This is a genomic window from Nonomuraea sp. MTCD27 (genome assembly GCF_041950495.1).
Classification (GTDB): Bacteria; Actinomycetota; Actinomycetes; order Streptosporangiales; family Streptosporangiaceae; genus Nonomuraea.
On the sequence record NZ_JBGNUW010000030.1, the window covers coordinates 1 to 112,029 of the forward strand.

Here is a 112,029-nt window from a genome sequence, read left to right on the forward strand (position 1 = left end):
CTCCGGGAGCCGCTCCCGGAGCGGCTCCCGGAGCGGCGCCCGGGAGCCGCTCCCCGACCGCAGTATGACCCTGCCCTGAACACGCTGCGGGAACGAGATGCGGCCAAGGCCGCCGAGTTGACGGCGGCGGGGAAGCCGACGAGTGCGATCACCGTCCAGCGGATGCGTGCCCGCTACCGTGTTGACGGTTTGCGCGGTCTGGTCGATGGCCGACTGATCAAGCCCGTCACGCCGTTCGGCAAGGCCGATCCGCGTTTGGTGAAGGCCATCGCCGATGCTGTCGCGGCGGAGACCGATCGCTCGACGGGCACGCGGGAGCGGTTGCGGCGCCAGGTGGAAAAGCTCGTGCGAGAGCGGCACGGCGATGACGTGGCACTGCCGTCGAAGGCGACGTTCAACCGGCTGGTGGGGGCGATCTCCAACGGGCGTCATACCTTCGGCACTGCCACGACCAGGCGTTCGCTGGCCAATCGGCCCGAGCGTCCGTTTACGGTGACGTTGGCCGCCCGCCCCGGTCAGCAGGTCCAGATCGACACCACGGTGCTGGACGTGTTGGCGTTATTCGATGACGGACAGGCGCGCCGGGTGGAGCTGACCGCCGCCATCGACATCGCCACCCGCACGATCTGCGCCGCAGTGCTGCGGCCGGAGGGAACCAAGGCGGTGGACGCGGCGCTGGTGCTGGCCCGGATGCTGGTGCCCGAGCCAATGCGGCCTGGCTGGGCCGAGGTGCTGCGCATGTCGGCCGCTCGACTGCCGCACCGGCGGCTCGCTGACATCGACGCTCGGCTGGAGAACGCGGCGGCCAAGCCGGTGATCGTCCCCGAGACGATCGTGTGCGACCGCGGGCGCGTCTATGTGTCCCAGACCTTCGAGCGGGCTTGCGAGTCGTTGGGCATCTCGCTGCAGCCCGCCCACCCGTATTCCGGCTCCGACAAGGGTGTCATCGAGGCCACCTTCGACGCGATCAACACGCTGTTCTGCCAGCATGTCGCCGGCTACGTCGGCAGCAACGCCACGCATCGGGGCAAGGATGCCGCCATCGAGGCCCGCTGGTCGATGGCCCAGCTTCAGGACCTGCTGGACGAATGGATTATCGCGGGCTGGCAGACGCGCCTACATGACGGGATACGCAGCCCGGATACCAACCAGCCGTTGTCTCCCAACGAGATGTATGCCGTGCTGGTCAGCGCCGCCGGATACGTCCCGGTAGTGCTGAGCGGGGAGGACTACCTGGAGTTGCTCCCCGCCGAGGGGCGGACGATCAACGACTACGGGATCCGGCTGCAGGGACGCACCTACGACAGCCGCGAGCTCAATCCCCACCGTCGCCAGCACTCGGGCATCCAGGCGCACAAAGGGCTTTGGGAAGTGCGCTACGACCCCTACGACGCCACCCAGATCTGGGTGCGTGATCACCACGCGGGCGGCTGGCTTCGAGCGGTCTGGACACACCTGCCGATGGTCTCGGCACCGTTTGCGGACTTCACCTGGCGTCACGCCCGCCAGGTCGCCGGGCCTGACGCGAGTGAAACCGAGATCGCCCGCACACTGGATGACCTGCTCACCCGGGCTGCGGATGGACCGGCCGACAGCGCCGCGAGCAAGACCGATCAGCGCGTGATCGCCCGCACCCGGGCGGCGAGCGGCACCCAAAGGCCGCCGCTGGAACCCGGGGTCGAGGAACCGGCGGACAGCCGTTGGCGCTGAGAAGGATCAAGACACGCTTAGGACTGAAAGATCCTCACTTGTAACGCGTTAATCGCTATGAGTTGATCGCGACCGATATGGCTCTACCGTGCGGGCTATGCCTGCGGAATTTCTGTCTGCCGAGCACCGGGTTGCCTACGCCTCGTTCGTCGAGGTGCCATCGCTGTCGGACCTGGAGAAGTTCTTCTTCCTCGACAGCTTCGACCGGAATGTGATCGCGCAGTCGAGGGCCGATTCTCACCGACTGGGCGTCGCCGTCCAGATCGGGACCGTACGGTACAAGGGGTTGTTCCTGGAGGATCCGCTCGCGGTGCCGTGGCCGGTGGTGGATTACCTGGCCGACCACCTTGGGATCGGTGACGCGTCGCAGGTCAAGAAGTATGCCGAGCGGCCTAAGACGACGTATGAGCACGCGTGGATGATCCGGGACGCCTACGGCTACCACGCCTTCGATGACACCAGCAGCTGGGGCGGGCGGCAGCTGATGCGCCAGTTCCGGACTTTCCTGCACGGCCGGGCGTGGACGCATGCCGAGGGGCCGGTGGCGTTGTTCGAGCAGTCGGTGGCGTGGCTGCGGCGGCATCGGGTGCTGCTGCCGGGGGTGACCGTGCTGGAGCGGTTGGTGGGCGGCGTGCGGGAACGGGCCGATGTGCGCATGTACACCGTGGTGGCCAAGCAGGTGCGCCGTGCCGATCCGGAGCTGCCGGCCGCGCTGTCGAGCCTGCTGGTGGTGCCGGAGGGCTCGCGCGTCTCGGAGTTGGAGAAGCTGCGGCAGGCACCCAAGCGGACGTCGGGGACGGAGATGGTGCGGGCGCTGCAGCGGGTGGACAACCTGGCCGCCTTCGGGCTGGGCCGGGTTGCTGTGTCGAAGGTGCCGGTGCGGCGGATGAAGACCCTGGCCAAGTACGGAGCGGGCAGCAAGGCACCGGCCCTGGACCGGCTGATCGAGCCGCGCCGGACGGCGACGCTGCTGGCGGTCACCCGGAACCTGGAGGCCGACGCGATCGACGACGCCCTCGATCTGTTCGCGCTACTGATGGCCACCCGGTTGATCAGCCCGGCCCGCCGCAAGTCCGCCGACGAACGCCTGCGGATGCTGCCCCGGCTGGAGCGGGCCTCCAAGCTGGTGGCCAAGGCCGGCCGCGTCCTGGTCGACCAACTCGATCTGGTCGATCAGGAGGGCGCCGACCTCGACGTGGCGGCGATGTGGACTGCGGTGGCCGAGATCGCCGGCACCAGCAAGGAACAGGTCCGCGCTGCGCTGGACGTGGTGGAGGAACTGGTCCCCGAGGAGGACGGCGCGGCCGAGGCGGCGATGCGGGCCGCGCTGGTGGAGAAGTACAACACCGTGCGGCCGTTCCTGCGGCTGCTGGGCGAGTCCAAGGCGTTGTCGGCGGCGCCGGGCGGGCGTCGGGTGCTGGCCGCGGTGCGCCGGCTGCCGGAGCTGTCGCGGCGGCAGGTGAGCAAGAAGCCGCTGCTGCCCAAGGAGATCGACGCCGCGCTGGTGACCGCGTCGTGGAAGCGGGCGGTGTATGCCAACTCGGACCTGCCGCAGGGGGCGGTGGATCGTGACGCGTACGTGGTGTGCGTGCTGGAGCACCTGATGCGCGCCCTGACGGTCCGGGACGTGTTCGCCTCGCCGTCGCTGCGCTGGGCCGATCCGCGCGCGCATCTGCTGGCCGGGGCGCAGTGGGAGGCGATCGCCGAGGATGTGCTGGCCTCCCTGTCGCTCACCGACCCGGTCCAGAAGCATCTGAACGACAAGGTGCTGGCCTTGGACGCGGCCTGGAAGCAGATGGCGGCCCGGCTGGAGAAGGCGGGCGAGGACGCTCTGGTCTCGGTGGTGACCCCGGCCGGCGGCGGGCGGGCCCGGCTATCGGTGGAGAAGCTCGGCGCGCTGGGCGAGAGCGAGTCGCTGGCGTGGCTACGGGCCGCCTGCCAGGCCATGCTGCCCCGCATTGACCTGCCCGAGCTGTTGCTGGAGGTGCACGCCTGGACCGGGTTCCTGGACGCCTACGTGCATCTGGCCGACATCTCCACCCGCATGAACGATCTGCCGAGATCGCTGGTGGCGCTGCTGATCAGCGAGGCGTGCAACGTCGGGTTGACACCGGTGATCAAGGCTGGGGATGAGGCGCTGACCCGGGGCCGGCTCTCCCACGTGGACCAGAACTATGTGCGCGGAGAGACGCACGCCGCGGCGAATGCGATTCTGGTTGAGCACCAGGGCCGGGTGCCGATCGTCGCGGCGTGGGGTGGCGGCTTGTTGGCGTCGGTGGACGGGCTGCGGTTCGTTGTCCCGGTCAAGACGATCAACGCCGGTCCCTCGCCTAAGTACTACGGTTACAAGAGAGGTCTGACCTGGCTTAACGCAGTCAATGACCAGGTGGCGGGGATCGGGCAGATGGTGGTGCCGGGCACGCCTCGCGATTCCCTGTACATCCTGGACTGCCTGATCAACCTGGACGCCGGGCCGAAACCCGAGGTGGTCACGACGGATCAGGCCAGCGACAGCGATATGGTGTTCGGGATCTTCTCCGTGCTCGGCTACCGGTTCGCGCCCCGCTTCGCTGACCTGGGTGACCAGCGGTTCTGGCGGGCCGACCTGCCCGACGGCAGCACCGGCGACTACGGGGTGTTGGAGGCGATCGCCCGGAACAAGCTGAACCCCAAGAAGGTGATCACCCAGTGGCCGGACATGCTCCGCGTCGCCGGGTCGCTGGTGACCAACCAGGTGCGCGCCTACGACCTGCTGCGCATGTTCGCCCGCCAAGGTTCTCCGACACCGCTGGGGCAGGCGTTCGCCGAGTACGGCCGCATCGACAAGACGATGCACCTGCTGAGCATGCTGGACCCGATGGATTCCAGCTACCGCCGCAGCTTGGGCAAGCAGCTGTCGGTCCAGGAGTCCCGGCACCGCCTGGCGCGCAAGATCTGTCATGGCAACTCCGGCCGGATCCGGCAGGCCTATCGGGAAGGACAGGAGGATCAACTCGCAGCTCTGGGACTTGTCGTCAATGCCGTCGTGTTGTGGAACTCACGCTATCTGTCGGCGATCGTGGACCAGCTGCGCGCCCAGAGCGTGCCGGTCAAGGACGAGGACGTGGCGCGGCTATCCCCGCTGGGCCACGCCCACCTCAACTGCCTGGGCCGCTACGCGATCGCCTCCTCGGCCCCGGACAAGGGCCTGCGGCCACTCGGCATGGCGGCGTTGCCCGATGCCAGCACCGCCAATGCCACTGTCGTGGATGAGGACGGCGTCTGAAGCGCGGACCGTTCGCCTCCAGGGGACGTGAACGTGGCCATTGGTGACGTCGGCGGTCGGTGATCTTTTTGTTGTCGATGCGTTCTACGGTTGAGCAACGGCGGCCAGGTTCACCACGCGGACGCCGCCGTCTTGCGTCCAGAAGATGACACCGCTACCTGACGACCACTGCTGGCCACCCGACGGCAATTGGGCGCCCTTGAAGGTCACGGTCGTCCGCGTGCGGGCGTCGTAGATTTCGCCGGAGCCGGTGAAGAACCGATCCCGATACGGGTAGTCGCGCAGTCCTTGATGGACGTCGTTCCAGCTGCCGTCGCTGCGCTGGACGACGGTGTCGTCTCCGCGCGTCCCGGTACACCAGGTCGGCCCGCAGCGCAGGCCCTCAACGCCTGCTGCGGAGCGGACCTTGATGCTGTCTCCCGTCTGCAGGTTGACGACTTTGGTGGGATTCGTGCGCAAGTCCAAAGGCTCGTCTGTCGCCCACGGCCACTCCACGAGCTGCAGGCCCTTGGACCCGGGCACCCGTTCGGGGACTCCGCCGTCGATCCTCATCCGCCAGACGCCGTCCAGTAGTGCCGACCAGACGACGTTCTGGCCGGCGAGCGCCAGGCGATCGACGTTCTCACCCGGGATCGGCCCGATCTTCCTCGCCTGCCCACCAGCCCGCAAGGGAGCGACCCATGCCTGCCCGTCGGCGAGCCAGACCACCCGCTCACGGTCTACGGCCAGATACTGCGGAGCCTGCCTGAGGGCCGCAACGGTTCGTGAACCCTTGGAGGCGGCGTCGTAGACCTCGAGCGTTCCTCGCTCGCCCCAGACCAGCACCTCGGTGGCGCTGATCGCCGCCAGCGGCCGGGAGCGCGCGGGCATGGTGAACACCGCGTGCGGCCACACCCGCTCGACCGCGTTTCCCTCCGGCTGCGCCAGCCTTGGCTCAGCCGGGTCCACAACGACTCGCGGTGCAGGCCAGGCGACCATCGCGCCCCATCCAAGGGCCACTGCGCAGACCGCCACGAGTGCCCCCTTCGTCTTCCTGCGCCTCCGGCGTCGCCTTTTGGCCATCACGCCGGGCAGCACATCCTGGTTCTCGGCTCGATCGGCGATGGTGCGCAACGCCTGGGCCAGCTGTTCCTCGGTTGTCATCTCCACCTCCCCGTGAGTGCGTCCGCGCGGACGCGGAGTGTGGCCAGCGCGCGCGATGCCTGGCTGCGGACGGTCGCCTGCGAGATGCCGAGCCTCGCCGCGATCTCCGCATCGGCGAGATCCTCGTAGTAGCGCAGGACCAGCACCGCACGCTGTCTGGCAGGTAAGGCCCGCAGGCGCTGCCAGATCTCGCCGAGTTCGTGTTCGTCCTCGTGGACCGGGGAGGGAACCTCCGCCGTGAGATGCTCCAGCCGTCGCCTGCGCCACCAGCTCACATGCTGCCGGGCCATGATCGTCCGAACGTACCCTTCGGGGTCGTCTTTGCTGCGGACACGCCGCCACGCAGAGCTCAGCTTGAGCAGCGCCTCCTGGACCAGGTCGGCCGCGTCGTCAGCGCTGCCCGTCAGCACCAGCCCGTAGCGCAGCAAAGCATGACTCCTGGCGCGGACGAACTCCTCGAACTCCACCTTCCAGGGACGCGCGGGCCGACGTCCTCGTTGCAAAAACTTTTCCGGTCGATCAGTTCGACAGCCCGCCCCACGTCTGTCCGAAACCGAAGACCGACTCGGGCAGCCGTTCGGCGGTCCGACGTAGGCGGGCTTCCGGTCCGGATACGGGCTCTGAGGGTTGCAGGATAACCTTCGTTATCTGGCAAGATAGCGATCACCGGCAGAGCGCGAGCTGGGCCGCCGCCGTCCGGCGCGTACGCTTCGTTTGCCGGTTATCTGGCAACTTCGCGGATGGTGGAGGTCGGCACGGTGGATCCGGTCATCGCCGAGCAGCTCGGCAGCTCCCACCCGCTCGCCCGGCACCTCGACGACTTCCTCACTGACCTGGCCAACGCCGGGAAGTCGGCGCACACCCGGCGCGCCTACCGCGGCGACCTGATCGCGTTCGCCGCCCACCACGGCGAAGAACTCGCCGAGCTGACCGCGACGCCGGTCCGCGCGTTTCTGGCCGAGCTCGCCGAGCTGTCGCCGGCCAGCCGCAAGCGCAAGCGCGCCGCCGTCGCCTCCTTCACCAAGTGGGCGGTCCGGCACGACCTTCTCGACGCCAACCCGATGGACCGCATCGACACCGTCAAGGTCCCGAAGACCCTGCCCCGTCCCGCCAGCGCGGCCGACGTGGCCAAGGTGCTGGCGGTGATCTGCTCACGGCGGCCGCGCAAGGAGACGCCACTGGACCGGCTACGGGACCGGGTGCTGTTCGAGACCGCCTACGTGGGAGGCGCCCGCGCCTCGGAGGTGTGCGGCCTGTACGTCGAAGACCTCGATCTGCGCCTGGACGACGAACACGTCCGCATCCACGGCAAGGGCGGCAGCGTGCGCACCGTCCTGCTCGACGACCGCAGTTACGTCGCCCTGCTCAAGCTCTACCTGGCCCGCGCCGGCTACACCGCCGGGCCGCTGTTTCGCGCCTCCATCAACGGCCGCGGCGAGCCGCTGTCCTACGACGCCGCCCACCACCGCTGGCAGCGCTACTGCGCCCAGGCCCGCGTCGAGATCGACATCCACCAGCTGCGCCACGCCCACGCCACCGAGCTCATCAACGCCGGGGTGTCCATCGAGGCCGTCCGCCGCCGGCTCGGGCACGCCTCGACCGAAACGACGCAGCTGTACGCGCTGCTGGACGACAAGGTCGCCGACACCGAGATCCGCGCCGCCCGACGCCGCCGCGACCGAGCCGCGCATTGATCGAACAGTTGGCCTCTTCCGATTCAGGCTGCTTTGAGCAGGGATAACGCAATCGCGTGTACCTGGTGACAGCTTCGTAAACGACAGGTCAGCCGAGAAGGACCATCGCGCGGCCGTGCTGCCCGAGCTGCGCGGGACCGGCTGGCACCGGGGCGCGTACGTGCTCCGGCGGGACACGGACGAACACGTCGAGCTGCAGGTCATCACGCTCTGGGAGTCCTTCGACTCGATCAGGGCCTTCGCCGGGGACGACCTCGGCACGGCGGTCGTCGAATCCGCCGCCCGGGCCGTCCTGCCGTCCTACGACACCGCCGCGCGGGACGCCCCCGGACGCCTCACTCCGCGACGATCATCCCCTGGTCGTAGGAGCTGTCCTTCAGCGCCAGCCAGGCCAGCTCCCACGCGTCCATCGGGCGCACGTCCCGCAGCACCGCGAGCAGGTCGTCCTTCGTCGCCAGCTCGCCCGTCACCTCCGCGAGCGCGTTCCCCCGCACGGTGACCAGCGTCGAGCCCAGGTCCACATGATCGCCCCAGATTCCCGGGGCTACTTCCTCGCACGCGCCCCGCACCTCGGAGCCGCAAGCCTGCTCGGCCGTCAGCCCATAAGGTGCCTGGACAGTGACGGCCACCTCCAGACCATCGCGCCGGCGCTCGTAGTGGAGGAAGAGGATCCCTTCCTCCTCGTCGACGGAGTCGAGACGGTATTCCGGCTGGTCGGTGGCGATGACGGGCACTTGTTCACGCGCCATCGTCTGTGCGGCGACCAGCGCCGAGAGGGGTCTCTCTCCCAGGACGGCGGCGATGCCGAGGACGAGGACCGTCCCGATGGTGGCCAGGCGCGTCACCATGCGCAGCGGCAGCGCCGTGGCCCCGGCGACCAGGTAGCCGACCGCTCCTATCCCCATGAAGGCCAGAAGGCTGCCCCACCCGCCCATCTCCGCGATCCCGGCGGGCGGGACCGGAGCCGCGATGAAGCCCATGACGACGAAGACCGGTCCCAGGATCGAGATCAGCCACCACAAGGGCAGCCTGCCCCAGAGGGTCAGCAGCGTACCCGCGGGCAAGGGCATGGCCAGCATCGCCAGGAACACGAGGATGTTGTCATCCACTACTTGCGCCAGGGCGGCTTCCCCGATCCCGATCACGGCCCCCACCAGGGCCGCCCGGATTAAGGCGTTCATGCCCCGATCATGGACCATGATCGGGCATGGACGTCAAGCCTTGGGCTTCAGCGTCCACGTCGAACACCGGACGGCATCGGCGACCACCACCCGCACAACCCGCCCTACTGGGGGGCCAGACCAAGTACGAGAAAAGGGGTAGGGTCCTGCCCTGCCTGAGATATCGCTGATCAGTGGGTACGGCGGCGGGACGCCAGCACCTCGGTGACCTTGGCGATGGCTTCGGCGCCGGGTTTGACATAGCGCATGGCGGTGCGCGGGTTCGTGTGCTGCGTCTTGCCCATGATGAGCTGCCAAGAGCAGCCTCACCTCACCGCAATCAAGATCCTTTTCACCGCCAACGGCTGTCCGCCCGTTCCTCAACCCCGGTGCTGGTGGGCGCGGGCGATGGTGGAGTCGATGCTCACGGTGAACTCGACCTGGCCGAGGGAGCCGTCCTTGATCTGCATCTCCTCCAGCAGCCGGGCCCAGGTGCCGTCATCGTCCCAGCGTTTGAACCGCTCGTAGCCGGTCTGCCAGGGCCCGTACCGCTCGGGGATGTCCCGCCACGGCGTCCCGGCTCGCAGCCGCCACAGGATGCCGTCGATCACCTGCCGGAGATCACGCCAAGGACGGCCCCGGCCATCGGCCACCGGCAACAGCGGCTCGATCCGCGCCCACGCCTTGTCGGTCAACTCACCACGTCGCACCACGATCGACCATTCAAGCGTGCACGTTGATCATTTGTCAGACACTCCCTAGGGCCGAGAGACCGTCAGCGGGTGCGTCGGCGTGCTGCTGGGTCGTGTTCGGCGGTGATGCGGGCGGAGGTCTCCTCGCCGAGGCGGATGTAGCGGCCGAGGCTGAACAGGCTCTGGTGGCGCCTCTTGGCCTGCAGCTCCGGCGCGGTGCGTCCGGCCTCGGCCAGATGCTGCAGGGCGGAGTGGCGCAGTTGGTGAAATATCCACCCTTCGCGGTGCGGGTCGAGCTCGATGGTGACCTGCTTGAACAGGTACTCGGCCCGCGGGTAGGTCAGCCGGCCGCGGCCGATGATGGGGCAGATTTCGGCGGCCGCGGGCGCGCGCCGTCCGGAGGCGGGGCGCGGCGGTCGGCCAGGAACACCGGCCCGCGTGCGCGGCCTTGGAGCAGGCGCACCTGCAGGACATGTTCAAGTTGTCCACTGATCCGCTGTTCGTGGACAAGGTCGTCGACGTTGTCGGGCTGTACCACAACCCACCCGAGAAGGCGGTGGTGCTGTGCGTGGACGAGAAGAGCCAGATCCAGGCACTGGACCGCTATCCAGGCACTGGACCCGCTCCCAGCCAGTACTGCCGATGATGCCCGGCATGCCCGAGCGGCGCACCCACGACTATCTGCGGCATGGCATCACCAGCCTGTTCGCCGTATTCAACATCGCCGAAGGGACCGTGATCGGCCGACTGCACCGCCGCCACCGGGCGATCGAGTTCAAGAAGTTCCTGACCTCCATCGACAAGGCGGTGCCGGCCGGGCTCGACGTGCACCTCGTGTGCGACAACTACGCCACCCATAACACTTCCGAGATCACGGCGTGGCTGGGCAAACACCCCCGCTTCCACGTCCGCTTCACCCCGACCGGCTCCTCCTGGCTCAACCAGGTCGAGCGATGGTTCGGCCTGCTGACCGACAAGCTGATCCGCCGCGGCGTCCCCACTTCTGTGAAGGCTCTCGAGAATGACATCAAGGCATGGATCGACACCTGGAACGACGACCCGCGGCCGTTCACCTGGACCAAGACCGCCGACGAAATCCTCAAGTCCCTGGCCGACCAGCACAGTACTAAAGCTCAAAATTTCCGGCGCATCACACTAGATCCCCGCATGCAGGTACGCCGCCCACGCCGCGACGTCCGACAGCGCGCCGTCGCGGACCCGCCTGAGCGCGGTGGCGAGGGCCCGGGCGCTGTGGCGCACGTCCGGCGGGGCGGTGCCGTCGCGGGTGAGCTCGGCGTAGAAGAGCTCGGCCACGGTCTTCGAGGTCTGGTCGTCGACCTCCCACAGGGTTCCGATGACGTGGGGATACCCGGCGAGTTGGAAGGCCCCGGTCACATGGATCGACTCGTCCGGCAAATGAAGGGCGGGCATGGTGGTGTTGCACGCGGACAAGTAGGCGAGCCGGGCGCCCGTCACGCGCAGCCCGGAGACGGCGGCGACGGTCAGCGGGTGCTCCAGGTGGTCATGGAGGAGGAGCAGACTGTCGGAGGGGTCGCGCGGGTCGTAGGCCACGTGGCAGGCGAAGTGCGCGAGCTGGCGGTGTGGCAGTTCCGCGATGACCCGCTCCCCGGTCGCCTCCGCGCCGCTCAGGTGCAGGGTGCCCGGCAGCAGGCGGACGATGGCGGCGGCCTCCGCGACGGTCCCGGGCAGCGGCGCCGCTCCCGGCGTCTCCGGCATCGTCGCCAGCAGGGCGCCGCGGGCCGAGGAGTCCGCCCCGGCCGCCGCGCGGGCGTGGGCCAAGGCGGTGACGGTAGGCGTGTACGACGGTACGACCTGGTCCAGCACGCCGTCCCCGTCCCGGTGCCCCGCGGCGTGCAGCGGCAGATAGGACAGCAGCCCGGTGGGACACCACCACAACCGGGGTCGCGAAGCGCCGGATGCGACCGGCTTCAAATCGGTCAGGACCGGTTCCGCCACCCGGTCCCACAACCAGGCCAGCACCTCGGCCAGCCGGTCGGCGGCGCGGAGCCGGTCGCACACGGTGCTGCTCTCGGTGTCGAGCGCGTCCCCGAGGGCTTCCATGAACGCGAGGAAACGCCCGGTCAGCTCGCCGGTGGTCAGGTTGAGCGGCACCTGGCGGAGCTCGGGTTCGGGACCGGCCATGGTGAGGATAAGCGCGTCGCTGCGTGCGGGCGCCACATTGATGATCACGACCGGGCCTTCAGCGCCCTGGCGCGCCAGCTCGGCGAAGCCGGGCGGGCGCAGGAAGTCCTGGAAGCCGGGCCAGCCTCTGACGTTCTCGGTCAGCAGCGTGAGCTCGGTGACCAGCTCCCGGCGCAGCCGGGCGACCTTTTCGCCCGCCAGCTCCGGGGTGCCCGCCCGCACGACCGCGAAGGATTCCAGGCGGTCAAGGTCCAGGGTGTGGAGCCGGTTGCGGAGCAGCGTCAGGCGTTGCGCCGTGGCGGGGTCGGCGGCGCGCAGGCGGGCGAGGTCGCCGCGGACATCCAGGGCGTCGCCGTGCAGGATGCCCCGGCTGCGTTCGAGGATCTCCAGCGCGCGCTCCGGCCGGCCCGCCGAAATCGCCGCCGCGGCCGCCTCGGCCCCCAGCGTCGTGGCCGGCCCGCGGCTCAGGGCGAACTCGCGGTCACGCCGGCGCGCGGTCACCGGCGCCGCCAGGGGCAGGAGCTCCAGAGCGCGTTCATAGACGGCCAGCGCGGCGGCGGGCTCCCCGACCAGTCCGGCCCAGTCGCGCAGCGCCGCGATGCGCGTCGCCGGGCCGGCCTCGGCCAGCTCGGCCAGTTCCCGGAACAGCGGCAGCGCCTCTTGCTGCCTGCCTGCGGCCATCAGGACGTCCGCCAGCGCGTTCAGCGCGGACCCGGGATCGAGTCCCCCGTCGCGTGCCAGCTCCAGCGCCTCCGCGGCCAGGGTCGCCGCCTCCTGATGCTCCCGCGTTCTGGACAGCGCCAGGGCGAGCGCGGCGGCCGCCTTGACGAGGAGCGAGCGGTGGAATCGCGGTTCCTCGGCCGCAGCCCGGCGGGCGATGCCGATCGATTCCCGGGCGGCGGCCACGGCGTCCTCAGGACACCCGAACCTCCTTCGCAGGTTCGCCAGGACCAGCAGGCCTTCGGCCAGCAGCGGCTGAAGGCCCTCGGGATGACGCGCGGCGAGGAGCTGGCGCACGGAGACGGCCGCCTCCGCCGCCTCCAGCGCCTCCTGCTCGGCGAAGGGATCCGCCGACCGCTGGGCGGCCAGGAGGAGGTGGGCCTTGGCGAGATGGCGCTGGTAAACGGCCGGATGAGCGGAAGCCAGCTCCCCGAACAGCGCCACGGCCTCGTCGCACGCCCGCTCCGACTCCTCCCGGCGCCCCGCATCAGACAGGATCTGCGTGAAGGTGAGGAGCGACCAGGCCAGCAGGAACCGGTCCTGTTCGGTGCCGGAGGCCGCGCGCCGCCGATAGCGTAGGACCGTCTCCTGACAGACGTCCAGCGCCCGATCCCAGTCACCCAGCCTGTAAAGGGCGTTCGCCAGTCCGTGCAGCGCCTGGCCCAGTGCGGGCAGGAGCGAGTCCGGGTGGCGGGATTCGAACCCGCGCCCGAGTACGACCGCCTCCTGCGCCACGGCCAGCGACTCCTCCAGTTGTTCGGTGTCGGTGTAGCGGGCGCACTGGGTCACCAGGGCGCTCAGCAGGTCCGGTGCTCTCCCCTCGGGATCGTCGGCGGCCAGGGCCCGTTCGACGGCGACGGCCTCATCGGCCGCCCGCAGAGCCTCCGCGTGCGCTCCCAGGTCGCTCAGCCAGTTGGACAGGTCGTTCAGCACCGTGGTGAGCTGCTCGGCCTGGGCGTCACCGTACGGGCGGAGGATGGCCGCGGCCTCCCGCGCCGCGCGCACCGCCTGCGTCCCGCGGCCCAGGTCCGACAGCGCCTGGGCCATGGCGTTCAGCGCCATCGCGAGGTCAGGCCCGTACGCGTGCGCGTCCGTCTCGACCAGCTCCCTGCCGATGTCCACCGCTTCCGCAGCCGCCGACAACGCCTCGCCGGGAGCGCCGATCGAGGAGAGGTTAACGGCATAGTTGATCAAGGAGACGGCCAGGCCGGCCCGGCTCCCGCCGGGCGCGCGGTCGAGGCCGACGGCTTCGACCGCCGCCGCAGCCGCCTCCTGTGGCTCTCCGATGTCCCCCAGGTGGCCGGACAGGTTGCTCAGCGCGCCGGCCAGCATTGCCCGGTACGTGCCGGGATCCTCGGCGGCCAGCGCCCGGTAGAGCGCGACCGACTCCCGCATGGCCGCTGCGGACTCGGCCCACCGGCCCGCCGTCTTCAGCTGAAGGGCGAGGTTCCACAGCGTGGCGGCGAAGTCCGCCCGGTGAGCCAGGCGCCCCTCCTCGATCAGGCCTCGGTATAGGGCCGCCGCCTCCAAGACGACCGGCAGGGCGTCGGCACGCCGACCGACCTCGCCGAGGCGCCTGCCCAGTGTGTTGAGCGAGGCGGCAAGGGTGGCCTTGAGGTCGATGGCGGGGTGGCCGCCGTCCGCGAGCTCGGCGCGCAGCAGGTCGATGGCCGTCTCCATGCTCGCCGGATCGAGGCCGTCCTCGTAGTCGTCCAGCAGCTCCTGAACCCGTCGCAGCCGTGGCGTGAGCTCCGCCGCCGTCGCGGCGTGGTCCAGCAACGGATGCAGTGACGCGGGGACGGTGCCGGGATCGACCAGGTAGACGGGGTAAAGGCACTCCAGCGCGAGCCGCAGTTCCTCCGAGTCCTGCCCCTCGGGCAAGATCTGGTAGCGCCGTAGGTGGAAGAGTCCGAGCAGGTGGCCCGCGTCCAGGTCGTCCGCGGCGCTGAGCGCCCGCAGGCGCTCGGCTTCGGCGAGCGCCCGCGGCTCCAGCACGCGCGTGACGTCGCCCCGGCCGGCGTCGTTGACCCGGCGGCGGAGCGACTCCAGCAAGCGGCTCCTCTCGCGGTTGTCCCGGCTCATCCTGTGCACCACCCTTCGGGCCTTCTGCACCTCGGGTTCTCCGCGACCCGGGCTTTGCGTGACTCGGGTTTCCGCGGCCTACTCGGCCAGCGGGGATTGCGGATCCCACCGGCTCCTGCGCAGCCGGGCGGTGATCACCGCGCCCTCGGTGGGGCTCGGCGTGGCGGACGCGGGCGCTAGGCCGAGCCGCGCGGCCAGGTCGCCGGCGTGCAGATCGACGGCGGACTCGACCAGAGCCGTCACGAGCACGGTGGCCCGCCGCGCCCCCGTCTGCGCGGCCACGGCCGTGGCCAGGCCGATCAGCAGCGCCGGCCACCACCAGCTGGCCAAGGCCAGGTACATGACCGTCCAGCCGTACAGGCGGGCCGCGGCGGCATAGCCCTGCCGCGCCCCGAGGAGATCGGCCCGCAGCGAATCGGGAAGGATCGGCCACAACCGCGGCCAGATGACATCCAGGTCGAGCCCGTACGCCCGCTCGATCCTGATCCGGCAGGCCAGCAACCGGTCACCGATCCAGGTGGGCCGTTCGGCTTGCAGGAGGGAGAGCTGATCGGCCCGCGCGATGGCCGCCGTGATCTCCCGCGGGCTCTGCGCCGTGTCGGCGTCCTGCTTGGCCAGCCGGGACAACCGATGACGCCGGGCGGTCAGCCAGCTCGCTGGCGGGCGCCGGCCGGGCAACGTCCAGATGATCTCGATCAGCCGGCCCAGGGCGGTCGCCACGAACCCGGCCAGGATCGATCCGGCCAGGACCGCCGCGACGACCAGGATGGCGCCGCCAGTGGAGCGTACGTCCGCCGCGCCGGCCCATGCGCCGATCCGCCGGCTGAGGTGCGCGACGTCGACCGCGTGCGCCCAGCCCGACATCGCCGCCACCATGGCTGCGGCGACATAAGCCAGTCCCGGCAGTGCCAGGAGCGCGACCCAGCGTTCGGCAAGCTTCTTGCCCAGCTCGCCGAGGAAGTCGCTCATGCGCCGAGCGGTTTCGCGATCAGGGAGTCGCCGGTGAGGCCGCAGGCCGGCGCCGCCGTGGCGGGCCGCACCCGGCCACGCCCGGTGCACAGCTCCAGCGGGCAGCTCCAATGCCATCCCCCGGAGGCGTTCCTGGCGCCGGGCAGGGGATCCGCCGTGCGGCTGCTCCTGGGGATGAAGCCCTGACCGAACCGGGCTCGCGCCAGCTCATCGAGTGCGCGCAGATCGGCGTCGACGCCCTCCTCGGCGCGGCCCGTCGCGAGCGAGGCGCGGGTGCGGCGGAAGGCCTCTCCCATGCCTTCTTCTGCGGCCAGCGCTTCGAGCGTGCCGTCGCTCAGTTCACGGCAGAAACCGGCGATCGTGCGGGAGATGTCGTCGTGTGCCAACAGCCTGTCCTTCGCGTCGCTCTAATGGGATCGCCGGGCGCGGGCCCGGCGTTACCCGGGTCGCCCCCGCCGCGGCTACACGGCAGGCCATAGCTGAACGCGGGCGCGGGTGTCGGCCTCGCTCTTGTCGTGGCGGGCGCGGTCGGCGTCGGAGGTCTCCATCAAAGCCGGGGCGGTTCAATAGACGCCGCGTATGCCTGCGTCGACACCTGGCTCACCGACTTCCGCGGTGACCTGTCCAAGTTCGACGTTCCCACGCTGCTCATCCACGGCGGGCCGATCGGATCCTCCCGTACGAGGCGACCGCCGCGCGACTGCCCGGACTGATCGAGGACCTTACCTTCGTCACCATCGAAGCCGGCCCGCACAACATCGCCTGGACGCACCCCGACGAGGTCAACTCCGCGCTACTCGGCTTCCTCGCCAAGTAACCGCCAACCAAGCGGAGAACGGGGATCGGCACGACGGACAACGCGACCTTGCCACGTCTCGCTGCTCAGTCGCTGACCCATCCCGTCCATCAGCGGCATGCCGTCGACCAGGTCGAGCTGCCACAGCTGCATCGACGTCGCGAAGCTGCCACCTCTTCCAGACGCGCTTGTGCTCCTGGGTCTGGGCCACCACCAGGCCGTTGTGCACCAGGACGCGATGGATCGTCGCCCGCGACGGCACCGCATCGGCTCCGCAACGCTCCATGTCATACCGGATCCGGTTGGCGCCCCACCGCGGATGCTGCCGCCGCAGCCGGCACACTAAACGCCTCGAGGTCAGTACCGGCGCGTGCCTCGGCCGAGGACATCCCGGCCGAGGCCAAGGAACTGCGGGAGGAGCTGTCGGGAATGCTGCCGTTCGTGCCGATCGCCTCGCTGTTGATCGAGTTGGACGCCCGCACGCACTTCCTGGACTGCTTCACCCACGCCGGCGGCCGCAAGTCGAAGCTGTTGGTGAAGCAGAAACGCAACATCCTCGCCGTCCTGATCGCCGGGGCCACCAACCTCGACCTGACCCGCATGCCGGAAGCGTGCGGGGTGTTCTACGACACCCTGCCTGGACACAGGAGTGGTATGTACGGAAGGAGACGCTCCGCGAGGCGAACACGGTTCTGGCGAACCATGGCGCTTCAGGCAGCAGATGACCTCTCGGCGCGTCTTGCCCTCGCTGATCCGTTTCTGCAGGTAGGCCTGGGTGCGTTCATCCCAGCGGAGCCGGCTCAGCGCGATGCGGTAAAGAACTGTGTTGGCCTGGCGGTCGCCGCCGCGGTTGAGTCGGCGCCGGCTCGTTTTGCCTGACGAGGATTCCAGGGGGCTCACCCCGCAAAGAGCGGCGCAGGATGCTTCGATCGTCAATCGCTGCGGGTTGTCTCCTGCGGCGATGAGGAGGGGCGGTCAGAACTGTGACGATGCCCGGCTACGGCAAGGCCCCTATCGGGACACGCCTGCCGGTCCAGCGACAGCGAGTACCGCCCAGAGCAAGGACCGGCAGTCAACTGAAACCTCACGCCCCAGTGGGTGGCTGTGCGGATATCCGACCCCGAGGAGGGACACGAGCCGGCATCCGGGGCCAATGAAGGAGAAGCCGTGGTCCTCTCCCTGCACCGGATCGCCTTTCGGCCGCTACCGCCGTCCCGCGTTGGGTACTTGCCCGAGCTGCGTCGTTGATGTGGCCTTATGCGCCGGCACCGGCGCCATCGATGATCGACTGCGGAACGCTGGACCATCCCGACGTCTCCACGACGTTGTTGGTCCACGTGTTGCCGTGCTCGCCGTCGCACAGGGCGCTGGCGCCGAACTGGTTGACCTGACCGTCGCGGGCGCAGGTGACCCAGTCCTTGCGGACGTAGTTGTCGCGGACCGTGTTGCCGGTGGCGTTGTTGTGCCACATGCTCATCCACGTGTCGTAATAGGTGTCGACGACGTTGTCCTCGACGAGGAGGTCGGAGCTGTTGTTGTCGAGGTAGAGCGCGTTGAACGCGGTGAGCGGGTCGCCGGCGCGTCCGGTGTCGACGACGTAGTTGTGGTGGATCACCGAGCCGGGCTGCGGGTTGAGGGTGTGGATTCCGCCCACGTCGAACAAGAGGTTTCCGACGTCCGACACCTTGTTGTAGGCGATGACGTTGTTCTGGTAGTACGAGGGTCCGTGCCAGCCGACCATGATCCCGTCCAGGGGGAGGTGCTGGACGGTGTTGTGCGCGATGACCAGGCCGGACGCGTAGGTGGCGAAGATTCCGGCGGCGCCCTGGTACTCCTGGCCGGCGTGCTCGACGATGCTGTTCTGCACCTGGATGTCGTTGGTGCGCAGGTCGTCGGCGGGAGCGCGGTCGAGGTCACCGATCGAGATCCCCGTCCCGGAGATGTCGTCGAAGGTGCTGTTCAGCACCCGGATGGTTCGGCTTCCCGTGCCCAGGCTCAGCCCGGCACCGCCGAGGCGGCGGAACGAGCACCCGTCGAAGATCAACGAGCGTGCGTGGACGACCGACACGTTCCCCGGGACCATGACCGGGGTTTGCCCCGCCCCGGCCAGATGGACGTTCTTCCCGGTTTCCACGAAGCCGTCTGTGCCGCTCGGGCCGAGCCAGGTCGCGTAGGCGAAGACGATCCCGCGGAAGGTGATGTCGTGCAACGGCGCGGTGGCGGTCCCGGCCACCTTCAGGAGCTCGCTGCGGACGGGCGCGATCGCCAGGGCGGTGCTCAGGTCCTGGCCCGCTCGCGGGTAGTAGTAGAGGTAGCCCTCGGTTTCGTCGTTGTAGTACTCGCCGGGCGCATCCAGGAGTTCGTAGGCGTTCTCGACGTAGGCGACGCTGTTCCAGGCGCCGGCCGCGTTCGTCCAGCACGGATTCTGCATGGCGAGGCTCGCGCCGCTGATGGAGGCGACACGGCAGCGGAAGCTCCGCCATCTGGTGTAGCCCCACAGTTCGATGTCCTGGGTGTTCCGCCAGGAGCCCATGCTCGTGAAGGGAGCCTGCAGGCCGGTCCAGCCGGTCGCCGTCTTGCTGAAGTCGCTGCTGCCGAGCCAGTCGCTGCGCGCCGGCGTGGCCCGGACGCCGTTGACGTAGAACTGCCGCGTGCGGAGTCCCGCGGCCGGTGCCCGGTACACGCCGGGCTTGCCGGCGACGGGTTGCCACCCGGTGATCTGCCGGCCGCCGTTGAGGATCGCTCCGCCGGATGTCGCGGCCTGGTAGATGACCTTGTGCGGGCTCGTACCCGAGTCCGCCGGGCTGTCGAGGGTGAACGTGCTGCTCAGGAAGTAGTGACCGCTCGCCAGTGATACGACGATGTCGCCGGTCATGCTGGGAGTCATCGCCCGGGCCTTGTCCCGCGCCGCCGTCAGCGAGCACGGTGCGCTCTGAGTGCAGCTGGATCCTGCGCCTCCGGGGGACACGTAGAGCGTCGCCTGGACCGCGGCGTGCGCCGCGGGTGTCGCGGCGAGCGAGATGGTCGAGGCCATCGCCACGATCCCCGCGATGGCGAGCCTGCGTAACTTGTGTTGAGATGCCATTCCTTGCCTCCTGTTCGACCGCTGACTTGCGGGTGACACGCGGGCGGCTGAAGCGCAGCCGCCCGCCGTACGAAGAGCACGCCGAATTCCGCCACGCGCCCGTGGGCACCGGCTACCGTCCGAGCCAGCCGCCGTCCACGGGGATGACCGCCCCGGACACGTAGTCGGAGGCGGGGCTGGCGAGGAAGACCGCCGTCCCGCCGAGATCTGCCGGCTCGCCCCAGCGGCCGGCGGGGATCCGGTCGCTGATGGCGCTCGCGCGGGCGGGATCGTCGCGCAGCGCACGGGTGTTGTCCGTCGCGATGTAGCCGGGGGCGATCGCGTTGACGTTGACGCCGTGCGCGGCCCACTCGTTGGCCAGCGCGCGCGTGAGCCCGGCGATCCCCGACTTCGCCGCCGTGTAGCCGGGAACGTTGATGCCGCCCTGGAAGCTGAGCAGGGAGGCGAGGAACACGATCTTGCCGCGGCCGCGTTCGAGCATCGGCCGCGCGAGCGTCTGGGTGAACGCGAACTGGGCGGAGAGGTTGACGTTCACGACCCGATCCCACAGGTCCAGGGAGTGCTCGACGGCCGGCGCGCGTTCGATCGTCCCGGCGTTGTTGATCACTATGGACGGTGGCCTGCTACGGCAGGCGAGCTCCCCGGCGCACGCGAGTACGGCGGCCCGGTCGCCGAAATCGACGCGCATGCCCTCGAACTCGCGGCCCGTCGCCCGCACGCGCCGCTCGACCTCGGACCCGGCCGGCTCCAGGTGCGCACTGATGCCGATGATGTCCGCCCCGGCCTCCGCCAGCGCCGCCGCGATGGCCAGGCCGATCCCACGACGGGCGCCGGTCACGACGGCTAGCTCCCCGCTCAGATCGAACATGTCGTTCACGATGGCCTCCCCGCCTGGCAGTCGATGAGGATCTTCATCGCCCCGCCCGCGGCGAGCTCGGCGAAGGCCGTCCCGGCGTCCGGGAGCGGGACGACCTTCGTGATGAGCTCGTCGGCGGGGATCACTCCTGAGTCGAGCAGGGCGATCGCCGATGCGAAGTCGTCGCGGGTGTAGACCCGGGCGCCGACGATCGTGAGCTCGCGCCAGAACACCCGGTGCAGGTCGACGGGGCGGGGTTCGGGGTGGATGGCGACGACGACGAGCCGCCCGCGCACCTTCGTGAGCGCGGGCGCCGCGGCGACGGCGGCCGTCGATCCGGACACCTCGAAGACGACGTCGGCACCGGCGTGCGCCGTCCATGCCTCGACCCAGGCGATCTGGTCGACGGCGAGCGGGTCCGCGGTCCGGAACCCGCACCGGTCGGCGAGCGTGCGGCGGCCGGCGTCCACCTCGAAGACCGCTACCTCGGCGCCTGCCTGCCTGGCAACATGCGCGATGAGGACGCCGATGGGACCGCCGCCCAGGACGACGACACGATCCCCCGGGCGTACCTCGCCGCGGCGGACGTCGTGGACGGCGACGGCGACGGGCTCGACCAGGGCTGCGTGCCGCAGCCCGAGCGAGGAGGGCAGCCGCAGCACGTGCTCCGCCCTGACATTCCAGCTCGACTGGAGAGCACCGGGCGAGTCGATCCCGATGAACTCCAGGTTCTGGCATACGTGCTGGTGCCCGGCCAGGCAGGCGGCGCAGGTTCCGTCCCAGGCGAGCGGCATCACCGTGACGTGGTCCCCGTCCGCCCACCCGGAGACGCCCGCTCCGACGGCCGCGATGGTGCCGCTCATCTCGTGACCGATGACGGCGGGGGCCCTCACCCGGTGGTCCATGTGCCCGTGGTAGACGTGCAGGTCCGTGCCGCACAGGCCGGTGTAGGCCACCTCGATCCGCACCTCACCGGGAGCGGGAGGATCGGTCTGGCCGGTGCCGATCTCGATGCGTCCCGGCTTGACGTACCGCGCCTGTGTCTTCATGCTCCTGCCCCGTCTGCCGGTGTCGCGAACGCGGCCGTGCCGGGCGGCACGAGCCCGGCGGCCTCGAGCTCCTCCCACAGGTCGGCGGGGATGTCGGTCCGCCACCACTGGATGCTCTGCCTGAGCTGGCCGGCCGTGTTCGCGCCGACGACCTCGGACACCACGGCCGGGTGCAGCGCGGAGAATCGCATCGCGACCGCTCCGAGGGGAATCCCCCAGCGATCACACGTGTCGCGCAGCACCCCGGCGGCGGCGAGGATGTCGTGCGAGGCAGGAAGGTAGTCATACGTCGTCTCCGACGGCGCGCCGGTCAGGATGCCCGAGTTGAACACCCCGGCGGTGACCACGGCGATGCCGCGGTCGAGGCAGAGAGGCAAGAGCTCCCCGCCCGCCGAGGCGTCCAGGAGCGTGTACCGTCCGGCGAGCATGAGCACGTCGATGTCGCAGCTCCGCACGAACTCCAGCCCCTCGCCGGCGGAGGTGACGCCCGCGCCGACCGCGGTGACACGGCCTTGACGCCGGAGTTCCTCGCAGGCGGGATACGCGCCCGCCAGCACCTCGGCCATGCGGCCGCCCGGGGCGTGCACGTAGAGGAGGTCGACCCGGTCCACACCGAGCCGGTCGAGGCTGTCGTCGAAGGAGGACATCGACTTGGCGTAGCTGTGATCGATGTAGCGCACCCCGTCTTCGAGGTACTCGCCCACTTTCGTCGAGAGCAGGTACGTCTCGCGGGGCCGCCCCGCCAGGGCGCGCCCTGCCCGCCGCTCGCTGCGGCCACCGCCGTACAGCGGCGCCGTGTCGAAGTACCGGATCCCGCCTGCCCAGGCCACGTCGACGATCGCGTGGGCGTCGGCGTCGGGGTCCTTGCCGATCGGTGCCATGCCGAGCCCGAGGGGCGGGAGCTCGAGAGCGCCGCTTGTCGCCGTCATCCCTACTCCTTGAGAGAGAGGTAGGCGTGGAACCACAGGGACGGGCCATCGCCGCCGGTTGGGGCGAGCACCAGGCGGAGCCAGTGGCCGAAGTTGACCGCGCCCAGGGTGTAGACGCCCGGTCCTTCGACGTGCACCTGGGGGCCGAGCGGGCACCACGCCTGGCCGTCGGGTGACACCTCCACGTGCGCAGACCACTGGCCGGTGCCTTCCAGGACCCGTACGAACCATCGACCTTCCCCGGCCCACCCCGCCTCGTAGGGCTCAGTGGCGAAACGGGCATTCTGCCGGACGTTGCGTTCGATCATGGCCGTCGTCGAGAATCTCATGTCGCTCACCAATCCGCCGAGATCAGGCACGAGTCGACGAACAGGTAGTTGCGCACATCACGGTGGGTCTGCACGTCGAGCAGGATGTTGAACAGGCCGCGCAGGCCGTTGTACGGATGCGGGTAGACGGGCACCTCAACGTCACGGAGGTCCATGACCGTGTCGTTGACCTGCAGCTCGACGTTGCGCCCTGCCTCGACATCGACGAGCCAGCGCAGGTAGTGCCAGTTCACCTTGGTGGGCACCTCGTTGAGGCACAGGTCGACGTCGCCGCCGGGCACGGGAGCCCAGTCGTCCTCGTGCAGCGTGTGGAAGTCGCCCGAGGGGATCTCGCCGTCGAGCTGCATCTTGCTCGTCGGCTGGAGGGAGGTCTTGGCGTACCATCCGCGGACGAACTCACCGGCGGCGTTCGTGTTCACGTACCGCAACGCGCAGTGGTATCTGCTTCCGTCCGGCCGGCCGATGTCGTTGCTGACCGTGAACGTGCCCAGGTCCGCCTCGCTCAGGTCCTGGTTGCCGTCCCATCTGCGGCCCTGGTAGGCGCCCGGTCCCTGCCGGGCCTCCGCCTTGACCGCGAAGTACATCTCGAACTGCACCGGCGAGGCCGCCGCGAGGGTCAGGCGCTTGATGGAGCAGGCGATGTGGCCGGGCGTCGGCCTTGTCGCGATCTTCATGGCGTATCCGCCGTGCATCGCGCCGTGCGAGCCAACGTCGAAGAACGGCAGCGTCGACAGTTGCGGCGGCCTGAGGTCCTTGAACGAGTGGCGGACGCTGTCCAGCCGGCCGTCGTGGTTGCCGAGGAGTTCGACCCACCCGTGCAGGCCCTCGTCGAAGTCGTCGTAGGAGAGGATTCGCCTGAGCGGGTTGAAGCGGGAGAGGTTCGGGTCCGCGGACAGGAACGCCTCCCGGAGTTGGCCGGGGGTCATGGTGTGATGGGTCATCCTTTGATCGATCCTTGGGTGAGGCCGGCGATGATCTGCCGTTGGGCGGCGATGAAGACGATGAGGATCGTGATCAGCGTCACCGAGGAGGCGGCCATCTGGAGGTTCCACATCGGTCCCGTGTACGCGTCCTCGTACTGCGTGAGCGCGACCGGCAGGGTGAAGAGCTTGTTGTCGCGGAGGAAGACGAGGGGTTCGAGGAACATGTTCCAGCTGTTCAGCGCCGCCAGGACGATGACGACGCCGATCGAGGGCCGTACGAGCGGCAGGGCGATGCGCCAGTAGGTGCCGAACCAGTCCAGGCCGTCGACGCGCGCCGCGTCCTGCAGCTCCCGCGGGATCGCCAGAAACGCCTGGCGCATGATGAAGGTCGCCACGACTCCCGTGCCGGAGAAGATCGGCATGAGAATGAGCGGCACGTGCGTGTTCATCAGGCCGAGACTTCCGATGATCTTGTAGAGCGGGATGAGCGTGACCTCCTCCGGGATGAAGAAGCCGCTCATGAGGACGAGGAACAGCGGTCCGGAGCCCCGGAAGCGCAGCCGCGCGAAGGCGAAACCGGCCAGCGAGGAGGTGAACACCGTCACCGCGGTGACAACCACCGCGATGTAGAGGCTGTTGCCGTACTGCCGCGCGAACGGCTGGACGGTGAAGATCTCGACGTAGTTGGACCACTGCCAGGTGCTCGGCCAGAGCGTCGGCGGGTAGGCGAAGATCTGCGAGTTCGGCTTGAGTGACGCGCTCAGCATCCAGAGCCCCGGCACCACGAAGGGAACCGCGAGCAGCGCCATCGTCGCGTAGGCGACAGCCCGCGAGGCGATGAGCTTCGTGCGCCGGCTCGACCGGCCGGGCTCCGCCGACCGGCTGGCGGCGGCTTCCGGGGCTCGCAGCCGGCTAGGCGCTTTCATGGAAGACCACCCGCTTTCGCAGCTGCCAGGTGAGCGCCGTGATGAGCAGCAGGATCAGGAACAGCAGGAGTGCGAGCGCGCTGGCGTAGCCGAAGTCGTTGAACTTGAAGGCCTGCTCGTAGACGTAGTAGGCCAGGACCGTCGTCGAGGTGCCGGGGCCGCCCTCCGTCAGCAGGAGGACCTGCTGGAAGGTCTTGAAGGCGCCGATCGTCATGAGGATGAAGACCATCAGGATCTCCGGTGAGATCATCGGCAGCGTCACCCTGCGGGCGATCGTCCACCTTCCCGCGCCGTCGAGCCTGGCGGCCTCCACGAGTTCCTTGGGCACGCCCTGCAGCGCCGCGACGAAGATGAGCATGTTGAGGCCGGCGCCCTTGATGAGCTGTACGCCGATGACCGCTGCGAGCGCGAGGTCCGGATCTCTCAGCCAGACCGGCCCGTGGATGTCGAGCATCCGCAGGAACTCGTTGATGAGGCCGTTGGGGACGAGCATGAACTGCCACACGATGGTCCACGCGGCGATGGAGACGAGCGTCGGCATGAAGTAGACGGCCCGGAACCACTTGATGCCCGGGATCTTCTGGTTCACCGCGACCGCCAGGACGAGCCCGAGGGCGAGCCCGGCCGGCACGTAGAGGGCGACGAACAGGATGGTCGTCCTGAGCACTCCAGGCAGCTTCGGGTCCTCGGCGAGGTGCTTGAGGTTGTCGAGGCCGACGAACGTCGACTGTCCGGTGAGCGCCTGGTAGTCCGTCATGCTGAACCAGATCACGGCGATCATCGGGCCGATGACGAAGGCCAGGAAACCCAGGAGCTGTGGCAGGGTGAAGAGGTATCCGAAGAGCGCTTCCCGCCGCCGCTCGTTGAGGTGCCGGCGCCGTGCGGCGGGTGCCGTGGCAGGCCTGGCGGACAGATCGGTCACGTGGCCTAGTCCTTCAGCAGCGGATCGATGGCGGCACAGATCTGCTGGGTCACCTGCTTCACGTCGGCGTCGGGTTTCCACAGTTTCTCCAGTTCCGCGCGAGCGGCGGTCTGGATCTTGCCCATGTCGGCGTGGGCCGGGGCGAGTGCGCCGGTCTTGATGCCGTCGATGACCACGCTCTCGAGCTGCTCGGCGGTCAGCACCGGGTTCGCCACCGCGAGGGTCTGCGTGTTCAGGAGCGACTGGCGCACCGGCGGGAAGTACCTGGCCAGCTTCCTGGCGTTCTCCTTGTTCGTGATGAATCCGACGAGCTTCGCCGCCGCGTCGTGATGCTTGCCCGCCGCGAACGCGACGATCGAGGACTGCCCGATCGAGGCGATCGCGCCCTTGGGCCCCTTGGGGGCGGGCACGAGCCCCCACGTGAACGGAACGTCTTTGAGGGTGCCGGCGACGCTGATGTAGGTGCTGGACATCGCGACCTGCTGCGTCGGGAAGTCGGGCGTCTCTCCCGGCTTGGTGTAGCCGCCCGTCTTGTAGATCATGTCGTGCAGGAACTGGAGGGAGTCCTGCATCGGCTGCTCGGTGAAGGTGCAGGTGTCGCCGGTGTCGTTCCACGGCTTGGCGCCGTAGCCGGCCCAGATGGTGTTGAGCTCGGGCCAGTTGTCGTCGAACTTGTACGCGGCGATGTTGAAGCCCGTCGCGCCGGTCTTCTCGTGGATGGTGGCGGCCGCCCGGGCGAGGTTGTCCCAGGTCCACGTACCATCGGCGATCATCTTGTCCGGGTTGGGGATGCCCGCCTCGGCGAAGAGGTCGGCGTTGTAGAAGATCCCCCCGGGGGAGGTGGAGAACGGCACGCCCCAGACCTTGTCGCCGTCCTCGTCCAGCGCCATGCCGGCGGGCGTGAGGTCGGCGTAGTCGAAGCCGGGGTCGTTCTTGAGCGTCGGGGCCAGGTCGACGAGGGCCCCCTGGTTGGCGAAGTCGACGAGGTCGCCGGAGCCGAGCCAGCCGACGTCGGGGGCGTCGCCGCCGCCGATCTGGGTCGTGAGGACCGTACGGTAGCTCTCGCCCGCGGCCGTGGGGGTCACCTGGACGTCCTTCACGAGGGTGGGGTTGGCCGCGGCGAACTGCTTGCCCATCTCCTTGAACATCGCGAGCTGGTCGGCGTTCGACGACCAGAGGACCATCCGAAGCGAGACGGGCCCCGATCCGGCGCCGGAGCCGTCCTCGCCGCTGGAACACGCCGAGAGCAGCAGGGTGCCGGCCGAGACGGCGGTGAGTGCTGCGAGCACCTTCCGGTGCGCCATGGCTACCTCCTTGGTTGTCGAGCGAGAACGCGGGCTCCTTCAAGGGGCGCAGGATGCTGGAGGTTCGCTTGCTCGCTCCGTGATGTGGGAGTGAGTGTAGGTTCCCGAGCCAAGGTCGTCAATATAGTGACTGATTGCCATCATGCTGACATCATCACCATTCCGCATGAGAGCCGTCGTCATGGCGCCAGCGCGGAACACGCCAGCCGCGCTCAGAGCCGTCGGCCTTGCGGACCGCGGACTCGTCGAGGTCGACGCCGAGCCCGGGACGGTCCGTCCGGCAGGCGTGTCCCTCCTCGATCTCGAACGGCGCCGTGTCCACCACGTAGCCGAGCGGCCCGGCCTGGCCGGCGCGGTCGTACCCGATGCCGAGGCTCTGCTCCTGGATCAGGAAGTTCGGCGTGGCGAGGTCCACCTGGAGGCTCGCGGCCAGGGCGATGGGTCCCAGAGGGCAGTGCGGCGCCAGGAAGGCTCCGAAGGTCTCCGCGAACGCGGCGATCCTGCGTACCTCGGAGATCCCGCCGGCGTGGGACAGGTCCGGCTGCGCGACGGCGACGCCGGCCTGGAGTGCCGGGAGGAAGTCGGTGCGGCTGAAGAGCCGCTCCCCCGTCGCGATCGGCACGGGGGCGCTCTCGACGATCGAGCGCAGATGCATCGCGTGCTCGGGCAGCAGCGGTTCCTCGACGAAGAGCGGCCCCATGGGCGCCAGGGCCGGCAGGAGCACGCGAGAGGCGGCGTACGACATCCTTCCGTGGAAGTCGATGGCAAGCCCGCGCTCGTCGCCCACCACCTCCCGGACCGCGGCCACCTTCGCGAGCACGGCGTCGACGTCCGCCGGCGCCGGCACCACGGGGGAGCGACCGCTGCCGCCCATCTTCACGGCGGTGAAGCCGGCCTCGACGGCCCGCGCCGCGGAATCCCGCAGCTCGGATGCGTCCGCCCCGTGAACCCAGCTGTACATCCGCACGCGGTCACGAACCGGCCCGCCCAGCAGCCGGTGGACGGGCACGCCGAAATGCTTGCCCGCGATGTCCCACAGAGCCTGGTCGATCCCCGCGACCGCGCTCGACAGGACCGGACCACCGCGGTAGAACCCGCCGCGGGTCAGGACCTGCCAGTGGTCCTCGATGCGCAGCGGATCGGCGCCGAGGAGGTACTCGGCCAGCTGCTCGACGGCCGTGCGGACGACCTCCGCCCTCCCCTCGACGACCGGCTCGCCCCAGCCGACGATGCCGCTGTCGGTCTCTATCCGGCAGAACAGGTAGCGAGGGGGGATCAGAAACGTCTCGATCCTGGCGATGCGCATGCGAACTCCCATCGTGGTGGCTGTCATCAGAGCGGGACGCGTCGGGTGGAGATCTCCAGGCGCAGCGCGGCGCACGGGTCGAGCCGCACCGTGAAGGCGTCCGCCTCGACCTCGATCTCGCGCCAGGCCGGGCGCGGGACCGGCCGATCGCCGTAGGCGAGAGGCCCGGGATACGCCTCGCCGTCGTCCTGGCCGGCACTGTGGCGCAGGTAGGTGAAGCGGTGGTCGCCGAGATGGCCCGGGCCGACCAGGACAGTGCGGGGGCTCGTGAGCGAGGTGTTCACGAGTTCGAGGTGGAGCCGGTCCGCTGACACGCCGCTCACCAGTGCGGCGACGCCGGGCGGCAGTCCCGCCCGCTTGCGCTCGGGATCGTGGTAGCTGAGGCGGGAATGGAGCAGGCCGCCGTTGTAGACGGGCACGGGGCAGCCGAAGGCGAGCTGGAGCAGCGCTTCGATCACGACGGGGTTCAGCATCTGCCAGTGGTGCACGTGCACGGTGGCGAGGTCGGCGTGGTCGGCGCGGATCTGTTCGACGCGCCAGGCGACCTCCGCCAGGCTCTCCAGGAGCACGGCCTCGGGGTATCCGGGATTGGCGCCGTCCAGGTAGCGCCGCCACGCCTTCGTGTTCGCGTCGGCGAAGCGGCCGGGGCCGCGCGCGACCACGGACCAGTCGGCAGGATCGGCCGTGCGCACGCGATCGAGCCGCGCGCGATCGGCCGGATCACCCGTCAGCAGCTCGAGCGTGCTGACCAGGCGGACGGGGATGGGCAGCTCGTCGAACCAGCCGCCGTCCCGGTACCGATGGGGAGCGACGAGCTCGCCGTCGACGACCCGCGCCCGGTCGAGCGCGACGTCGAGAGCGGCGCGCGGTAGCTCGAAGTACCGGTCCTCGCCCGTCAGCAACCGGGCGACGGACGCCGCGACGAGAGCCGCCGACGCGATCGGCTCGAGGCCGTGCGGCCAGGACCATCCGTACAGCCCGCCGTACCAGCGGCCCCCGTGGTATTCGCCGACGACGCCCGACGTCCCGACGTTGTCGGGCACGAGGCCGCCGTTGGCCTGGGCTCGCTCCATCCATGCGCCGACGTACTCGATCACCCACCGCCGGTACTTCTCGTCGCGGGTCGCCAGATAGGCGCTGCCGACGAGCCCGGTGGCCGTGAGCGAGACGGCGACGTCCCCCCGTCCCATGCGCGCGTTCATCTCCTCGCCCATGCGCGCGGCCGCACCGGGGCGCAGGAGATCCTCGAACGTCTCGATGCCCGGTACGTCGGTGAGCGGCAGGCCGTACGGCTCATGCCGCGCGCTCCAGTCGTAACGGGCGGCGTCGTCGGTGAACGGGGCGGAGTAGCGGTACGGCCCCGTGCGCGCGCCTCCGCTTCCGACGTGCGGGGCGAGGAAGGCGCGGTGCTCCGGGTCGTAGTTGCCGTGGCGAGGATCCACGAAGAGGTCGGCGAATCCGGCCAGCCGGCGGCGCAGCTCGGGAGAGTCGGGCCTGGCCCTCGCGAGACCGTAGAGGAGCATGTTGCCCTCGCCCTGGTGGAACCAGTCGTAGCCGCGCTCGTAGCCGCGCAGGGCCTGCCCGTACCGTTCGAACTGCGCCGTCACCCCCTCCCACCCGCGCGCGGCGGCCTGGAGCAGGAGGTCGTCCGCGCCGACAAGGTAGGCCAGCGGCCAGTTCCAGTAGGCCTCATAGCCGTCGTCGAGACCGTCGCGTCCCGGGAACTCCGCACGCCAGATGAGGCTGCCGTCCGAGCGCGTGTACTTGTCCAGGTACGGGACGACCGCGCGGGAGAGCTCGTCGATGAGCCGGCGCTCCAGCACCGCCCAGGCCGGGACGGGGCGGCCGGTGCCGCGCGCCTGGATGACGACGTGCCCGGGGCTCACTTGGCACGCTCCAGCCGATCGGAGGAGCTGCCGGCTCCTGAGACGGAAGCGGCCACGTCGCGAAGGATCACGAGCATCGCCGATATCCCGGCGTCGTCGAGCCTGGCCTTCAGCATCGAGCAGCTCACCGCGTACGGCCCCTCGGACTCGGGAAGGCCACGGACCGCCACGGCCACGCCGAAGACGCCGAGGTAGCTCTCCTCGTCGTTGATGGCATACCCGCGCTCCCGCACGCCCCGGATGTCGCGCATGAGGTCGTCGACGTCGACCTTGCTCAGGGGCGTCATGGCGCGGAGACCTCCCGCGGAGGTGAGAAGCGAGCGGACTCCGGCGTCGTCGAGCTGGGCGAGCATGGCCTTGCCCAGTGCCGTGCAGTTCGCCGGTAGGTGCTGGCCGACCCGCGGCGCGACGGCGATCGCGTCCCTGCCGTAGCTCCTGGCGACGTTCATCGACTCCAGTCCCTCCATGGTCGCGAGGTGGATCGTGAAGTCGTGGACGTTCTCGTGCATCCGGCAGTAGTCGTTGAACCGCTGGATCGGATCGGAGCCGGCCAGGTAGAAGCCGCTCAGCTCGACGAGGCGGTGGCCGAGCACGAAACCGTCCTGCGCGGCGTTGAGCAGGCGCAGCTCGACCAGGGCCGAGCACACGTTCGCCGCCGACGACCGCGCTATGCCGATCTCCTTGGCGATCTCCTGCAGGGACACGGGGCGCGGGCCGCGCGCGGCCACGACGTCCAGCACCGCGCCGGCGCGCAGCACCGCGGGGGCAGGAGTTGCGCTGCCCCATCCGCCGATCGCGGAGTTCGACATCGCGCCCCCTTCATTCAGACGTCCTGCTGTCAACATGCTGACAATAATGGTCAGCATGTTGGAATTTCGTCAATCTATTGACGCACCTCGGTCGTGATCCTACCTTCAACTCCGAACCTGACGACAGCGAGGAGAGGTGCGGCGTGGCCCGGGAACTGAGTCGAAGAACGGTGCTGAAGCTGGCGGGAGTACAGGGGATCGTGGCGGCCGCCCTGCCCCACCTCGTCACCGGTCCGCGTCCGGCACGCACCCGCCTCCACGAGAACGCGAACCGCTTCTACGTCGCCCTCGACGGGGACGACGCATGGAGCGGCACGCTCGCCTCGCCGGCCGGCGGCGGCTCGGACGGCCCGTTCCGCACCCTTGGCCGCGCCCGCGACGCCGTACGCGCGCTCAAGGCGAAGGGCCCCCTCACCAGGCCCGTCGAGATCGTGGTCCGTCGCGGGACCCACTACCTGGACCAGACCCTGCAGCTCGAACCCGCGGACTCCGGCACCGAGGAGTGCCCCATCGTCTGGACGGCCGCGCCGGGCGAGCACGTCACCATCAGCGGCGGTCGCGAGATCGCGGGACCCTGGACGGCGGCGGACGGCTCGATCATGTCGACCGGCATCGCCGCCCCGTGGGCCTTCCGCACGCTCTTCGTGAATGGCGAGCGGCAGACGCTCGCCCGCTTCCCCAACAAGAACCCGAACAAGCCGCAGAGCGAGGTCATCTACCACGGCGGGCAGAACCCGAACCGGATAGTTTCGGGCCTCGTCCGCTCCGGCGACTTCATCGAGCACGAGTTCACCGTCGCCACGGCGGGCGGCTACGACCTGTGGCTGGGTGTCGCCACCGTCGAACAGCAGCTCCAGCAGTACCTCGAGCTGTCCGTCGACGGCACCGTGCTGCCGCTCGGGACCATCTCCGGCAGCGGCGGATACCGGGCAGTGCGCTACAGCCTCGCCTCGGCGGGCGTGGTCCTCGCGCCCGGCAGGCATCGCCTGCGGATCAGCAACACGGTCACCGAGTGGGAGCGCCGCATCCACCTCGACGCCGCCGTCCTCACGACCTCCAAGGACTTCGCTCCGGACGGCCCCGACATTCCGCCTCCTGCCACGGGCGAGTCACGCGTCGTCGTCCAGCTCGACGATGAAGGGACGATGACGGCCGGGTTCAGCTCCATCCTGTTCGACCGCCACGTCGTCGCGACCGTGCCGCCCGACCCGAACACCACCCAGATCTGGGCCGACCCCTCCCTCGTCAAGGCATCGTGGGCCACCGATCCGCAGGCGCGCGCCGAGATCTGCACGGCCCTGCAGTACTTCGACTCCGAAGCCAGGATCGAGAGCGTCGACACCGGCTCGGGCGTCATCCGCGTGACCCAGCTGTCGGAAGTGACCGCCATCCAGGCGGCGAACCACTTCTTCGTCTCCGGAGTCCGTGAGGAGCTGGACACCGAGGGCGAGTGGTACGTCGACCCGGCATCCGGCCGGGTCGACCTCTGGCCGCGTGAAGGCGTCGACCTGAACACCGCCACCGTCGTGGCGCCCAAGCTCACCCGGCTGCTCAATCTCACGGGCGACGCCGTGAGCCCGTCCAAGGTCGAATGGGTGACCTTCCGGGGCTTCACCTTCAGCCACTGCGCCGCCGGCGGCACGTACCAGTCGCTCAGGTCCCCGACCGATGCCGCCATCCAGCTCAGCTCCGCGCAGCACTGCACGATCGAGGACTGCACGATCACCCACGTCGACGGCTACGGAGTCTGGCTGCACCTCGACAGCGTCGAGAACACCATCGCCCACAACGAGATCACCGACATGGGCGTCGGCGGCGTGCTGCTCACGGCCGCGGCCCTGGACTACGCGACCGCCGGATACATCTACGACCCGCGCCCCGAGGTGAAGGATCTCGCCCCGCTCCGCAACGCCTTCGTCCGCAACCACATCCACCACGGCGGGCAGGTCCGGCTCCAGTCCGCGGGGTTCAACCTCGGCAGCCGGCCGGACTCGACCGCCTTCGACGCCGGCAACGTGATCGCCTACAACCACATCCATCACATGCCCAGGCAGGGCATCTTCGCGTTCCGCAACCAGGGCGGCAACATCGTCGCCTACAACCACATCCACGACGTGGTGTTGAGGACCGCGGACGCGGGCGCGATCAACTTCGCCACGATGACGAACCTGACGGCGCCGATCCTCGTCCGCGACAATCTCGTACGGCACGCGCCGGGCCTGCTCAGCCAGGGCGTCGAACACCGCAAGGACTACGGGTTCGGCCTCTACGCCGACCACTCGACGAGCCAGGCATGGTGGGTGCGGAACACGGTGAGCGCCGCGACGAACCCCGTCTTCTTCCACGGCGGCCAGTTCAACATGTACTTGTCCAACGTCATCGCCGACCCCGGCCAGATCTGGGGGCAGGACACCGACCAGAACATGCGCCAGAACGTCGCCCGCCTCAACGTGCTGAGCAACGTCCTCGCCACCGCGCCCGTGTACCGCCTGGTCGCGACGCTGCGCGCGGTGTACGACGTGTTCAGGGCCGACCCGGCGCTCGCGCTCGACGCGGATCGCAACCTGCTCTTCGGCAAGGGCCCGCTCGTGGTGGAGCCGCACGTGACGCTCGATGCGTGGGTCGCGGCGGGCAATGACGAGAACCGGATCGAGAAGGACCCGAGGTTCGTCGATCCCGCCTCGGGCGACTACTCCCTCAGGAGGAACTCTCCCGCCCGGTCCTTGCCGATCGCCAGGTTCGACCCCGACGACGCCGGCGACACGAGCCCGGTCACGATGACGTTCGACATCGATGCGATGGCGGCCGTGCGTGCCACGGCGACGCGGACGGTCTCGGGCGACGGCAAGACCGCGGTCTTCGGCACGGCCGTCCCCGAAGCGGGTTTCTACCGCGTCTACGCCAAGCGGGACGCCGCGACGGCGACGCCGCAGCACCTCGCGGTGACGGTCACGCACCGCGACGGGGTCTCCCGGTCGGCCTACGACGAGTGGGCGGTCGCCGGGCGGAATCCCGCCGTGCGCTTCGGCATCTACCTCGGTTCCTACTTCTTCGACCCGTCATCGGCCGCCACCGTCACCTTCTTCCAGCCCGGCGCCGCGGCCCCCGTCTTCCCCGCCCAGGTGATCCTGTTGCGCGTCCCGCGGGTCGCCAACGACGGCGCCGGCATTCCGTGGGAGCTGAGCGTGTCGGCCGGAACGGCGAAGCTCGCCGTGAACGAGGCCGCCTCGCTCACCGCGCGGGTGGTCGACGCCGGCGGGATCGAGGAGCCATCCGCCCCGCACGGCGTCACCTTCACCAGTGACGCGCCGTCGGTCGTCAAGGTGAACCCGTCGGGCCGCGTCAAGGCGAGGTCGGCGGGCGTGGCGAGGATCACCGCCACCAAGAAGGCGGGGAAGTACACCCTGACGAGCCAGCCGCTCACGCTCTTCGTCGGCGACGTCCTCTGGTCCGTCACGATCGAACCCGCGCTCCCCCTGCTCCGCGTCGGGGACACCACCACGTTCTCCGCGACCGGGGTGCTCGACACCGGGGCGACCGCCGACCTCGCGGGCGCGACCATCACCTACTCGACACCGGACACGTCGATCCTCTCGCTCGGCGAGGACGGCACCGCCGCCGGTGTCGCCGCGGGTACGGCGACGGTCACGGCGACCGTCACGCTGGCCGGCGTCGAGCGCCGGACCGAGGCGACCATCCAGGTCGCCGGCTCCACCAGCCCGCTGCTGCGCTACAGCTTCGACGAGGCATCGTCGGGCACGGCCGACGCGGCAGACACCGGTGCCGCTCCGCTCGCCCCCGGCGCCTTCGCCGGGGCGGCCACCCGGACGACCTCCACGCCGAGCGGGTCGGGCGCGGCCCTGGATTTGACGGGTGGCGCCGGCTACGTCACGCCGGGCGCGGCGAACTCGGCGAAGCTGGACGGCCTGGACCGGTTCACGATCGCTCTGTGGGTCAAGTTGGCCGGCGATCCGGGGGTGTTCGACCGGCTCATCTCGCGCGGATCGTCGTTCGACTGGCAGATCGACGGCGGTACCCGGGCGGCGGTGGCCTCGCGGTTACGGCTCGGCACGGCCTCGGTCGTCCTGCCCGCCGTCGACATGTCGGGCTGGGCCTTCTACGCCTTCACCTCTGACGGGTCGACCGTGTCCGCCTACCGCGGCACGAGGCAGGAGGCGGTACGGCGGATCGCCCAGGCGTCCGTGGCGGGCGGCCTGGCCGCCGCCCCGGGCCAGGAGCTCAGGATCGGCTCGACTGCGCTGACCCCCGCCGACCGCACACCCCCGGCGCTCGTCGACGAGGTGCGCGTCTACGCGCTCGCGCTGCCACCGGTGTTCCTCGACGGGATCCGCACCCAGCCCGGCTGACGGCCATCGGCCCGATTCCCGGCGGATCGGGCCGCGTTTTCCTCGCGCACCGACGTTCCAGCGAGAGAGACATGACCCGCGCACTCGTCATGGGCGGAGCCAGGGGTCTCGGCGCAGCGGCGGCCGATCGGCTGCGAGGCGACGGCATCGAGGTCGTCCGGACCGACATCGCCGGTGACTGCGACGTCGTGCTCGACGTCACCGACGATCAGGCGATCGCGGAGGCGGCGAGCCGCATCGGTGCCGTGGACATCCCCGGGAACACCGCGGGGATCGTCGGGCCGGACGCGCCGCTACTGTCCACGACATCCTCATCCGTGGGCAAGGAACCGGCGATGACGGGCGTCCTGGTCAACGCGATCGCTCCGGCCGTCATCGCGACCCCGATGAACGACGACACCGCGCCGGAGGTGCCGGCGCACATCACGAGCCTCATTCCGATTCTCCGCCGGGGCGGTCTACGACCTCAGCGGAGGACGCGCCACCTTCTGAGCGCGGCCACCACCATCCGGGCGGCCGTACGTCCATGGCGGCGATCCCCGCGCCGGCCGATGCGCACCGGCCGGCTCAGGTGCCCACTTCCGCCGCGGCCGGACGGCTGCGCCTGATGCGAGCCCGCCAGCCGAGCACCCGGGCGGCCTCGCGGCAGTCGATGAGAGCGTGGTACGGATCGTCCGGATCGATCGCCGAGCCGGGCCGGAACTCGAACGGCACGCCCGGATAGTGGCGCGCGAGAAGATCGGCGGTCGGCGTGGTGACATGGGTGTCGGCGGCGGCGATCAGGAGCGCGTGGAAGCCGCCGAGCCGCGCGGCGAGCGCGAGCGTGACCGCGTCGGTGAGGTCCTCGGCGTCGATGTAGGAGAACAGCTCGGCGATCCGGCGCTGCGATTCCTCATCGAACGCGGACCGGTCCGCGTCGGCACTCGGCCGGCCGTCGTACCACAGCTCTGGATGCGTCACGAGGGTCGGGCGCAGGCAGACCGTGCTCAGGCCCCGCTGCTCGGTGAACAGGCGGCACAGCTCCTCGACGAGGTGCTTGGAGATCTCGTAGCCGTCACGCGGACAGGCCGGGAAGCCGTCGTCGAACGGGAGGCGGCGCGGCGGGCCCGCACTGATGATGCCCAGTGCCTGGATGCTGGAGGCGACCACCACCCGCGAGACCCCGGCCTCCTCGGCGGCGAGCAGCACGTTCCAGGTGCCTCCGACGTTGACGTCCAGTACCTCGCCCGTCCGGCCGGGGGCGTCGTAGGCGATGCCGGCCAGGTGCACGATCGACCGTACTCCCCGCGCGGCGGCGCGAAGTGCCGCGAGGTCGCGCACGTCGCCGATGGCGTCCGCGCCGGGGACCGCGTCGAAGGTGCGCACGTCAAGCCCGCGGGTGCGCAGCCCGCGGGCCATGAGCCGGCCGATGCGGCCCTCGCTGCCGGTGATGAGCACCGGGCCAGTCACGGCCTTCATGTCTCACCGCACTCTCGCCCCGGGCGGAGCCGATCTTTCTGTACGTCCGGCCATCGCTGCGTGTCCACTGCCACCACTCCCGCCACAGGACGACCCTGTCAGTATAGCGGCAAACTGTCACTCGGTTGTCGATGCTTTGCTGGCAGGATGCTCCAGTCCGGTGACCGCCGCGGCCACCTCGCGGAGCCTGGCCAGCATGTCGTCGATCCGCTCCTGGTCGATCGATGCCTTCAGCACCGAGCAGCTGACGGCGTACTGCGCTTCCGAGGGTGGGAGGCCCTCGACCGCCACGGCGAGCCCGTAGACGCCGACGTAGGACTCCTCGTCGTTGATCGCATAGCCCCGGCGCCGCACCTCCCGGATGTCGTCCAGGACCTCGCCGGGATCCGTCTTGCTGAAGGAAGTCATCGCGGACAGTGGCGCCCTGTCCCGCAGGAGCCGCTCGACGTGGTCATCCCCGAACTGGGCGAGCATCGCCTTGCCCAGCGCGGTGCAGTTGGCCGGCAGGTGCTGCCCGACCCGGGGCGCGACCGCGATCGAGTCGCGACCGTAGCTGCGAGCGACGTTCATCGACTCCAGGCCTTCGATCGTGGCGAGATGGATCGTGTACGCGTGCACGTCCTCGTGAAGCCGGCAGTAGTCGTTGAAACGCTGGATGGGATCGGCCGCGGCCAGGTAGAAACCGCTCAGCTCCACCAGGCGGTGTCCGAGCACGTACCCGTCCGGAGTCAGCTTCAGCATGCGGAGTTCGGTGAGCGCGGCGCAGATGTTCGCGACCGACGAGCGCGCGATGCCGAGGGCGCGCGCGATGTCCTGCAGCGGTACGGCGCGCCGCCCCGCCTGGGCGACGACGTCGAGCACCGAACCGGCGCGCAGCACGGCGGGAGCCGGCGAGGCGCTGTTCCAGTTCCCGGATGCGGGTTTGGGCATGTGATCTCCTCTCGCGGGTGCGGACACTGCCGGGTCGGGCGGATCTTGGTATCCCGGGAGGATTGCCAGCATACTGGCGCTCGCTCTAGCGGGCTGGCTGCTCCGGAAAGTCGCGTCGAGCTCTGTTGCATCTGATGAACGGCGGACTACCTGGCGACTCATCTGATGAAGCGAGGAGCCAGCATGACAGCGGTGACGGGGCTGGATGACGAGATCACGATCCTCAACGACTCCTTGACTGGACGCGCGATCACGCAGCTGACGAGCGGGTCGCGCGTGAACATGCACGCCTCCTACGACATCTCCCCTGGAGCCCCGACGGACGCCGGATCGTCTTCGCCTCCCACGAACCCGGGTCCACGGGCGCCGAAATCTGGATGCCGCGCTCCAGACAGCGGCGTTCCAGTTGGGCGAACCAGCGCTCGACCTGGTTGATCCAGGAGGAGTAGGTCGGGGTGAAGCGCAGCGTGAAGCGCGGGTGGGCCAGCAGCCAGGCATGCACCACCGGCACCTTGTGGGTGGACAGGTTGTCGCAGATGAGATGGACCGCCAGGCCCGGCTCGATCTGGCGGTCGATCTCCGGCAGGAAGTCGCGGAAGTTCGACGGCGCGGTGACGGGCCGACAGCTTGCCGATCACTTTGCCGGTGGCCGTGTTCAAGGCGGCGAACAGGTCAACGGTGCCGTGCCGGACGTAGTCGAAGCTGCGCCGCTCGGGCACCCCGGGCAGCATCGGCAGCACCGGCGCGCTCCGCTGCAACGCCTGAATCTGCGGCTTCCCATCGACGGCGAACACCGCGGCATGGGCCGGCGGGGCCAGATACAAGCCGAACGCCCGCCAGATGCCGGGCCACGCTGGTCGGCGAGATCCCCACCTGGCGGGCCAGTTCCCGTTTGGACCAGTGTGTGGATTCCGGCCGGCACCTCTTCCAGGGTGCGCACCACCACCTCCTCCACCTGGGAGTCGGTGATGGTGCGCGGCACGCCCGGCCGGGGCTCGTCGGACAGCTCGTCCAGCCGATGGGCCAGGAAACGGCTGCGCCAGCGGCCACCGTCTTGCGGTCCAGCCGCAGCCGAGCCGCCACTGACACGTTGCCGCCGCCCTCGGCACAGGCGAGCACGATCCACGCCCGCATCGCCAACCCTTGCGCGGTGGAGCGGCGCCGGGCCCAGCCCGTCAACGTCCGCCGCTCTGCCTCGGACAACACCACCGGCTCGAGCCTGCTGTCCGCCATCTCTCCAGCAGACCTCAGCAGCCAGACATCGTCACCACCGCTCAGGCGAAACGAAACGAAACGCACCTCACGTGGCGTCCCTGATACTCACGACCGGCTCACCAGGCCATGAAGACCCGGGCCGCGGTGCCCCCGAAGAAGGCCGCCGCGGCTGCCGGGCTCAGCCTCCCGGCGTACTCGAGCGCGCGCCGCCTCGCGTACGGCTCTTGCTGGGTCCCGGCCGGAGGTGGCCACGGCCAGTTCGAGGCGTACATGAGGCGGCCGTCACCGAACAACTCGTGCGCGAGAGCGATCGCCTGCCCGATCCGGAGCTCGATGCGTTCGTCGCCGCCGGGTTCGGGCAGGTCGCTCAGCTTCGTCACCACGTGGGCGACCGAGCCGAGCCCCGCGATCCCCTCCTCCCACGCTTGCCACTCGGCCTCTGGACCCAGCCACGGCGGGCAGCCGAGGTGGTCGACGACGACCGCGCACTGCGCCGCCTCCGCCACGAGGCGGGCCTCGTCCAGGCGATCGGAAGGCGCCAGCAGCTCCAGCACCCGGCCGCCCGCGCCGAGGGCGGCGGTGCGATCGGCCACGAGGGCCGGGGTCCACGGTTCAGAGATGTCCGGCCGCAGCGCGAGCCGAGGCCCCCGCCAGCGAGAGCCCGCCGGATGCCGCTCGATCCTCGCAAGCCGCTCCGCGAAGTCCTCGCGCGCGAGTTCGAGCCGGCCGATGACACCTGCCACGACGGCCGGGTGCGCGGCGGCGACGTCGAGGAGCCGCTCGTTCTCGCCCGGGAACGGCCGGTCGGAGTCCATCACGATGGCGCGGGCGGGCCCCGGCCAGTCCGCCACCAGATCGGGAATGTCCCAGGGGCGGCTCAGCCTGGGCGGGCCGCCGCTCGCCCGCAGCGCCGCCGCCTTACGAGCCGACAGCAGGTGGACGTGAGAATCCAGCACCTGGTACGCGTGCACAAAGCCAATATATAGGCATTTTGTCAGAATGGTGACACATAGGAAGGCGGTGCGGCAACTGACGCGAACACCATGCGGCCTGCGCCTGCCGAAAATTCATCCACGCGGGTCACGACCCTGTGGCGTCGTTGTCGCCGATGATCGGATCCTTATCGGTGCCGAGACCGACGAAGTCGCCGTCGTTGGCCCACTGGGTCTTGAGGAACTCGAACAGCCGGACCAGGTCGGCGCCCATGAAGATGAACACCATGCCGCGTTCGGCGCCGTCGTCCTCCAGCTGTCCTTCGGGCAGCAGCGGGCCGTGGGTGGTGCCGCGGCGCAGCGCGCGGTGGATCCGCACGTCCACGATCGAGTCGCTCAGGGCGTCGCGCGGGTTCATGCGGCGGATGTGCGCGCCGAGCGGGCTGCGCAGCCCGGCCGGGTCCGGGCGGTGGAGGGGCTGGACGCGGGCGGGAACCCCGGTCCATCCGGTGTGCCGCCGTACGGCCGAGGCGATCCGCTTGGGATAAGCCTCCGTGCGATTCCTGCGCCGCTTGCCCGTTCTCGCGTACGCGCTGGGCGGGGCGGTGGCTGCTCAACCTCCTGGGGCCGCCTGCTGGGAACCCGGGGTCGAGGAACAACGGAAGGAGAAGTCTCGGGTTCTCAAGCCCACGAGGGGGTTTTCCCCAACGCGTCTCTCCGGGGGCCGCAATGACGATCTCGGATGTGACAAGGAAGACTGTCCCTGTCACATCCCGATGCCCACGCTGTGCCGCTGACCTGGACGAACACCGATATCGTGTGCGTCCTACAGCCTCCTCTGACCTGGACGAACACCGATATCGTGTGCGTCCTACAGCCTCCTCGCTCTCGCCGGGAGGCCGGCGTGCGAAATGGAGTGATCAGAATTGGACGGTAGTCATCGTGTACCACGTCGGAGCGCATACCAACAGGGCCAGTGCGCCGAGGACCGCGCACGACTTGAGTGCGCGTGAGGTGGTGATGCTCGCGGGTGCGATGGGCCTCAGCCTCCATCGTCCGGCCGCGATGAACGCCGCGACGCCGCCCAGCAAGAGATTCGCAGGCACCAAGGCGTATTCGCCGCGCATGATATGAAAACCGGCCGCGAGGATCATCGTCAGCGTCAGGCCGGCGGCGGCGAGCGGCGTCAGCTTCGGCTTGACCCCCGTCATCGCCGGCAAGATCAGGCCGACGCCGCCAAGCACCTCACAGACCCCGATGAAGACGATCAGGGGCTGCGGCACCGCGGCGTACCAAGCCACGGCCCGGGGCGCTGCCGCATACAGAACTCCGTCGTACAACAGGACCTTGCCGAAACCGCTGCCGGCAAAGAAGAAACCGAACAACACTTGAAGTGACCAAAGTGCGCCGTTGAGCGTGAACCTCGTTCCGCGCCTCTTGGGCTGCTGCTCAATGTCCTTAACGAGTAGGTTCTCGCTGACCTGCCGGTTCATGTCCTGTCACTACCTTTCAGGTTGGATTGGCCGGGTTTTGCTTGTTCCTGCGTCAGCAACAGCCACCGCGAAGTGGTCTCCTGTATGAGCGGCGGTGCCTTCGTCGTGGCCAGGACTCGCGCGGCCCGCTTACCCGGTGATTGTCGGAACCGAGGCTCTACGGGCATCGGAGGTCTCCCATCCTGGTGTTGCGTCACTGGTGAGCCACTTGCCGTCGGTCATGAGGTCGCGGCCGATGAGCTCATTCGCCTCGCGCCAGGCCTGTACCTGGCGCGGGGCCAGGTGGAAGTAGGGGTAGCCGCCGCGTTGTTCGCGGGGGTCGAAGCCGGTCTTGGCAGCGAAGGCGTCGCCGACCTCGTCCGGGATCTCGGTGGCGGGGATCATCTCGCGGAGGTCGGCATTGATGAGGATGACGTCGCGCGTGTGGCCCAAAGCGATCCTGATCGTGCCGGTCGCTTCCAGGAAGCGGGCCGTGGGGTTGGTTCCGGCCGTGGAGATGAGCAGGGTCTGGCCGTTCCAGAGGAACGACAGCGGCATGAGGTAGGGCGCGCTGGCCGGGTCGGCGGTGGCGAACCAGGCGTCGACGTCGCGCTCGAGCCGGTCCAGGGTGTCGCGGATCCGCTGGTCGAGGGAGCGGGCCGACGGGCGGGTCATGCTCATCATCTCCTTAGCCGAGGAAGGGGGGTGGCCGGACGGCGGGCGCGTTGTCGCCGTCCGGCTGGTGGTGGGTTCACCGGACCGAGCGGGAGATGGCCTCCCAGGTGAACCCGTCCGGGTCGGTGAGGGTGCCGGCGTCGGTGCCGATGACGAGCCGGTGTGAGCCGGTTCCCTCGACGGGAACGCCGGCGTCCTTGGCGGCGGCGCGGCGGGTGTAGAGGGCCAGCCTGATGGGCGCGGTGGCGAACTCGACGTACTTGCGGCCGAAGCTCTTGGCCACCGGCAGGCCGCGCTCGGCGTAGAAGCGCCTGGTCGCGGCGACGTCGTCGACGCCCAGCAGGAGGACGATGTCGTCGATGGTGCGGGTGGCCGGGCCGGTGTCCTTCTTGGCGGACGAGGCGATCTTCCAGAGCGTGCCGTACGGATCACGCAGGACACCGCCATATCCCCAGAAGCTCTTCGCGGGTGGCTTCAGCGTGGTCGCACCGCCCTGAACAGCGGTGCCGAAGAGGCTGTCCACCGTGCTCGGCTGGGAGACCACCAGCGACATGAGGTACCCGCGGAAGCCCGTCGTGGGCGCCTGTGAAGCGCGGGTGAGTACGTGAGCTCCCACCCCGAAAGCGGTGGCGTAGAAGTCGTCGGCGGCCGTGGGGTCGGGGACTTCGAACGTGACAGAGTGAATGGAGGTCATTGCCCGTTCCCTTCGGATCAGTCCTGGATGAGGCCGAGGACGTTGCCATCGGGGTCGGTGAAGGTGGCCACCAGGCGGCCGCCGCCGACGTCGTGCGCCGCCTCCTGCACCGTGGCGCCTGCGGCACTCACCTCGGCGAGCTTGGCCTCGATGTCCGGCACGTGCCAGTAGGCCACCGGGGTGGTCATGTTCTGCGGTCCACCGTTCGGCACCAGCCCGATGTGCTGACCGTCGGCCTCGAAGCCGACGTAGTACGGAGTGTCGTTGTCCGGCCGGCGGCCGAGCAGGGCCGCGTAGACCTCCTTGGCCTTGGCCAGGTCGGACACGGGATGCAGCACTGTCTTGATCATGATTGCTCCTGTAGGCGCGATCTGTTGTGCTCCTAGCTTCCATCCCGGCCCGGCCGGCGAGCATCCGTGGAGACCACGGAACCGACCACGGATCGCCGGCCCGGAGAGAGCACGAAACAGATACGACAGAATGTGACCATGGCGACAGAAGGTGACATCTCTCCGCGGGAGGCCGAGGTGCTGGAGCTCCTCGGCGCCCGCTTCAGCAACGCTGAGATCGCAGCGCAGCTGTTCATCTCGGTACGCACCGTCGAGAGCCACGTTTCCTCACTGCTGCGCAAGCTGGAGGTGCCGGATCGGCGAGCGCTCGCCCAGCGCGCAGCCGTCGATCAGCCTCATCAGGAACCGGTCCCCTTGCCGGCCCCGCTGACCTCGTTCATCGGCCGGGCCAAAGAGCGGGTAGAGCTGTCCGAAATGATCATGACGCACCGCCAGGTGACCGCGGTCGGTCCTGGCGGGGTGGGCAAGACCCGGCTCGCGCTTTCGGTCGCGGCGGAGGTAGCCGGCCGGTACGCCGACGGGGTGTGGTTCGTCGACCTGATCCCGCTCACCGATCCCGGCATGATCGCGACCGCCGTCGCGGGTGCGCTGGGACTCGGCGAGCAGCCCGGCCGCGACTTGACCGAGTCGGTGGTCGCCGCGATGGCTGACCGCCAGGCGTTGCTGGTGTTCGACAACTGCGAGCACGTCGTGGACGGGGTGGCGCGGTTTCTCGAGCCGCTGCTCGCGGCCTGCCCTGGCGTGAGGGTGCTGGCGACCAGCCAGGCCCGGCTGATGGTGCCGTTCGAGCGGGTGTATCAGGTCCCGCCATTGTCGCTGGACGGCGAATCGGACGCGGTCGCCTTGTTCACGGAACGGGCGGCGGCGGCCGGCCGGCCGCTCGACCCGCCACAGCACGACCAGATCGCCGCGATCTGTGCGCGGCTGGACGGCATGGCGCTGGCGATCGAGCTGGCCGCGGCCCGCTATCCGACGCTCGGGCTGGACGGCATCACCGCCGCTGTGTCCCACCCGCTTCGCATGCTCACCGGCGGCTCCCGCGCCGATGAGCGGCACCGCTCAGTGCGGGCCGTACTGGACTGGAGCCACGCCCTGCTGGAGCCGGCCGACCAGGAGCTCCTGCGCCGGGTGTCGATCTTCGTAGCGCCGTTCACCGTCTCGGCAGCGGCCGAGGTCGCCGGATCCGCGATGCATGTGGTCGCCGACGGACTGGCCCGGCTCGCCGAGCAGAGCCTGCTGGCGGTGACGCCATCCCCGAAGGGCACCTGCTACCGGGCCTTGGAGACCATCCGCCAGTACGGGACGGAACGGCTCAGCCAGGCCGGTGAGCTGGCCGGTACCCGGGCCCGGCACCTGCGCTGGTGCCTCACCCAGGCCGCCCATCTGGCAGTGGCCGGGCCGGACTGGCGGTCCCGGTTCGACGCGGTCGCCGATGACCTCCGCGCAGGGCTGAGCTGGGCGGCAAGCGAGCCGGAGCAGCGCGCGGACGCCTACCGCCTGGCCCGGCACCTGGCTGAGCTGACGTTCACCCGCCATCTGATCGGCGAATCGCAGCAGCGATACGAGCAGGCGTCCGCGCTCGCCGACGATCCCGCCGCCACCGCGTCCATGCTCCGGCAGGCCGCGGAGGTGGCGGGCTGCCGTACACGCGGCGATGACACCTACCGCCTCTACCGCGCCGCCGCGCAGGCCGCTCGCCACACCGGGGACACTGCCGGCGCCGCCGTGGACCTGGCCACCGCCGCCACCGCCGCGTACCGGTTCTCCAGCACGTTCGTGCAGCCCCCGCCCGAGGAGGAGGCGATCGCCCTGGTCTGCGAAGCGCGGGGCCTGGTCAGTGACGACCCCGCCGCCGAGGCGGCGGTGGCGCTGGCGGAGGCCGGGGTGCTCAGCGATGCGTTCGGCGCGGTTCAGGGCCCGGCCGACAACGCCGTACCGGAAACACTTGCACGCGCCGAACGTGCGGTCGAGCTGGCTCACCGTCTCGGCAACCCGCTCGCCGAGTCCGCGGCACTCGACGCGCTCACCGCGGCACACGCCTGGGCCGGTGACACATTCGCCTGCGCAGCCACAGCCAGGCGCCGGATCACGCTGCTCTCCTCCATGACGGACAAGCCGGAGACGCCGGGCGGCATCCACGAGCTGATCGACGGACTCGGCATGGCCGTACAGACCAGCCTCGGCGTGGGGAACCTGGCCGACGCCCTCCGGTGGGGACGGCAGCTGGCCGGCCATCCGGCGCTGGCCGAGGTGGGCCATCGGGCCACGAGCTGGCTGCTGGTCGCCGACGCGCTGGCGGGCAACGTCGACGAGCTGCTCGCCGCCGGCACGCGCTTCCTCGATGCGTGGCGGCGTGCCGACAGCCCGGCCAAGGCGGCCCTCGGCCCGGCGGCTGCCGCAGTGGCGATGATCCACAACTTCCGCGGCGACCACGACGCCGAGCACGAATGGCAGATGGTTCTGGATCGGCTCGGCGACTCATCCGAACGCACGTACGGCTACGGGGCGCTCTACGACGCGATGCGCATGCTCCATCACGGGCACGCCGGGGAAGCCATGGAGCGGATGGCGCCCGAGCCCGGTCAGGTGTGGAAGTGGGTGACCTGGATCTGGCTGCACTGGTACGTGGCGATACGCGCCGAGGCCACCGTTCTGGCCGGAAGTCCCCACGCGCGCGACCGCCTCGCCGACGCCCGTACAACGGTGGCCGGCAACCCGATCGCCGGCGCCATCGTGGAGCGGGCAGAAGCCTTCCTCGACCAGGACCAGGAGCGTTTGCTCGCCACCGCGGACATCTTCGAGGCCGCCGGCTGCCGCTACCAGGTGGCGCGGACGATGCTGCTGGCCGGTGGCGAGCATGCCGCCCGTGGCGCCGCCGTACTGGCTGATCTCGGGCTCGCCCCCATCACGGCCCGGACCTCCCCTAGCTACGACGGGCCGCCAACCCGGCGATCCGGCGGGTGAGCCGCGCTTGCGGGAACCAGCCACCGCCCAAGTAACGGCCCCCGCAGCGCTGCGGGGGCACGCTCAGACGGTCGCCGACGGGCTCACCAACCGTCTTCAAAGGAATTCGGGACGTGGACGGACTGACCGCCGCCCCAGTATCCGACGATGCACCGGCCGAACGACGGGTGAGTGGTGCCGTCCGGCACGGTTACCGATCCGTCCGTGGCGCCAGTCCGGGGGTTGGGCATATCCATGGTCCAGTAGCCGGTACAGCTCAGCCTGGCCGGTTGGGCCGCTGGAACGGTCGGCGCGGCTCTCGCCGCCGGTGCGGCGGCGAGGACGGCGGCGGCCAGGGCGGTGGGGATACGCATGGGCGGTTCCACCTGTCGGGAGTGGCGCTGGATGGGGACGGTCCGGCTCAGATGCTCAGCAGGTGCTGAGCATCTCGATCAGCGCTTCCTTCTCGCTCGCCTGCATGGACAGGCCCCAGTCGTGTTTGACGTCTGCCTGTGGGCCGATGGGCCTATGAGCCGATCGGCGCGAGACGACCTGCGGAAACGTCCCTACCGTCGCTATCGCGGTGGCGAGTGCCGGACTCATCCCCGAACGCCCAGACCGACAACTCGCGGTCGGGCACCCGCAGCCGTCACCCGCTGTGGCCCGCGGCAACGCTCTACTCTGGGGGTCATCGCACGGACCCTTGCGAGTGCAGGACCGAGGGCTCCAGAGCGGCGACGGCGCCTAGCGGGTGTTCGCATCGGGTTATATGGGTCCTCCCACTCCCGCACGGATGGGCGCGCCGCCACCGGATCATACGGCCCCGCCTTGGGACATCCCTCCGCTCTGTACGAACAAAACGCCTGCGGGGTCCCAAGGTCGAGCAGGTTTGGGCTGCAGGCCACCGGCGCGCCGGCGACGTCAGTGCGGTAAGGGTCGGCGGCCAGCAGGGCGGCGGCCGGCGCGGCAACGGCCGGGGCCAGGAGAAGACGACGCATGACGATCAGCCCGAGAGCTTCGGCCTGCATGGTTCGACCGTAGCCCCGCGCCGCGCCCGCGCCTACCGATACAGACGTTTCCGGTCGTGACTTGGGCGGTGGCTACTTCCCGGTCTTCCCTTCCCCGCAAGCGCGGCTCACCCCCCGGATCGTTGGGTTGGCGCCGCGTGGCGTCTTGCCAGGGGTAGCGCTCCGGAGGTCTACAAAATGGTCCCCTTTGGTGGCGATGAAGCGGTGGTGTTCGCGCTACGCCCCTTGCCATGCACGGAACAACCTGATGCTCTCGGCGAGTTGCGAGTGCATCGGGTACGGCAGCGCGTCCAGGGGATACGGCCGGAGTACGCCAGAAACACACCGCGTGGTGTAGAAGGGTGCCGGACTGTCAGCGCGAGCGCTGGCGGTGCCCAGCGACCTGAGCACGAAGGTCAGCGGCGGCCCCCGGTCTGGAGCACGGTGAACTCTGCGTGTGCCTGCTCGACGGCCTCGGGGTAGGTCTGCGTCTTGTCGTGCTCGGCCAGGGCGCGGTAGATGCTGGCCAGGGACGGGTTCTGGCCTTTGCGTTTCCCGGTGGGGATGATCAGGTCCTTGCGGATGTCTTCGACGCGTTCCCCGGCAGCTTTGCGGCGCAGCACGGTGTGCAGCATGTCGTCGGTGATCACCACGGGTCGGCCGCCGTGCTTGCCCTGGCGGGCGGCGGCGTCCAGGCCCTCCAGCGTGGCCTCGCGGATGGCCTCGCGTTCGGTCTCGGCCATCGCGGCGAAGAACGCGAACAGCATCCGGCCCGGCCCGGCCGGATCATAGATCCCGGCCAGCGGCCCGGCGAGCATCTCCAGCACCAGCCCATGCGCGGTCAGGTGGTCAGCCAGTGCAGTGAGTTCGGCGGCGTCGCGGCCGAGCCGCTTCATCTCATACACGGTCAGGATGACCCGGCAGTGCGGGGCGTGCGCCTTGATCTGCCGGGCCAGGGCGAGCGCGGCCTCGAACTGGGGGGGCACCTTGACCCGGGTTGAGATCTTCTCGGCGAAGATCTTCTCCCGGTCGATGCCGTGCGCGGCCAGCGCGTCCAGTTGCGACTGCAGTTCCTGGGTGAGGGCGGAGCAGCGGGCGTAGCCGATCCGGATGTCGGCCGAGGGCCTGTCGGCGTCGACGGGCGCGGGTGGCGGCGTGCCGGGCCGCCACGGCTGGCCGGGGTTGCGGTCGGCCGGGGTCGGCACCCGCAGCAGCTTGGCCAGCCGGGCCACTTTGGTGAAGCGGCCGGTGTGGTAGGTGCCGGCCACGGCGCCCGAACGCGACCGGCACGGCGAACCGGGCGTGACGGCGCATCGCGGGCACGGGTGACGCTCGACCTCATCGGCGTCACGGGTCTGTTCCGCGCCGATGGCGGACACGGAGGCTGATTCGGCGTGTTCGCAGGGGTACGGGGCGTCGGGCACGCCTCAGATGTTCTCACAAACATTTCTCAGAATCCGGCGATCGGCCGACTTGCATGAGAACGAGTTCTGAGAGGAAATCCGCCTCACTGGCGACCAGAACCGGCCCCGCGGAGCTGTCGGGTGATCTTCTCCGGCAATCGAGCGTTTGTGAGAGCGCGCATTGAGGGGGCCGCCCATGGTATAGAAGCGTGTGGCTCGCCAGTCCGGCACACGCCTTGACTGGCGAGCCACTACAGGTTGCGTATGCTGCAGCGGGGAGGCAGCGAACCCGGAGACCGATTCGGATGCACTTGCAGGCGGTGGTCTACTGATGTATCCCGATAGACTACCATTTGGTCACTCTGTGTTGATCAGTTCCGATCATTAAGGCCTGTCGTTGGGCTTACAGCTTCTCGCCAGAGCGACTTCCAGGCGAAGCCGCCGAAGCTTCGACTCTCCTTGACGGCAATTGATTCTCCTTCCATGTACATGAACACGCCGTCGACGTGCTCATCGAAGAAATACCATTGATATCCCTGATGAGAGGCGAAGTAGAACCGGCCCGCGAGGACGAATTTGTCGTCATCCGCAGCGACTAGATCCAATTCCGAGTGGATCATCACGACCGCCGTGAATAAGATATCCGTGCCTCGAAAAAGCCTCCCTGTCGAATGGCCGAATGCGCGCATGAAGCTAACGTAATCCGGAGGCAGGTTGAAATTTCCGCCAAGTGCACGGAGGCGAGCAATCTCGCTTTCCGTGCACCCAGCAATGTCGTTTTCGCGCGCGACGCCAGTCGCTAGAAGTTGTGCGCGAAATTCGACAGGATCGAACTCCCCGCCATCACGGTGTTCCGTAACCGACAATTACCTTGACTCCAGGGAATCGTTTTTGGAACTGCTCGATAACACTGCTACACGCATCGCATGGCGTACGTTCCGTGTAGAGATGGACGGTGCCTCGCAAGTTTTTGTTTATACGCGCTCCCACATATTCTAGCAGCTTCCTCTCCGCGTACCAAGGGCGAACGACGTCGCCGGCGGCCGGTTCGAAGAGAGTCCCCTCTGGCATGGTGACAGTTCCGGGTGGGCTTTTCTTCCCGCTGACAGACTCTAGATCAAAGGTGGTCCCGTCGATATCCGCTCGCCCTACTGCCACGTTTTGAGTCTTTTTCAGGGTGTTGCCCGAGTTTGCGCGGCGAGTGCGAACGTCTGAAGCGAGCCGCTCGCCATCGAACGCTACCTCCGCGACCTCGTCGGCTTTACTGAATATCCTACCGAAAGCCTTGCCCGCCCATTTTCCGAGCTTCGTAAAGGGAATGAAGCCTCCGGCCGCCCAAGCGCAGCTACTGGAGCTACCGTCCGAACAATTTATCTCGTCCTCGAAGGCGACGTAGAACCACGTCATAAAGCCGTTCTTGGCCGCATCGTAGAGAGACGGGCGCCCTGGAAGAAATGCGGGCCGAGGGTAAGAAGATCTCCGCCACCGACATCGCCCGGCTCTCACCCCTGGGCTTTGAGCATTTCAACATGCTGGGCCGCTACAGCTTCTCCCTGCCGGAGCTGGTCCGGGACGGACAACTGCGGCCGTTGCGCACGCCCCCGCCCGCCGAGTAGCCCCCTCTTGTTCAGCGCGCCGGTTGCTCCCGGTCGGGACGGCCCTCGGCCAGCATCCGGCGCACCTGCTCATGCGAGATCCCGGCGCTCGTGCCGATCTTGCGCAGGCCCCATCCCTCACCTCGCGCGTCCGCCATCGCCTCGTTCAACGCCGCGTCGGTCACCTCTTCCAGCATCACGCGCAACTCCGATAGCCGGCGCAGCCGTATCGCGGGCGCCAAGTCAGCGATCTCCCGACAAAAACGATCAACATCAGCGCGCAGGAACGCCACACCCTCAGACTCCGTCATCGGGCAAGCCTGCCCTGGTCAAACCCTTGGCGTCAACAGATGTGACACCAAGCCCGGTTGGCCGTTCCACTCCTACTGGAAGGCCGTCCTGAGCCGTGGATCAGTTTTGGGCCTGTGAACGATGGATGGGGGATGTGAGTGATAGCTGGAGCCGCCGGCCTGTGAGATCACGTTGAAGATGCGACTGTCCAGCTGTACACCGCGGGCGTATGTCTGAGGTCAGCCCTGGCCGGCGTTCTCGCCGAGGCGTCCGGAAGGACTGGGTTTGGTCTCTTTGACGGGCAGCATCATGAGGATCGAGAGGATCAGGAGGCCACCCAATATCACCGCCACACTGATCTTGTCGAAGAGCGGGAAGACGTGCAGGTGCAGCATGTGCCACAGGAAGTGGATCGCGTTGTAGATCGACCATGCGCCCCCAGCCACTGCCAGGGACTCCCGGGTCGGCCGGCGCAGCGCCCACACGCTCAGCACCAGCAGCGCCAGGTTGAGCGCCCCCACGTCGACGGCCAGATGCTCGTTGTACGGGCCGAGCGCCGCCACCCAGTGGAGTCCCGGCGCCGGGAAGTCGTTGTAGTACGACCGCGGGAACGCCGCCGCCCACACCCCCTGGTATGCCGCCGCCACCGCCAGCACCCCGGCCATCCAGCGCTTGGCCGCCACGGTCATCGCGACGCCGCCCACTGCTCGAAGGTGATCTTCCCGCTGCGGAAGTCGCCGGCCGGCAGCACGCCACCGTTCGCCATCGCCTTGCCGGCGGGCACCGTCAGCACCAGTTTGCCTTTGGCCAGGCGGCGCATCATCGATGCCATCGTCAGCACCTCGGGGCCGGCCAGCTCGGTCGCCCGGCCCTGGGCGGGGCCTTCGGCCAGGCGTACGAGCTCGGCGGCGACCTCGGAGGCGGCGACCGGCCGGCTCAGCATCAACGGCGCCACCTTCACCGGGCCAGGCACCTTGTCGAGCATCTGCGCCGCGAACTCGTGGAACTGCGTCACCCGCAGGAGTGTCACCGGGATCGGGCCGGCCAGCGCCAGCTCCTCCTGGCGGCGCTTGCCGATGTAGTAGCCCGAGTCGACCCGGTCGATCCCGACGATCGACAGGAGCACGTGGTGGCGTACGCCCGCCCGCTCCTCCGCCGCGAGCAGGTTGCGTGTCTCGGTCTCGAAGAACGCCACTGATGTCTTGCGGCTGAGTGTCGTCACGTTCGCCACGTCGATCACGACGTCCACACCGCGCAGCGCGTCGTCGAGACCGTCTCCCGTTATCAGGTCGACGCCGCCCGACCGGGACATCACCACGACCTCGTGGCCCTGCTCCCGTGCCCGCTCGACCACCAGCTTGCCGACCCAGCCGGTTCCTCCGGCCACCGCTATCCTCATTGCGTTCCGTCCTTTCTCGTCATCACGTTTCCGTACTTAATGAGTTCGACTCTGTAAACGAGACAGGGGCGAGAGGCTGTATGTGACAGCCGATCGCACCCGCTCGACAGTTAGGGTCGCTTGGCTCGTCAGCGGTCCAACGAGTCCCAGAAATCGGTGAGTACCTGGGCGCCACGGCCGGGGTCCTGGGTCATCCACCAGTGGCCGAGCCCGTCGAGGGTCGCGGTCCGCGCGCCGGCCAGCCGCGCCGTGCGGGACCGCTGTTCGTTGGTCCCGACCAAGAGGTCCTCGGTGGCGAGCAGGGCGAGGCCCGGCCGCTGCGCCGCACGTTCGAGGTTCCGGCCCAGCTCGGCCATCACCGGTTGGGCGGCTGATCGGTAGAGCGCGTGTGCGGCCCGTCCCATCGCCTCGTCCTGGCCTGCCGCGACCCGCTTCGCCACCGGCTCGCTCATACCGAACTTCACGAGCATCGTGACCCGCATCGCGAGGTCCGGGCCGAGCGGGACGGCGGGGTCCGGGCCCGTGGTTTCCGGCGCCTGCTGGCTCTGGGCGAACTCGTGCCACACGTAGTCCGGGTCGAACAGGCCGATCACATCGCTGACCCAGCTGCGCACGAGGTCCGGGCGGGCCATCACCGCGTTGAGGGTGTGCACGCCGCCCCAGTCGTGTCCGACGAGGTCGACGGGCTCGGCGAAACGCGCCAATTCGCCGATGAGCCAGTCCCGGTAGTCACCGATGGTCGCACCGAACCCTTTCGGCAAGGGCGCCCCGAAACCAGGCGGGGACAGGCGGATCGGGACGGGTCGAGCGGGAGCGATACGTTCGAGCTCGACGAGCATCGGCCCCCAGACCTCCGGCGTCTCGGGGAAGCCGTGGACGAAAACGGTTGGCATGGCGAGAGCTCCCTTCATGTTCGATCTACTGACCGGATGACCAATCTGGTCAGAGTGTATAGTCTGCGGACATGGAGACGAACACCACCCCGCGACAGCGGGCTCTTGTAGTCGGACTCGGCGTCAGCGGAACCGCCTCCGCGCTGCGGTTGCACAAGGCGGGCTGGGACGTCGTCGTCCTGGAGAAAGCGGCCGAACGCCGCCGCGGCGGCTACTTCCTGACCCTCTTCGGCACCGGGATCACCGCGGCGGAGCGCCTGGGCATCGAGGTGCCGGACCGCTTCTCGACGGACATCGCCTACTACAACGTCGATCGCGCAGGCCGGCGGCGGCGCGGCATGGGCTTCGCCGAGGCCGTGGCCGGCGAGTCACGCCCGGTCGTGCGCGGCGACGTCGAGCAGGCCGCGTTCGACGCCCTGCCCGAGGACGTGGAGATCCGGTACTCGTCCTTTCCGGTCGCGCTACGCCAGGACGCGGAAAGCGTGCAGGTCGACATCGAGGACCGGGCCGCGGGGACGGTGACCACCGAACGGTTCGACCTCGTGGTCGGGGCAGACGGCCTGCGCTCGACCGTGCGCCGGCTGGCGTTCGGGCCCGATGAGGGCCGCATTCACCGTCTCGGCTACATGCTCGCGGCGTGCGCCCTGCCCGGCCCGGTCCCCGGCTTCCGGGGCACCGACGGCATCATCATGTCCGAACTGGGCCGGTCGGCATGGGTGTTCGCCTTCGCCGACCGGCCACCGACGGTGCTGTTCAACTACCGGACCGACGATGTGGACGGCGAGTTCACCCGGCCCGCCATCGACGCGCTGCGCGCGGCGTTCGGACCGGAGCCCACGGGTGCGATGCTCGGCTGGCTGCTCGACCAGTTCGAGCAGGCGCCAGACCACCTGTTCGACACCGCCGAGCAGGTGCGGCTCGACACATGGCACCAGGGCAAGGTGGTGCTCGTCGGCGACTCGGCGTGGTGCCTGACCCTCTACTCCGGGATGGGGGCCTCCAGCGGCCTGGCCGGGGCCGACATGCTGGGCACAATGCTGGAGCGGCACCCCGGAGACGTGCCGCGGGCGCTGCGCGCCTGGGAGGCGAAACTCCGCCCCTTCATCGAGTTCCACCAGGGCTCCGGCATGGCCATGCGCAAGCTCTTCGTCCCGGCCGACCGCACCGAGTACGGGATCCGGTTCGTCTTCGACCACGTGGCGGGGACCACGCTCGGCAGAACGCTCCTCTCGGAGGCCGAGCACCGCAGCAAGGCTTCCCGGATGAAGACGATCGACATCGCCCTGACGTGACCCCGCCTCGGATCCCGCCGCACGGTAGGGTTCACCTCCGTGAACCCACGTGACATCATGCCGCCGAAGAGCGAACGGGAGGAACCACGACGGTGAGCCGGCTGATCGAACACGACTCCGTCAAGGCGGCCAGAATCCTCGACAGCGCGCGCGAGCTGGTCCTCGAGCACGGCGTCCGAAAGGTGACCATCGCCGAGATCGCCGCGGCCGCGGGCGTGGGCAAGGGCACGGTCTACCTGTACTGGGAGACCAAGGAAGACCTGCTCGTGGGGCTGGCCGCGCGCGAGCTACTGGCCTGGATCGAGACCATCAACAACCAGATCGCCCAGAACCCGCAGTCCATCCTGCCCCGCCGTCTCGCTCCGCTGCTCATCCGCACGACACTGGCCAACCCGTGGCTGCGGTGGCTCATGAGCGACGACAGCGCCCTGCGGCAGCTGCTCCACCGCCCCGTCAACCAGGAGCGCTTCGCCGAGGCCACCACGAGCGCACTGGGCAACGCGGTCGTAACCATCCTGCGTGACCACGGGATCGTACGCGACGATCTTCCTCTGTCCAAGCAGATGTACGCCCTGCACGCCGTGCTGGTCGGGTTCAGCACCGTCATGAACAACGCCGATGTCGCAGGCCCGCTCCGCATCGACGATCCCGAAACCGCCCTCGCCGACACCGTCCACCTGCTGCTCGAACGACCTCGCGACCCCGCCGCGCACGATGTCGCCAAGGCCGCGGAAGCGGTGCGGGCCCGGTTCACCGAGATTCACGACAACCTCCTGGGACTCGTTGCGGCGGGCGCCGCCGGAACCAGATGACCCGCCGCGTTCTCAAGGCCGTGCGCCTTCCTCGGCTACGGAGATTCTGCGGCCAGGGCTGGAGATACGCCGAGCATCTCTCCGCGGCCGTGCACATATAGCCGCAGGTGGGCGGGGAGGGCCCTGGCTCACTGAGGGTTTTCCGTGCGCCCAGCAGAGCAGGGGTGAAGCCGTGACGTAGCGGTGGATCTTGTTGTTCGTGAGCTCCTGATCGTGGATGAAGCCGACCGGCTCAAAACGCGAACGACCCCGCGACCACCACGACCCAGCGGCATCGACGTGATCCTCATCGGCATGCCCGGCATCGAAAAGCGCCTCGCCCGCTACCCCCGGCTCTACTCCCGGGTCGGCTTCATCCACCGCTACAAGCCCCTGTCCCTCGACGAACAGGCTCACGTCCTGGACCGCAAGTGGCCCCACCTGGGCCTCGGCGCGAGCGACGATTTCGCCACCACCGAGGCCATCGCCGCCATCACCAGCGGCAATTTCCGCCCCATCACCCGCCTCGTCGACCAGATCGAACGCGTCCTGGAGATCAACCAGCTCACCACCGTGACCAAGGAGGTCGTCGAAGCCGCCCGCGAGAACCTGATCATCGGAGTCATGTGAGACTCCCGCCTCGAACCCGCGACCCACCACATCGACAACCTCCGGCCCCGCCGCACGGCGGGGCCGCACGTTTGCCATCAAGGGCTCATGTCTGGCCACGTAGTGCCGGAGATTCCCGGCCATTTGTCGCCGGAACTTACAGCCTGCACCGCGCCAGCGTTGTCGCGCCTCTGCCCCGGCAGCGGCGAACGGGTAGAAAGTGTCGCGTTCGTACAGGTAGACGAGCGCGAGCCGCCTGCGCGCATCTGATCGGCTGGACCTATCGGCGTGAAGCGGATGTAGGTGGCCGGTTGTGGACATGCGGTGCTTGTTGACGCGCTCCAACGGGCGGGAGAACGTGAGAGCAGCTCAGGTGCCCAAGGGGGCTTTCATGGCGGCTCAAGATGCCCTGTTCAGGATCTACAGTGACGGCGCGTACACGCATACGACGATGGTTGGCCATCAGGGCGCCACGGGGGCGTTCGCGATGGACTCGGCCCGTCGGATCGGCGACAACGTTCTGGATCTGGCCGAACAGGACGCCGCCAAGGGCGAACTGGACGCGGCGTGCGGTCGGCAACCCCGCCGAACTGCCGTTCCCGCGTGAGTTAGCCGAGGCCGGCGACGGGATCGCGGGCGCGACGGCCATGCCCACGGCCAAGCGGGCAGGCCTGCGGATGGACGGCCCCACCGTGGTCAAGGGCGGGGCGAACCGGTCATCTTCACCGTGACTGAGCCCGGGACCTGAGCTCGCGCCGGCGACCTCAACCAGGCCGACGCCATCCCGGACCAACTGCTCGAAACCTTCCGCGGCACGAACGTCCCGCCGCCCGGTCCTGACCACCATCGCCGCACAAGCCGAAACCTCCCGTACCCAGCTCCACGACCAGGCCGAAAGGATCTGCCATGCCATCAACTGCTCTTCCCGCCAGCACCCTCACCAACGAAGGCACCGGCACGCTCACCCAGGGCACGCCCCTCACGGTGCGCTACTCCACCACGCCGGACCACGTCAGCAGCACGAACTGGATCGGCATCTACCCCGATGACAACGGCGCGACCATAGGGGTGAAGAACTCCTTCACCTGGAAGTACGCGCCCAACGCCTCGGGCAGCGTCACCCTGGACACCAGCGCGGTGCCCGGGCCGGGCCGTTACGCGGCCTGGTACCTCTACAACGACGGCTATACCCGCCTGGGCGAACCGGTCATCTTCACCGTGACCGCGGACACTGCCTCCTTCGTGATGCAGCACCAGCAGCAGACCCAATGGTGCTGGTCGGCCACCACGGTCAGCGTCGCGGCCTTCTTCAACCCGGCCACCGCGTGGACCCAGTGCTCGATGGTCAACGCCGAACGCGGCCTGGCCACCTGCTGCGGCCCGGCCGCCTCTGATGCCGGAAGCTGCAACCAGCCCTGGTTCACCGCCCAGGCGCTCACCCGGGCCGGGCATCTGCGCGAGACCGTGGCGGCCGCCCTGACCCTCGACCAGATCCGCGCCGACCTGCTGGCAAGCAGCCCGATCGCCCTACGCATCGGATGGGCCGGCGGCGGCGGCCACGCCGTGGTCGTCCGCGGACGCTACAGCGACGCCGCAGGCGTCGAGTACGTCAGCGTCTGCGATCCCTGGGACGGCGACACCGACGTGCCTTACGACACCTTCCGCAACAACTACCGAGGCTCGGGCACCTGGACCCACACCTACCGGACCAAGCCCTAAGGGAGAAAGCTCATGCCTTTGCACATGCCCGCCCCTCCGTCCGGCGTCCCCGAGACGGTCCGGTCCAAGCTCCACGCCCTGGCCGGCGACTCCCGCTTCTCCACCCCCGCGTTGCGCCTGGCACGACAGGACGACCTGGAGGTGTCCACCCCGCACCAGGTCTTCACGATCGGGCTCGACGACATCGAATCCGGCGCCGGCCTGGACGCGGCACGCCCGGTGAGCTGGCGTTACCTGGTCACCGCCGGCAGCGAGGTGATCGCCAGCGCCGAGACCACGCAGGACGCGGACGGCACCCCGCAGGCGGCGGAGTTCACCGAGGGCCGGTTCGTGGCCGCCACCGACAACGCCGTGCGGTCCGTACGGGCGCTGCCGCAGGTGGAGAAGGGCCCGTTCGAGCTGCGGCTGCTGCGCATCCCCGCGCTGTACCTGATGGCGCTGTGGCTGCATTCGCCGGCAGCCGATCTGCTGGTGCCGCTGGCACCCTCACCGATCGGCAAGGAGGGCCAGATCGTGGCGCCGGCGCAACTGTTCGGCGACCTCGCCCGGCAGGCCCGGGCCCGCACGGCGGCCACACCTGATCACAACGGAGATGGCGGACCGCCCACACCCTGACAGACCCGCGCCGGACTCTGCCGTCTACACGGGCGGATCCTCACGCAGGAGGAGAGATGGCCGGTGCATCACGGGGCGCGACAACGGCGCTCCGCTGCCACCGGTCCTGGCCACCATCGTCGAACAAGCCGAAACCATCCGCGCCCAGCTTCACGCCCACGCGTGACAACTCCTCGGCCTGCGCTGTCCCCCTCCGGCCGGCGCAGGCCAACAGGGTGGCGCGGGCCACCACGGCTGTGGCAGATGTCGGCGTGGTCCCCCTTGCTGCGCCATCATCGCCCGGAGAGGGCGGATGCCGTATGGCGCGATCTGGGACAGCCGGACGGCACGGACGGCGTGCTGCGCGTGAGCACACCGGCAAGGGCCGGGCGATGATGGCCGGGCTGGCGTGCCCCACCAGGGCCTGGGTGGCGGCCAGGTCGGCGCCGGAGTCGAGCAGGTCGCCGATGAAGGTGCGGCGGAAGTCGTGCGCGGTCAGCCGGGGCAGCCCGGCGGCGTCGCGCGGCCCCCACCGCGGATGCGCCCGGCGCAGCTCACAGACCAGCGCCTCCACCACGGCCGGGGTCTGCATCGGATGCGCCAGTGGAACACGGCGTGCGCGAGGCGAAAATCCTTGTGGCCGCAATAGGCCTTACTTGAGCAAGGGCTTGCTTTATCCAGCGGACGAAGGCAGTCGGCGCCTCTGAAGTGGCGATCGGTTGGCCCCGCCGCCCCCTACCGGTCTTGCATGGGGTAGTCCGTAAAACTGACCGGTGACGGAAGGTCAACTCGCCGGGCATGAACTGGCCCTCCCGCGATGTACGTGATAATGGCCGGTTATCACGTACATGAGCGATCACGACGGCGTGCTGAGCAGGCGATCCGCTCTCCCGGCCACCGCGCGACTCCCGCACGTTATCCGGTACATCGCGCCCGGGCGCTGTTCACGCCAGGCGACCGGCATGAGCGTGGCACCGAAGATCGCCGCGTTGCCCAGCGGCAGGTCACCCTCACAGCGGCCGCCTTCCTGGCCACGCCGCGCACAGCCAGCGCCAACACCCTCCACGCCTACGCCTCAGCCGTCGACCGCGCCATCGCCTGCCTTCGCCGAAATCCGAGCACCCCGGCATGCCGTCAATGCAACGTGCCTTACGTGCCTGACAAGATCATATTGCTCTGACCTGCGCGAAGAGCCAAGAACCCAAGATAACCATCGCGGCTGGCTGAGCAGGGCGTCTCACTGAGCGCTGAGGTCGCCGCGACGGCGGCGGCGCTGGGGATGGTCGAGCGTACGGTGTGGCCCCGCCTGGGTGCTGCCCCGATGCCAAGGCCGCGCTTCACCCTGTCGCAGACCGACATCGACGCCTTCAGCAACATGGGGTGCCGGGTTGCCGAATTTCGTTCCGAATTTCGCTGAACTCCTGTTCGGCGGCATGAACGGGCCTGTGGCGTCAATCAGCCGGGGGGCTGCGGTCAGGTCGCGAACAGCACGCGGGGTTCGAGGTCGAGCCGGGTGACCGGGCTCTGCTGCGGCGGCGTCAGATCCAGGGTCCAGTTGCCGAACCGCCTCACGGTGTGGGTGATGTCGGGCGAGACGGTGGCCAGGTCGTCGAGGTCGACAGGCCGGCCTTCGGCAGCGATGTCGTTGGCAGCGTCGGTGATGTCGCAGGCGGTGGAGTAGATGACGCAGTTGGCGATCAGCTCGTTGAACTTCACCACCTTCTCCTGGTGGTCGGGGTCGTTGTGGCCGATCAGCTTGCCGCCGAACATCAGCCAGTCGGCGAAGCCGTGGAAGGCTTCGTTGCGGTTGGTGACCTGGGTGATCTGTTCCCGGAGCTGGGGTTCGGACAGGTAGCGCAACAGCGTGATGGTGCGGATCGCGCGGCCGAGCTCGCGGAAGGCGCGATACAGGCGGTTCTTGCGGGAGTGGTTGCCCAACCGGCGCAGCAGCGTCACCGACGACAGCCGGTTCTCCCGGATCGAGATCGCGGTGCGCAGCAGGTCGCTCCAGTGCGTCTCGATCAGGCCCCAGTCCACTGCCTGCTCGCCGAACAGCGAGTCGATGTGGGCGTAGCGGATGTCCTCCCGCGGCCGGTAGAAGAACAGGTCGTGCCAGTTGCGGATGCGGGGCAGCAGGTCGAATCCCAGCAGCGCGCCGAGGCCGAAGACCGGCAGCGCTTGACCTTGGGTGCCGGCATGGATGGTGTCGGGCTGGATGTTCGATTCGTTTCGCAGCAGGCCCTCGATGATGTAGACCGCCTCCCATACCCCGCACGGGATGAAGCGGCTGAACAGCGCGATGTAGGTGTTGGAGACGTGCCGGTAGGCGATGCCGCCGTACCCGCCGTACCGGATCGAAGTCTCGGCCAGCAGGTTGTTCTCCCAGGTGTCGATCTGCGAGCCGTCGGCCGCGACCGTCTTACCGTCGCCCCACACGCTCGCCACGTCCAGCTTGGCGAAGGCGTTGATGACGTCCACCGACGCCTTGTCGATCTTGGTGGCGGTGGTGTGCTTGTTACCCGCCAGCGACAGCTCGTGCACGCTCACCGTGCCGCGCATGTGCGCCGCGACCTGGGAGGGGCCCAGCAGCGTGCCGTGCGCGAACGCGGTCAGCACGTACCGGGCCATGGCGTTGCGGATCTTCGGGTTGGAGCCGGAGGCAGGCCCGAAGTGGCGGTGCCAGCCCAGCAGGTAGGCAGTGCGGGTGAGGATGTCCAGCAGCGCGCGCTGGGGCAGCCGGTCATGGATGGCGGCCTCCAGCTCCAGCGCCTCGGGCCGCCGATCGGCGCCCTTACGGCGGCGCAGTACCGGCCGGCCGCCCTCCAGCAGCAGATCGGTATTGCCCGGGTAGCCCGCGTCCACCGCGGCGGCGACGGCGGCCAGCTTGTCGCGGTAGTGCGCCGTCAACGCGTTCGCCTCGGCCGGGATACCCGCCTGGGCGCAGAACGCCGGTACCAGTGGCCGGCACTCCTCCCGGGTCATGAGCTGATCGTGCAGGTTGGCGAAGGAGCCCGATCCGGCCACCGCGATGTCGCCGCTGCGCAGTTCAGCCGCCAGGTAGAAGAACACGCACACCTCCAGATGGCGGCGCACCAGCATCCCGGGCCGCTTGGGGTCCCGCAGGACCTTGCGCCACTGCCCCGCCGCGAAGACGTCCACGTTGATCGACGCTGTCACCGCGACCGGGTCACCTGCAGGGCCGGGCCGCTCCACCGTGAGCTCGCGGGGGACGAACACGGCCTTGGCGCCGCGCAGGGCGCGTAGGAACTCCACCGCCTCCAGCACGCTGCGCTCGGCCGTGGTGGCCTCCAGGTCGATCGCATCCAGCAAGGTGAACAACGCCGCCCGGTGGGAGCGGTGGTACTGCTCCAGCAGCGGCAGGTAGTTGTTGCCATGGTGCGTCGAGATCGCCTCATGCGCGCCGGTCAGGGCCTCCACACCGCCGGCCCGCTCCAACGTCTTCAGCACCAGATGCCCGGCCCGCTCCGCCGTCTCGTGCGCCGCCGTCGCCGTGGACGACGGCGGCGACCCTTCGCCGGCCACCAGATCGCCGCCTTCCCTCGGGACCATGGCATCGCGCACCGCCGACAGCACCTCGCCGAACACCCCGAGCAGGCGCTCGGACTCGGCCCGGTGGGCTTCGCGCAGCGCCTCCAGGTGATCGCGGCCCTTCTTGTGGATGGCCGCCATGCGCTTGCAGAACATGGTCACCACGTCATCGCGGACTCCTGTGGCGACCGTGTGGACGAAGCTCACCAGCAGCGTGAACCGCTTGTCCTCGCTCACCTTGCGCATGTCGGCCGCGTCGGTGACTCGCGCCTCCCCGGCGAAATGCGCGACCTTCCCCGGCGGCACACCTACCAGCCATGCCCCGGACGGCCCGATCGCGTCGATATCGCCCAGCAGCGCCAGCCGCTCCCTGAACTTGCCCAGCGACGCCGCCTGGGCCACGTCCTTCAACCGGTCGAACTCGCTGCGCCGGCTGACCGGATCCACCACCAGCAGACGGGCCAGCCGCGCCCGCGCGGCCGCATCCAGCCGCCCCGCCACCGTCTGGAAGAACCCCGTGTTGACCTCGGCGCGGATCGCCGCGGTCATTGCGTCCAACGTGGTGTAGCCGGGCAACTCACAGCGAGCCCGGACCAGTTCCTCCAGCGCCACGTTGATCAGGTCGGCCGGGTTGTCCCTTGGACTGCACGGCCTTCCGGATGGCCTCCTCGGCAACCCGCCGGACCCGGGCCGCCTCATACGACACGCCCATCCGCTGCCGGACGAACGCCCGGTGGCGGCTCGCCGTCATCGGCGCCGCCTGCCGCAACTCCACCTCATCGGCCAGCCTTAGCGCCCCGCGTACATGCGCGGCCACGGCCGACGGCACCTCAGCGATCTTCGGGAAGTACCCCAGCCGCTGATAGGACTTCAGCCACACCACCAACATCAACAGATGATGCTCATCCTGGGTGTGGCCGCGCGCCCAGGCCATCTCGGCGTCGGTCGGCGAGAAGCTCTCCACCAGCTCCCGACCCGAGACCACTCGGGCGAAGCGTGGATAGGCGGTCCGGTCGATCGAGGTCACCAGCAACCTCCCAGACCATCATCAACATGACGAAGCCCACCCTAACGATCACTCGTCAGGCCGCGGTGTGTTTCCGTCGTATTCCGGCCGTCCCCCTCCAGGGAGAACCAGCCCAACTCGTCGAACTTGTGAGGCTCGCCGATAGCGGCTTCGGCGGGATCGACCCGGACCGCGAAGATCACCGCGACCCAGTGAGAGGCCTGCTCCTCCCGCAGGACGTTGCGCACGCCGATGGTCTCGATCGTTAGTGGCCCGGTCGCGTATTCCTCAGCGACCTCCCGGGCGACAGCCGTCTCGAACGACTCCCCGTACTCCAGCGCTCCGGCGCCACAGTCCCAGGTACCGGGCTCGTCACGTGCACCGACGCCGCGTCGGGCCAGCAGCACCCGGCCGTCGCCGTCGTGGCAGATGAACACGCATGAGACGCTGGGCGTCCTGCGCACCTGCTCGGTCGGCCGGGGCGGCCCGGCGAGGACGTTCGGGGTCGGGTCGTTGCTCAACGGCAGGTTCCTTTCGTTTTCAGAAGTGATGCTGTAGCTCGGAGAACGCCCGTAGCCGCAGCACTCCTTCATCGTCGTCATCGAGGTCACTGTGCTCGAGCACCCAGGTGTTGTCGTTCGGAATGAAGACGGCGTTCATGCCCGCCTGCCGGGCGGGCAGGATGTCCGACTTCGGTGAGTTGCCGATCATCCAGGTCGCGGCCGGCGCCAGGTCGAGGTCGCGAGTGAGCCGCCGGTAGGTGCCGACGTCTTTCTCGGCCACGATATGGATGCCGCGAAAGTGGTGCGCGAGCCCGGACAGATCCAGTTTGCGCTGCTGCTCTTCGGTATCGCCCTTGGTGAGCAGGTGCAACTCGTGCCGGCCGCCGAGAACGGTGAGGGTCTCGACGACACCCGGGACGGGCTCCACGCGTCCTTCCAGGACGGCGGCCGCCAACCCGGCGACATGGCGCAACTCTGCTGCGCTCGCCGGACGCTCGCGGAGCCGCTCCAGGCACTTCTTCAGGCTGCGCAAGAACATCTTGCCGCCGTATCCGTGTGCGGCCACGTTCGCCGCCTGGATGCTGTTGAGGACGGCGCGGATCTCGGCCCCGTCGAGGGTCGGATGGTCCAGCCAGCGCACGAAGTCGTCGACGGCGCGCTCGAAGAGCACATTGTTCTCCCACAGCGTGTCATCGGCGTCGAAGATCAGCACCTGTCCCGTGAGGGAGCAGCCGTGCGGCTCAGCCCGGGCGGGCGCCGTCACGTCCACGTCTCTGCGCTGAGTGCGGTCCGCGGGTATCCGGCCCGGGTATCCTTGTCGCGCAACGCCTGCAACTCACTGCGCGACAAGGCCATGGTGAACACACCCGGCTCGGTCCCTGCCCGGCTCAGCCGCCTGCCGTCCGGGTGCCACGTGCCGCTGCCGCCGCACGATTCCCACCCCGGTCCCCGGCCGGCGAGGTTCGCGACGACCGAGTACATGCGGTTGTCCATGGCCCGGGCTGCGGCGTGGACATCGATGCGTCGCGCCTGCTCTTGCGTGTACAGGGCGGACACAGCGTAGATCTCGGCACCCCGGCAAGCCGCTTGCTCCGCGTGCGCCGGCACCGCGGCGTCGTAACAGATGGCGAGCGCGACCTGCCAACCGTCGATGTCAAGGAACTGGATCTTGTTGCCGGGCTGGAACAGGTCGCGCTCCACGCCGTGCAGGTTCTGCTTGCCGTAGACCTGGATCTCACCGTCGGGTCGGATCGCCAGCGAGGCGATCCAGGCCGTGTTGTCCGGTCCGCGGTACCCGGCCCCGACCACCGCGGCCACGCCGCACCCCGCACTGGCCTGGCGGATGACGTCGAGCCTCGGGTCGTCCTCAGTCACCCAAACCGACGGGTCGGCGAAAAGCTCCAGGTCGTAGCCCACAAGTGACAGCTCCGGGAACATGAGCAGTTTCGCACCAGCCTCAGCGGCTCCGGCCATCAAAGCCGCCGCCGAACGGGCATTCGCCCGCACATCCCCTGGCACGGGGGAAATCTGGGCGACCGCCACGATCAAGGTTGCTGAAGGCACCGCGGCATGCTATCGACCGGCATTCGGAACGCGTCTTGCCGGGGGCTGCTCCTGGCCGTGCTGTAGTCCCGGCCACCCCCAGCACCACTGCGGTGCTGTTCCTGCCGACGCCAATCGCCGAGAAGCAGTCGACGATGTCCGCCTCGACCACCCATCGGCGTCCCCGCCCGGGCCCGTCCATGAGCACCTGCAGGGCGTCGTGCGCTGAGCGTTTCGGGCGGAACCCGAACGAGCAGTCCAGCATGTCCGCCTCGAAGACCGGGTTCGAACACGATCTTCACGGCGGCCTGCACAACGCGATCACGAACCGCGGGAATTGATAACGGGCGCAACTCCTCCCGCACGCCCGGCTTTGGGATCAGCACCCACCGCGCGGGCAGCGGACGATAGCGTCCCTCCGTAGTTCGTTGGCCAGCTCGGCAACGAGGGCGAGCGCCACGATCGGACCTGCGATGTCCCCAGGTGCTGGGGGTTATGTTAGGTAAATAATTTTCATGTCTTATGCCTCGCCCTTTACAATGTAGATTTACTTCCCTTTCACTGCAGGCCCACTCTGACCGTCGACGTAGCCCAACTCTCCGCTCGCGTGTGTGGGCGCGCCGTACCACCGCTCCGCGTACAGCAGAAACAACGAGTCCTCACCTAGCCCTGCACCACCTCCTCGCCGCGTCCATCAGCGCCGCCACATCCAGGCCCGTGTCGACGCCAAGCCGGTCGAAAACGGCGGCCAGCATCTCGGTCGACGAGTTGCCCGCGCCCGCCCACAGCGCGCACAGCGACCCGTCGATCGAGCGAACGCCGCGCTCGTAGGCGATGACCGAGTTGGCGATGCCCGGCCCAAGTGCTGGTGGCCGTGATAGCCAACCCACGCCTCTCCCCCACCTCGGCAACCAAGGCCTCGAAGCGGGCCTTGGCCTCGTGCATGAGCAGCACGCCCGGCGAGTCGGTCACGTACACGCACTGGCAGCCTGCCTCCACCATGATGCGGGCCTGCTTGGCCAGTTCCTCGGGCGACGTGCGGTGGGCCATCATGAGAAAGCCGACCGTCTCCACGCCGAGGTCACGGGCCGCACCGAAGTGCTGCGGCGAGACGTCGGCCTCGGTGCAGTGTGGCCACTCGCACCATGTCGGCGCCGGCGTCGCCGGCTCGGCGCAGGTCACAGGGCGACCAGGCGTGGTTTCTCGGCCACCACCACGCAGGTGTAGCGGCCGGGGTCAAGCAGGGGCAGCTACACCAAGGCGAAACCGCTGGAGGCGTCCGAGAGGCCCACAGCGCGACGAGTCCTCCCAGCTGACCTGGAACAGTTTCACGGTGGCGTCGGGGTGTGCGTCGGTGAACATGGGATCTGATCGCCCGGCAGCAGACGCCGCGGCCCGGGCTGGTGCCTATCCGGTGCCGCTCCCCCGTGCCCGCCCCACCGGCCCTGAAACTGCGACCGGGACTACCCGACCACGACCATGTTGATGCCCGACCCGGCGGCCATCAACAGCCTGGTTCTACGCGAGATCTGGTACCAGTGGCCACGGTGGCGTCGGTCGGTCGCCGCCCCGACTATGAGGGGGCACGCGGGCGAGCAATAGTGCCGCGACAACCGCGAGCCCCCCTCCCCCCCGCGGGGAGCCCGCAGTTTCGCGCACGCCCGAGGCGCACGCCGGCCCACGCCATCAACTGTCGGAGGCCGGCGCCGAATCCTCAGTAGGAGGAAACGAGTGGCCTCTGGCTAGCCATCGGCGCTTCACTGTGAGCTGTCTTGGAGGGAGTCCCATGATCGTTATCTCGGCCGGACCCAGCGCACGAGGAGCAGGGCCATCCCGATCAGCCCGTCGACCGTCAGCAGCCCCCAGTTCAGCATCGTGAACAGGTGGACCTGGGTCTGGGTGACGCCGGGCAGTTGCCCGAGCCGGATGATCGCCAGCCACTGGGCCGGGGTGCCGGTCACGAGCAGGGTCAGCCACACCGCGATGGTCTGCGCGGCGTCCCACAGGGCGTGCAGCAGGACCACGACGGCGTACCAGCCGAGGAGCGGGAGGTTCGGCCGGGGCCGGGCGCTGCGGCTGCGCGCCGCGGCCGCGAACAGCACGCCGCCGAGCAGCGCGGTCCACAACCCGTGCCCGACCGGGGCGAGCACCGCACGCAGGGCCTCGGTCTCGACGAGATTGAGCAGCGACAGGCCGCTGGAGGTGAACAGCGCGTTGAAGGCGTACCCGGCGCTCTCGAACGCGGCGAAGCCGAAGCCCACGGCCGCGCCGAGCACCATGCCGTCGCGCGGGGTGTAGAAGGGCAGCCGGCGGGCGAGCAGCCAGAGCGCGGCCAGCTTGACGCCTTCCTCGATCGCCCCGATCGCCAGGTAGCCCCAGCTCGACATGTTCGTCAGCAGCGCCGACTCCAGGATCGAGGCGCCCAGGACGCCGAGCACGCCGCCGTACACGAACGCGGAGAAGATGCGCTGGGTGGTGATCACCGCGTCGGCGCGCCGGAACGCGAACGCGACGAACGTGACGGGGACCAGGAAACTGCCCACCAGGATGATCGTCGGCACCAGGTTGACGTTGCCGGTGACGAACGTGACCACCACGGTCGCCACCCACAGCGCCAGCCCTCCGAGGAGGATCCGGACCCAGCTCGGGCCGGAGCGCCGCGCTCTGGGCTCGTTGACGAATGCGACATCAGGGAAAACTGCCGGGTGTGACTTCACCGCGGGCTCCTTCCGGGGAGTGCTCAAGGCTTCCCCTTCAGGATCCGCGGGCCCCGCCGCGGTGTCGCCCCGGCCAGCGGCCATCCCGGCTACCGGCTGGCTGGAATCCCGGGATTCCGGTCAGCCTCCGGTGACCGGCAGATCGGCGTGCAGGGTGGTGCCCTGGGCGGGCGGGCTGTCGACGGTGAACGTGCCGCCCAGCGCCTCGACGCGGTCGGCGAGCCCGAGCAGTCCCGAGCCCGTGCCGGACGTGGCGCCGCCGACGCCGTCGTCGCTCACCCGCAGTCGCAACGTCCCCTGCTCCAGGCACGCCCGCACGGTCACGACCGCGGCCTGGGCGTGTTTGGCGGTGTTGGTGAGCGCTTCGGAGACCACGTAGTAGGCGGCCACCTCGACGGGTTCCGGCAGCCGGCCCGGCACGTTCACGTCCAGCTCGACCGGCACCGCGCTGCGGCGCGCGAGGGTCTTCAACGCCGGGCCGAGCCCGGCCTCGCTCAGGATCGCCGGGTGGATGCCGCGGGAGATCTCGCGCAGCTCGTCGACGGCCCCACCGAGCCCGTCGGCGAGCCGGTCGAGGGGTTCGGCGAGGTCGGGGCGGTCCGGCGGCAGCGTGGCCTGAGTGGTGCGCACGTCCAGCACGAGCGAGACCAGCCGCTGCTGGATGCCGTCGTGCAGGTCGCGTTCGATGCGGCGGCGGACCTGGTCGGCGGAGGTGACGATGCGCGAGCGGGATGCGGCCAGCTCTTCCCGCTGCCTGTCCAGCGTGGCCGCCATCGTGTTGAAGCCGCGCTCCAGGACGCGGATCTCGCCGACCCCGCGCTCGGGCACCCGGGCCCGCAGGTCGCCGCCGGCCAGCTGCCGCGTGGCCCCGGCGAGCCGCCGTACCGGGGTGACCACCGCGCGGGCCAGGTAGTGGGAGTAGGCGCCGATCAGGGCGACCGACGCGATCAGCCCGGCCACGCCGATGGCGATCGCGCGCAGGGCCGCCGTGTCGGACTGGCGCTGCTCGGTCCGGGCCATGGAAAGGGCGCCCGCCACCAGCGCGTCGAACTCCCTGCGCATCGTGTCCACGCGGCGCTTGCCCTCCGCGGTCTCGGCCGCCCGCGCCACGGCCCGGTCACTGCGCATGGCCCGCACCAGCGGGACGGAGTAGGCGTCGATGTACGACGTGCCCTCCGCCTCGATCCTCCGGGCGAGCACGTGGTGGGCGGGGTCGTCGGCCACCAGCCGCTCCAGTTCGATCGCCTGCCCGGGGAAGGCCGCGACGGCCGCCTGCCACGGCTGCAGGAAGCTCTCCTGGCCGGTGAGGGCGAACCCGCGCTGGCTCGTCTCCATGTCGATGATCAGACGTTCCAGCCGGTTGGCCATCGTCAGGACCTGTGCGGAGCGCTGCTCGCGACGCCAGGCATCACGCAGGTCGCCGATCGAGACCAGCAGGACCGCGAAGGCCGCGCCCACGATCAGCGCCAGCACGGCGCCGGCCGTCACGGTGCGGAGGGTGAGACCGCGGCCTGGATCGTTCCTGGCTGCGCCTGACCGGCCATCGAGCATGCCCGGAGTGTACCGATCGCGGACAAGGTCCCATAATGCCGACATGGCCGATACGCAGGTGGTTCTCGCTGACGACGACGTGCTGCTGCGCGAAGGGCTCGCCAGCCTTCTCGCGCGCTCCGGCCTGGACGTGGTCGGGCAGGCCGGCGACGCCGTCCAGCTGCTGGACCTGGTCCGCGAACGGCGGCCGCAGCTGGCCATCGTGGACATCCGGATGCCGCCCACCAACACGGTCGAGGGGCTGCGGGCCGCCGCGGAGATCCGCGAGCGGCACCCCGAGGTGGGCATCCTGGTGCTGTCGGCACACGCCGAGGCCGAGCACGCCATGCAGCTGCTGGCCAGCGGCGGCGGGATCGGCTACCTGCTCAAGAGCCGGGTGACCGACGTGGAGGACTTCGTCGACACGGCGCTGCGCATCGCCAGGGGCGGCTCGGTCGTCGACCCCGCACTGGTCCAGGAGCTGGTGTCGGCGCGCCGCCGCAACGACCCGCTGGACGCGCTCAGCACGCGCGAGCGCGAGGTGTTGTCCCTGATGGCCGAGGGCCGCTCGAACGCCGGCATCGCCCGCCGGTTGTGGGTGACCGAGGGCACGGTGGAGAAGCACGTACGCAGCATTCTCACCAAGCTCGGCCTGACCGAGGCCGACGACGACCACCGCCGGGTGCTGGCCGTGCTCACCTTCCTCGATGCCCGCTGAGCAGCTCGCGGATCGCCGGCCCCGACAGCCGCGCCTTCGGCAGGAACCCGACCGCCTGGCTCGCCTCCACCAGCTGGGCGAAGTCGTCGGCGTCCTGGGTCGAGATCATGATGACCGGGACGGCTTCCAGGCGGCCGGCCACGTCGAAGCCGCTCTCCTCGCCCAGCCCGACGTCGACCAGCGCGACGTCGGGCCGCAGCGCCGAGGCCAGCTCCAACGCCTGGCCTCCGGTCTCGGCCGTCCCGACGACCCGGACGCCCTGCAACTCCAGCAGCCGGCTCGCGGCCTCCACGAACCGTCGGCTGTCATCGACGATCAGGCAGCGCAACTCCACCTCCCCAGGCTCCCACCCCGGCAGGGCGCGGGGCATTCCCGCTAGCTGGAACCCTCTCGTGCGTACCGCCGGCGCGGTCATCGGCCCAGGCCCGCGACGAGGTTGATGGTCAGGGCCACGATGACCGTCCCGAACAGGTACGACAGCAGGGCCTGGCGCAGCACCGTCGAGCGGAACGCGGAGGTGCGCAACTCGGTGTCGGAGACCTGGAACGTCATCCCGACGGTGAAGGCCAGATAGGCGAAGTCGGTGAAGCGCGGCTGGGCCCCGCTGGGGTCGCCGGTGTGGAAGTCGATGCCCTCGCCGCCCGAGGAGTAGTACATCAGCGCGTACCGCAGCGTGAAGATCGTGTGCACGACCGCCCACGACGCCACGACGCTGGCGACGCCAAGGCCCACGACCAAGGCTTCCCCGGTTCCGGCGATCATGATCATGTAGCCCACCGCCGCCAGGCTGGCCACCGCCGCGACGACCACGGCCACGTCCGCACCCGCGCGCGTGGGATCCTCCCGGTCCACGTCGGCGGCCGTCTGCGGGCCGTCGAGCCAGGCGATCCGCGCCCAGGTGACCGCCAGGAACACCACGGCCGCCGCATCCCAGCCGATCAACGGCACGTACGGCAACGGCACCACCGCCGCGGCCATAGCCACGGCCAGGAGCCCGCCCGCGGCAGCGGTCAGCGCGGCCCGCCGTACCGAGGCTCCGAGCATCTCGGACACCCGCGTCATCAGAATCGCCCCTATCCTCTGTTCTCGTGCTTCCAGCCTCGCCGCGAACGGGCCGGCGGGCATCGCGGCCAGCGCCCGTCCGGGGATGCGGCCAGCGGTAAGCCGCCACTACCTGCTAGCCGCCAGGGCTCCGGCGGCGCGGGACGGTCCGCGCCGATCGGTGCGCGGATTACCTGATAACCCTTGAGTTCCATTGGGCTTTTTCGGCCTCTCTAGCCCCAGGACCTGGGCGTTTTTGGTTGAAGCTCCGGCTTCTGCAGACGTTGATGAGATTTCGGGGATTCTGAGGATCTGTCGTCCCTGGTCGTTCGTCTTCCTATGAGGGTGAAGGCGAGGCGGCCGGAGTTGGCGGTGGCCGTGGTGAAGGATGTGCGTGTGGCGCGTGCCCTGGCCACTGTGGAGGACCTGGAGGCGCTGGAGACCGACGTGCTGGCCGGGTTCGTGCTGGCCCGGGCGGCGGCAGGGCTGTCGGACGGGACGATCTCCTCCGACATGGTGCATCTGGAGCAGGTGCGGGCCTGGTTCGGCCGGCCGCTGTGGGAGATGGAACCGGCCGACGCCGATACGTACTTCCTGGTTGCGGCCCGATCGCTGCTCGCGTTCTGCCGCAAACGGCGCAGCATCTTCCGCAACCCGACCCGCGGCGTCCGCATCGGCCAGCATCCTGCCGGGCTCGTCCAGCGGCTCGACCAGGACGACATCGACCGGGCGATTCGCTGCGCCACCGGTTCCGTCGGCACCAGTGGATCAGCTCGTCGAACTGCTGGCCGGGGCCGCCGTCAGCCTCCTGGTGACCAGGATGGACGACCTCCTCGCGCTGTTCGCCCGCAGCGCGCAACCCGCACAGGAGAACCGATGGGAAACATGATCACCCTTTGGTCGGGCTGCTCGTGTGCTCACGTTCGGTGTCGTACGCCGGATGAGCAAGCACACCGCCGTGCTGGCCGACCTGCGCGCCAAGGCACAAGGGGCGAACGTACTCGGCGGCGAGATCGCGCTCACCGCCGGCTCGCCCATCGCGGCGTTCGAGGCGACCACGACGGAGGGTCAGTCGATCACTCTCGCGGAGCTGGGTGACCACGCCCTGGTGGGCTTCTTCTCCCCGCCCTGCGGTCTTCGCAAGGAGCGCCTGCCCGACTTCTTGCAGTATGCCGCTGGCCGCCAGGAAGGCAGCGGCTCCGTGCTGGCGGTGCTGGCTGGTACCGCCGACGAGACGGGCGAGTTGGCCGAGCCGCTCCGGCAGGTGGCCTCCGTCGTGGTCGAGCCCGACCACGGACCGCTCCAGCACGCGTTCGCGGTGACAGGCTTCCCGGCCGCCCGCTGATCTCGCGGTCGTGTCGATACGTACGGGGGGACAGGCGCTGGCGTTCGTCTGGCGAGCCGCGCCCGGCCCCATAACCGCCTACCTCCTGCTCTCCGTCCTGGGCGCTCTCGCCCCGGTGGCGATCGTGTGGCTGACCAAGCTGGTGATCGACCTGCTCGCCTCCGGTGTCACCGGCTGGTCCAAGTCGTTGACGCCGGCCGCGGCCCTTGCTGCCGTCGGCGTCGCCTCGTTCCTGCCGCACGCGGCCCGCTACCTGCGGGCGGAGACCGAGCGGAGGGTGTACCTCAACGCTACTGCCACGTCAGGCAACGTTTGCCCTGTCCGCTACCGGCACCTCGGGGCGATGTCCCCCGTCGATATGTCCGCGCGTTCGGGGGCACGGCCAGCGCGGCCAACGCGACCCCGAGCCGTCGTTCCGTCGCGAGGGAGCGGCCAACGTGCCAGGATAAATCACGTCAAGCCGTAACTCGCGTGGGCCGGTATCGCAGGGCGACCGCCCCCGACCGGAACTCACGGCGGTCCACGGGCTCGAGCTGGATGCGCTCGCGCAGACCGGCGAGCAACGTCGGCCCGTGTCCGGCAAGGACCGGCTGCACAAGGAACTCGTACTCGTCGATCAGTCCCAGATCTGCCAACGCCAGGGGGAGCGTCACGCCACCCACCCACAGGCCCTCGCCTGACTCCTGCTTGAGCCGCTGAATCGCTTGCCCCAAGTCGCCTCGCAGCAGCTCGGCATTCCAATCGACCCCGCTCAGCGTGCTCGACACGACGTACTTCTTCGCCCGGTCGATGGTCTCGGCGAACGGGATCTGCCACTCATCCATCCAGTCAGGCCACGTGTCCGTGGCCGGCTTCCGCCACGCCGACTCCATCATCTCGTAGGTCACCCGGCCGAATAGCAGGGCATCGGCTCGCTCCAGCTCAGCGGTCCAGTAGCGCATCGACTCCTCGTCCGGGGGGAGCCCTGCCTCGTGATGGCAGCAGCCGTCGATCGTGACGTTGATCGAGTATCGAAGTGGTCTCATCTCGTTGCTCTCCCTTGATGCGCGCAGCGCGTTTTCACCGGACGTCTACTTAGACGACTGTCGGCGCCATTTCTCATCGGCGCCCGATCCCACCTACTCAACACCGTCGTGATGCGAACCAGACCGCAGACCGAGCGCGCGACCAATTCGGCGCTCGGGGCGTTCAGATTCGCAACGGGACGGCGCCCATAACGCTCGACTTCGACGCACGGTGCCACGTCACCTACCGTCGGCTCAGGGTCAACGACGAACGTCGCAAACGTTGCCTGACGCGGCACTACGCCTAGCCTGTACGCCGCCGGTGACCGCTTCGTCGGGCTGCCGCGTTCCGAGGACCCCCGCTTTCTCGACCGCATCCAGCACGCCCGGTCGAGCGGAGCAAGCGGTCCCGGGGCCGTCGTGGACAGCGGCCTGGGCATCGTCCAGGCGGCGTTCACGGTAGCCGGCTTCGCCGGCACGCTGGTGCTCCTCGGTCCATGGATGGCAGTGACCGTGCTGCTCGCCGCGGTGCCTGCGCTGCTCGCCGAACTCGCGTTCAGCCGGCGGCGGGCGGAGATGGTGACGCGGACCGGGCAGGCGACCAGGTGGGAGGTCTTCTACTCCGACCTGCTGACCAACGGCCAGGTGGTCAAGGAACTGCGCCTGTACGGCGCCGGGCCGTACCTGTGGCGGTGGATGGCCGGCGAGATCCGTACGATCCAGACGGCGAGCCGTCGCATCAACCGGCGGGAGGGGCCGTCCAGGGCGGGCTCGCGGTCCTCGGCGCCGTCGTGGCCGGCGGCCTGCTTCTGTGGGCGGCGCGCTCTGCCGCGTCGGGCCTGCTGAGCGTCGGCGACGTCGCGCTGGTGGTCGCCGCCATCGGGGCGGTGCAGGGCTCGCTGGCCACGATCGTCTCGCACGTCGTGGCCGCGCACCAGGCGCTGCTGCTCTTCGAGCACTACCTGGCCGTGGTCGGCGCCGCCCCTGACCTGCCGCTGCCTCCTCTGCCAGCGCCGACGCCCCCGTTGCGGAAGGGGGTGGAGTTCCGGGACGTGTGGTTCCGCTACGGCGACGACCAGCCGTGGAACCTGCGCGGCGCGAACATCGTGCTGCCGGTCGGGCGCCCCACCGCGCTGGTTGGGCTCAACGGCGCGGGCAAGACGACCCCCTGGTCAAACTGCTCTGCCGGTTCTACGACCCGACGCGGGAGGCGAACCTGTGGGACGGCGTCGACCTGCGGGAGCCCGAACGAGCTGCGGCACCGGATCCGCGCCGTCTTCCAGGACGCCACCAGCTACGACCTCACGGCCAGGGAGAACATCGCCCTCGACGACATGGAGCGCGTCGAGGGGGCGGCCCGCCGCGCCGCGATCCACGAGGTCGTCGCTGGCCTGCGACCGATCCTGCCGCGACAGCCAAGGGGGCGGGTGGAGGGGCAGGGGCCCCTCCACCCGGGTGGAGACACTGTTGGCGAAGTAGATCAAACAGAGGCGACCCCGTGATCGCCTACGTGATCACGGGGCGTTCATGTTGGAAGGTGATTGGGTGGGTCAACATTTTGGCTCGTCAAGAACGAGGGCTCCCGTCTGGATGAGCAGGGGAAGCACCTGGTTACGAACCGCTGGGGCCAAGCGAGGTCCATAACTGTCACGCCCATCGGTCCATCCCAGAGCGGCAAGCTCCGCGGCGGCCTTCGGACGTCCGGCCAGTCTGGCCGTGAAGACCGTCATGCGCATCGGCACGCCCTCAATCGCTGCCATGTCCTCGACCTGGCCGAGCAGGTCCATATCGCGCGGCGCGACCCCGAGTTCCTCGTTCAGTTCCCGAACCAGGGTCTCCCGCGGGCTCTCCCCGGCTTCAGGCTTTCCTCCGGGTAGGTAAAACACCTCCGGCGCCGCTTTCTTGCTTACGACGAGCAAGCGCCCCTGATGGGTGACGGCCGCCGCCACCACGTTCATTACACGGTCACCAAGCACGCCTGCCAGCATTCCAGATCAGGCGAACCCGGCTGCAGCGGAGAAGATTCTCTTGTCTCCTACCTCGAGCACGCGGGCGGGGACGCCATAGGCCGCGGCGAGATGCCGGCTCGCGCCCTCGGCGAGGCAGGTTCGATGGCAGTCCAGCAGGATGTGCAGGCCGGAGCTGTCCATGAAGGACAGTTCGGCCAGGTCGGCGACCACGTGATCGCCGGGGCGGCGGACCTGTTTCAGGTAGGCGGTCAGCTCGCCGCTGTTGGTGCGGTCAAGCTCGCCGGCCAGCGCGAGCACGCACACGCCGGGCAGGTACTGGTGATGCAGCAGGAACGCCGGGGTCATCGCGCGGGATCGCTGCGGCGGGACGGGCTGCCACGGGAGAAGCTCCGGCGCACCGCACGCGCACGCGGACGGATCTGGCGGGCGTGGGGCTTGCTGCAGGACATCACCGTCGGGTACGGCTACCAGCCCGGCCGGGCCGTCGCCGGCGTGCTGGCCCTGCTTCTGGCCGGCACCCTCCTGTTCACCCACGCCACCTGCGGACCCACAGCGGGCCTGTGCCCGATCAAGGCCGACGGGCATCCGGCCTGGGACCCCTTCATATACTGCCTGGACCTGCTCATCCCGCTGATGAGTCTGGGACATGACACTGCTTGTTGACCCTGTCGGGCCGGCGAAGATCGCCACACTGGTGCTCACGGTCGCGGGCTGGGTCCTCGCCACCACGATCGGCGCCGCAGCGGCACGTGTTTCCGGGTTATCTGGCAACTCGGCGGATGATGGGGCGTACCGAATGGATCCAGTCATCGCCGAGCAACTCGGCCGCGCCCACCCGCTCGCCCGCCATCTCGACGACTTCCTCACCGATCTGGCCAACGCCGGCGCCTCCGCCCACACCCGGCGCGCCTACCGCGGCAACCTGATTGCCTTCGCCGCCCACCACGGGAGGACATCGCCGAGCTGACCGCGCCCCCGATCCGGGCGTTCCTGGCCGAGCTCACCGAGCTGTCGCCGGCCAGCCGCAAGCGCAAGCGCGCCGCCGTCGCCTCCTTCGCCAAGTGGGGCGTCCGCCACGAACTGCTGGCCACCAACCCGATGGACCGGATCGACACCGTCAAGGCCGTCAAGGACCTCGACCTGCACCTGGACGATGAACACGTCCGCATCCACGGCAAGGGCGGCAGCGTGCGCACCGTTCTGCTGGACGACCGCGGCTACGTCGCCCTGCTCAAGCTCTACCTGGCCCGCGCCGGCTACACCGCCGGGCCGCTGTTTCGCGCCTCGATCAACGGCCGGTGCGGGCCGCTGTCCTACGACGCCGCCGTCTCGGCCACGCTTCTGCTGAGACGACGCAACTGTACGCGCTGCTGGACGACAAGGTCGCCGATGCCGAGATCCGCGCCGCCCGCCCGCGACCGCGACTGGGCAGCGCGTTGAAAACCTTCACGGCCAAGAGAGACTTCACTCGCCGGATTCACCGTGGCCTTGGAGTTCGGGGCCCGTGACCATCAGGCGATCCGGTAGGCGGCGGCACCGTTGTGCAGGAAGCGGGCGCGGCCATGCCCGTCGGAGCCGACCAGGGACAGGACCTGGTGGCCGCCGGACTTCGGTTCGACGGTGATGACCGAGCTGTCGTTGAGACGGACCACCTCGACCCGGTTCTCGGACCCGCCGAGCAAGGACTCGGCGATCTCGTTGCGTGGGCGGTAGGTGAGGATCGCGCGGTCGTGCTCGCTGGTGAGGGTGATGTCGTACAGGGTGGAGCGGTAGGTGCCGCACATGCGGTCCGCGTCGATCCCTGTCGGGTTCAAGGGCGGTACGGGTAGTGGCGCCGTCTCGACGCCGGCAAGGTCCCTGAGCGCCGCACCGAAGATCTCGTAGGCCAATGGCGCACCACCCGTACTGTTGGTCAGCACGGCCACCGCCACACCCGCCGATGGCACGACGCGAAGCCATGCCTTCTGCCCCTTGGAGACACCGGTGTGGCCGACGACGCCGTCCTGGTAGAGCATCCAGCCAAGTCCCCAGCCGATGACGCCGCCACCGAAGTCCGGGACGGATTCGACCTGGGGTTCGCGCAGTGCCGCCAGCGCAGGGTCGGTGAGGTGCAGGCGGACGAACTCCAGCAGGTCGCGTGCGCTGATCGCGAGGTGCGAGCCGCTGGGCGCGCAGTAGTAGCGGACCGCCCACTCCTTCGCCGGAACGACCTCTCCGCCGGTCTCGATGTGGCCGACCGCGGCACGGTGCAGGATCGCCTCGTAGGTGTCGGTAACGGCGGTGTGCAGGCCCAGTGGTATCACCAGGCGTTCGCGGAGCACGTCGTGGAAGGGCTTGCCGCGTAACACCTCCACCAGCCTGCCGAGCACCACGTATCCGCTGTTGGAGTAGGAGAAGACGGTGCCCGGCGGGAGGAACTGGTCCGCCTCGGCGAGGGTGGCGACGAACTTCTCGATCGCGTCGTCGTTGCGACCGGTGTCGGTGAAGTGGTTGCCGTCGATACCGCCGGTGTGGGTGAGCAGGTGGCGGGCGGTCAGGAAGTCGGTGGCGGCTGGGTCGCTCAGCCGAAAGCCGGGCAGGTAGTCGCGGACAGGACGGTCGAGATCCAGCACACCGTCGTCGACCAGTTGCTGGATCAGCGTGGCTGTCCAGATCTTGGTGATCGAGCCGATCTTGAACACCGAGTCGGTCGTGGCCTCGACCCGGGTGCGCAGACTCAGCACGCCCGCAGCCTCGTCCCGGATCTCCCCGTTGGCCAGCACGGCGACCTGTGCGCCCGGTACGTCATACTTCGCGACAAGCTCGCCCAGATCCCATCCCACCCCGACAGGTTAGTGGCCGGCCTCCACCTGACCCGGGACGGGTGCCACCCTGGACGGACAGCCGCTCGATGCCGCTACGGTCGCACGCGACAGAGCGCTGATCGTCCGACCGCCTGGCCGTTATCCTCGCGCTTTCGAGATTAGTGCAATCTCGGAAATACACTCACAGATGTGAGTTTCGAGATTATGCGCTCCGAACTCTCATAGGCGTCCGGATTCACTTCCGAGATTACGAGGCGCCGTGCGGGCCCGGCCGAGGCCGCCAACGTCGCCAAGGTACTGGTGGTGATCTGCTCGCGGAGGCCGCGCGAGGAGGCGCCGCTGGACCGGCTGCGCGACCGGGTGCTGTTCGAGACCGCCTACGTGTGCGGCGCCCGCTCCCCCGAGGTCTGCGGCCTGTACGTCGAGGACCTGGATCTGCGCCTGGACGACGAACACACGCGGATCTGCGGCAAGGGCAGCAGCGTGCGCACCGTACTACTGGACGACCGCGGCTACGTCGCACCGCTCAAGCTGTATCTGGCCCGCGCCGACGGGGCAGAATGGACCGTCGCGGCGATCCGCGGGCCTCATCGCTGTTGCGGCAGTCGAGCCGCTGGCTGTCACCAGCCGCTGGGACATGCTGGGGGTCGCAATGTGATCGCCTCGTGGGGCCCGGATCGTGGCCTGCGGGCCGCTGGGGATGGCTCCGCCGCTCGAGACGGTTCCGTCGACGTCGTGGGTGGGGACGGCGACGGAACGCCGACCGGTGATCATGCTGGTGTGTCGTGGGCGCGGGCCGGTCATGGCACCACGACAAGCCGCCTGCCTTTGAGGTCGGTTCGCTGCCAGGCGGTCTCGATGTCGCTCAGCGGGACCTTCTCCACGTCGAAGGCGAGCTCGCCGGACCGCGTCCACGTCACGACCTGCTGGTACACCTCGTCCATGGTCTGCGGGTCGAGGCCCTTGGCCGCGCCGTAGATCTCCACGCCGGAGGTGCGCAGGCTCGATGCGGCGAGCGCAAGCTCGGTGCCGGCTGACTCGCCGACCTGGACCACCCGGGTCGGCTTGCCGAACGCGAACGACCGCGGCACCAGGGCGCGCAGCAGGATCTCGCTGGGCCTGCCCCACAGGTAGTCCACGACGACGTCGTAGCCGTCCCCCCTGGCGTCGAGGTACGCCTGTGCCAGCGCCTCGTCGGAGACCGCGGTGTTGATCAGCGTGTCGGCTCCGATGGCCCGCACCGCGCGCAACTGGTTGTCGTCGCGGCCGGTGGCCACGATCCGGCCGGCGCCCAGCAGCCGGGCCACCTTGACCGCGAGCCGCCCGGCGACCCCGGTGGCGCCCTGCACCAGCACCGTCTGGCCGGGAACGAACCCCGCGGCCGTCTTCATCGACATCGCGGTGACGGCCGAGGCCATCACCGCTACCACGGCCGGGTCGATGCCATCGGGGATCGGCATGTAGGAGCCCTGGGGCACCACGGCCTTCTCGGCGAGCGCGCCGTAGGGCAGGCGGATGTTGCCGAACCCGACGAGCGTGCCGTCCGGGAGGGCGCCGATGCCGTCGAAGGCAGGGATCACCGGAAGCCGGCCGATGTACTTCTCACTGGCGTAGTGCGCACCGGATGCGATCGCCTTGTCGACGTTCTCGACGGCGACCGCCTTGACATCGATGATCATCTCGCCGTCGTCGGCCACCGGATCGGGGAAGTCCTCATAGCGCGGGATGCCGCCGACCTCGTGGAGCACCGCTGCCTTCATCCCAGCTCCTGACCGAACAAACGGGCGATCCGCGTCTGCCACGCCGCCAGCACGCGAGGCGGACGGGCCGCAGAGTGGTTGAACCCGTGGTGGTGCCAACGATGGTGCGTGAGCGGGTGCCGCCACCCACGGCCGTGGCGGCGCCACCCACGGCCGTGGCGGCGCCACCCATGGCCGTGGCGGGCCTGGCCCTGGTGCCCGGCCGGCCGCTCGGTGTGCGCGGGAACCCCCGGAATGTGATGGGCCGCCCAGTGCAGCAGGTCGCGAAGCGAGTGCTGGTGTCTCATCGTTTCCTCCTCCGGCACGTAATTCTCTATCACCGATAGAGGACTCTATCACTGATAGAGTCCGGAAAGGAGGTGCCGGAATTGGCTCTGGACAAACAGCGGATCGTCACCGAGGCCGTCGCGCTACTGGACGCCGAAGGTCTCGACGGCGTGACCACGCGCAAACTGGCCGCCCGGCTCGGCGTACAGTCGCCGACCCTTTACTGGCACATCCCGAACAAGGCAGCGCTGGTCACCGCGATCGCCGAGGCGATTCTTGAGCAGCAGTTCCCCGAACTGGCGTCGCCCGCGCCGGAGGAACGCTGGCAGGACTGGCTGATCGGCCTGGCCGGGCGGCTGCGGAACGCGTTGCTGGCCCACCCGGACGGAGCCCGGATCATCGCGGCCTCCCAGCTGTCCCTCAAGATGGCCGCCATCTCCGAACTGGCGATGAGCACACTGGTCGGGCGGGACATTCCCCTGCGGCAGGCTCGCCTGATCGTGTTGACAGTGTTGCGCTTCACCGTCGGCTACGTCCTGGAGGAACAGGCCGGCCGCCCCGACGCGGACGCCCTGGACGGCTTCGACATGGCCGCGTACGCCACGGCGTACCCCACCGTGATGGCCGGCGTGACAGAGTACTTCCAGGATGGCCGCACCGTCGACGATCTCTTCCGCGACTGCCTGGAACAAATCATCCATGGTCCTGCGGCGCCGTCCGGCCCCACGTCCTGACCAGTCAGCCGCTCCGCAGGCGAGTGAATCGCCCCGATGCTCCTATGGTTGTCAAGTGGGTGCTGGGAGATCGTTGTTCGTACAACGGATGATCTCTTTCTTGGACTTGCCTTCAGTGGTGCGGCGGGTGGCGTATGCGCGGGTACGCGGGCACCAGACCATGCGGGCGAGCGCGATGAGATAGAGGGCGCGGTTGACTTGCCGATCACCTCCGCGCGATAGCCGGTAGCGAACGGTTTTGCCGCTGGAGGCGGGGATCGGGGCGGCTCCGCACAGGGCGGCGAAGGCCGCTGGGAAGGTTAGCCTGTCGGGGTTGTCGCCACAGGTGATCAGCAGTTGGGCCGCGGTCTCAGGCCCGACTCCGTGCACCCCGAGCAGGTCTGGACGGGCTTGGCGGACCAAGGCCTTGAGATGAACGTCGAGGTCTTCGATCTCAGAGGTCAGGGCTTGCTGCTGGACGAAGTCGTGCGCACGTGGTGGCGAGCATCTCGGCCGACAGGCCCCGAGCTCGTTGACGCAAGCAGTGCGGGCCTTCACCGCACCGGAGCGTGCCAGGTGCACGGCGCGGATCGACTCCACAATCCCGTCGCCGCCTTTGGGCAGCGCGCGAGCGCGGCCGGACAGAACCGCATCGGCAGCCTCTGCGTGCCCTTGCCGGCCTGTGCGAAGCCAGCGAGCTAAGGGGCACTGCTCTGGCGGCTACTCCGGCAGGTGATACAGCCATCGCCGATCCGCTCATCACGCCTATCCACGTGCCCGACCGTTTCCTGGCCGGCTGGCCGGGCGGGGGCACAGCGTTGGAGGGGCGCGTGGCCGAGTGGCCGGCGCGCAGCGCGACCGGCCCGGCCGCGAAGTGCCAGGTTAACTTGACGCTTCTTCCCGTCGCCGGTCATCGCCGGCTGTGGCGGGGATGGCGTTGTCGATGAGGACCGCGGCGATGGCGGCGGCGGCGGGGAAGGCGTCGGCGTTGAGGACCCGGGTGCGGGCCGCGGCGCCGTCGATGAGCAGCGCGAGCTGCTCGCCGAGCTGTTCAGGGTCGGCGGCGCCGGCTTCGCGGGCGGTGTCGGCGAGCCGCGCGGCGACGGCTTTCTTGTAGTCGCGCGCGTACTGGGATGCGGGGTGCTGGGGGTCGTGGAGTTCGACGGCGGCGCCGATGTAGGGGCACAGGGGGGTGGTGGGAGGGACGTCGAAGGCGGCGAGGAGCCGTTCGCGGGGCGTGAGGTCGGTGCGGTCGAACACGCCGGACAGAACGGAGGGGTCGAACCGGCGCAGGTACTCGGCGACGAGTTCGTCCTTGCCGGTGAAGTGCTGGTAGGCCGTGCGCTTGGACACCTGGGCCGCCGCGCAAAGCTGGTCCATGCCGGTGCGGTTGATGCCCTGCTCGCGGAACAGCTGCTGGGACGCGCTGAGGATGCGCTCGCGGGCGCCCCGGCCGCGGCGGCGGCCCTGGGGACCCTTCTCCAACTCCGACATGGGTCCATGGTACCCGAGCTTGGTAACGATCGGTGTACATAGTTTGCGTCCCGGCCGGGCGCCCCGTACCGTAAGCACACAGATCGGTGTACATAACTCCGTCATCCCAGGTGCACACGGCACCACCGACCCAAAGGAGCGACTATGGGAAAGCTTGACGGCAAGGTAGCGGTCATCACCGGCGGCACCACCGGCATGGCGCTGGCCGGCGCGAAGCTGTTCGTCGACGAGGGAGCGCACGTCTTCATCACCGGCCGCCGCCAGGACGCCCTGGACGAGGCCGTGAAGCAGATCGGCCGCAACGTCACCGGCGTCCAGGGCGACGCCGCCGACCTGGACGACCTGGACCGCCTGTACGACACCGTCAAGCGGGAGAAGGGCAGCCTCGACGTGCTGTGGGCCAGCGCAGGCGGGGGCGAGCCCGCCCCGCTCGGCGAGATCACCGAGGCCCAGTTCGACACCTGGTTCGGGCTCAACGCCCGCGGCACCCTGTTCACCGTCCAGAAGGCCCTCCCGCTCTTCAACGACGGCGGCTCCATCCTCATGACCGGCTCCAACGCCTCCCTCGGCGCCTTCCCCGGCTGGAGCGTCTACGCCGGCAGCAAGGCCGTCCAGCAGGCCTGGGCCCGCGTCTGGCTCAACGAGCTCAAGGACCGCCGCATCCGCGTCAACGTCCTGACCCCCGGCCAGGTCGCCACCGCCAAGCAGGAAGAACTCTTCGACGAGGCCACCAAGCGCCAGTTCGAGTCCCTCATCCCCCGCGGCCAGATGGGCCGCCCCGACGAGATCGCCACCGCCGCCCTCTTCCTCGCCTCCGACGACTCCAGCTACGTCAACGGCATGGAACTCGTCGCCGACGGCGGAACCACCGCCATCTGAACCGAACAACACCACCAGGGCAGGACATCTCATGAGCAACATCAGCATCATCGGCACCGGGAACATGGCCCGCACCATCGGCGCGCGGGCGGTAGCGGGCGGCAACACCGTCGAGGTCATGGGCCGCGATCAGTCCAAGGCCGCCGACCTGGCCAAGGCTCTCGGCGGCGGCGCCACGACGGGAGAATGGGGCACCACCCCGGCCGGGGACATCGTCATCATGGCCCTGTTGTACGACGGCGTCGTACCGGTCGTCGCCCAGTACGGAGACGCTCTCGCGGGCAAGGTCATCGTCGACATCAGCAATCCCTTCAATTCCACGTTCGACGGACTGGCCCACCGCGAGAAGACCTCGATCGCGCAGGAGGTCGCCAAGGCGGCCCCGGCCAGCGCCAGCGTGGTGAAGGCGTTCAACACCATCTTCCGTCATGTCCTTGAGAAGGGTCGGCCCGACGTCTTCATCGCTGGCGATAATGCGCAGGCCAAGGCACGTGTGGAGGCGTTCATCGAGAGCCTCGGGCTGCGCCCGCTGGACGTCGGAGGCCTGAAAATGGCGCACTGGCTGGAAGGAGCCGGCGTGGTCACGGTGGGCCTCGCCAACCACGGGGTGGGGAACTCGGACTTCGCCCTCAGCATCACCGAACTTCCCGTCTGAGCAAACGGTTGACGGATCACCGAAAGGACTCACCAATGAAACTTGGTTTCACACTTCCCGTAGTCGGGTTACCAGCAGCGCCGCCGGCCTGAGCGGGTTCTGCCGCGAGATCGAGGACCTTGGCTACGGCACGCTGTGGGCCGGCGATCACCTGATCCAGCCGGTCGATATGCATGGCATCTATCCGGGCAAAGAGCAGCCGTACCCGCCGTAGATGAAAGCGTTACCTCGACCCGGTGCTGCTGTGGACCGTCGCCGCGACGGCGACCAGCCGGGTGCGGCTGAATGCCAGCACGCTCTGCACCTTCTCCTACGAGCCGCCGCACCTGGCCCGGATGCTGACCACGCTCGACGTGCTCAGCGACGGCCGGCTCGAGGTCTGCGCGTAACGCAGGCGATGTCGGAGGACTGCCGACCGGCATCGACCTCACGACCAGCTTCGAGCCGTTGCCATCGAGGAAGGCGGCCTCCTCGGTGGAGGGGTGCTCGCGGCTGACCTCGGCCTTGTCCACGTACCCCTTGGCCACGACGTCGGTGAGCTTCTGGGTGGACTTGACGAAGATCGCGTCGCTGAACTTCGCCTGCCCGGCCCTGCGCTTGATCAGAAAGTCCGGCTGCCTGCGGCCCCATTCTTAACGTACCGACATCAGGAGGCACGCCGGAAACCGGCAGGAACAACGCGCTCTGCGCCAGGAGGCCGGCAGACAGCTGCGACCACTTACCAACGACCGGCACTGGCCTAAACCTTGACGGCGACCGCTGGCAGCCGCGTCCCAGCCCGATCACCACCCCCTGATCTGCCAACCCGCGCGGCACGCCGAACCGACGATCAATCGGCGGAACCACTGCTGCGGCCGGCGCCGGGCCGGCGTGAGCTTGCAAGTGGGGCGCAGGCCAGCGCAATCAGAGTTGACGCTGGCGAACACAAGGGCGGGAAGGGTGACCACGGTGCGGACCAGGCCCCGCGTGACCGCCTCCTTGAGCAGGCGGGACACGCGGGGCAGGGAGAGGTCTAGTGCGGCGGCGATCTCCGGCTGGCGGATGCCCTGCTCGTGGTACATGCGGGCGACGCGGGCAAGGAGCCGCAGGTGGTGACCTCGCGCCCCCGGACCACCGCACCGCCCTTCTCCGCAGAGTCGGACGTCCGCTTCAGGGTAGGGGGCGCCGGGCCCCGCTCATCTGCTCAGGACCGCACGGTCAGCACCACCCGCTGGTACGAGGTGAGGGCCGGGGTGCCGGCGTCCGTGCCTTGCAGGATGAGGTGGATGGTCTGGCCAGGCTGCGCGTCACGCGGGATGCGCACCCGGGCGGCGCCGTCGCGCTGGGTCAGCGAGACCGTGCCGGGGTAGGTGCCGGCGTCGGTGTACTGCCACCACGTGGCGGTGACGGCGTTCCCGTCGGAGTCGGTGATACGCCCGTTCAGCGTCACCGTCCGGCCGGGGCGGATGTCGCGGTCCAGCCGTCCGGAGACGGTGACGTCCGGCGCGTGATTGACGGCGGCGTGACTGCGGGTGGTGGTCCACTTCAGCCGGGTGGCGAAGTCGTGCTGCGCGGCGCGGAACCAGCGGGTGGAGGCGTAGTCGGCGGACGCGGTGCCGTCGGGGGCGACGTCGGTCCCGGCGCGCCCGCCCCAGCCGCCCCAGCTCGCGTCGGTGCCGGCGCGCAGGCCGTTGTCGAGGAGGTTCATGAAGATGGAGGTGTCTCCTTCGGAGATCCACGATCCCTTCTCCTGGAGGGAGGTCCACACGATGTAGCCCTTCTCCCGGAGTTGCTCGGCGGTCAGGCCGGAGAGTCCGAAGAAGTCGAAGATGTCGTCGGGCACCATCTGCTTGCCATCGCCCCACACCCGGTAGAACGACCCCAACGGGCCGACATCGGACACGTTCGCCTTGGTCCAGGCGGCGGACAGCAGCTCGGCGTCCTGCGGCAGGACGGCCCGGCGGGCGCCGTAGCCCCAGATGGTGGTGGCCATCTGGCGAAACTCGACGTCCGGCCAGGTGGGTCCGATGTACTTGGCGTAGGTGTCGTCCTGGTCGCCGAACGACTGGATGATGGCCTTCTGCGACACCTTGCGGTAGATCGCGGGCCAGGAGGGCGTGTGCTCGTACTGGTCCTTGATGGACTTCAGGGCGCGGGCGATCGTGCTCTGACCCGCCCCGGTGAGCAGGTACAGAGGGCCGGGCTCGTCGTCGAGGAGTTTGCGCTTGATGAGGCCGGAGCCGGGAGAGTCCTTGGAGATGTCTCCGTCGAACTCGATGTTGCCGTCGAGGATCTTCGACTTCAGCTCCTGCGGGCTCGGGTAGCCCTTGGCGTGCGCCCGCAGGTTGGGGTACGCGTGCGCGTACAGGTCGACGGCCTCGTGGATGAAGCGCTCGCCGGGCTTCCACCGCCAGGACGTGCACGGGCAGAGGTTCAGCCCTGGCCTGTCGTACTCGCGGCCGGGGACGAACCACGTGGTGCCCTTGCCGTCGCCCGCCCAGTGCACGCCGCTGCTGGCGTACAGCAGCCCTTCGGTGTCGAACTCGTTGCTGTAGAGCAGGTAGCGGATCAGCGTGTTCTGGTCGTCCAGCTCGGGGTCGTGCATCAGGATGACGCGCGGCCTGCGGTCCCCTCCCCCGTGATGTGCGGCGTCGGCTCCGGCGGGCGGCGCCGCGCCGCAGGTGACGATGACGGCCAGCGCGCAGGTCAGCAGGCGGCCCAGTAATGTCGCGGTCGGTCTCATCGGATTCTCCGCTCCTCGGGCTCGGGTATTACTTCCTGGCGAAGACGCCGAAGTCGTCGGCGTTGTCCTTGGTGACGAGCTCGCAGTCGATGGACTGCTTCTCCTCCTTGCCGGTCTTGCCGGTCTTGATGAACTGGTCGGCCTGGTCCACGGCGCTGGTGGCGCCGAGCGCGGCCGGCTGTAGCGCGGTGGCGTGCATCTCGCCGGCCTTGATGGCGGCGATCGCGTCGGGGCTGCCGTCGAAGCCGACCACCGTGACCTTGTCCAGCAGGTTCGCTGCCTTCAGCGCGGCGACCGCGCCCAGGGCCATGGTGTCGTTGCCGGCGATGACGCCCTGGATGTCGCGGCTCTTCTGGATGATGGTCTCCATCTTGGTGAACGCCTCCTGCTGGTCCCAGTTGGCGCTCTCCTTGGCGACCTGCTTCATGTCGGGGTACTGGGAGATCACGTCGGCGAAGCCCTTGGAGCGCACGCTGGCGTTGGTGTCGGACTCCTTGCCGACCAGCTCGACGTAGTTGCCCTTGCTCTTCATCGCCTCGACGAACGACTGCGCGGCGAGCTGGGCGCCCTGGGAGTTGTTGGAGACGATCTGCGCCTTGGCGATGCCGGTGGCGTTGATCTCCCGGTCGATCAGGAAGACGGGGACGCCGCCCTCGGTGGCCTTGCGCACCGGGCCGATGGAGGCGTCGGCGCCGGCGTTGTCCAGGACGATCGCCTTGGCCTGGCGGGAGATCGCGGCGTCGATCAGCTCGCTCTGCTTGTTGGGGTCGTCGTCGTGGGAGGCCACGGACGTCTGGTAGCCGAGCTTCTCCGCCTGCGCCTTGGCCGCGTCGGCCTCGGCCTTGAAAAACGGGTTGTCGTGGGACGGGGTGATGATGGCGATCAGCCCGCCGGCCGCGCCGGTGCCGCTGCCGCTGCTCGCGGACGCGCTGGTCGAGGGCTGCTCGGCGCCGCCGCCGCAGGCGGTCAGAGCGGCGCAGCCGATGGTCAGGGACAGGGCCATGGTCAGGACACGGCGCATGGTGGTTCTCCTTGCGGGGGGTGGTGCTACTTAGTCGTGGTGCTTGGTCGCGGCGACCGCCGCGGCGGCGGCTCCCCGACGTTTGAAGCGCTGCTGGCCCTGGTCGAGCATGACGGCGAGGATGATCACGGCGCCCTTGATGAGGATCTGCCAGAACGTCGACACGCCCAGGATCACCAGGCCGTCGGCGAGGAAGCCGATGACGAACGCGCCGACCAGGGTGCCGCGCACGGTGCCCCGGCCGCCGCTGAGCGCCGCGCCACCGATGACGACCGCGGCGATGGCGTTCAGCTCGTAGGTCTCCCCCGCCTGCGGCGCGGCTGAGGTGAGCTCTGAGGCGATGATGAGCCCGGCGACGGCGGCGCACGCGCCGGAGATCACGTACACGATGGTCTTGACCCGCCGGATCGGCACCCCGGACAGGTCGGCGGCCCGCTCGTTGCCGCCGGTGGCGTACAGCCAGCGGCCGAACGGGGACTTGGCCAGCAGCAGGGTGGCCAGCGCCGCCAGCGCGATCATGATCCAGATCGAGGTCGGCAGGCCGAGCGGGCGGCCGCTGCCGAGCAGGCCGAAGCCGGTGTTGCCGAGGGCGGGGTGGCCGGCCAGGTTGGGGTAGGTGGCGCCGTCGGAGATGAGCATCGCCGCGCCGCGGGCCACGTACAGCATGCCGAGGGTGGCGATGAACGGCGCCACGTTGAAGCGGGTGACGAGCAGCCCGTTGACCGCGCCGACGGCCATGCCGACCGTCACGCACAGCACGATCACCACCCACACCGGCGGGTAGGCGATCACGCCGCCGACGTGCAGGCCGCCCAGCAGCTCACCAGCCACGACCCCGGACAGGCCCACGATCGAGCCCACCGACAGGTCGATGCCGCCCTTGAGGATGACCAGCAGCATGCCCAGCGCGATCACGGCGTTGATCGCCACGTGCTTGGTCATGGTGATCAGGTTCGGCACGGTCAGGAACGCGTCGGACAGCACGCTGAACACCACGATGAGCACGGCGAGCGCGATGAACGCGCGCAGCTCGAAGGCCACGTTGAGCACGGACAGCCGGCGTGCCGTGGCGGCGGCCCGGTCCGGGCGGGCTGTCTCGGCCGCCGGCCTGGACGCTGTCGAGGTCATCGGAGCGCACCTCCGTTCGTGGCGCCGTCGGATACGCGCATGAGTTCCTCCCGATCGATCTCTCCGCGCCGGTACTCGCCGACGACGGCGCCGCGGGCGAGCACGAGCAGCCGGTCGGGGATGTGCAGTGCTTCCTCGGCCTCGGAGGTGGTGAACAACACGGCCAGCCCGCGGCGGGCCTGAGCGGCCATGAGCTGGAAGATGTCGGCCTTGGCGCCGACGTCCACGCCGCGGGACGGCTCGTCCAGCAGCAGCACACGGGGCCCGGTCAGCAGCGCCTTGCCGATGACGACCTTCTGCTGGTTGCCGCCGCTGAGCGAGCCGATGGCCGCCTTGGCGCCGCTGGTCTTGACGGTGATGTCGGTGATGACGCGCCGCACGGCCTCGCCCTCGCGGGCGGCCGAGACGAACAGCCGCCGCACGTACTGGTAGAGCCCGGCCAGCGACAGGTTCTCGCCGACGGTCATGGTCTGCACGAGCCCGTCGCGCTGCCGGTCCTCGGGGACGAGCACGAGGCCGCGCTGGATGCGGTCGCGGATGCCCGCCCGCGTCAGCGGCTCGCCCGCCAGGACGATCTGGCCGGACGCGGGCGAAAGGCGCCCGGCGAGTGCTTCGAGCAGCTCCGTGCGGCCGGACCCCATGAGCCCGTAGACGCCGACGATCTCCCCGGCGCGCAGGGTCAGGGTCACGCCGCCGACGGCGAGCCGGTCGGGGTTGCCGGGATCGGTCACGACCAGATCGCGCAGGTCAAGGACCGGCTCCCCCGCCTGTGACTCCCGGTCGGGGAACAGGGTGTCCTGATCGCGGCCGACCATCTGCTCGACGATCCAGCGCAGGTCCACCTCGGCCGCCTCGGCGGTGGCCACCAGCGTGCCGTCACGCAACACCACCACGTCGTCCGCGATGTCGAGAGCCTCGTCCAGGTGGTGGGAAATGTAGACCACGGCGACCCCACGCGCCGTGAGGTCACGGATGACCTTGAACAGCACCTCCACCTCGGGCGCGGTGAGCGCGGAGGTGGGCTCGTCCATGATCAGCACTCGGGTGTCCTGGAGCAGGGCCCGCGCGATCTCCACGATCTGCTGCTGGCCGAGCCGCAGGTCGGCCACCAGCGTGTCCGGGTCGAGGTCCTCCTCCAGGGTGCGCAGCACGGCGAGCGCCCGCTCGCGCTGCGCCCTGCGGTCCACCGCGCCGAACGGGGTGCGCAGCTCACGGGCCAGGAACAGATTGTCGGTGATGCTGAGGTTCGGGCACAGACTCAGCTCCTGATGGATGATGGCAATGCCCAGGTCGGCGGCGTCCCGCGAGGAGGCCAGCCGCACCGGCCTGCCATCCAGCTCGACGTGGCCGGTGGTGGGCTGCTCGATCCCGGCCAGGATCTTCATCAACGTGGACTTGCCGGCGCCGTTCTCCCCGAACAAGGCGGTGACGCGGCCGGGCGCGACGGCGAAGTCCACGCCCTTGAGCGCGTGCGTCCCGCCATAGACCTTGGTGACCTCGCGGGCCCGCAGCATCATGAGATCTCCACTGGGGTGATGGTCACCGTCTGCGGGGTGAGCAGGGTGAACGCGCCGGTGAAGGTGATCTCCTTGCCGTCCAGCGCCGCCACGTCCAGGCCGTTGAGCAGCTTGGCGCGCAGCTCGTTGTTCAGCGCGGTGGCCGCGTCGGCGTACTCGACCTGGTTGGTGAACTGGCCGAACGTGATGAACCCGGCAGCGTCGCGCAGCGCGGTGCCGTTGATGGCCGGGCCGATCTGCAGCGACACCCGCGTGCCGTCCGGCACGCCCTCGACGGTGACCGGCAGCAGGCCCGAGCGGGACTTGCCGGCCTCGCCCCTGCCCTTGACCGCGAAGGTGTACGGGCCGGTGCCCTGGCGCCTGCCGTACTTCTGCCCGGCCGCGTCCTTGTCGCCGGCCAGCGCCTTGAGCAGGACGGGCAGGTCCACGGCCGACTGCTTGATGGCCGGTACGACCTTGGCCTCGTAGTTCTGCGCGCCGAACGCGGCCGGGTCGAACTTCGCGGGCGCCGCCGCGGCGGCCGTCTCGGCGGTGCGGTACTCCGTGTCCACCGCCATGAGCACGACCAGCGCGGCGACGGCCGCGGCGGCGATCCAGCGGGCCGGCACCCTCGCGGTCATGTGATGCTCCTTTCCTCGTCGGGCCGGGCCCGGCGGACCGCCTGCCGCCAGGCGGCCTGCCGCGCCCGGCGGTAGGGGTCGTCCGCCGCCGGCCGGAACTCCTCAACCGGCCGTGGACGGCGCTGCAGTTGCTCGGTCGTCCAGAGCTTGGCGGCGAGCCCGGCGGCGTCGGCCACGCCGAGCGCGGACAGATCGTGCTCGCCGGAACGCGCGACGGTCCGCCCGCTGAGGTCGGCCTGTGTCTGCATGAGCCGGGCGCTGCGGGTGAGCCCGCCGTCCGCCATGAGAACGCCTACCTGCCCGACCGCCTGCTCGATGGCGGCCACGACGTCCTCGACCTGGAAGGCCACGGCCTCCAGGGCGGCGGCGGCGAGCTGGGCGCGCCGGGTGCCCAGGGTGAGGCCGGTGACGACGGGGGTGGCGTCCGGGTCCCACCAGGGAGCGCCGAGCCCGCCGAACGCGGGCACGAAGTACACCTCGCCCGGGTCGGTGTCCTCCGCCTCGGCCAGCAGGGTCTCGGCGGGCACGTCCAGCAGCTCCGACAGCCAGGTGATGGTGCGGCCGGCCGCGCGGATGTTGCCCTCGACCGCCGGTACCGGACCGTTCCCGATGTCCCAGGCGATGCTGCGGCACAGCCCCTCCGATCGTCCGCCGCCGATGGCCATCACCGACGAGCCCGTCCCGTAGGTGGCCTTGACCACGCCAGGCCGCCAGCCGGCGTGGGCGAACATCGCCGCGTGCGAGTCACCCATCACCGCCAGCACCGGAACCCCGTCGGGCAGCGGCGCCAGCCCCCGGACCGCGGGGAACGGCCCGCACGAGGGCACCACCCGCGGCAGCACCTCGGCCGGCACCCCGAACAGCTCCAGCAGCCGTGAATCCCATGCCCCGGCCTGAACGCCGAGGAGCTGGGTGCGGGAGGCGTTGCCGACCTCGATGAGGTGCTCGCCACCGAAGCGGCTGAGCAACCAGGAGTCAACGGTGCCCAGGCACAGCTCCCCTGCCCGGCTACGCTCCGGATCGTGGGTGTCGAGCAGCCAGCGGGCCTTGAGCGCGGAGAACATGGGGTCCAGGGGCATGCCACTGACCGCCCGCACGAGCTCGGCCTGATCGGCCAGCTCGTGGCAGCGGGCGGCGGTGCGCTGGTCCTGCCAGCTCAGCAGCGGCCCGAGGGGTTCGCCGGTGCGGCGATCCCACAGGACAAGGGACTCGCGCTGGGTGCTGATGCCCACGCCGGCGACCCGTGCGGCGTGCTCGGGGGTGACACAGCCGGCGACCGCCAGCCGCACGCTCTGCCACAGCTCTCCCGGGTCCTGCTCCACCCAGCCGGGCCGGGGCTGGGTCTCGGCGAGCGGGGCGGACGCGCGGGAGACCACGCGGCCTGTGTCGTCCACGAGGAGGGCCTTGGTGGAGCTGGTGCCCTGGTCGATGGCCAGGATGAGCGGGCTAGCCATGGCGCAGCAGGTCTCGTGCGGAGGCGGCGATGCCCTCGGGGGACATGCCGTAGCGGTCGAGCAGGAACGCCGCCGATCCGGTCGGGGCGAACTCGGGGATGCCGAGAATGGTGACGCGGGCCGGATGGTGCTGGACGACGGTCTCGGCGACGGCGCCTCCGAGGCCGCCGGCGATGGTCGACTCCTCGACGGTGACGATACCCGCGGTCTCCCGCGCCGCCGCCACGACCGCCTCCGCATCGAGCGGCTTGACCGTCGGCATGGACAGCACACGCGCCGAGATGCCTTCAGCTTCCAGCTGCTCGGCGGCGACCAGCGCCCGCCACAGCACGGTGCCGTTGGCGATCAGCGTCACGTCACCGCCGTCGCGCAACGTCACCGCCCTGCCGGGCACGAACGCGTAGTCGTCCGCGTTCACCTGCGGCACGCTCATGCGACTGACCCGCACGAACACCGGCCCCTCCACCCGCGCGGCCCAGCGCAGCGCGGCGCTCGTCTCGACGGGGTCGGCCGGGACGATGACGGTCAGGTTGTCGATGGCCCGCAGCCAGGCGATGTCCTCGATCGAATGGTGGGTGGCGCCCAGCTCGCCGTAAGCGACGCCCGGGCTCATGCCGCACAGCTTGACGTTGTGGTTGGAGTAGGCCACGTCGGCCTTGATCTGCTCCAGTGCCCGGGCGGTCAGGAAGCAGGAGGCCGCCGACACGAACGGGATCCGCCCGCCATTGGCCAGCCCGGCGGCCACGCCGACCATGTCCTGCTCGGCGATGCCGACGTTGATCAGCCGGTCAGGGAAGGACCTGCGGAAGCTGGTCAGCTTGCTGGAGCCGACCGAGTCGTTGACCACGCCGACGATCCGGTGGTCCTCGTGCGCCAGCTCCGACAGGGTCGCCACATAGGCGTCCCGGCAGTCGAAGCGGGGCAGATCGGCGACCGAGGCTCGCGGCATCAACGCTCCTTCTCCAGTTCGGTCAGCGCCTGCTGGTATTCGGATTCGTTCGGCACCTTGTGGTGCCAGGCGACGTTGTTGCTCATGAACGAGATCGGATGTCCCTTGTGCGTGTGGGCGATGACGAAGGTGGGCTTGCCGGGCCGGAACGGCACCGATGACAGCACGTCCAGCAGCTCGCCGTGGTCGTGCCCGTTGACCTCGACCACGGCGAAGCCGAAGGCGGCGGCCTTGTCCGCGAGCGGGTCGAGGTCGTTGGTCTCCTTGACGGTGGCGCCCTGCTGGAGGCGGTTGCGGTCGACGATCACGGTCAGCCGGTCGAGCTGGTGCTGGGAGGCGGCCATCATCGCCTCCCAGTTGCTGCCCTCCTGCAGCTCGCCGTCGCCCACCAGCACGTACGTACGCCGCAGCGACACATCCAGCTTGGCCGACAACGCGTGCCCGACCGCCACCGGCAGGCCGTGCCCGAGCGGCCCGGTGTTGGCCTCCACGCCCGCCACCTTCGTCCGGTTGGGATGACCATTCAGCGCCGACAGCGGCTGCAGAAAGGTCGCCAGCTCGGCAACCGCCAGGAAGCCGAACGCGGCGAGGGTCGTATAGAGCGCACCCGCGACGTGGCCCTTGCTCAGGATGAAGCGGTCCCGCTCGGGGTCGGTGACCCGGTCGGGGCTGATGTCCAGCACCGCCCCGTAGAGAGTGGCGAGGACGTCGATGGCGGAGAAGTCGCCGCCGATGTGCCCGGCCCGTGCGTGGTGGATGAGCTTGAGGTCCTGGATGCGGATCTGCCGCGCGGCCTCGGCGAGGTGCGCGACCTGCTCCGCGCGGCTCGCATGCCGGTCCAGCCTGCCGAACACCGGCAGGGTGACATGGCTCTGGACGGCCTCAGCGAGCTCGGTCATGCGTCCTCCAGCCCGGTCATCGAGGTCAGCAGCGCGTTCTGAACCAGCCGCTGGGCGGCCAACGCGTCGTGCGCGGCCTGGGCCCGGGCGAGCGCGTCGTCGTCCAGAACGTCCAACGCGCGGTGGATCGCCTTGAGGAAGCGGATGGCCTGCTTGGCGGCTTGGACGCTGTCCTCTCTAAAGGGGAACTGGTCGAGCTGCCACACGCCATCCCAATTGTTCTTGCGCAGGGTGTGGAAGAACTCGAACGTTTCCACCAGGTGCACCGAGCCGACGACCATGTCGTCGTCCCAGCCGCGCATGTTGTCGTTGACGTCGATCGCGAACAGCCGTCCGTAGTCGATGGCGAGCTGCGCGGCGTCGGCCGGGGTCTCCTGCCCGTACAGCGAGTGGCCGAAGTCGAGCAGGATGCCCAGGTTGGGCAGGCCGATGCGTTCGATGCCTAGCAGGGTCCGGGCCACGCTCGGGAAGATGATCTTCACACGTGGTTCGCGCGGCTTGTACTCGATCACATAGTTGATCTCCGGGTGCGCCGAGCACAACTCCTTCAGTCCGTCGAGCGCAAGCTTCCACACGTCGTGGTAGTTCACCTGGAACGGGTAGTCCCAGCCGTCCTGGCCCGGCCACAGCTTCACGTACGAACAGCCCAATTCCAGCGCCACCTCGGTGGCGTCGTGCATCAACGCCAGCGCATGCTTGCGAACCGCCGGATCGGGGTTGGTGAACGAGCCCTTCACGAAGTCCCGCGTGTAGATCTCGGGGGTGACCGCGATGGCCGTCAAATCGTTCTTGGCCAGCGCGGCCTTGACGTCGTCCAGCGTGCCGTCGAAGCCCACGAACGGCCAGTTCAGGTCCACCACCGACAGCTCGCCCACGGCTCCGGCGCGGTCGATCTGCTCCAGCAGGCCGACCGGCGGCCCGTACCCGTCGGTGGCGTAACGGTCCTTGTAGGTGGCGAAATGCCAGATACCAGCGCCAAAAGTCGGCATATCCGTCATGTTGATCACTCCTCGTCAGTCATCCCGTGATGGCCTGGTGCGTCAGTTGGGTAGGTGTGCTAGGCGTGCTCGCGCCCGAAAGCCCGGATCTTGGCGAACATGTCCGCCAGCAGAAAGCGCACGTCGATCTCCTCGACGACCCCGATCAGGTGGCCGGAGCCGGGCAGGCAGGAGCCGTCGGCGCTGAAGCGGGGAGCGGGTCTCGTGCGAACGTTTCCACTCATCGGGAAGAGCATCAGCGCGATGGCGGGCGAATCGCCCAAGGAGCGGGACTCGATCGGCTCGGGGTGATAGACGGCGTTCCACTCGTGCAGTTGCTTGATGAGGTAGCGGCCCAGCGTGCCGCCGCCACCGATCTTCTCCTCCAGTTCGGCGTAGCTCACCGACACCTTGGTGTAGACGTCGCGCGGCACCTGCCACACGGTGATGCCGGAGCCGAAGACCACGTTGGCGGCGTGGATGTCGTTGGAGAGGTTGAACTCGATTCCCAGGCCCTCGTCGTAGCCGCGGTAGCCAGGGCCGCCGATCCAGATCACGACCACCGGGCGCCGCACCAGCCCTGGGTCCAGCAGGATCGCGGAGGCCATGTCGGTCAGCGGACCAAGAAAGGCCACATAGAGCGGATCATCCTGTGTCGCGAGCTTCGATTCCTCGATGATCAACTGCGCGCCGGGCGAGTCCACCGGGGTGCGCTCGTCCGGCAGGGCGGTCGCCGCGCCGTCGGCCACCGTGACGGAGCCGGTCAGGTGGAGCAGGTCGAGCAGAAGGTCGATCTCCTCGCGGGACTCCTCCATACTCCGCTGTGATCGCCGGGTGCCGAAGTGGGCCGGGATCAGTCCCCTGACGTCGAACGTGGGTGACAACAGCCCATGGACGATGGCGAACTGGTCATCGGCTTCGTTCTTGGCGTCGGTGTTGATGATCACCCTGCGTTGGCGCATCGCAGTCTCCAAGTAGTGCATAATTATGCGATAGCGCATAATATTCCGTGTCCGTAGATTGGCTGATCCGCGCATGTCTGTCAATAACTCTGAGCAACCTTCCACAGTGCGAACCGCGTGTTCTCGCCGAAACACGCAGCCCCGGCCTGCCTGGCGCGCAGGACGGCGCGCAGAACGGAGCGGATCAGGCAGCAAGAACCTGGCCCCTGCGTGCACGACGAGTGACCTCGCGGATGGACAATGTTGGGCGATGGCACTCCGCGACGACGAAGGGGACGGATCCTGATGGCTGTCCAGGCGAGCGGCGCCGGCCGATCCGCCTCCGACGGGCGGGTGCGGCTGATCACCAAGGTCGCGCACATGTACCACGAACAGGGCATCCGCCAGGCCGACATCGCCGACGCCCTGCACATCTCCCAGACAAAGGTGTCCCGGTTGCTGAAGCGGGCCGGCGAGATCGGGATCGTGCGGACGGTGGTCGTCGTCTCCCAAGGCGTACACCTGGCCCTGGAGCAGGGCCTGGAGAGCCGGTACGGCTTACAGGAGGCCGTCGTCGTCGACGTCGACGGTGACGAGTCAGAGATCATCGCCGGCATCGGCTCTGCCGGAGCGGCCTACCTCGAATCGACCCTGGCAGGCGGGGAGCGAATCGGCATCTCGCCGTGGAGCCAGACGCTGCTGTCGGTCGCCGATCGGCTGCACCCGCTCCGCGTGGCCGGCGCCGACCGCGTCGTCCAACTCGCCGGCGGTGTCGGCGAAGGCGCCGTCCAGGCCAAGGCCAACCGCCTGCTGAGCCATCTCGCCGAACTGGTCGGCGCCGAACCGATCTACGTCCAGGCTCCCGGCCTGGTCAGCACCGCCGAGACCCGCCGGAGCCTGGTCACGGACACGGCCATGCAGTCGATCACCAAGGAGTGGCAGAGCCTGACCATGGCTCTGGTCGGCATCGGCAGCGTGCAGCCCTCGCCACTGCTGCGCGACAGCGGCAACGCCATCGCCCCCGCCGACCAGGACCAGCTCATCGCCGCCCACGCGGTCGGCGATGTCTGCCAGCGGTACTTCGACAGCGCAGGCGAGCTGATCCACAGCGACCTGAACAGCCGCGTCGTCGGCATCGACCCGGAGGTCCTGCGCACGATCCCGCGCCGCATCGGCATGGCCGGCGGCGAGCGCAAGCACGCGGCCATCCGCGCGGCGATCAGCGGCGGCTGGGTCAACGTCCTGATCACCGACGTCGCAACCGCCCGCACGCTGCTCGACGAACCCTCCCAGGGATGAACGACAAACAGCAACATGCCGGATGAGCGGATGTATGCGAGCGCCAGGGCAAGGGCCAGTGGCAGGTCTCGCAGGTGTTCGGCTATCGAATTCGCCTTTTGCCGGGTGAGCTGCGAGAACCGGCCGGTGATGAGTGTGATGCTGTCGTTTCGGACGAACGACTCGACGCGGCGTGCGGTCCCGACCTGTTCCCGGCGAGCATCCCGGGTGGTGAGAACCACGTGCCCGCCGCCCGGCGGCAGGAAGTCCTGCAGTGTCTGCGGGTGTTCGGCGTTGTCAAAGACCAGGAGGTAGCGAGTCGATTCTTCGTTTCGGCGCAGCGTATCGAAGACGTGCTGGACCCCCACGTCTGACAGGTCCAGCTGTTCGGCGAGGGGGCGAAGGCGGAACCGATCAGGGCCGGCTCCTGTGCCCGAATCCACCAGATGACGTCGTGAACGTTTTGTAGCAGTATGCATACCCCGGAGCGATTTGGATCCTACCCGTGCCTCCATGGCCGATGAGGCATACGGGTTTGGAGGTCGCCGCGCCGTTCAAGAGGTGCTGCGCAGCCGCGCGACCCCATCGGGGGTTGGTCGCGGCGCCGAAGCGCAGCAGGTCGGCGACGCTCCACCGGTGATACAGCGGCTTGTCCTGGGCGACGAACGCGACCGCGGCCCTCTCCAGCGGCCGGCCGAAGACCTCCGCACGTCCCGTGGTGTGCGTCAGCAGGCCTGATACCAGTTCAGCAGCGTGGACTCGCCTGCCCCGTTCGGCCCGACCAACGCGGTCCTGACCCCGGCGGGCACCGCGATGGTGGCCTCGCGCAGCGCCCACCGCTGCCGGTAACGCTTGCCCAGGCCACTGGTCTCCAGTGCGTTCACCGCTCCTCCCGGCCGGTCAGCTCGTGCATGCGGCGCAGCAGCGCTGCGCGGCGGGCATGGGCGCGCACCGCCAGCGCCAGGGCCACAGCGACGAACACCCCCCCCCCGACCGCCAGGGCAGGCCCCGCCCCGGTGCCGCGCCGCACGGCCACAACGGTCACGATCGCCGTGGTGGCCAGCGAGGCGGCCAGGGCCGATCCAGGCGGCGATCACCCGATCGGTGGCGAACAGCGGAGCCCGGCGCGTCAGCAGCCACCCGCCGTACGTCGCCCAGGCCAGCCCGGCATGGGGTCCCCGCGCTCTCCCGGCCGAAACTCGGCGCGGTGAACGTGGCCAGCACCAGCGGATTGCCTACCCTGTTCTCAGGCCCGCCGTGCCCGTCACCCGTCGCCACGGTGACACCGGCCCGCGAACACGTGCTAGGCATCAGCCCGGTACGACGCGGCGCACGGCGGGCACACCCGCTCGGCCCGCGAGCGTCCCCTGTTCAACATCCGCAATACGGCGATCACCGGTCCACCCCTGTCAGCACCGCTCCGTCGCGCAGAGCGATCTCCCAGCCGGCGTAGGCAGCCACTCGGTTGTCGTGGGTGACCAGGACGACGGCGGTACGGCCGGCGCGCGCCGCGCCGAGCAGGGCGCTCATCACCTAACTCGCCGCCGAGCGTGTCCAGCGCTCCGGTGAGTTCGTCGGCGAAGACCACGCGCGGACCGGTCACCAGCGCCCGCGCGACGGCCACCCGCTGCCGCTGCCCCCCGGACAGCTCACCGGTGCGCTGCTCGGCGCGGTCGGGCACCTCCAGCCGGGCCAGCCACTGCGCCGCGGCGGTCATCGCCTCCTGCCTGCCGTGCCGGTTGAACAGCATCGGCAACGCGACGTTCTCCACCGCGGTCAGCTCGGGCACCAGCTCACCGAACTGGAAGACGATATTGAATGCATAGTCGCGATCCTGTCAACCGGTCATGTGCTACTCGGCTTCCTCGCCGAGCGCCCGAAGCACGGTTACGAGCTCAAGAAGGAGCACGATCACCGTCTCGCCGGCGCCAGGCCACTGGCGTACGGACAGGTCTATGCCACGCTGCAACGCCTGGAACGCCTGGAACGCGACGGCCTGGCAGAGGTCGCCGAGACGCAGCAGGAGGGCGGACCCGAGCGCACCCTGTACGCGATCACCGACAGCGGCCAGGCGGAGCTGGAGCAGTGGCTGAACACCGTCGAGCCGTCGGCGCCATACGTCGCCAGCCCGCTGTTCGCCCGAGTTGCCGTCGCGGGGAAGGCCGCCGACAGCTATCTCCTGCGGCAACGCGAGGCGCACCTGGCCCGCATGCGGGAGCTGACCGCCGAGAAGGCATCCGGCGCGCCCGCCCAGGTGCTGGCGGCCGACTACGCGCTGCAGCACCTTGACGCCGACCTGCGCTGATCGAGACCGCGCTCGTGCGGATGAAGGAGGACAGCAATGCTTGAGGCCAGGGGCCTGGGCAAATCGTTCGGCCAATCCGCTGGATTTCCGCCGTTTGCTACGGGGGCCAGGGACCCGTCCGCCGACAAGAACATGCTGTCCATGGCCCTGCACCGGAAGATCGGCCCGGAGATCCGGGCTCACTTGTCGCCGCTGCAGTGGGAACACATCACCTTCCATGGGACGTACCCGTTCAACCGGCCGGGCAGTTCCGGCCGGTTGCGGGATCTGCACGACCCCGCCGCCGACGATCCGGAGTTGTGACGATCGGCGCGCCGTGGGCTGATCGGAGCGCGCGTGAAGGCAAGTCAGACCTTCAGATGCCGCGGACGGAGGCGATGGTGAAGGGGATCCGCGGGGGGCCACCGTCCGGATCTACGATGCTGCCCTTATCGAGCTGTGAACGGACCACGTACAGCCTCCCCTGCCGGTGCAGCAGATGCGTCGGGAGCTGCAACGCTTGATCGGTGATCCGCCCCTCCTCCGTGGCTGCCCGCCCATCCGCCGTGACGCGCCAGCGGCTGATCGCGTTGGCCTTGATAATGGGATGCGCCACCCACAACTTGCCGTTCCGCAGTTCCATGCCGTCGGCCAGGGACATGTCGCCGCCACGTAGCGTGACCTTGCGGATCACGCCAGAGTGCAGGTCGATGCGGTAAAGGGCACCTCTCATGTCGGCCGTCAACAGGTAGCGCCCCGACGGCTCCGCGACGATCCCGTTGAGCGTGACCGTCTTACCGGGTTCGTACGGATCCACGACACCGGCCAAGTCGAAGGCGGGAGTCAGCGGCGTTTCACGGCCCCGTTCGCGGGCTCGTGCGAGCTGCCAGGGAGTGACCCGGTAGACCACCGTCCGGAAGCTGTCGGTGATGTACGCGGTGCCGTCCGGGGCGATGGCCAGATCGTTGACGAGGGGTTCGCTCTTGCCTTTGGCGGGCGGGGTGAAGCGAGCCAGTAGACGGCGGCTGGGGATGTCGTAGACCGCGACTCCGGTACTGCGGTCTATGGCCCACAGGCGTCTGGCCCGGTCGACCTCCAGCCCGAGTGCGACTGTGCGTCCGTCCGCTCCCGCGGGCAGGAACACCTCCGCGACACGATGCCCCGGCCTCATTGTGAAGATCGTGCCGTCCTCGCCCGATCCAGTGTAGAGATCGCCGGTGTGCGGGTCGGCGGCGATGCCTTCGGGATAGACCCGGTCACCGGGCAGCTCATACGCCACGGAGACCTGTGAGGGCGCAGACCGCTCGGCCGCCTGCGCGGTGCCGTCGGCAAGCAACGGTACGGCGATTGCTGCGAGAGCAAGAAGGCGTCGTCGAGTTGTGGAGCGCATAGGAGCCTCTTCCTGAGTTCTCACTGTTTCCAAGCGCTGACCTGGTCCAGCAGGGCGATCTCGTCGTCGGCGAGCCGCAGGGTCAGGTAGGGCAGCAGGTCGGCGAGCTGGGCCGGGTTGCGGGCTCCGGCAAGGGGGGTGGCGACGGTGGGCTGGACGGCGAGCCAGGCCAGCGCGACCGCGGCCATCGTGGTGTGATGCGCTGCGGCGACCTCGTCCAGGGCGGCCAGTACGGCCGGGCCGTTGCCGTCCAGGTGAGCGCGGGCCTGGTCGGCGCGGGGGCTGTCCACCCCGGGGCCGTCGGGGCGGTACTTGCCGGTGAGGAAACCACGTGCCAGCGCGACGTAGGGCAGGCAGACCAGTCCGGTCCGGGTGACGGCAGGCGCGAGGTCCCGTTCGTAGTTCTCGCGCTGCACCAGGTTGTATTCGGCCTGCAAGGCGACGTACGCGGCGAGCCCTTCCCGGGCCGAGGTCTCCAGTGCCGCCGACAGCCGCGCCGCGGTGTAGTTGGACGCCGCGATGTGCCGTACCTTGCCGGACCGGACCAGCTCGTCGAACGCCCCGAGGGTCTCGGCCAGTGCGGTGCCGGGGTCGTCCACGTGCGCGTAGTACAGGTCGATGTGATCAAGCCCAAGCCGCCGCAGTGAGTCCTCGGCGGCGCGCCGGATCGTCTCCGGCCTCAAGTTGTTCAGCCCCGGGAGCGCACCCACCTTCGTGGCGATCACCATCTGGTCTCGGTTGCCGCGGGCCTTCAGCCAGCGACCGATGATCGTCTCGGATTCACCACCGCTGTTGCCGGGCACGTGGAAGGTGTACCTGTCCGCGGTGTCAATGAAGTTGCCACCGGCCTGGGCGAAGGCATCCAGCACGGCGAACGAGGTCTCCTCGTCCGCCGTCCAGCCGAAGGGATTGCCGCCCAGGCACAGCGGTGACACCTCCAGATCACTGTTTCCGATCTTCATGGCGGCAACGCTAACCGTCCGCAGGGAACCATCTGGTTCCCTGGGGGGTCAACCGCCGTCGGCGTCTGCGAGTTCGTCGGCGTGTTCCTCGGCCCACCGGGCGAGCACCGACACCGGCCCCAGCAGGCTCTCCCCCAGGGCAGTCAGCCGGTACTCAACACCCGCAGGCGCGGTAGGCAGGGTCCGCCGCTCCACCAGGTTGCCGCGCTCCAGCTTGCGCAGCGTCTGGGTCAGCATCTTGTTGCTGATCCCGCCGATCCGGCCGCGCAGCTCGGTGTACCGCAGCGGACCACGCCCGAGCCCGAACACCACGACGACAGACCAGGCATCGGCCACCAGATTCAAGGTGGTACGGGCCGGGCAGTCGGCCAAGAACACGTCGGATCTCATGCCTGCTCGCCGGCGGAGTCGGTGGCGAGGTAGCGGTGCAGCGAGGTCTTGGGAATGCCGGTCTTAGCGGCGATGACGCCGAGGGAGTTGCCCTCGGCTTCGAGGAGCCGGGCGTGTTCGATCTTGCCTTCCGCATGGGCGACGGGGCGGCCGATCTGGCGGCCGCTGGCTTCGGCGACTGCGCGGACGCGGGCGGCGCGTTCGGCGGTGAAGGTGCGTTCCATCTCGGCGAACAGGGCCAGAAGCAGGAAGGCGACGCGGCGCATGCCTTCGTCGGCGGTGTTGATCGGCAGCGGGTCGGCCAGCGACCGTAGGCCGATGCCCTTCTCGGCGAGGTCGTGGACGAGGTTGAGCACCTCGCGCAGGTTACGTCCGGTTCGATCCAGTGTGTGCACCACGATGGTGTCGCCGCGGCGGGCGCAGGCCAGTAGCTGGGTCAGGCCATCGCGGTCGACGGTGGTGCCGGTCTTGTTGTCGACGTAGATCCGCTCGTCGCCGATTCCGGCCGCGGCCAAGGCGTCGAGCTGCCGGTCGAGGGACTGCCTCGTGGTGGAGACACGCGCGTATCCGAGGTCCATCCCGCCCATGGGGTGATCGCTGCCGTTGCCCATCCTCCGATCGTAGTGAAAATCAGCTCCGTACCGCCGTTTCGGAACGATGGTTGGGGAACGACTTCCGGAACGACCGGTGTTCGCTGGCGTCCGATTCTTCGAGGAGCGGGTGGGCGGGGTGCGTTGTCAGAGAAGATGTTGTCCGAGGAGCAGTTGGAAGCGACTGCGCTCGTTCCCGGAGATCAGCGCTGATGAGTTGATCCGGTGTTTCACGCCGACGTCGGCTGACGTGGTGTTCGTCGATCCAGGTCGTGGGCGGCGCTCCGTGGACCAGTTGGGCATGCTGGTCCAGCTCTGTTCGCGGCCGTGGCCCAGGTCGCGGATCGGCTGGGTGTGCCGCCCGCGGCGGCGTCGTTATACGGCCATCCGGACCCAGGCCCGCTCGAACCATCTGGCGCAGGCCAAGTATCTGGAGTGGACGACCGCCCCGGCAGGCAGGCGATGAAGGAGCCGGAGCAGTTCCCGCTGGATCGGGCGATGGAGCATGACTCGCCGATGCTGCTGTTCAATCTGGCGCGCGAGCATCTGATGGCGGCCAAGGTGGTCGCCAGCGCGCGTAAGGCGGCCTCTGATCTGACGTCGCAGCTGGTGGCGCACCTGCTGACGGTGGAGGTTGGGCTCCGATCTGGAGCGGATGCTGCTGGTGGATGCGGGGTTGGGGATGACCCGGCTGGAGTGGCTGGTCACGCTGGCCCGGAATGCTCCGGCGACCTCGGTCGCACACGCAGGCTTCTCCTCTGGCGTGGGAGCCGATCATCCACAGCAGCCGCAGCCGGACCGGATCGGCCACCACCTTGAGCAGCACGACGAGCTCGGCCGCCTCGCCTTCGCAGAGCGGCTGGCGGGCGATCGGCGCGCAGCACACCGCGTCCTTGCTGCTCGCGGCGAGGGGCAGGGTGGCGGCGGTCATGCGGGAGCCTCCGGACCGGCCGGTGGTTCGATGCTTGTCTAAATGATAGGCGGTGGTAGCCGACCAGCGAGGCGGCGGCGACCAGGCACGTCAGCGTGACGGCGGCCATCACCCAGGCGTACGGCCGCGTGCGCGACGGCTAGCTGTTCTGTCCTGCGAGGTTGGGTACGCGCTTGGCGGTCGCCACAGGTGGGAGCGGTAGCAGCAGCCGTTGTCGGTGAGCACGCGGCGTACGGTGATGCCGCAGCTGGTGAAGTAAGCCTGGGCGCGTTGCCAGAAGGCGGCGGCGGTCTGCTCGGTCTCGCCCGGCAGGATCTCGGTGTAGGCCAGGCGGGAGTGGTCGTCGATGGCGTTGTGCAGGTAGCCGTAGCCGAGGTTGGGACGGCCGAGGTGAGCCAGGCGGGCGAGCCGGTAGCGGGTTGGCACACGGTGCACGGTTGAGGGGTGCAGGCCGAGCAGGTAGGCGATGTGGGCCGGTCCCCACCGGCGCGGCAGGCGGATCTTGATGATGCGCCGCTCCGTGCGGGTCGGTGTGCGGCGCGGGCTGCGGTGCGGCCGGCTGGGAGCGGTCGCGCATGCCGGCCTCGCCGAGCTGGCGGTAGCGCCGGGCGGGGGTGGCGGCGACCTGGAAGCGTTCGGCGGCGCGGCGCAGCGGCCAGCCGTCCTCGACGTTGACCTGGTCGCCGTTGATGTCGTCCACCTGCACCTTTAGGCCGGTCACGGCGCCCAGGTCCTTCGCGCAGAGGCCGAAGGGCTCATGAGGTAGGACGCGGGAAGTCAAATCCTGGATCGCACACGCCCGCAGACGACCGACACCCTGGCGCGATATATACACTTGAACATATATACACCGTCATGTATGTTCGAGGTGTGGTCAACAGCGTGCAACTGCGAATGACGGCGATCTCGGAGCCGAACCGGTTCCGGATCGTCGAGTTGCTCAGGGACGGCCCGCGGTCGGTGGGTGACATCGTCGAGGCGCTGAGCCTGGGCCAACCGCAGGTGTCCCGGCATCTGCGACTGCTGTCCGAGGCGGGAGTGGTCGAGGTGACCAAGCGGGCACAGCAGCGGATCTACCGGCTGCACCCGGGCGCGATGCGTGAGCTGAGTGACTGGGTGCAGGGGTTCGCCGTTCTGTGGTCGGAGCGGATGGATCGCCTCGGTGCCTTTCTCGACGACACGGCCGATCAATGAGGAGCTTGAGCATGTCCCCAGACACCGCAGACGGGATCGTGGTCGATAGGTCGGCCAACACCCTGCACATCAGCCGCACCTACGCGGCCGAGCTCGAGCGTGTGTGGTGGGCCTGGACGGACGCCGAGGCGATCACTTGCTGGTGGGGGCCGCAGGGGTGGGCCGCGACCGTGTACGAGATGGACGTGCGGCCGGGAGGACGCTGGCGCTTCGAGATCGCGCCAGTGGACGGCTCGGCCGCTCCGGTGCGCAGCATCGCCACCTACACCACCGTCGTCGATCGTTGCGAGCTCGCCTACGACGACGTGTTCGCCGACGCGGCGTGGCGGCCCGACGGCACGGGAACCTTCCCGACTTCGGTGACCTTCACCTCCACCGGCAACGGCTGCATCGTCTCCGTCGCCGCGAGCTTCCCCGACAGCCAAGCACTGCAACGGGCCGTCGAACTCCAGATGGCCGACGGCTACGCCGAAGCGCTCGACCGGCTTGGCGGCCTGCTGGACGGCCCGTCAACCAGCCAAGGAGAAACGATCATGTCCGAACTTTCCACCATCACCTCCGCCGACGGCACCACGATCGCGTACAAGAAGACCGGGTCCGGCCCGGCCATCATCGTGATCAGCAATGTCGCCGAAGACCACACCGGCGTCGCGGGCGTGGCCGAGGCGTTGTCCAAGGACTTCACCGTGATCAGCTTCGACCGGCGCGGCCGTGGGGCCAGCGGCGATCCGCAGCCCTACGACCCGGCGCGCGAGATCGAAGACATCGCCGCGCTCATCGAGGTCGCGGGCGGCTCCGCGGCCCTGACCAGCGGTTCCGGTGGGTGCGGGCTGACCTTGGACGCGGCGAGCGCGCTGGGTGACAAGGTCACGGGACTCTACCTGTACGAGCCGCCGTTCATCGTCGACGACTCCAAGCCCCCGGCGCCCGCCGACTACGTCGAACACCAGAACGCCCTGGTCGCGGCGGGTAAGCGCAGCGAAGCCGTCGAATACTTCATGACCGAGATGATCGGTGTCCCGGCCGAGTACATCCCGGCGATGAAGCAGGACCCCTCCTGGGAGGCCATGGTCAAGTACGCCCACACCTACGCCTACGACGGCCAGATCATGCGCGGGCTCCAGGACGGCAAGCCACTGCCCACCGACCGCTGGTCGATCAAGGCCCCGGTCGCGGTGGCCGTCGGTGGCAACGGCGAGGCCTTCATACGCGCCGGTGCACAGGCGCTGGCTGCGATCCTGCCGAACGTGACCGTGCTGACGCTCGCCGACCAGGATCACTCCGCCTTCTGGATGGCCCCTGAGCCGGTCGCGGACCAGGCCCGCACGTTCCTGCTCGGCTGACGACCACAGGCCTGGCGGCCATGTGGGAGAACACCGCCGCCCATGCTCGCCACCCTACGGTGATCCACTCGAGCAGCTCGGACGCGGACCAGGCATGCCACACCTACGTTGCACGCTCCGTCTGCCCCTCCACCGCCCGGCCTTCGCTTGTCCCGTTCAGCAGGCGGTGGCGGGCTGGAGGAGTTCGATCTCGATGGCCAGTACGCCGAGGGCTTCCTTCCCGGGGCCGTAGATGCCATGCGCTCCCGCCGGGGGTGGGCCTGTCGGTAAGGCCGGCGCCACCAGCCGCCATCTGTGATGCTCCGCGGTGAACAAGGGCACGAGGATCCACGGGCCAAATCACGAAACCGGCTGACTTGGGAGAACCGGCTCATACAGGTCGTGCGATAGATATACCGTGAGACCGTTTCCCTTGCGTCGGCGCGCGGCCCCGGACGTCACTGCGGAAAGCAATGACGCCGACCTCATCACCGCTGTCGCCGCGCGGAGCACCGTCGCCCTGCGCATCCTCCACCAGCGCCACGCCCCCTGGCTGCGCGCCCGCCTGGCCCGCCGCTGCGCCGACGCGGACGCCATCGACGACGCGCTGCAGGAGACTTTTCTGGCCGTGTGGCGCTCGGCGGGTGGCTTCCGCGGCGATAACCCGGCCGGCTGGTTGTGGACGATCGCCGTCCGCCGTCTGATCTCCGCTCTGCGTGGCCGCGGCTCGCGCTGGGTCGGCTCCGGCATCGAACCGAACGACAGCTCGCCGGTCGCCTCGGCCCAGGACGTGGTCCTGCTGAGCGTGGAGCACGGTGACCTCGGCGCCGCCTTGAACAGGCTCTCTCCAGAGTTGCGCGCCGTCATCGAGGCGACCGTCTTCGACGGCCTCACCACCAAGGAGGCCGCCGGTCTCCTGGGCATTCCGGAAGGCACGATCAAGACCCGCGCCATGCGGGCCAGGGCCCGGTTGCGCGAGGAGCTGTCATGAATAGCTGGCACATTCCCGATGACCTGCGCGAGCGCTACCTCGAAGGCACGCTCGAACCGGCTCTGGCCATGTCCGTGGACGCACATCTCGGTCGTTGCGCTGATTGCCGGGCGGCGGTGCCGTACGACAAGGACTGGCTCGAAGCGTCCTGGGCGAGGCTGGAGGCCGAGCTGATCACGCCGCGCCCGGGCCTGGCCGAGCGTTTCCTGCGGCACAGAGGGGTGCCCGACCACCTGGCCAGGCTGCTGACGGCGACACCGACGCTGAGCCAGGCCTGGCTGGCCGCCGTGGTGGCGGTACTGGCGTTCGCGGTCCTTGCCGCGCGCGCGCAGACCGAACTGCTGCCCGCTTTCCTCATCGTCGCGCCGATGCTGCCGCTGGCGGGCATCGCGCTCGCCTACGGGCCCCGCGTCGATCCCGCCCACGAACTGGTCGCCGCCACCCCGATGTCCGGCCCGCGACTGCTGCTGACCAGGGCCACGGCCGTGCTGGCGGTGTCGGTCGTGCTGGCCGGGCTCGCCTCACCGCTGCTGGCCGCACCTCCCGGTCTGGCCGCCGCCTGGCTGCTGCCCGCGCTGGCCGCCGCCTCGGGCTGCCTGGCCCTGTCGAACCGGCTGCCGGTGCCGATCGCCGCACTCACCGTGGGCGGGGTGTGGCTGGCCATCGTCGGCACGGGCCGCTTCATCGGCAGTTGGCTGGCCGTCTTCGGTCCCGCCCCGCAGATCGGGTACGGCGTGGCCGCCCTCCTCCTGACATACCGCTTCTACAAAGTGAGCACCAGATGATCCAGATCAGGGAACTGACCAAGACATACGGCGCCAAACGGGCGCTCGACGGCCTCGACCTGACGCTCGGCACCGGCGTGACCGGTCTGCTCGGCCCGAACGGCGCCGGCAAGACCACCCTGCTGCGCTGCCTGGCCACCACCCTCGCCCCGGACGGCGGCGCGGTGGACGCCTTCGGCCTGGACCCGGCCGACCGCGCGCAGCGGACCGCGCTGCGGCGCAGACTCGGCTACCTGCCGCAGAACCCCGGCTCCTACCCGCATTTCACCGCCTTCGACCTCGTGGACTACGTGGCGATCCTCAAGGAGCTAACCGACCGGAAGCACCGGCACGCCGAGGTACGCCGGGTGCTGGCCGAGGTGGACCTCACCGACCAGGCCAGGACGAAGGTGCGCAAACTGTCGGGCGGCATGCGCCAGCGGCTCGCGCTGGCCCAGGCGCTGCTGGGCGAGCCGCATCTGCTCATTCTCGACGAGCCGACCGTGGGCCTCGACCCGGAACAGCGGATGATGTTCCGCGCGCTGGTCTCACGGCTCGGCGAGAGCCGTACCGTCGTGTTGTCCACCCACCAGACCGAGGATGTCGCCGCGCTGTGCGAGCGGGTGGTGGTCATGCGGGACGGCCGTGCGGTCTTCGACGGCACCCCCGGCGGGCTCGCGGCCGTCGCGGACGGCCGGGTGTGGCTGTCGGACACAGCGCCCGCCACGTCGGAGCTGTTCTGGCGGACGGCCGACGGCCGCTACCGCACGCTCGGCCCGCGACCGCCGGCCGCCGACGCGGCGGTGCCCGGTGTCGAGGACGGCTACCTCATGCTGCTCGGGGAGGCGGCGTGACGCGGCGGCTGTTCCTGTTCGAGACGCGCAGGCTGGTGCGGCACCCGCTCGTGTGGGGCGCGACCGTCCTGGTGCTGGCGCTGCAGACCTTCCTCAGCCGGGGCCAGCAGCCCGACCTCACGATGGACCCGATCAACGCCACCGGGCTGGCCACCTGCCTGGCCTCGGCGGTCCTGATCACGGCGAGCCTGGCCGCCTCACGCGACGGGCGGCACGGCATGCCGGAAAGCCTCGCCGGCCTGCCCGGGCGGGCCGAGCACCGCACGCGGGCCCTGCTGTTGGCCACACCGCTGGTCGCGGCGCTCGCAGCGGCTGTGGCCGTAGGCGGTTACCTGGCGATCCGGCTGCTGAGCGGCCCCGCCGGAGGGCAGCTGGACGTGTGGGAGCCACTGACGGCGGTGGCCGCCACAGTCCTCGCCGCGACGCTGGGCGTGGCCGTCGGCCGTTGGACGCGGTGGCTGATCGCCGGGCCGCTGGTGGTGGCCGTGCTCGGCTTCCTCATTTACGTGAACCCGACGAACGGACAGGCCCGCTCGCCGTCCCGAAGAGCGGAAACGGGGTGGCCGAGTCGATCCGCGTGCTGCATCTGGTCCGCGCCGGCGCGGTGAAGGCTCGCACCGCCTGCCTCAACGAGCTGCAGGCGGTGCTCGTCACCGCCCCGGCGAGCTCCGCGAGCAGTTGGCCGGCCTGAAGAAGGCTCGGCTGGCCGAGGCCTGCTCCCGGTTGAGGCCCTCCGCTGATCTGGCCGACCCAGCCCAAAGCGTCAAGGTGGCGCTGCGGCACCTCGCTGCTCGTTACCGCGCCCTCAGCTCCGAGATCGACGCCGCCTACAACCAGTTGAAGGCGTTGATCGAGCAGACCCGGCCCGAGCTGCTCACCACCCAAGGCGTGGGTGTTGAGACCGCCGCGCAACTCCTGGCCACCTGCGGCGACAACCCCGATCGGCTGCGCTCCGAGGGATCGTTCGCGGCCCTATGCGGGGTGTCGCCCGTCCCTGCTTCCAGCGGCAGAACACGACGTCACCGGCTTAACCATGGTGGCGACCGGCAGGCCAACCGGGCCCTGTACGTCGTCGTGCTGTCTCGCATGTCCTGCGATCCATCCACCCGCGCCTACGTTGAGCGCAGGACCACCGACGGGCTGTCCAGGAGAGAGATCATCCGCTGTCTGAAACGATACGTCGCCCGCCAGCTTTACAAGATCATCACCCGCCCCCAGGCGCCGGTAACCGAATCGTCCGCCCTCGCTTGACAAACCATAGAAGCATCGTGCCGCCGTCGATTTGTCGCATCAGACCCTGAACTACGTCGCCGGGATGATCCGGCGCCACCGTAAGTCGATGAGGTCGCTCTGGCGGCGACTCAACCCCGGCCAGCAGGCCCTGCTGATCCTCGGCGCCGGACGATCACCATCACCGTGGAACCCGCCGCGTCCGGCACCCTGACGGCTGGCACGGGCGCGCAGTTGCTTTGCATGCTCGTCGGTGCGCACGACGTTGCCGCAGGACGGGACGCACCGGTCCAGGTTGGGCCAGTCCGAAGTGCCTTCGCGGTGGCATAGGGCCTGCTTGCGGCGGTAGCGGCAGAGCAGGAACGCGTTCGGGTTCTCATAGAGCATGATGTCTTCGCTCGCCGCCGGCCTCCAGCCCGTCGCGCAGGTCCGCGACCGTGTCGGCAACCGCGCGGACGGTTTCCAGATCTAGCAGCTCGTGGATGCCGCCGCGGCCTCGGGATAATGGTGGAGCCGGGTATTGGAACCACCTGAATGCCTGTGGTCCTGAGCGGCGGTGGCTTGCCGGACCTGGCATCAGCCGTCGTGCGTCGACGTGCGAGGCATTGGTCAGACCTGTTCGAAGTGGAACGCTTTGATGAAGCAGTCGCGGGGCTGGGCGACGGCGAAGAGGATGCACTCCACGAGCGAGTGCGCGGTGAGGGCGTCCTTGGCCTCGCGCGGGGTGGTCTTCCACTCCTCGGAGAGCGGGTCGGCGTTGTCGAAGTCGGGCGGGTAGAGCGAGATCACCCGGACCCCTTGAGGACGCAGGCGCTTGGAGAGGATCTCGGCGAACCCCGCCTGGGCGCTCTTGGCCGCGTAAAAGGCGTCGTGCGCGTCCGACCGGTGGTGGCCCGGTGTTCCGCAGGCGGAGACCATCGTCACGACATCCGGTATCTCCGAGTTGAGCAGGAGAGGGAGAAAGCTCTTCGTGATCAGGACCGTGCCAGTGGCGCCAGAGGCGATGGTGTCGACAATGTCGGCGTCGGTTGCGGACAGCAGGTCCGGCCCTGCGAGGTAGCGAGAACCGTTGTTGATGAGTACGTCGACGCGGTTTGTGTGTTCCGCGACGCTGGAAGCGAAGTCGCGGATCGAGGACGGGTCCGTCAGGTCGCAGGCAAAGGCGTGCACCCGCTGATGGCCGCGGTTGCGAATCTCGTCGCGGACTCGTTGAGCGGCGGCGAGTTCACGTGCCGAGAGGAAGATCTCGGCGCCGAGGTCCGCGAGGCGGATGGCCAGGGTTCGCCCGAAGTCGCGGCCGGCGGCCGTGATGACGACGCGGTGCTTGTCCCATCTCATGGTGTCGCTCCTGGTTCGTGGATCGGTTGGTGCGGTGCCTTGCGGCGGCCGGCCTTCTTCCCGCCGTAGTGACCGAACAGGTGCCCGGGATCATCGTTGAACTCCAGCAGCACTTCGACGGCGCGGTGGACCGGTTCCAAGACAACCCATTCGGCCTCGTCACCGGTGACCTTGCGGCCCTTGAAGACACGGCCGCGAAGCTTGCGTCGCAGGCCGCAGCTGTCAAGCACGGCGATGAGCGCGGCGTCGCGCGCGCCGGTGGGAGAGTCGTCGGCCAGGCACGCGGCCAGGAGCGCGCCGCCCAGCAGCCACGCTTCCTCCAGCACGCGGCAAGGGGAGAAACGCTCATTCCGCCGGTAAGAAGGCTGAACGGCCGAACTACGCGGCGCCCCCAAGCAGGTCCAGCCGGCCCCGACCGCCACCGACCCCGAGACCTGCCGCCGACTGTGGGAGGTGTCCGAACGCCTGACCAGCGTCCGGTTCGCCCTTCCGCCGCTCACGGCTTCACCTTGAGCCTCTTCTTCGACGCGCCCGGGAACACGACGACCAGGTGCTCCTCCCCTGTCTCGCCGAGCCGCACGTAGACCCGGAGCCGGTAGCGGCCCTTGCCCGCGATCGCCAGGTTCGGCATCGGGGCGCCCGCGCCCACCTCGCCATCGCCCATCTCCGGCACGCTGAGCCGGCCGCTGCGGCTGACGATCGGCACCTCGTTGACCAGCTCCCACCCGGCCGTCCGCAGTGGCGGTGCCGTACGGAAGGCCTTCACGGTGAGACACAGATCGGACACGTCCTCGACGTGTCCGACGAGCACCGTGCTGCCGGCCACCCCGATGGGGGAGCCGTCGTCGTCGTAGAGCTCGTCCACCGCCTGGTCCATCGCGCCTTCGGCCGCTTCGTCCTCGGGGTCGTGGATCACATAGCCGTGATCACCGTCGACGAACAGGAAGTAGTTGGCCGTGGCCTGCACGACACCCTTCCGCCGGGGCCACGGGTCGCGGCACTTCGCGTTCGCCTCGGCGATGTAGGAGTCGTTCGCCGCCTCCTTCTCCGCGGTCGACCGCAACAGCTCGGGACGGGTCGCTCCGATGATCTCCGGGCAGACGTAGACGAGTTCCCACGGGTTCGCGCCCCAGGCGGGCCGCTCGCTTCCGGCCCGCTTCAGAATCGCCTCCTGCTCCTCGCGGTCCTTCGCCCGGCACAGCGACCGTCCGTACGCGAGAACCCCCTGGTCCGACAGGCTGTCCGGGAACATGGGGGGCACCCCGTCAGCCGTGTTCCGAGCCAGGCACAGGAACATGGCGTCGCGTTCCTCGGGCTTCAGGTCGCCGAAACTGGGCCGGTCATAACACTCCGTCGACCAGCCGGAGTAGGAGAGGTGCGCGGACTGCTCCGGGTGGATCTGTGTGATGACCGGCAGCACGGCCACGGTCGCCACCGCG

General features: G+C 69.3%; 110 protein-coding genes and 9 pseudogenes (1 of these 119 only partly in view). 42 read left to right on the top strand and 77 right to left on the bottom strand.

All coding sequences use genetic code 11. The features are described 5' to 3' along the window. The coding region (locus tag ACBJ59_RS53970; RefSeq protein WP_375117783.1) for a Mu transposase C-terminal domain-containing protein at positions 1–1,710 on the top strand (1,710 nt) is incomplete at its 5' end. Positions 1,711–1,807: 97 nt separating this feature from the next. Next, positions 1,808–4,975 (top strand): Tn3 family transposase, encoded by a 3,168-nt coding sequence (locus ACBJ59_RS53975; protein ID WP_375117784.1) that lies wholly within the window; start codon positions 1,808–1,810, stop codon positions 4,973–4,975. 84 nt (positions 4,976–5,059) lie between these two features. Here the strand turns inward: ACBJ59_RS53975 and ACBJ59_RS53980 are convergent, their stop codons facing one another. Both ACBJ59_RS53980 and ACBJ59_RS53985 read right to left on the bottom strand, forming a co-directional pair. After that, positions 5,060–6,118 (bottom strand): hypothetical protein, encoded by a 1,059-nt coding sequence (locus ACBJ59_RS53980; RefSeq protein ID WP_375117785.1) that lies wholly within the window; start codon positions 6,116–6,118, stop codon positions 5,060–5,062. Continuing rightward, positions 6,115–6,621, bottom strand: coding sequence for a SigE family RNA polymerase sigma factor (locus ACBJ59_RS53985; RefSeq protein WP_375117786.1), 507 nt, complete (start codon positions 6,619–6,621; stop codon positions 6,115–6,117). Before ACBJ59_RS53985 ends, ACBJ59_RS53980 begins: the two co-directional genes overlap by 4 nt. A gap of 237 nt (positions 6,622–6,858) precedes the next feature. Here ACBJ59_RS53985 and ACBJ59_RS53990 point away from each other — a divergent pair, with 237 nt between their 5' ends. Continuing rightward, positions 6,859–7,812, top strand: coding sequence for a tyrosine-type recombinase/integrase (locus ACBJ59_RS53990; protein ID WP_375117787.1), 954 nt, complete (start codon positions 6,859–6,861; stop codon positions 7,810–7,812). 335 nt (positions 7,813–8,147) lie between these two features. On the opposite strand, the gene ACBJ59_RS53995 is transcribed toward ACBJ59_RS53990, so the two are convergent. Continuing rightward, positions 8,148–8,993, bottom strand: a complete 846-nt coding sequence (locus ACBJ59_RS53995) for a hypothetical protein (RefSeq protein ID WP_375117788.1) — start codon at positions 8,991–8,993, stop codon at positions 8,148–8,150. Positions 8,994–9,361: 368 nt separating this feature from the next. Then, positions 9,362–9,688 (bottom strand): annotated as a pseudogene (locus ACBJ59_RS54000) (IS5 family transposase); the annotation flags it as partial. Positions 9,689–10,118: 430 nt separating this feature from the next. Here ACBJ59_RS54000 and ACBJ59_RS54005 point away from each other — a divergent pair. Further along, positions 10,119–10,774 (top strand): annotated as a pseudogene (locus ACBJ59_RS54005) (IS630 family transposase); the annotation flags it as partial. A gap of 45 nt (positions 10,775–10,819) precedes the next feature. Here ACBJ59_RS54005 and ACBJ59_RS54010 read toward each other — a convergent pair. The 3 genes from ACBJ59_RS54010 to ACBJ59_RS54020 form a co-directional block, all read right to left on the bottom strand. Further along, positions 10,820–14,599 (bottom strand): CHAT domain-containing protein, encoded by a 3,780-nt coding sequence (locus ACBJ59_RS54010; protein ID WP_375117789.1) that lies wholly within the window; start codon positions 14,597–14,599, stop codon positions 10,820–10,822. Positions 14,600–14,707: 108 nt separating this feature from the next. After that, positions 14,708–15,598 (bottom strand): hypothetical protein, encoded by an 891-nt coding sequence (locus tag ACBJ59_RS54015; protein WP_375117790.1) that lies wholly within the window; start codon positions 15,596–15,598, stop codon positions 14,708–14,710. Then, the gene (locus tag ACBJ59_RS54020) at positions 15,595–15,984 is read right to left on the bottom strand and encodes a hypothetical protein (protein WP_375117791.1); all 390 of its coding nucleotides are present in this window, start codon (positions 15,982–15,984) and stop codon (positions 15,595–15,597) included. The genes ACBJ59_RS54015 and ACBJ59_RS54020 overlap by 4 nt, the downstream gene beginning before the upstream one ends. An 839-nt stretch (positions 15,985–16,823) precedes the next feature. Here ACBJ59_RS54020 and ACBJ59_RS54025 point away from each other — a divergent pair. Then, positions 16,824–17,018: pseudogene (locus tag ACBJ59_RS54025) on the top strand (Tn3 family transposase); the annotation flags it as partial. A gap of 195 nt (positions 17,019–17,213) precedes the next feature. Here the strand turns inward: ACBJ59_RS54025 and ACBJ59_RS54030 are convergent. From ACBJ59_RS54030 to ACBJ59_RS54090, 13 genes and pseudogenes are all read right to left on the bottom strand, one after another. After that, a pseudogene (locus ACBJ59_RS54030) lies at positions 17,214–17,330 on the bottom strand (transposase); the annotation flags it as partial. 319 nt (positions 17,331–17,649) lie between these two features. After that, a complete protein-coding gene (locus ACBJ59_RS54035) occupies positions 17,650–19,479 on the bottom strand; it encodes a right-handed parallel beta-helix repeat-containing protein (protein WP_375117792.1) in 1,830 nt (609 codons plus the stop codon). A 112-nt stretch (positions 19,480–19,591) separates the two neighbouring features. Next, positions 19,592–20,347 carry an SDR family oxidoreductase gene (locus tag ACBJ59_RS54040; RefSeq protein ID WP_375117906.1) on the bottom strand — a complete coding sequence of 252 codons (756 nt, stop codon included), beginning with the start codon at positions 20,345–20,347 and terminating at the stop codon, positions 19,592–19,594. Positions 20,348–20,352: 5 nt separating this feature from the next. After that, complete coding sequence (locus tag ACBJ59_RS54045) at positions 20,353–21,384, bottom strand: zinc-binding dehydrogenase (RefSeq protein WP_375117793.1); 1,032 nt, start codon at positions 21,382–21,384, stop codon at positions 20,353–20,355. Beyond that, positions 21,381–22,313 (bottom strand): aldo/keto reductase, encoded by a 933-nt coding sequence (locus ACBJ59_RS54050; protein WP_375117794.1) that lies wholly within the window; start codon positions 22,311–22,313, stop codon positions 21,381–21,383. Before ACBJ59_RS54050 ends, ACBJ59_RS54045 begins: the two co-directional genes overlap by 4 nt. Before the next feature lie 2 nt (positions 22,314–22,315). Continuing rightward, complete coding sequence (locus ACBJ59_RS54055) at positions 22,316–22,642, bottom strand: hypothetical protein (RefSeq protein WP_375117795.1); 327 nt, start codon at positions 22,640–22,642, stop codon at positions 22,316–22,318. A gap of 5 nt (positions 22,643–22,647) precedes the next feature. Continuing rightward, a complete protein-coding gene (locus ACBJ59_RS54060; protein ID WP_375117796.1) occupies positions 22,648–23,583 on the bottom strand; it encodes a DUF6772 family protein in 936 nt (311 codons plus the stop codon). After that, a complete protein-coding gene (locus ACBJ59_RS54065; protein WP_375117797.1) occupies positions 23,580–24,491 on the bottom strand; it encodes a carbohydrate ABC transporter permease in 912 nt (303 codons plus the stop codon). Before ACBJ59_RS54065 ends, ACBJ59_RS54060 begins: the two co-directional genes overlap by 4 nt. Continuing rightward, entirely contained in the window at positions 24,478–25,413 is a 936-nt protein-coding gene (locus ACBJ59_RS54070) for a carbohydrate ABC transporter permease (RefSeq protein ID WP_375117798.1), read from the bottom strand. Before ACBJ59_RS54070 ends, ACBJ59_RS54065 begins: the two co-directional genes overlap by 14 nt. 5 nt (positions 25,414–25,418) lie before the next feature. Further along, the gene (locus ACBJ59_RS54075) at positions 25,419–26,717 is read right to left on the bottom strand and encodes an ABC transporter substrate-binding protein (protein ID WP_375117799.1); all 1,299 of its coding nucleotides are present in this window, start codon (positions 26,715–26,717) and stop codon (positions 25,419–25,421) included. A gap of 154 nt (positions 26,718–26,871) precedes the next feature. Then, on the bottom strand, positions 26,872–28,023 hold the full coding sequence (dgoD, locus tag ACBJ59_RS54080; RefSeq protein ID WP_375117800.1) for a galactonate dehydratase: 1,152 nt from the start codon (positions 28,021–28,023) through the stop codon (positions 26,872–26,874). Between the two features lie 26 nt (positions 28,024–28,049). After that, complete coding sequence (locus ACBJ59_RS54085) at positions 28,050–29,909, bottom strand: hypothetical protein (protein ID WP_375117801.1); 1,860 nt, start codon at positions 29,907–29,909, stop codon at positions 28,050–28,052. Then, positions 29,906–30,718: an IclR family transcriptional regulator gene (locus ACBJ59_RS54090; RefSeq protein WP_375117802.1), complete on the bottom strand. Its 813-nt coding sequence runs from the start codon at positions 30,716–30,718 to the stop codon at positions 29,906–29,908. Before ACBJ59_RS54090 ends, ACBJ59_RS54085 begins: the two co-directional genes overlap by 4 nt. Before the next feature lie 143 nt (positions 30,719–30,861). Here ACBJ59_RS54090 and ACBJ59_RS54095 point away from each other — a divergent pair, with 143 nt between their 5' ends. Continuing rightward, positions 30,862–35,085, top strand: a complete 4,224-nt coding sequence (locus ACBJ59_RS54095) for a right-handed parallel beta-helix repeat-containing protein (RefSeq protein ID WP_375117803.1) — start codon at positions 30,862–30,864, stop codon at positions 35,083–35,085. A gap of 71 nt (positions 35,086–35,156) precedes the next feature. Next, positions 35,157–35,693 carry a hypothetical protein gene (locus tag ACBJ59_RS54100; RefSeq protein WP_375117804.1) on the top strand — a complete coding sequence of 179 codons (537 nt, stop codon included), beginning with the start codon at positions 35,157–35,159 and terminating at the stop codon, positions 35,691–35,693. Here ACBJ59_RS54100 and ACBJ59_RS54105 read toward each other — a convergent pair. The 9 genes and pseudogenes from ACBJ59_RS54105 to ACBJ59_RS54145 form a co-directional block, all read right to left on the bottom strand. Continuing rightward, positions 35,653–36,543, bottom strand: coding sequence for an NAD-dependent epimerase/dehydratase family protein (locus ACBJ59_RS54105; protein ID WP_375117805.1), 891 nt, complete (start codon positions 36,541–36,543; stop codon positions 35,653–35,655). The two genes, ACBJ59_RS54100 and ACBJ59_RS54105, sit on opposite strands and share 41 nt — an antisense overlap. A 117-nt stretch (positions 36,544–36,660) precedes the next feature. Continuing rightward, positions 36,661–37,473 (bottom strand): IclR family transcriptional regulator, encoded by an 813-nt coding sequence (locus tag ACBJ59_RS54110; protein ID WP_375117806.1) that lies wholly within the window; start codon positions 37,471–37,473, stop codon positions 36,661–36,663. Between the two features lie 250 nt (positions 37,474–37,723). Beyond that, positions 37,724–38,065 (bottom strand): annotated as a pseudogene (locus tag ACBJ59_RS54115) (transposase); the annotation flags it as partial. Positions 38,066–38,804: 739 nt separating this feature from the next. Further along, complete coding sequence (locus ACBJ59_RS54120) at positions 38,805–39,659, bottom strand: amidohydrolase family protein (protein ID WP_375117807.1); 855 nt, start codon at positions 39,657–39,659, stop codon at positions 38,805–38,807. 109 nt (positions 39,660–39,768) lie between these two features. Further along, the gene (locus ACBJ59_RS54125; protein WP_375117808.1) at positions 39,769–40,038 is read right to left on the bottom strand and encodes a hypothetical protein; all 270 of its coding nucleotides are present in this window, start codon (positions 40,036–40,038) and stop codon (positions 39,769–39,771) included. Positions 40,039–40,540: 502 nt separating this feature from the next. Beyond that, entirely contained in the window at positions 40,541–41,113 is a 573-nt protein-coding gene (locus ACBJ59_RS54130) for a DoxX family protein (RefSeq protein WP_375117809.1), read from the bottom strand. A gap of 129 nt (positions 41,114–41,242) precedes the next feature. After that, the gene (locus ACBJ59_RS54135; protein WP_375117810.1) at positions 41,243–41,767 is read right to left on the bottom strand and encodes a pyridoxamine 5'-phosphate oxidase family protein; all 525 of its coding nucleotides are present in this window, start codon (positions 41,765–41,767) and stop codon (positions 41,243–41,245) included. A 76-nt stretch (positions 41,768–41,843) separates the two neighbouring features. Next, entirely contained in the window at positions 41,844–42,461 is a 618-nt protein-coding gene (locus ACBJ59_RS54140; RefSeq protein ID WP_375117811.1) for a glyoxalase, read from the bottom strand. 17 nt (positions 42,462–42,478) lie between these two features. Next, positions 42,479–42,811, bottom strand: coding sequence for a VOC family protein (locus ACBJ59_RS54145; protein ID WP_375117812.1), 333 nt, complete (start codon positions 42,809–42,811; stop codon positions 42,479–42,481). A 138-nt stretch (positions 42,812–42,949) separates the two neighbouring features. On the opposite strand from ACBJ59_RS54145, the gene ACBJ59_RS54150 reads away from it, so the two are divergent. After that, positions 42,950–45,775: a LuxR C-terminal-related transcriptional regulator gene (locus tag ACBJ59_RS54150; RefSeq protein ID WP_375117813.1), complete on the top strand. Its 2,826-nt coding sequence runs from the start codon at positions 42,950–42,952 to the stop codon at positions 45,773–45,775. Between the two features lie 1,402 nt (positions 45,776–47,177). Here the strand turns inward: ACBJ59_RS54150 and ACBJ59_RS54155 are convergent. The 3 genes from ACBJ59_RS54155 to ACBJ59_RS54165 form a co-directional block, all read right to left on the bottom strand. Further along, positions 47,178–48,029: a recombinase family protein gene (locus ACBJ59_RS54155; protein WP_375117814.1), complete on the bottom strand. Its 852-nt coding sequence runs from the start codon at positions 48,027–48,029 to the stop codon at positions 47,178–47,180. Between the two features lie 506 nt (positions 48,030–48,535). Further along, a complete protein-coding gene (locus ACBJ59_RS54160) occupies positions 48,536–48,853 on the bottom strand; it encodes a hypothetical protein (RefSeq protein ID WP_375117815.1) in 318 nt (105 codons plus the stop codon). 154 nt (positions 48,854–49,007) lie between these two features. After that, complete coding sequence (locus tag ACBJ59_RS54165; RefSeq protein ID WP_375117816.1) at positions 49,008–49,571, bottom strand: deaminase domain-containing protein; 564 nt, start codon at positions 49,569–49,571, stop codon at positions 49,008–49,010. 38 nt (positions 49,572–49,609) lie between these two features. Here ACBJ59_RS54165 and ACBJ59_RS54170 point away from each other — a divergent pair. Further along, a pseudogene (locus ACBJ59_RS54170) lies at positions 49,610–49,780 on the top strand (Tn3 family transposase); the annotation flags it as partial. An 11-nt stretch (positions 49,781–49,791) separates the two neighbouring features. Here the strand turns inward: ACBJ59_RS54170 and ACBJ59_RS54175 are convergent. From ACBJ59_RS54175 to ACBJ59_RS54190, 4 genes are all read right to left on the bottom strand, one after another. Next, positions 49,792–50,070 (bottom strand): hypothetical protein, encoded by a 279-nt coding sequence (locus tag ACBJ59_RS54175; protein ID WP_375117817.1) that lies wholly within the window; start codon positions 50,068–50,070, stop codon positions 49,792–49,794. A gap of 219 nt (positions 50,071–50,289) precedes the next feature. Then, positions 50,290–50,754 (bottom strand): hypothetical protein, encoded by a 465-nt coding sequence (locus ACBJ59_RS54180; protein ID WP_375117818.1) that lies wholly within the window; start codon positions 50,752–50,754, stop codon positions 50,290–50,292. Continuing rightward, positions 50,736–51,449: an SDR family oxidoreductase gene (locus ACBJ59_RS54185; protein ID WP_375117819.1), complete on the bottom strand. Its 714-nt coding sequence runs from the start codon at positions 51,447–51,449 to the stop codon at positions 50,736–50,738. Before ACBJ59_RS54185 ends, ACBJ59_RS54180 begins: the two co-directional genes overlap by 19 nt. A 128-nt stretch (positions 51,450–51,577) precedes the next feature. Continuing rightward, positions 51,578–52,360 (bottom strand): alpha/beta fold hydrolase, encoded by a 783-nt coding sequence (locus ACBJ59_RS54190; protein WP_375117820.1) that lies wholly within the window; start codon positions 52,358–52,360, stop codon positions 51,578–51,580. Between the two features lie 53 nt (positions 52,361–52,413). Between ACBJ59_RS54190 and ACBJ59_RS54195 the strand changes: the two genes are divergently transcribed. The 6 genes from ACBJ59_RS54195 to ACBJ59_RS54220 all read left to right on the top strand — a co-directional run bounded on the left by ACBJ59_RS54195 (position 52,414) and on the right by ACBJ59_RS54220 (position 57,368). Then, positions 52,414–53,634, top strand: a complete 1,221-nt coding sequence (locus ACBJ59_RS54195; RefSeq protein ID WP_375117821.1) for an FAD-dependent monooxygenase — start codon at positions 52,414–52,416, stop codon at positions 53,632–53,634. A 92-nt stretch (positions 53,635–53,726) separates the two neighbouring features. Beyond that, positions 53,727–54,446 (top strand): TetR/AcrR family transcriptional regulator, encoded by a 720-nt coding sequence (locus tag ACBJ59_RS54200; RefSeq protein ID WP_375117822.1) that lies wholly within the window; start codon positions 53,727–53,729, stop codon positions 54,444–54,446. A gap of 294 nt (positions 54,447–54,740) precedes the next feature. Next, positions 54,741–55,055 (top strand): hypothetical protein, encoded by a 315-nt coding sequence (locus ACBJ59_RS54205; protein ID WP_375117823.1) that lies wholly within the window; start codon positions 54,741–54,743, stop codon positions 55,053–55,055. 370 nt (positions 55,056–55,425) lie between these two features. Next, positions 55,426–55,641 carry a hypothetical protein gene (locus tag ACBJ59_RS54210; RefSeq protein ID WP_375117824.1) on the top strand — a complete coding sequence of 72 codons (216 nt, stop codon included), beginning with the start codon at positions 55,426–55,428 and terminating at the stop codon, positions 55,639–55,641. Between the two features lie 299 nt (positions 55,642–55,940). Continuing rightward, positions 55,941–56,753, top strand: a complete 813-nt coding sequence (locus tag ACBJ59_RS54215) for a papain-like cysteine protease family protein (protein ID WP_375117825.1) — start codon at positions 55,941–55,943, stop codon at positions 56,751–56,753. 12 nt (positions 56,754–56,765) lie between these two features. Beyond that, positions 56,766–57,368 carry a hypothetical protein gene (locus ACBJ59_RS54220; protein ID WP_375117826.1) on the top strand — a complete coding sequence of 201 codons (603 nt, stop codon included), beginning with the start codon at positions 56,766–56,768 and terminating at the stop codon, positions 57,366–57,368. Between the two features lie 40 nt (positions 57,369–57,408). On the opposite strand, the gene ACBJ59_RS54225 is transcribed toward ACBJ59_RS54220, so the two are convergent. The 10 genes and pseudogenes from ACBJ59_RS54225 to ACBJ59_RS54270 all read right to left on the bottom strand — a co-directional run bounded on the left by ACBJ59_RS54225 (position 57,409) and on the right by ACBJ59_RS54270 (position 68,152). Continuing rightward, complete coding sequence (locus ACBJ59_RS54225; RefSeq protein ID WP_375117827.1) at positions 57,409–57,939, bottom strand: hypothetical protein; 531 nt, start codon at positions 57,937–57,939, stop codon at positions 57,409–57,411. A gap of 881 nt (positions 57,940–58,820) precedes the next feature. Continuing rightward, positions 58,821–61,508, bottom strand: a complete 2,688-nt coding sequence (locus ACBJ59_RS54230) for a Tn3 family transposase (RefSeq protein ID WP_375117828.1) — start codon at positions 61,506–61,508, stop codon at positions 58,821–58,823. Next, a complete protein-coding gene (locus ACBJ59_RS54235) occupies positions 61,474–61,923 on the bottom strand; it encodes a DUF4158 domain-containing protein (protein ID WP_375117829.1) in 450 nt (149 codons plus the stop codon). The genes ACBJ59_RS54230 and ACBJ59_RS54235 overlap by 35 nt, the downstream gene beginning before the upstream one ends. Positions 61,924–61,964: 41 nt before the next feature. Further along, positions 61,965–62,504: an NUDIX domain-containing protein gene (locus ACBJ59_RS54240; protein ID WP_375117830.1), complete on the bottom strand. Its 540-nt coding sequence runs from the start codon at positions 62,502–62,504 to the stop codon at positions 61,965–61,967. Next, complete coding sequence (locus ACBJ59_RS54245; protein WP_375117831.1) at positions 62,443–63,174, bottom strand: HAD family hydrolase; 732 nt, start codon at positions 63,172–63,174, stop codon at positions 62,443–62,445. Before ACBJ59_RS54245 ends, ACBJ59_RS54240 begins: the two co-directional genes overlap by 62 nt. Continuing rightward, positions 63,165–63,968 carry a carbon-nitrogen hydrolase family protein gene (locus ACBJ59_RS54250; protein WP_375117833.1) on the bottom strand — a complete coding sequence of 268 codons (804 nt, stop codon included), beginning with the start codon at positions 63,966–63,968 and terminating at the stop codon, positions 63,165–63,167. Before ACBJ59_RS54250 ends, ACBJ59_RS54245 begins: the two co-directional genes overlap by 10 nt. A gap of 638 nt (positions 63,969–64,606) precedes the next feature. Then, the gene (locus tag ACBJ59_RS54255) at positions 64,607–64,837 is read right to left on the bottom strand and encodes a hypothetical protein (protein ID WP_375117834.1); all 231 of its coding nucleotides are present in this window, start codon (positions 64,835–64,837) and stop codon (positions 64,607–64,609) included. Between the two features lie 67 nt (positions 64,838–64,904). After that, positions 64,905–65,000: pseudogene (locus ACBJ59_RS54260) on the bottom strand (hypothetical protein); the annotation flags it as partial. Positions 65,001–65,740: 740 nt separating this feature from the next. Further along, positions 65,741–66,664 carry a PrsW family intramembrane metalloprotease gene (locus tag ACBJ59_RS54265; protein ID WP_375117835.1) on the bottom strand — a complete coding sequence of 308 codons (924 nt, stop codon included), beginning with the start codon at positions 66,662–66,664 and terminating at the stop codon, positions 65,741–65,743. A gap of 120 nt (positions 66,665–66,784) precedes the next feature. Then, positions 66,785–68,152, bottom strand: a complete 1,368-nt coding sequence (locus ACBJ59_RS54270; RefSeq protein ID WP_375117836.1) for a CHASE3 domain-containing protein — start codon at positions 68,150–68,152, stop codon at positions 66,785–66,787. 106 nt (positions 68,153–68,258) lie between these two features. Here ACBJ59_RS54270 and ACBJ59_RS54275 point away from each other — a divergent pair, with 106 nt between their 5' ends. Then, positions 68,259–68,912 carry a response regulator gene (locus ACBJ59_RS54275; RefSeq protein ID WP_375117837.1) on the top strand — a complete coding sequence of 218 codons (654 nt, stop codon included), beginning with the start codon at positions 68,259–68,261 and terminating at the stop codon, positions 68,910–68,912. Here ACBJ59_RS54275 and ACBJ59_RS54280 read toward each other — a convergent pair. Both ACBJ59_RS54280 and ACBJ59_RS54285 read right to left on the bottom strand, forming a co-directional pair. After that, on the bottom strand, positions 68,890–69,282 hold the full coding sequence (locus ACBJ59_RS54280; RefSeq protein WP_375117838.1) for a response regulator: 393 nt from the start codon (positions 69,280–69,282) through the stop codon (positions 68,890–68,892). The two genes, ACBJ59_RS54275 and ACBJ59_RS54280, sit on opposite strands and share 23 nt — an antisense overlap. A 41-nt stretch (positions 69,283–69,323) precedes the next feature. After that, entirely contained in the window at positions 69,324–69,974 is a 651-nt protein-coding gene (locus ACBJ59_RS54285; protein WP_375117839.1) for a DUF1345 domain-containing protein, read from the bottom strand. A gap of 742 nt (positions 69,975–70,716) precedes the next feature. On the opposite strand from ACBJ59_RS54285, the gene ACBJ59_RS54290 reads away from it, so the two are divergent. The 3 genes from ACBJ59_RS54290 to ACBJ59_RS54300 are packed head-to-tail and all read left to right on the top strand — an operon-like array spanning position 70,717 to position 71,764. Continuing rightward, positions 70,717–70,842 (top strand): hypothetical protein, encoded by a 126-nt coding sequence (locus ACBJ59_RS54290; protein WP_375117840.1) that lies wholly within the window; start codon positions 70,717–70,719, stop codon positions 70,840–70,842. A gap of 51 nt (positions 70,843–70,893) precedes the next feature. Next, positions 70,894–71,298, top strand: coding sequence for a hypothetical protein (locus ACBJ59_RS54295; protein ID WP_375117841.1), 405 nt, complete (start codon positions 70,894–70,896; stop codon positions 71,296–71,298). Positions 71,299–71,308: 10 nt separating this feature from the next. Beyond that, a complete protein-coding gene (locus ACBJ59_RS54300) occupies positions 71,309–71,764 on the top strand; it encodes a hypothetical protein (RefSeq protein WP_375117842.1) in 456 nt (151 codons plus the stop codon). On the opposite strand, the gene ACBJ59_RS54305 is transcribed toward ACBJ59_RS54300, so the two are convergent. Further along, positions 71,754–72,323, bottom strand: a complete 570-nt coding sequence (locus tag ACBJ59_RS54305) for a dihydrofolate reductase family protein (protein ID WP_375117843.1) — start codon at positions 72,321–72,323, stop codon at positions 71,754–71,756. The two genes, ACBJ59_RS54300 and ACBJ59_RS54305, sit on opposite strands and share 11 nt — an antisense overlap. A 399-nt stretch (positions 72,324–72,722) precedes the next feature. Between ACBJ59_RS54305 and ACBJ59_RS54310 the strand changes: the two genes are divergently transcribed. Next, positions 72,723–73,148 (top strand): hypothetical protein, encoded by a 426-nt coding sequence (locus ACBJ59_RS54310; protein WP_375117844.1) that lies wholly within the window; start codon positions 72,723–72,725, stop codon positions 73,146–73,148. Then, complete coding sequence (locus tag ACBJ59_RS54315) at positions 73,094–73,804, top strand: ATP-binding cassette domain-containing protein (protein ID WP_375117845.1); 711 nt, start codon at positions 73,094–73,096, stop codon at positions 73,802–73,804. Before ACBJ59_RS54310 ends, ACBJ59_RS54315 begins: the two co-directional genes overlap by 55 nt. A gap of 48 nt (positions 73,805–73,852) precedes the next feature. On the opposite strand, the gene ACBJ59_RS54320 is transcribed toward ACBJ59_RS54315, so the two are convergent. Both ACBJ59_RS54320 and ACBJ59_RS54325 read right to left on the bottom strand, forming a co-directional pair. After that, the gene (locus ACBJ59_RS54320) at positions 73,853–74,260 is read right to left on the bottom strand and encodes an NUDIX domain-containing protein (protein WP_375117846.1); all 408 of its coding nucleotides are present in this window, start codon (positions 74,258–74,260) and stop codon (positions 73,853–73,855) included. Positions 74,261–74,296: 36 nt separating this feature from the next. After that, positions 74,297–74,617, bottom strand: coding sequence for an STAS domain-containing protein (locus ACBJ59_RS54325; RefSeq protein ID WP_375117847.1), 321 nt, complete (start codon positions 74,615–74,617; stop codon positions 74,297–74,299). Positions 74,618–74,707: 90 nt separating this feature from the next. Between ACBJ59_RS54325 and ACBJ59_RS54330 the strand changes: the two genes are divergently transcribed. The 3 genes from ACBJ59_RS54330 (at position 74,708) to ACBJ59_RS54340 (ending at position 75,712) form a co-directional block, all read left to right on the top strand. After that, complete coding sequence (locus ACBJ59_RS54330; RefSeq protein ID WP_375117848.1) at positions 74,708–74,935, top strand: hypothetical protein; 228 nt, start codon at positions 74,708–74,710, stop codon at positions 74,933–74,935. Beyond that, positions 74,919–75,239: a hypothetical protein gene (locus tag ACBJ59_RS54335; protein WP_375117849.1), complete on the top strand. Its 321-nt coding sequence runs from the start codon at positions 74,919–74,921 to the stop codon at positions 75,237–75,239. The genes ACBJ59_RS54330 and ACBJ59_RS54335 overlap by 17 nt, the downstream gene beginning before the upstream one ends. Positions 75,240–75,370: 131 nt before the next feature. Then, a complete protein-coding gene (locus ACBJ59_RS54340; RefSeq protein ID WP_375117850.1) occupies positions 75,371–75,712 on the top strand; it encodes a hypothetical protein in 342 nt (113 codons plus the stop codon). 71 nt (positions 75,713–75,783) lie between these two features. On the opposite strand, the gene ACBJ59_RS54345 is transcribed toward ACBJ59_RS54340, so the two are convergent. Next, positions 75,784–77,094 (bottom strand): serine hydrolase domain-containing protein, encoded by a 1,311-nt coding sequence (locus ACBJ59_RS54345; protein WP_375117851.1) that lies wholly within the window; start codon positions 77,092–77,094, stop codon positions 75,784–75,786. 782 nt (positions 77,095–77,876) lie between these two features. Continuing rightward, complete coding sequence (locus ACBJ59_RS54350) at positions 77,877–78,836, bottom strand: zinc-binding dehydrogenase (RefSeq protein WP_375117852.1); 960 nt, start codon at positions 78,834–78,836, stop codon at positions 77,877–77,879. A gap of 359 nt (positions 78,837–79,195) precedes the next feature. On the opposite strand from ACBJ59_RS54350, the gene ACBJ59_RS54355 reads away from it, so the two are divergent. Then, the gene (locus ACBJ59_RS54355) at positions 79,196–79,837 is read left to right on the top strand and encodes a TetR/AcrR family transcriptional regulator C-terminal domain-containing protein (protein ID WP_375117853.1); all 642 of its coding nucleotides are present in this window, start codon (positions 79,196–79,198) and stop codon (positions 79,835–79,837) included. A 51-nt stretch (positions 79,838–79,888) separates the two neighbouring features. Here the strand turns inward: ACBJ59_RS54355 and ACBJ59_RS54360 are convergent, their stop codons facing one another. Together ACBJ59_RS54360 and ACBJ59_RS54365 are read right to left on the bottom strand one after the other, a co-directional pair. Beyond that, entirely contained in the window at positions 79,889–80,416 is a 528-nt protein-coding gene (locus ACBJ59_RS54360) for a transposase (protein WP_375117854.1), read from the bottom strand. 282 nt (positions 80,417–80,698) lie between these two features. After that, complete coding sequence (locus ACBJ59_RS54365) at positions 80,699–81,310, bottom strand: TetR/AcrR family transcriptional regulator (protein WP_375117855.1); 612 nt, start codon at positions 81,308–81,310, stop codon at positions 80,699–80,701. A gap of 144 nt (positions 81,311–81,454) precedes the next feature. Between ACBJ59_RS54365 and ACBJ59_RS54370 the strand changes: the two genes are divergently transcribed. The 3 genes from ACBJ59_RS54370 to ACBJ59_RS54380 all read left to right on the top strand — a co-directional run bounded on the left by ACBJ59_RS54370 (position 81,455) and on the right by ACBJ59_RS54380 (position 83,233). After that, positions 81,455–82,189 (top strand): SDR family NAD(P)-dependent oxidoreductase, encoded by a 735-nt coding sequence (locus ACBJ59_RS54370; protein WP_031067588.1) that lies wholly within the window; start codon positions 81,455–81,457, stop codon positions 82,187–82,189. Positions 82,190–82,220: 31 nt separating this feature from the next. Continuing rightward, positions 82,221–82,844 carry an NADPH-dependent F420 reductase gene (locus ACBJ59_RS54375; protein ID WP_375117856.1) on the top strand — a complete coding sequence of 208 codons (624 nt, stop codon included), beginning with the start codon at positions 82,221–82,223 and terminating at the stop codon, positions 82,842–82,844. A 236-nt stretch (positions 82,845–83,080) separates the two neighbouring features. Further along, positions 83,081–83,233: an LLM class flavin-dependent oxidoreductase gene (locus ACBJ59_RS54380; RefSeq protein ID WP_375117857.1), complete on the top strand. Its 153-nt coding sequence runs from the start codon at positions 83,081–83,083 to the stop codon at positions 83,231–83,233. A gap of 393 nt (positions 83,234–83,626) precedes the next feature. Here the strand turns inward: ACBJ59_RS54380 and ACBJ59_RS54385 are convergent, their stop codons facing one another. The 11 genes from ACBJ59_RS54385 to ACBJ59_RS54435 all read right to left on the bottom strand — a co-directional run bounded on the left by ACBJ59_RS54385 (position 83,627) and on the right by ACBJ59_RS54435 (position 95,168). Then, on the bottom strand, positions 83,627–83,905 hold the full coding sequence (locus ACBJ59_RS54385; RefSeq protein WP_375117858.1) for a hypothetical protein: 279 nt from the start codon (positions 83,903–83,905) through the stop codon (positions 83,627–83,629). Positions 83,906–84,027: 122 nt separating this feature from the next. Continuing rightward, positions 84,028–85,566: a nucleoside hydrolase-like domain-containing protein gene (locus tag ACBJ59_RS54390; RefSeq protein ID WP_375117859.1), complete on the bottom strand. Its 1,539-nt coding sequence runs from the start codon at positions 85,564–85,566 to the stop codon at positions 84,028–84,030. Positions 85,567–85,594: 28 nt separating this feature from the next. Next, entirely contained in the window at positions 85,595–86,587 is a 993-nt protein-coding gene (locus ACBJ59_RS54395) for a D-ribose ABC transporter substrate-binding protein (RefSeq protein ID WP_375117860.1), read from the bottom strand. Positions 86,588–86,617: 30 nt separating this feature from the next. Further along, complete coding sequence (locus ACBJ59_RS54400; protein ID WP_375117861.1) at positions 86,618–87,715, bottom strand: ABC transporter permease; 1,098 nt, start codon at positions 87,713–87,715, stop codon at positions 86,618–86,620. After that, positions 87,712–89,232 carry a sugar ABC transporter ATP-binding protein gene (locus tag ACBJ59_RS54405; protein ID WP_375117862.1) on the bottom strand — a complete coding sequence of 507 codons (1,521 nt, stop codon included), beginning with the start codon at positions 89,230–89,232 and terminating at the stop codon, positions 87,712–87,714. The genes ACBJ59_RS54400 and ACBJ59_RS54405 overlap by 4 nt, the downstream gene beginning before the upstream one ends. Continuing rightward, positions 89,229–89,852 carry a DUF2291 family protein gene (locus tag ACBJ59_RS54410; protein WP_375117863.1) on the bottom strand — a complete coding sequence of 208 codons (624 nt, stop codon included), beginning with the start codon at positions 89,850–89,852 and terminating at the stop codon, positions 89,229–89,231. Before ACBJ59_RS54410 ends, ACBJ59_RS54405 begins: the two co-directional genes overlap by 4 nt. Further along, positions 89,849–91,306 (bottom strand): glycerol kinase, encoded by a 1,458-nt coding sequence (locus ACBJ59_RS54415; RefSeq protein ID WP_375117864.1) that lies wholly within the window; start codon positions 91,304–91,306, stop codon positions 89,849–89,851. The genes ACBJ59_RS54410 and ACBJ59_RS54415 overlap by 4 nt, the downstream gene beginning before the upstream one ends. Next, entirely contained in the window at positions 91,299–92,255 is a 957-nt protein-coding gene (locus tag ACBJ59_RS54420) for a transketolase family protein (RefSeq protein WP_375117865.1), read from the bottom strand. The genes ACBJ59_RS54415 and ACBJ59_RS54420 overlap by 8 nt, the downstream gene beginning before the upstream one ends. Beyond that, entirely contained in the window at positions 92,255–93,154 is a 900-nt protein-coding gene (locus tag ACBJ59_RS54425; protein WP_375117866.1) for a transketolase, read from the bottom strand. Before ACBJ59_RS54425 ends, ACBJ59_RS54420 begins: the two co-directional genes overlap by 1 nt. Then, positions 93,151–94,152: a sugar phosphate isomerase/epimerase family protein gene (locus tag ACBJ59_RS54430; RefSeq protein WP_375117907.1), complete on the bottom strand. Its 1,002-nt coding sequence runs from the start codon at positions 94,150–94,152 to the stop codon at positions 93,151–93,153. Before ACBJ59_RS54430 ends, ACBJ59_RS54425 begins: the two co-directional genes overlap by 4 nt. Positions 94,153–94,211: 59 nt before the next feature. Then, positions 94,212–95,168 carry a nucleoside hydrolase gene (locus ACBJ59_RS54435; protein WP_375117867.1) on the bottom strand — a complete coding sequence of 319 codons (957 nt, stop codon included), beginning with the start codon at positions 95,166–95,168 and terminating at the stop codon, positions 94,212–94,214. 210 nt (positions 95,169–95,378) lie between these two features. On the opposite strand from ACBJ59_RS54435, the gene ACBJ59_RS54440 reads away from it, so the two are divergent. Both ACBJ59_RS54440 and ACBJ59_RS54445 read left to right on the top strand, forming a co-directional pair. Then, on the top strand, positions 95,379–96,371 hold the full coding sequence (locus ACBJ59_RS54440) for a sugar-binding transcriptional regulator (RefSeq protein ID WP_375117868.1): 993 nt from the start codon (positions 95,379–95,381) through the stop codon (positions 96,369–96,371). 74 nt (positions 96,372–96,445) lie between these two features. Then, on the top strand, positions 96,446–96,724 hold the full coding sequence (locus tag ACBJ59_RS54445; RefSeq protein WP_375117869.1) for a hypothetical protein: 279 nt from the start codon (positions 96,446–96,448) through the stop codon (positions 96,722–96,724). A gap of 351 nt (positions 96,725–97,075) precedes the next feature. On the opposite strand, the gene ACBJ59_RS54450 is transcribed toward ACBJ59_RS54445, so the two are convergent. The 3 genes from ACBJ59_RS54450 to ACBJ59_RS54460 form a co-directional block, all read right to left on the bottom strand. After that, entirely contained in the window at positions 97,076–97,234 is a 159-nt protein-coding gene (locus tag ACBJ59_RS54450; RefSeq protein WP_375117870.1) for a hypothetical protein, read from the bottom strand. Further along, positions 97,231–97,395, bottom strand: a complete 165-nt coding sequence (locus ACBJ59_RS54455; RefSeq protein ID WP_375117871.1) for a hypothetical protein — start codon at positions 97,393–97,395, stop codon at positions 97,231–97,233. The genes ACBJ59_RS54450 and ACBJ59_RS54455 overlap by 4 nt, the downstream gene beginning before the upstream one ends. Before the next feature lie 258 nt (positions 97,396–97,653). Continuing rightward, positions 97,654–98,139 carry an ATP-binding cassette domain-containing protein gene (locus ACBJ59_RS54460; protein WP_375117872.1) on the bottom strand — a complete coding sequence of 162 codons (486 nt, stop codon included), beginning with the start codon at positions 98,137–98,139 and terminating at the stop codon, positions 97,654–97,656. Positions 98,140–98,199: 60 nt separating this feature from the next. Between ACBJ59_RS54460 and ACBJ59_RS54465 the strand changes: the two genes are divergently transcribed. Further along, positions 98,200–98,655 (top strand): PadR family transcriptional regulator, encoded by a 456-nt coding sequence (locus tag ACBJ59_RS54465; protein ID WP_375117873.1) that lies wholly within the window; start codon positions 98,200–98,202, stop codon positions 98,653–98,655. Positions 98,656–98,691: 36 nt separating this feature from the next. Beyond that, positions 98,692–98,958 (top strand): hypothetical protein, encoded by a 267-nt coding sequence (locus tag ACBJ59_RS54470; RefSeq protein ID WP_375117874.1) that lies wholly within the window; start codon positions 98,692–98,694, stop codon positions 98,956–98,958. Between the two features lie 52 nt (positions 98,959–99,010). On the opposite strand, the gene ACBJ59_RS54475 is transcribed toward ACBJ59_RS54470, so the two are convergent. Genes ACBJ59_RS54475 through ACBJ59_RS54490 form a run of 4 tightly spaced genes read right to left on the bottom strand, consistent with a single transcriptional unit; the run spans position 99,011 to position 101,987 of the window. After that, positions 99,011–100,024 (bottom strand): SMP-30/gluconolactonase/LRE family protein, encoded by a 1,014-nt coding sequence (locus ACBJ59_RS54475; RefSeq protein ID WP_375117875.1) that lies wholly within the window; start codon positions 100,022–100,024, stop codon positions 99,011–99,013. Between the two features lie 20 nt (positions 100,025–100,044). Further along, complete coding sequence (locus ACBJ59_RS54480; RefSeq protein WP_375117876.1) at positions 100,045–100,986, bottom strand: aldo/keto reductase; 942 nt, start codon at positions 100,984–100,986, stop codon at positions 100,045–100,047. A gap of 48 nt (positions 100,987–101,034) precedes the next feature. Continuing rightward, the gene (locus ACBJ59_RS54485; protein WP_225302715.1) at positions 101,035–101,376 is read right to left on the bottom strand and encodes a helix-turn-helix domain-containing protein; all 342 of its coding nucleotides are present in this window, start codon (positions 101,374–101,376) and stop codon (positions 101,035–101,037) included. After that, positions 101,373–101,987: a recombinase family protein gene (locus tag ACBJ59_RS54490; protein ID WP_375117877.1), complete on the bottom strand. Its 615-nt coding sequence runs from the start codon at positions 101,985–101,987 to the stop codon at positions 101,373–101,375. Before ACBJ59_RS54490 ends, ACBJ59_RS54485 begins: the two co-directional genes overlap by 4 nt. A gap of 46 nt (positions 101,988–102,033) precedes the next feature. Here ACBJ59_RS54490 and ACBJ59_RS54495 point away from each other — a divergent pair, with 46 nt between their 5' ends. Continuing rightward, positions 102,034–102,432 carry a DUF4158 domain-containing protein gene (locus tag ACBJ59_RS54495; RefSeq protein ID WP_375117878.1) on the top strand — a complete coding sequence of 133 codons (399 nt, stop codon included), beginning with the start codon at positions 102,034–102,036 and terminating at the stop codon, positions 102,430–102,432. A 168-nt stretch (positions 102,433–102,600) separates the two neighbouring features. Then, positions 102,601–102,939, top strand: a complete 339-nt coding sequence (locus ACBJ59_RS54500; RefSeq protein ID WP_375117879.1) for a hypothetical protein — start codon at positions 102,601–102,603, stop codon at positions 102,937–102,939. Positions 102,940–103,080: 141 nt separating this feature from the next. Here ACBJ59_RS54500 and ACBJ59_RS54505 read toward each other — a convergent pair. Then, positions 103,081–103,627: pseudogene (locus ACBJ59_RS54505) on the bottom strand (helix-turn-helix domain-containing protein); the annotation flags it as partial. A gap of 125 nt (positions 103,628–103,752) precedes the next feature. On the opposite strand from ACBJ59_RS54505, the gene ACBJ59_RS54510 reads away from it, so the two are divergent. From ACBJ59_RS54510 to ACBJ59_RS54545, 8 genes and pseudogenes are all read left to right on the top strand, one after another. Further along, positions 103,753–104,091 carry an ArsR/SmtB family transcription factor gene (locus ACBJ59_RS54510; protein WP_375117880.1) on the top strand — a complete coding sequence of 113 codons (339 nt, stop codon included), beginning with the start codon at positions 103,753–103,755 and terminating at the stop codon, positions 104,089–104,091. Positions 104,092–104,102: 11 nt separating this feature from the next. After that, positions 104,103–105,434, top strand: a complete 1,332-nt coding sequence (locus ACBJ59_RS54515) for an alpha/beta fold hydrolase (RefSeq protein WP_375117881.1) — start codon at positions 104,103–104,105, stop codon at positions 105,432–105,434. A gap of 397 nt (positions 105,435–105,831) precedes the next feature. Continuing rightward, entirely contained in the window at positions 105,832–106,404 is a 573-nt protein-coding gene (locus ACBJ59_RS54520) for an RNA polymerase sigma factor (protein ID WP_375117882.1), read from the top strand. After that, entirely contained in the window at positions 106,401–107,189 is a 789-nt protein-coding gene (locus tag ACBJ59_RS54525; protein ID WP_375117883.1) for a zf-HC2 domain-containing protein, read from the top strand. Before ACBJ59_RS54520 ends, ACBJ59_RS54525 begins: the two co-directional genes overlap by 4 nt. Then, positions 107,186–108,022, top strand: coding sequence for an ABC transporter ATP-binding protein (locus ACBJ59_RS54530; RefSeq protein WP_375117884.1), 837 nt, complete (start codon positions 107,186–107,188; stop codon positions 108,020–108,022). The genes ACBJ59_RS54525 and ACBJ59_RS54530 overlap by 4 nt, the downstream gene beginning before the upstream one ends. Beyond that, entirely contained in the window at positions 108,019–108,630 is a 612-nt protein-coding gene (locus tag ACBJ59_RS54535) for a hypothetical protein (RefSeq protein ID WP_375117885.1), read from the top strand. The genes ACBJ59_RS54530 and ACBJ59_RS54535 overlap by 4 nt, the downstream gene beginning before the upstream one ends. A gap of 70 nt (positions 108,631–108,700) precedes the next feature. Next, positions 108,701–109,273, top strand: coding sequence for a transposase (locus tag ACBJ59_RS54540; protein ID WP_375117886.1), 573 nt, complete (start codon positions 108,701–108,703; stop codon positions 109,271–109,273). Positions 109,274–109,304: 31 nt separating this feature from the next. Continuing rightward, a pseudogene (locus ACBJ59_RS54545) lies at positions 109,305–109,415 on the top strand (IS5/IS1182 family transposase); the annotation flags it as partial. 446 nt (positions 109,416–109,861) lie between these two features. Here the strand turns inward: ACBJ59_RS54545 and ACBJ59_RS54550 are convergent. From ACBJ59_RS54550 to ACBJ59_RS54560, 3 genes are all read right to left on the bottom strand, one after another. Further along, positions 109,862–110,590, bottom strand: a complete 729-nt coding sequence (locus ACBJ59_RS54550; protein WP_375117887.1) for an SDR family oxidoreductase — start codon at positions 110,588–110,590, stop codon at positions 109,862–109,864. Next, positions 110,587–110,916 carry a hypothetical protein gene (locus ACBJ59_RS54555; RefSeq protein ID WP_375117888.1) on the bottom strand — a complete coding sequence of 110 codons (330 nt, stop codon included), beginning with the start codon at positions 110,914–110,916 and terminating at the stop codon, positions 110,587–110,589. The genes ACBJ59_RS54550 and ACBJ59_RS54555 overlap by 4 nt, the downstream gene beginning before the upstream one ends. Before the next feature lie 170 nt (positions 110,917–111,086). Next, positions 111,087–112,029: the 3' portion of a hypothetical protein gene (locus tag ACBJ59_RS54560; protein ID WP_375117889.1), read on the bottom strand. It continues 776 nt past the right edge of the window; the window shows 943 of its 1,719 coding nt (coding positions 777–1,719); its start codon lies beyond the right edge, outside the window; its stop codon occupies positions 111,087–111,089.

Bases quoted from the DNA above. Each gene is read 5' to 3' on its own strand.
- ACBJ59_RS54110 (WP_375117806.1), bottom strand. From the start codon at position 37,473: ATGCCCAAACCCGCATCCGGGAACTGGAACAGCGCCTCGCCGGCTCCC.
- ACBJ59_RS54225 (WP_375117827.1), bottom strand. From the start codon at position 57,939: ATGCAGACCCCGGCCGTGGTGGAGGCGCTGGTCTGTGAGCTGCGCCGG.
- ACBJ59_RS54425 (WP_375117866.1), bottom strand. From the start codon at position 93,154: ATGACCGAGCTCGCTGAGGCCGTCCAGAGCCATGTCACCCTGCCGGTG.
- ACBJ59_RS54205 (WP_375117823.1), top strand. From the start codon at position 54,741: ATGCCCGGCATCGAAAAGCGCCTCGCCCGCTACCCCCGGCTCTACTCC.
- ACBJ59_RS54055 (WP_375117795.1), bottom strand. From the start codon at position 22,642: ATGAGATTCTCGACGACGGCCATGATCGAACGCAACGTCCGGCAGAAT.
- ACBJ59_RS54165 (WP_375117816.1), bottom strand. From the start codon at position 49,571: ATGACGTGGTTCTACGTCGCCTTCGAGGACGAGATAAATTGTTCGGAC.
- ACBJ59_RS54525 (WP_375117883.1), top strand. From the start codon at position 106,401: ATGAATAGCTGGCACATTCCCGATGACCTGCGCGAGCGCTACCTCGAA.
- ACBJ59_RS54220 (WP_375117826.1), top strand. From the start codon at position 56,766: ATGCCTTTGCACATGCCCGCCCCTCCGTCCGGCGTCCCCGAGACGGTC.
- ACBJ59_RS53990 (WP_375117787.1), top strand. From the start codon at position 6,859: ATGGTGGAGGTCGGCACGGTGGATCCGGTCATCGCCGAGCAGCTCGGC.
- ACBJ59_RS54400 (WP_375117861.1), bottom strand. From the start codon at position 87,715: ATGACCTCGACAGCGTCCAGGCCGGCGGCCGAGACAGCCCGCCCGGAC.
- ACBJ59_RS54475 (WP_375117875.1), bottom strand. From the start codon at position 100,024: ATGCGCTCCACAACTCGACGACGCCTTCTTGCTCTCGCAGCAATCGCC.
- ACBJ59_RS54550 (WP_375117887.1), bottom strand. From the start codon at position 110,590: ATGAGATGGGACAAGCACCGCGTCGTCATCACGGCCGCCGGCCGCGAC.
- ACBJ59_RS54340 (WP_375117850.1), top strand. From the start codon at position 75,371: ATGGACCGGATCGACACCGTCAAGGCCGTCAAGGACCTCGACCTGCAC.
- ACBJ59_RS54130 (WP_375117809.1), bottom strand. From the start codon at position 41,113: ATGAACCGGCAGGTCAGCGAGAACCTACTCGTTAAGGACATTGAGCAG.
- ACBJ59_RS54060 (WP_375117796.1), bottom strand. From the start codon at position 23,583: ATGACCCATCACACCATGACCCCCGGCCAACTCCGGGAGGCGTTCCTG.
- ACBJ59_RS54405 (WP_375117862.1), bottom strand. From the start codon at position 89,232: ATGATGCTGCGGGCCCGCGAGGTCACCAAGGTCTATGGCGGGACGCAC.
- ACBJ59_RS54175 (WP_375117817.1), bottom strand. From the start codon at position 50,070: ATGACGGAGTCTGAGGGTGTGGCGTTCCTGCGCGCTGATGTTGATCGT.
- ACBJ59_RS54210 (WP_375117824.1), top strand. From the start codon at position 55,426: ATGGCGGCTCAAGATGCCCTGTTCAGGATCTACAGTGACGGCGCGTAC.
- ACBJ59_RS54430 (WP_375117907.1), bottom strand. From the start codon at position 94,152: ATGACGGATATGCCGACTTTTGGCGCTGGTATCTGGCATTTCGCCACC.
- ACBJ59_RS54320 (WP_375117846.1), bottom strand. From the start codon at position 74,260: ATGAACGTGGTGGCGGCGGCCGTCACCCATCAGGGGCGCTTGCTCGTC.
- ACBJ59_RS54190 (WP_375117820.1), bottom strand. From the start codon at position 52,360: ATGAAGGGAGCTCTCGCCATGCCAACCGTTTTCGTCCACGGCTTCCCC.
- ACBJ59_RS54125 (WP_375117808.1), bottom strand. From the start codon at position 40,038: ATGAACCCGCGCGACGCCCTGAGCGACTCGATCGTGGACGTGCGGATC.
- ACBJ59_RS54370 (WP_031067588.1), top strand. From the start codon at position 81,455: ATGGGAAAGCTTGACGGCAAGGTAGCGGTCATCACCGGCGGCACCACC.
- ACBJ59_RS54280 (WP_375117838.1), bottom strand. From the start codon at position 69,282: ATGCCCCGCGCCCTGCCGGGGTGGGAGCCTGGGGAGGTGGAGTTGCGC.
- ACBJ59_RS54485 (WP_225302715.1), bottom strand. From the start codon at position 101,376: ATGAGATCCGACGTGTTCTTGGCCGACTGCCCGGCCCGTACCACCTTG.
- ACBJ59_RS54365 (WP_375117855.1), bottom strand. From the start codon at position 81,310: ATGTCGGAGTTGGAGAAGGGTCCCCAGGGCCGCCGCCGCGGCCGGGGC.
- ACBJ59_RS54325 (WP_375117847.1), bottom strand. From the start codon at position 74,617: ATGACCCCGGCGTTCCTGCTGCATCACCAGTACCTGCCCGGCGTGTGC.
- ACBJ59_RS54495 (WP_375117878.1), top strand. From the start codon at position 102,034: ATGGTTGGGGAACGACTTCCGGAACGACCGGTGTTCGCTGGCGTCCGA.
- ACBJ59_RS54090 (WP_375117802.1), bottom strand. From the start codon at position 30,718: ATGTCGAACTCCGCGATCGGCGGATGGGGCAGCGCAACTCCTGCCCCC.
- ACBJ59_RS54140 (WP_375117811.1), bottom strand. From the start codon at position 42,461: ATGACCTCCATTCACTCTGTCACGTTCGAAGTCCCCGACCCCACGGCC.
- ACBJ59_RS54195 (WP_375117821.1), top strand. From the start codon at position 52,414: ATGGAGACGAACACCACCCCGCGACAGCGGGCTCTTGTAGTCGGACTC.
- ACBJ59_RS54480 (WP_375117876.1), bottom strand. From the start codon at position 100,986: ATGAAGATCGGAAACAGTGATCTGGAGGTGTCACCGCTGTGCCTGGGC.
- ACBJ59_RS54075 (WP_375117799.1), bottom strand. From the start codon at position 26,717: ATGGCGCACCGGAAGGTGCTCGCAGCACTCACCGCCGTCTCGGCCGGC.
- ACBJ59_RS54295 (WP_375117841.1), top strand. From the start codon at position 70,894: ATGAGCAAGCACACCGCCGTGCTGGCCGACCTGCGCGCCAAGGCACAA.
- ACBJ59_RS54035 (WP_375117792.1), bottom strand. From the start codon at position 19,479: ATGGCATCTCAACACAAGTTACGCAGGCTCGCCATCGCGGGGATCGTG.
- ACBJ59_RS54240 (WP_375117830.1), bottom strand. From the start codon at position 62,504: ATGACGACGATGAAGGAGTGCTGCGGCTACGGGCGTTCTCCGAGCTAC.
- dgoD (WP_375117800.1), bottom strand. From the start codon at position 28,023: ATGCGCATCGCCAGGATCGAGACGTTTCTGATCCCCCCTCGCTACCTG.
- ACBJ59_RS54285 (WP_375117839.1), bottom strand. From the start codon at position 69,974: ATGACGCGGGTGTCCGAGATGCTCGGAGCCTCGGTACGGCGGGCCGCG.
- ACBJ59_RS54470 (WP_375117874.1), top strand. From the start codon at position 98,692: ATGCTTGAGGCCAGGGGCCTGGGCAAATCGTTCGGCCAATCCGCTGGA.
- ACBJ59_RS54305 (WP_375117843.1), bottom strand. From the start codon at position 72,323: ATGAGACCACTTCGATACTCGATCAACGTCACGATCGACGGCTGCTGC.
- ACBJ59_RS54185 (WP_375117819.1), bottom strand. From the start codon at position 51,449: ATGAGGATAGCGGTGGCCGGAGGAACCGGCTGGGTCGGCAAGCTGGTG.
- ACBJ59_RS54390 (WP_375117859.1), bottom strand. From the start codon at position 85,566: ATGAGACCGACCGCGACATTACTGGGCCGCCTGCTGACCTGCGCGCTG.
- ACBJ59_RS54375 (WP_375117856.1), top strand. From the start codon at position 82,221: ATGAGCAACATCAGCATCATCGGCACCGGGAACATGGCCCGCACCATC.
- ACBJ59_RS54135 (WP_375117810.1), bottom strand. From the start codon at position 41,767: ATGACCCGCCCGTCGGCCCGCTCCCTCGACCAGCGGATCCGCGACACC.
- ACBJ59_RS54435 (WP_375117867.1), bottom strand. From the start codon at position 95,168: ATGCGCGGATCAGCCAATCTACGGACACGGAATATTATGCGCTATCGC.
- ACBJ59_RS54015 (WP_375117790.1), bottom strand. From the start codon at position 15,598: ATGAGCGACTTCCTCGGCGAGCTGGGCAAGAAGCTTGCCGAACGCTGG.
- ACBJ59_RS54145 (WP_375117812.1), bottom strand. From the start codon at position 42,811: ATGATCAAGACAGTGCTGCATCCCGTGTCCGACCTGGCCAAGGCCAAG.
- ACBJ59_RS54045 (WP_375117793.1), bottom strand. From the start codon at position 21,384: ATGAAGACACAGGCGCGGTACGTCAAGCCGGGACGCATCGAGATCGGC.
- ACBJ59_RS54350 (WP_375117852.1), bottom strand. From the start codon at position 78,836: ATGAAGGCAGCGGTGCTCCACGAGGTCGGCGGCATCCCGCGCTATGAG.
- ACBJ59_RS54410 (WP_375117863.1), bottom strand. From the start codon at position 89,852: ATGACCGCGAGGGTGCCGGCCCGCTGGATCGCCGCCGCGGCCGTCGCC.
- ACBJ59_RS53995 (WP_375117788.1), bottom strand. From the start codon at position 8,993: ATGAACGCCTTAATCCGGGCGGCCCTGGTGGGGGCCGTGATCGGGATC.
- ACBJ59_RS54530 (WP_375117884.1), top strand. From the start codon at position 107,186: ATGATCCAGATCAGGGAACTGACCAAGACATACGGCGCCAAACGGGCG.
- ACBJ59_RS54510 (WP_375117880.1), top strand. From the start codon at position 103,753: ATGTATGTTCGAGGTGTGGTCAACAGCGTGCAACTGCGAATGACGGCG.
- ACBJ59_RS53975 (WP_375117784.1), top strand. From the start codon at position 1,808: ATGCCTGCGGAATTTCTGTCTGCCGAGCACCGGGTTGCCTACGCCTCG.
- ACBJ59_RS54395 (WP_375117860.1), bottom strand. From the start codon at position 86,587: ATGCGCCGTGTCCTGACCATGGCCCTGTCCCTGACCATCGGCTGCGCC.
- ACBJ59_RS54440 (WP_375117868.1), top strand. From the start codon at position 95,379: ATGGCTGTCCAGGCGAGCGGCGCCGGCCGATCCGCCTCCGACGGGCGG.
- ACBJ59_RS54490 (WP_375117877.1), bottom strand. From the start codon at position 101,987: ATGGGCAACGGCAGCGATCACCCCATGGGCGGGATGGACCTCGGATAC.
- ACBJ59_RS53980 (WP_375117785.1), bottom strand. From the start codon at position 6,118: ATGACAACCGAGGAACAGCTGGCCCAGGCGTTGCGCACCATCGCCGAT.
- ACBJ59_RS54040 (WP_375117906.1), bottom strand. From the start codon at position 20,347: ATGTTCGATCTGAGCGGGGAGCTAGCCGTCGTGACCGGCGCCCGTCGT.
- ACBJ59_RS54385 (WP_375117858.1), bottom strand. From the start codon at position 83,905: ATGTACCACGAGCAGGGCATCCGCCAGCCGGAGATCGCCGCCGCACTA.
- ACBJ59_RS54065 (WP_375117797.1), bottom strand. From the start codon at position 24,491: ATGAAAGCGCCTAGCCGGCTGCGAGCCCCGGAAGCCGCCGCCAGCCGG.
- ACBJ59_RS54215 (WP_375117825.1), top strand. From the start codon at position 55,941: ATGCCATCAACTGCTCTTCCCGCCAGCACCCTCACCAACGAAGGCACC.
- ACBJ59_RS54515 (WP_375117881.1), top strand. From the start codon at position 104,103: ATGTCCCCAGACACCGCAGACGGGATCGTGGTCGATAGGTCGGCCAAC.
- ACBJ59_RS54415 (WP_375117864.1), bottom strand. From the start codon at position 91,306: ATGGCTAGCCCGCTCATCCTGGCCATCGACCAGGGCACCAGCTCCACC.
- ACBJ59_RS54275 (WP_375117837.1), top strand. From the start codon at position 68,259: ATGGCCGATACGCAGGTGGTTCTCGCTGACGACGACGTGCTGCTGCGC.
- ACBJ59_RS54160 (WP_375117815.1), bottom strand. From the start codon at position 48,853: ATGCGCGCATTCGGCCATTCGACAGGGAGGCTTTTTCGAGGCACGGAT.
- ACBJ59_RS54050 (WP_375117794.1), bottom strand. From the start codon at position 22,313: ATGACGGCGACAAGCGGCGCTCTCGAGCTCCCGCCCCTCGGGCTCGGC.
- ACBJ59_RS54335 (WP_375117849.1), top strand. From the start codon at position 74,919: ATGACACTGCTTGTTGACCCTGTCGGGCCGGCGAAGATCGCCACACTG.
- ACBJ59_RS54105 (WP_375117805.1), bottom strand. From the start codon at position 36,543: ATGAAGGCCGTGACTGGCCCGGTGCTCATCACCGGCAGCGAGGGCCGC.
- ACBJ59_RS54100 (WP_375117804.1), top strand. From the start codon at position 35,157: ATGACCCGCGCACTCGTCATGGGCGGAGCCAGGGGTCTCGGCGCAGCG.
- ACBJ59_RS54420 (WP_375117865.1), bottom strand. From the start codon at position 92,255: ATGCCGCGAGCCTCGGTCGCCGATCTGCCCCGCTTCGACTGCCGGGAC.
- ACBJ59_RS54150 (WP_375117813.1), top strand. From the start codon at position 42,950: ATGGCGACAGAAGGTGACATCTCTCCGCGGGAGGCCGAGGTGCTGGAG.